Origin of the sequence: Caulobacter sp. 17J80-11 (assembly GCF_014349105.1) — a bacterium.
Lineage (GTDB): Bacteria > Pseudomonadota > Alphaproteobacteria > Caulobacterales > Caulobacteraceae > 17J80-11.
Genome location: NZ_JACSJI010000002.1, coordinates 1 through 108,196, shown reverse-complemented (window position 1 = coordinate 108,196; position 108,196 = coordinate 1). Strand labels below are relative to the sequence as shown.

General features: G+C 69.5%; 123 protein-coding genes (1 of these 123 cut by a window edge). 39 read left to right on the top strand and 84 right to left on the bottom strand.

The genetic code is table 11. From position 1 onward, the window contains the following. Positions 1–560: the end of a glycoside hydrolase family 65 protein gene (locus H8B08_RS02985; protein ID WP_187448733.1), read on the top strand. The gene continues 1,513 nt to the left of window position 1, outside the view; only the last 560 of its 2,073 coding nucleotides appear in the window; its start codon lies beyond the left edge, outside the window; the stop codon is at positions 558–560. A gap of 195 nt (positions 561–755) precedes the next feature. After that, on the top strand, positions 756–941 hold the full coding sequence (locus tag H8B08_RS02980) for a hypothetical protein (RefSeq protein WP_187448732.1): 186 nt from the start codon (positions 756–758) through the stop codon (positions 939–941). A 117-nt stretch (positions 942–1,058) separates the two neighbouring features. Here H8B08_RS02980 and H8B08_RS02975 read toward each other — a convergent pair whose 3' ends face one another. Together H8B08_RS02975 and H8B08_RS02970 are read right to left on the bottom strand one after the other, a co-directional pair. Beyond that, complete coding sequence (locus tag H8B08_RS02975; protein WP_187448731.1) at positions 1,059–2,135, bottom strand: mechanosensitive ion channel domain-containing protein; 1,077 nt, start codon at positions 2,133–2,135, stop codon at positions 1,059–1,061. 42 nt (positions 2,136–2,177) lie between these two features. Beyond that, positions 2,178–3,644: an NAD(P)H-hydrate dehydratase gene (locus H8B08_RS02970; RefSeq protein WP_187448730.1), complete on the bottom strand. Its 1,467-nt coding sequence runs from the start codon at positions 3,642–3,644 to the stop codon at positions 2,178–2,180. Positions 3,645–3,831: 187 nt separating this feature from the next. On the opposite strand from H8B08_RS02970, the gene H8B08_RS02965 reads away from it, so the two are divergent. The 7 genes from H8B08_RS02965 (at position 3,832) to H8B08_RS02935 (ending at position 11,836) form a co-directional block, all read left to right on the top strand. Continuing rightward, positions 3,832–4,170, top strand: coding sequence for a P-II family nitrogen regulator (locus H8B08_RS02965; RefSeq protein WP_163262628.1), 339 nt, complete (start codon positions 3,832–3,834; stop codon positions 4,168–4,170). Between the two features lie 61 nt (positions 4,171–4,231). Next, positions 4,232–5,638: a type I glutamate--ammonia ligase gene (gene glnA / locus H8B08_RS02960; RefSeq protein ID WP_187448729.1), complete on the top strand. Its 1,407-nt coding sequence runs from the start codon at positions 4,232–4,234 to the stop codon at positions 5,636–5,638. 18 nt (positions 5,639–5,656) lie between these two features. Next, positions 5,657–6,361 carry a DUF805 domain-containing protein gene (locus H8B08_RS02955; RefSeq protein WP_187448728.1) on the top strand — a complete coding sequence of 235 codons (705 nt, stop codon included), beginning with the start codon at positions 5,657–5,659 and terminating at the stop codon, positions 6,359–6,361. A gap of 92 nt (positions 6,362–6,453) precedes the next feature. Continuing rightward, on the top strand, positions 6,454–8,535 hold the full coding sequence (gene parE / locus H8B08_RS02950; RefSeq protein WP_187448727.1) for a DNA topoisomerase IV subunit B: 2,082 nt from the start codon (positions 6,454–6,456) through the stop codon (positions 8,533–8,535). Next, positions 8,510–8,935, top strand: a complete 426-nt coding sequence (locus H8B08_RS02945; RefSeq protein WP_187448726.1) for a hypothetical protein — start codon at positions 8,510–8,512, stop codon at positions 8,933–8,935. The genes parE and H8B08_RS02945 overlap by 26 nt, the downstream gene beginning before the upstream one ends. A gap of 163 nt (positions 8,936–9,098) precedes the next feature. Further along, the gene (locus H8B08_RS02940; protein WP_187448725.1) at positions 9,099–10,676 is read left to right on the top strand and encodes a DEAD/DEAH box helicase; all 1,578 of its coding nucleotides are present in this window, start codon (positions 9,099–9,101) and stop codon (positions 10,674–10,676) included. A gap of 101 nt (positions 10,677–10,777) precedes the next feature. Further along, the gene (locus tag H8B08_RS02935; protein WP_187448724.1) at positions 10,778–11,836 is read left to right on the top strand and encodes a GGDEF domain-containing protein; all 1,059 of its coding nucleotides are present in this window, start codon (positions 10,778–10,780) and stop codon (positions 11,834–11,836) included. Here H8B08_RS02935 and H8B08_RS02930 read toward each other — a convergent pair. Further along, positions 11,833–12,237 (bottom strand): TfoX/Sxy family protein, encoded by a 405-nt coding sequence (locus tag H8B08_RS02930; RefSeq protein ID WP_187448723.1) that lies wholly within the window; start codon positions 12,235–12,237, stop codon positions 11,833–11,835. The genes H8B08_RS02935 and H8B08_RS02930 overlap by 4 nt on opposite strands. Before the next feature lie 75 nt (positions 12,238–12,312). On the opposite strand from H8B08_RS02930, the gene H8B08_RS02925 reads away from it, so the two are divergent. Next, positions 12,313–13,104: a 1-acyl-sn-glycerol-3-phosphate acyltransferase gene (locus tag H8B08_RS02925; RefSeq protein ID WP_187448722.1), complete on the top strand. Its 792-nt coding sequence runs from the start codon at positions 12,313–12,315 to the stop codon at positions 13,102–13,104. Between the two features lie 176 nt (positions 13,105–13,280). On the opposite strand, the gene parC is transcribed toward H8B08_RS02925, so the two are convergent. The 8 genes from parC to pyrE all read right to left on the bottom strand — a co-directional run bounded on the left by parC (position 13,281) and on the right by pyrE (position 20,683). Beyond that, complete coding sequence (parC, locus tag H8B08_RS02920; RefSeq protein ID WP_187448721.1) at positions 13,281–15,485, bottom strand: DNA topoisomerase IV subunit A; 2,205 nt, start codon at positions 15,483–15,485, stop codon at positions 13,281–13,283. 101 nt (positions 15,486–15,586) lie between these two features. Next, complete coding sequence (gene recO / locus H8B08_RS02915) at positions 15,587–16,318, bottom strand: DNA repair protein RecO (protein WP_187448720.1); 732 nt, start codon at positions 16,316–16,318, stop codon at positions 15,587–15,589. Positions 16,319–16,322: 4 nt separating this feature from the next. Continuing rightward, positions 16,323–17,273: a GTPase Era gene (era, locus tag H8B08_RS02910; RefSeq protein ID WP_187448719.1), complete on the bottom strand. Its 951-nt coding sequence runs from the start codon at positions 17,271–17,273 to the stop codon at positions 16,323–16,325. Then, complete coding sequence (rnc, locus tag H8B08_RS02905; RefSeq protein ID WP_187448718.1) at positions 17,270–17,965, bottom strand: ribonuclease III; 696 nt, start codon at positions 17,963–17,965, stop codon at positions 17,270–17,272. Before rnc ends, era begins: the two co-directional genes overlap by 4 nt. Beyond that, a complete protein-coding gene (gene lepB, locus H8B08_RS02900; protein WP_187448717.1) occupies positions 17,962–18,885 on the bottom strand; it encodes a signal peptidase I in 924 nt (307 codons plus the stop codon). Before lepB ends, rnc begins: the two co-directional genes overlap by 4 nt. Before the next feature lie 55 nt (positions 18,886–18,940). Further along, positions 18,941–19,345: a holo-ACP synthase gene (gene acpS, locus H8B08_RS02895; RefSeq protein WP_187448716.1), complete on the bottom strand. Its 405-nt coding sequence runs from the start codon at positions 19,343–19,345 to the stop codon at positions 18,941–18,943. A gap of 4 nt (positions 19,346–19,349) precedes the next feature. Further along, a complete protein-coding gene (locus H8B08_RS02890) occupies positions 19,350–20,102 on the bottom strand; it encodes a pyridoxine 5'-phosphate synthase (protein WP_187448715.1) in 753 nt (250 codons plus the stop codon). After that, positions 20,099–20,683 (bottom strand): orotate phosphoribosyltransferase, encoded by a 585-nt coding sequence (gene pyrE / locus H8B08_RS02885; RefSeq protein WP_187448714.1) that lies wholly within the window; start codon positions 20,681–20,683, stop codon positions 20,099–20,101. Before pyrE ends, H8B08_RS02890 begins: the two co-directional genes overlap by 4 nt. Positions 20,684–20,814: 131 nt before the next feature. Between pyrE and H8B08_RS02880 the strand changes: the two genes are divergently transcribed. Beyond that, positions 20,815–21,243, top strand: a complete 429-nt coding sequence (locus tag H8B08_RS02880) for a VOC family protein (protein WP_187448713.1) — start codon at positions 20,815–20,817, stop codon at positions 21,241–21,243. Between the two features lie 45 nt (positions 21,244–21,288). Here H8B08_RS02880 and H8B08_RS02875 read toward each other — a convergent pair whose 3' ends face one another. The 3 genes from H8B08_RS02875 to folK all read right to left on the bottom strand — a co-directional run bounded on the left by H8B08_RS02875 (position 21,289) and on the right by folK (position 24,560). Further along, positions 21,289–23,496, bottom strand: coding sequence for a bifunctional (p)ppGpp synthetase/guanosine-3',5'-bis(diphosphate) 3'-pyrophosphohydrolase (locus tag H8B08_RS02875; protein ID WP_187448712.1), 2,208 nt, complete (start codon positions 23,494–23,496; stop codon positions 21,289–21,291). 89 nt (positions 23,497–23,585) lie between these two features. Continuing rightward, positions 23,586–23,945: a DNA-directed RNA polymerase subunit omega gene (gene rpoZ, locus H8B08_RS02870; RefSeq protein ID WP_163260772.1), complete on the bottom strand. Its 360-nt coding sequence runs from the start codon at positions 23,943–23,945 to the stop codon at positions 23,586–23,588. 111 nt (positions 23,946–24,056) lie between these two features. After that, entirely contained in the window at positions 24,057–24,560 is a 504-nt protein-coding gene (gene folK, locus H8B08_RS02865) for a 2-amino-4-hydroxy-6-hydroxymethyldihydropteridine diphosphokinase (protein WP_187448711.1), read from the bottom strand. A 29-nt stretch (positions 24,561–24,589) separates the two neighbouring features. Here folK and H8B08_RS02860 point away from each other — a divergent pair, with 29 nt between their 5' ends. Both H8B08_RS02860 and H8B08_RS02855 read left to right on the top strand, forming a co-directional pair. Further along, positions 24,590–25,198: an NYN domain-containing protein gene (locus tag H8B08_RS02860; RefSeq protein ID WP_187448710.1), complete on the top strand. Its 609-nt coding sequence runs from the start codon at positions 24,590–24,592 to the stop codon at positions 25,196–25,198. Between the two features lies 1 nt (position 25,199). Next, positions 25,200–25,853 (top strand): uracil-DNA glycosylase, encoded by a 654-nt coding sequence (locus H8B08_RS02855; RefSeq protein ID WP_187448709.1) that lies wholly within the window; start codon positions 25,200–25,202, stop codon positions 25,851–25,853. Between the two features lie 37 nt (positions 25,854–25,890). Here the strand turns inward: H8B08_RS02855 and H8B08_RS02850 are convergent, their stop codons facing one another. The 4 genes from H8B08_RS02850 to dapA are packed head-to-tail and all read right to left on the bottom strand — an operon-like array spanning position 25,891 to position 28,551. Next, complete coding sequence (locus tag H8B08_RS02850) at positions 25,891–26,643, bottom strand: GNAT family N-acetyltransferase (protein WP_187448708.1); 753 nt, start codon at positions 26,641–26,643, stop codon at positions 25,891–25,893. After that, positions 26,640–27,197 carry a DUF4166 domain-containing protein gene (locus H8B08_RS02845; RefSeq protein WP_187448707.1) on the bottom strand — a complete coding sequence of 186 codons (558 nt, stop codon included), beginning with the start codon at positions 27,195–27,197 and terminating at the stop codon, positions 26,640–26,642. Before H8B08_RS02845 ends, H8B08_RS02850 begins: the two co-directional genes overlap by 4 nt. Beyond that, the gene (smpB, locus tag H8B08_RS02840) at positions 27,194–27,664 is read right to left on the bottom strand and encodes an SsrA-binding protein SmpB (RefSeq protein ID WP_187448706.1); all 471 of its coding nucleotides are present in this window, start codon (positions 27,662–27,664) and stop codon (positions 27,194–27,196) included. Before smpB ends, H8B08_RS02845 begins: the two co-directional genes overlap by 4 nt. 2 nt (positions 27,665–27,666) lie before the next feature. Continuing rightward, the gene (gene dapA / locus H8B08_RS02835; protein WP_187448705.1) at positions 27,667–28,551 is read right to left on the bottom strand and encodes a 4-hydroxy-tetrahydrodipicolinate synthase; all 885 of its coding nucleotides are present in this window, start codon (positions 28,549–28,551) and stop codon (positions 27,667–27,669) included. Between the two features lie 117 nt (positions 28,552–28,668). Between dapA and H8B08_RS02830 the strand changes: the two genes are divergently transcribed. Beyond that, positions 28,669–30,759, top strand: coding sequence for a lytic transglycosylase domain-containing protein (locus tag H8B08_RS02830; protein WP_222934280.1), 2,091 nt, complete (start codon positions 28,669–28,671; stop codon positions 30,757–30,759). A gap of 27 nt (positions 30,760–30,786) precedes the next feature. On the opposite strand, the gene H8B08_RS02825 is transcribed toward H8B08_RS02830, so the two are convergent. The 4 genes from H8B08_RS02825 to H8B08_RS02810 are packed head-to-tail and all read right to left on the bottom strand — an operon-like array spanning position 30,787 to position 33,966. Then, on the bottom strand, positions 30,787–31,554 hold the full coding sequence (locus tag H8B08_RS02825; protein WP_187448704.1) for an ABC transporter ATP-binding protein: 768 nt from the start codon (positions 31,552–31,554) through the stop codon (positions 30,787–30,789). Next, entirely contained in the window at positions 31,551–32,537 is a 987-nt protein-coding gene (locus H8B08_RS02820) for an iron ABC transporter permease (RefSeq protein ID WP_187448703.1), read from the bottom strand. Before H8B08_RS02820 ends, H8B08_RS02825 begins: the two co-directional genes overlap by 4 nt. Further along, positions 32,534–33,337 carry an ABC transporter substrate-binding protein gene (locus tag H8B08_RS02815; RefSeq protein ID WP_370545381.1) on the bottom strand — a complete coding sequence of 268 codons (804 nt, stop codon included), beginning with the start codon at positions 33,335–33,337 and terminating at the stop codon, positions 32,534–32,536. The genes H8B08_RS02820 and H8B08_RS02815 overlap by 4 nt, the downstream gene beginning before the upstream one ends. Further along, entirely contained in the window at positions 33,334–33,966 is a 633-nt protein-coding gene (locus H8B08_RS02810; RefSeq protein ID WP_370545380.1) for a TetR/AcrR family transcriptional regulator, read from the bottom strand. Before H8B08_RS02810 ends, H8B08_RS02815 begins: the two co-directional genes overlap by 4 nt. Before the next feature lie 133 nt (positions 33,967–34,099). Here H8B08_RS02810 and H8B08_RS02805 point away from each other — a divergent pair, with 133 nt between their 5' ends. Together H8B08_RS02805 and H8B08_RS02800 are read left to right on the top strand one after the other, a co-directional pair. Further along, the gene (locus tag H8B08_RS02805) at positions 34,100–34,993 is read left to right on the top strand and encodes a class I SAM-dependent methyltransferase (RefSeq protein WP_187448701.1); all 894 of its coding nucleotides are present in this window, start codon (positions 34,100–34,102) and stop codon (positions 34,991–34,993) included. Continuing rightward, the gene (locus H8B08_RS02800; protein ID WP_187448700.1) at positions 34,990–35,784 is read left to right on the top strand and encodes an RNA methyltransferase; all 795 of its coding nucleotides are present in this window, start codon (positions 34,990–34,992) and stop codon (positions 35,782–35,784) included. Before H8B08_RS02805 ends, H8B08_RS02800 begins: the two co-directional genes overlap by 4 nt. Here H8B08_RS02800 and H8B08_RS02795 read toward each other — a convergent pair. Then, positions 35,781–37,121 carry a dicarboxylate/amino acid:cation symporter gene (locus H8B08_RS02795; RefSeq protein WP_187448699.1) on the bottom strand — a complete coding sequence of 447 codons (1,341 nt, stop codon included), beginning with the start codon at positions 37,119–37,121 and terminating at the stop codon, positions 35,781–35,783. The two genes, H8B08_RS02800 and H8B08_RS02795, sit on opposite strands and share 4 nt — an antisense overlap. Before the next feature lie 89 nt (positions 37,122–37,210). Further along, the gene (locus tag H8B08_RS02790) at positions 37,211–38,776 is read right to left on the bottom strand and encodes a VWA domain-containing protein (RefSeq protein ID WP_255500635.1); all 1,566 of its coding nucleotides are present in this window, start codon (positions 38,774–38,776) and stop codon (positions 37,211–37,213) included. A gap of 254 nt (positions 38,777–39,030) precedes the next feature. Between H8B08_RS02790 and H8B08_RS02785 the strand changes: the two genes are divergently transcribed. Both H8B08_RS02785 and H8B08_RS19500 read left to right on the top strand, forming a co-directional pair. Next, positions 39,031–39,837: a MerR family transcriptional regulator gene (locus H8B08_RS02785; RefSeq protein ID WP_187448698.1), complete on the top strand. Its 807-nt coding sequence runs from the start codon at positions 39,031–39,033 to the stop codon at positions 39,835–39,837. Beyond that, on the top strand, positions 39,834–40,508 hold the full coding sequence (locus tag H8B08_RS19500; RefSeq protein ID WP_187448697.1) for a type II CAAX endopeptidase family protein: 675 nt from the start codon (positions 39,834–39,836) through the stop codon (positions 40,506–40,508). The genes H8B08_RS02785 and H8B08_RS19500 overlap by 4 nt, the downstream gene beginning before the upstream one ends. A 13-nt stretch (positions 40,509–40,521) precedes the next feature. Here the strand turns inward: H8B08_RS19500 and hrpB are convergent, their stop codons facing one another. Then, positions 40,522–42,972: an ATP-dependent helicase HrpB gene (gene hrpB, locus H8B08_RS02775; RefSeq protein WP_187448696.1), complete on the bottom strand. Its 2,451-nt coding sequence runs from the start codon at positions 42,970–42,972 to the stop codon at positions 40,522–40,524. A 139-nt stretch (positions 42,973–43,111) separates the two neighbouring features. Here hrpB and H8B08_RS02770 point away from each other — a divergent pair, with 139 nt between their 5' ends. The 3 genes from H8B08_RS02770 (at position 43,112) to H8B08_RS02760 (ending at position 45,918) form a co-directional block, all read left to right on the top strand. Further along, positions 43,112–44,668 (top strand): amino acid permease, encoded by a 1,557-nt coding sequence (locus H8B08_RS02770; RefSeq protein WP_187448695.1) that lies wholly within the window; start codon positions 43,112–43,114, stop codon positions 44,666–44,668. 81 nt (positions 44,669–44,749) lie between these two features. Next, positions 44,750–45,427 (top strand): MBL fold metallo-hydrolase, encoded by a 678-nt coding sequence (locus H8B08_RS02765; RefSeq protein WP_187448694.1) that lies wholly within the window; start codon positions 44,750–44,752, stop codon positions 45,425–45,427. A 119-nt stretch (positions 45,428–45,546) separates the two neighbouring features. Next, positions 45,547–45,918 (top strand): response regulator, encoded by a 372-nt coding sequence (locus H8B08_RS02760; RefSeq protein ID WP_187448693.1) that lies wholly within the window; start codon positions 45,547–45,549, stop codon positions 45,916–45,918. Between the two features lie 48 nt (positions 45,919–45,966). Here the strand turns inward: H8B08_RS02760 and H8B08_RS02755 are convergent, their stop codons facing one another. Further along, positions 45,967–46,305: a hypothetical protein gene (locus H8B08_RS02755; RefSeq protein ID WP_187448692.1), complete on the bottom strand. Its 339-nt coding sequence runs from the start codon at positions 46,303–46,305 to the stop codon at positions 45,967–45,969. An 87-nt stretch (positions 46,306–46,392) separates the two neighbouring features. After that, positions 46,393–47,187 (bottom strand): response regulator, encoded by a 795-nt coding sequence (locus H8B08_RS02750; RefSeq protein WP_187448691.1) that lies wholly within the window; start codon positions 47,185–47,187, stop codon positions 46,393–46,395. 323 nt (positions 47,188–47,510) lie between these two features. Between H8B08_RS02750 and H8B08_RS02745 the strand changes: the two genes are divergently transcribed. Next, the gene (locus H8B08_RS02745) at positions 47,511–47,750 is read left to right on the top strand and encodes a general stress protein (protein ID WP_222934279.1); all 240 of its coding nucleotides are present in this window, start codon (positions 47,511–47,513) and stop codon (positions 47,748–47,750) included. 66 nt (positions 47,751–47,816) lie between these two features. Here the strand turns inward: H8B08_RS02745 and egtB are convergent, their stop codons facing one another. Continuing rightward, positions 47,817–50,069 (bottom strand): ergothioneine biosynthesis protein EgtB, encoded by a 2,253-nt coding sequence (egtB, locus tag H8B08_RS02740; protein WP_187448690.1) that lies wholly within the window; start codon positions 50,067–50,069, stop codon positions 47,817–47,819. A 227-nt stretch (positions 50,070–50,296) separates the two neighbouring features. On the opposite strand from egtB, the gene H8B08_RS02735 reads away from it, so the two are divergent. Further along, entirely contained in the window at positions 50,297–50,899 is a 603-nt protein-coding gene (locus tag H8B08_RS02735) for a sigma-70 family RNA polymerase sigma factor (protein ID WP_187448689.1), read from the top strand. Here the strand turns inward: H8B08_RS02735 and H8B08_RS02730 are convergent, their stop codons facing one another. Beyond that, entirely contained in the window at positions 50,900–51,112 is a 213-nt protein-coding gene (locus H8B08_RS02730) for a NepR family anti-sigma factor (RefSeq protein ID WP_187448688.1), read from the bottom strand. 197 nt (positions 51,113–51,309) lie between these two features. On the opposite strand from H8B08_RS02730, the gene H8B08_RS02725 reads away from it, so the two are divergent. Further along, the gene (locus H8B08_RS02725; protein ID WP_187448687.1) at positions 51,310–51,702 is read left to right on the top strand and encodes a PRC-barrel domain-containing protein; all 393 of its coding nucleotides are present in this window, start codon (positions 51,310–51,312) and stop codon (positions 51,700–51,702) included. Between the two features lie 86 nt (positions 51,703–51,788). Further along, entirely contained in the window at positions 51,789–52,970 is a 1,182-nt protein-coding gene (locus H8B08_RS02720; protein ID WP_187448686.1) for a hypothetical protein, read from the top strand. A gap of 56 nt (positions 52,971–53,026) precedes the next feature. Here H8B08_RS02720 and H8B08_RS02715 read toward each other — a convergent pair whose 3' ends face one another. The 5 genes from H8B08_RS02715 to H8B08_RS02695 form a co-directional block, all read right to left on the bottom strand. Next, positions 53,027–53,332: an SCP2 sterol-binding domain-containing protein gene (locus tag H8B08_RS02715; RefSeq protein ID WP_187448685.1), complete on the bottom strand. Its 306-nt coding sequence runs from the start codon at positions 53,330–53,332 to the stop codon at positions 53,027–53,029. A 97-nt stretch (positions 53,333–53,429) separates the two neighbouring features. Next, on the bottom strand, positions 53,430–53,936 hold the full coding sequence (locus H8B08_RS02710) for a hypothetical protein (RefSeq protein ID WP_187448684.1): 507 nt from the start codon (positions 53,934–53,936) through the stop codon (positions 53,430–53,432). A gap of 64 nt (positions 53,937–54,000) precedes the next feature. After that, entirely contained in the window at positions 54,001–54,732 is a 732-nt protein-coding gene (locus H8B08_RS02705; protein WP_187448683.1) for an RluA family pseudouridine synthase, read from the bottom strand. 59 nt (positions 54,733–54,791) lie between these two features. Further along, entirely contained in the window at positions 54,792–55,241 is a 450-nt protein-coding gene (locus H8B08_RS02700) for a hypothetical protein (protein ID WP_187448682.1), read from the bottom strand. 54 nt (positions 55,242–55,295) lie between these two features. Continuing rightward, a complete protein-coding gene (locus tag H8B08_RS02695) occupies positions 55,296–56,609 on the bottom strand; it encodes a replication-associated recombination protein A (protein WP_187448681.1) in 1,314 nt (437 codons plus the stop codon). A 124-nt stretch (positions 56,610–56,733) separates the two neighbouring features. Between H8B08_RS02695 and H8B08_RS02690 the strand changes: the two genes are divergently transcribed. Together H8B08_RS02690 and H8B08_RS02685 are read left to right on the top strand one after the other, a co-directional pair. Continuing rightward, positions 56,734–57,153: a VOC family protein gene (locus tag H8B08_RS02690; protein WP_187448680.1), complete on the top strand. Its 420-nt coding sequence runs from the start codon at positions 56,734–56,736 to the stop codon at positions 57,151–57,153. Further along, the gene (locus tag H8B08_RS02685; protein WP_187448679.1) at positions 57,146–57,550 is read left to right on the top strand and encodes a VOC family protein; all 405 of its coding nucleotides are present in this window, start codon (positions 57,146–57,148) and stop codon (positions 57,548–57,550) included. Before H8B08_RS02690 ends, H8B08_RS02685 begins: the two co-directional genes overlap by 8 nt. Before the next feature lie 21 nt (positions 57,551–57,571). On the opposite strand, the gene H8B08_RS02680 is transcribed toward H8B08_RS02685, so the two are convergent. Next, complete coding sequence (locus H8B08_RS02680) at positions 57,572–59,023, bottom strand: DegQ family serine endoprotease (RefSeq protein WP_187448678.1); 1,452 nt, start codon at positions 59,021–59,023, stop codon at positions 57,572–57,574. Positions 59,024–59,214: 191 nt separating this feature from the next. Between H8B08_RS02680 and H8B08_RS02675 the strand changes: the two genes are divergently transcribed. Together H8B08_RS02675 and H8B08_RS02670 are read left to right on the top strand one after the other, a co-directional pair. Beyond that, positions 59,215–60,102, top strand: coding sequence for an ABC transporter ATP-binding protein (locus tag H8B08_RS02675; protein ID WP_187448677.1), 888 nt, complete (start codon positions 59,215–59,217; stop codon positions 60,100–60,102). Next, positions 60,092–60,913 (top strand): ABC transporter permease, encoded by an 822-nt coding sequence (locus tag H8B08_RS02670; protein WP_187448676.1) that lies wholly within the window; start codon positions 60,092–60,094, stop codon positions 60,911–60,913. Before H8B08_RS02675 ends, H8B08_RS02670 begins: the two co-directional genes overlap by 11 nt. A gap of 90 nt (positions 60,914–61,003) precedes the next feature. Here H8B08_RS02670 and rplQ read toward each other — a convergent pair whose 3' ends face one another. The 27 genes from rplQ to rpsJ all read right to left on the bottom strand — a co-directional run bounded on the left by rplQ (position 61,004) and on the right by rpsJ (position 75,179). Then, positions 61,004–61,420: a 50S ribosomal protein L17 gene (rplQ, locus tag H8B08_RS02665; RefSeq protein ID WP_187448675.1), complete on the bottom strand. Its 417-nt coding sequence runs from the start codon at positions 61,418–61,420 to the stop codon at positions 61,004–61,006. 265 nt (positions 61,421–61,685) lie between these two features. Next, positions 61,686–62,702: a DNA-directed RNA polymerase subunit alpha gene (locus tag H8B08_RS02660; RefSeq protein WP_163260941.1), complete on the bottom strand. Its 1,017-nt coding sequence runs from the start codon at positions 62,700–62,702 to the stop codon at positions 61,686–61,688. Between the two features lie 88 nt (positions 62,703–62,790). Continuing rightward, positions 62,791–63,180 (bottom strand): 30S ribosomal protein S11, encoded by a 390-nt coding sequence (rpsK, locus tag H8B08_RS02655; RefSeq protein ID WP_163260942.1) that lies wholly within the window; start codon positions 63,178–63,180, stop codon positions 62,791–62,793. A gap of 12 nt (positions 63,181–63,192) precedes the next feature. After that, positions 63,193–63,561 (bottom strand): 30S ribosomal protein S13, encoded by a 369-nt coding sequence (gene rpsM, locus H8B08_RS02650; RefSeq protein ID WP_187448674.1) that lies wholly within the window; start codon positions 63,559–63,561, stop codon positions 63,193–63,195. A 143-nt stretch (positions 63,562–63,704) separates the two neighbouring features. Then, entirely contained in the window at positions 63,705–64,277 is a 573-nt protein-coding gene (locus H8B08_RS02645) for an adenylate kinase (protein ID WP_187448673.1), read from the bottom strand. Then, a complete protein-coding gene (gene secY / locus H8B08_RS02640; RefSeq protein WP_187448672.1) occupies positions 64,274–65,623 on the bottom strand; it encodes a preprotein translocase subunit SecY in 1,350 nt (449 codons plus the stop codon). The genes H8B08_RS02645 and secY overlap by 4 nt, the downstream gene beginning before the upstream one ends. Before the next feature lie 65 nt (positions 65,624–65,688). Further along, positions 65,689–66,174 (bottom strand): 50S ribosomal protein L15, encoded by a 486-nt coding sequence (gene rplO / locus H8B08_RS02635; RefSeq protein WP_187448671.1) that lies wholly within the window; start codon positions 66,172–66,174, stop codon positions 65,689–65,691. 153 nt (positions 66,175–66,327) lie between these two features. Next, positions 66,328–66,513 carry a 50S ribosomal protein L30 gene (rpmD, locus tag H8B08_RS02630; protein WP_163260947.1) on the bottom strand — a complete coding sequence of 62 codons (186 nt, stop codon included), beginning with the start codon at positions 66,511–66,513 and terminating at the stop codon, positions 66,328–66,330. A 2-nt stretch (positions 66,514–66,515) separates the two neighbouring features. Then, positions 66,516–67,094 carry a 30S ribosomal protein S5 gene (gene rpsE / locus H8B08_RS02625; protein ID WP_163260948.1) on the bottom strand — a complete coding sequence of 193 codons (579 nt, stop codon included), beginning with the start codon at positions 67,092–67,094 and terminating at the stop codon, positions 66,516–66,518. 10 nt (positions 67,095–67,104) lie between these two features. Next, a complete protein-coding gene (gene rplR / locus H8B08_RS02620) occupies positions 67,105–67,458 on the bottom strand; it encodes a 50S ribosomal protein L18 (protein WP_187448670.1) in 354 nt (117 codons plus the stop codon). Between the two features lie 3 nt (positions 67,459–67,461). Beyond that, a complete protein-coding gene (gene rplF / locus H8B08_RS02615; RefSeq protein WP_163260950.1) occupies positions 67,462–67,995 on the bottom strand; it encodes a 50S ribosomal protein L6 in 534 nt (177 codons plus the stop codon). A 22-nt stretch (positions 67,996–68,017) separates the two neighbouring features. Then, a complete protein-coding gene (rpsH, locus tag H8B08_RS02610; RefSeq protein ID WP_163260951.1) occupies positions 68,018–68,413 on the bottom strand; it encodes a 30S ribosomal protein S8 in 396 nt (131 codons plus the stop codon). A 10-nt stretch (positions 68,414–68,423) separates the two neighbouring features. After that, entirely contained in the window at positions 68,424–68,729 is a 306-nt protein-coding gene (gene rpsN / locus H8B08_RS02605) for a 30S ribosomal protein S14 (RefSeq protein ID WP_163260952.1), read from the bottom strand. A gap of 18 nt (positions 68,730–68,747) precedes the next feature. After that, complete coding sequence (gene rplE / locus H8B08_RS02600) at positions 68,748–69,308, bottom strand: 50S ribosomal protein L5 (protein WP_187448669.1); 561 nt, start codon at positions 69,306–69,308, stop codon at positions 68,748–68,750. Next, positions 69,301–69,618 carry a 50S ribosomal protein L24 gene (rplX, locus tag H8B08_RS02595; protein ID WP_187448668.1) on the bottom strand — a complete coding sequence of 106 codons (318 nt, stop codon included), beginning with the start codon at positions 69,616–69,618 and terminating at the stop codon, positions 69,301–69,303. Before rplX ends, rplE begins: the two co-directional genes overlap by 8 nt. Beyond that, entirely contained in the window at positions 69,619–69,987 is a 369-nt protein-coding gene (gene rplN, locus H8B08_RS02590; RefSeq protein WP_163260955.1) for a 50S ribosomal protein L14, read from the bottom strand. Positions 69,988–70,004: 17 nt separating this feature from the next. Beyond that, positions 70,005–70,256, bottom strand: coding sequence for a 30S ribosomal protein S17 (gene rpsQ, locus H8B08_RS02585; RefSeq protein WP_163260956.1), 252 nt, complete (start codon positions 70,254–70,256; stop codon positions 70,005–70,007). Positions 70,257–70,269: 13 nt separating this feature from the next. After that, positions 70,270–70,464, bottom strand: coding sequence for a 50S ribosomal protein L29 (gene rpmC / locus H8B08_RS02580; protein ID WP_163260957.1), 195 nt, complete (start codon positions 70,462–70,464; stop codon positions 70,270–70,272). A gap of 5 nt (positions 70,465–70,469) precedes the next feature. Further along, the gene (gene rplP / locus H8B08_RS02575; RefSeq protein ID WP_163260958.1) at positions 70,470–70,901 is read right to left on the bottom strand and encodes a 50S ribosomal protein L16; all 432 of its coding nucleotides are present in this window, start codon (positions 70,899–70,901) and stop codon (positions 70,470–70,472) included. 5 nt (positions 70,902–70,906) lie between these two features. Then, positions 70,907–71,671, bottom strand: a complete 765-nt coding sequence (rpsC, locus tag H8B08_RS02570; protein WP_163260959.1) for a 30S ribosomal protein S3 — start codon at positions 71,669–71,671, stop codon at positions 70,907–70,909. Beyond that, entirely contained in the window at positions 71,671–72,054 is a 384-nt protein-coding gene (gene rplV / locus H8B08_RS02565; protein WP_163260960.1) for a 50S ribosomal protein L22, read from the bottom strand. The genes rpsC and rplV overlap by 1 nt, the downstream gene beginning before the upstream one ends. Positions 72,055–72,058: 4 nt before the next feature. Further along, the gene (rpsS, locus tag H8B08_RS02560; protein WP_163260961.1) at positions 72,059–72,337 is read right to left on the bottom strand and encodes a 30S ribosomal protein S19; all 279 of its coding nucleotides are present in this window, start codon (positions 72,335–72,337) and stop codon (positions 72,059–72,061) included. Positions 72,338–72,339: 2 nt separating this feature from the next. Then, positions 72,340–73,176, bottom strand: coding sequence for a 50S ribosomal protein L2 (gene rplB / locus H8B08_RS02555; protein ID WP_163260962.1), 837 nt, complete (start codon positions 73,174–73,176; stop codon positions 72,340–72,342). A gap of 4 nt (positions 73,177–73,180) precedes the next feature. Then, positions 73,181–73,477 (bottom strand): 50S ribosomal protein L23, encoded by a 297-nt coding sequence (locus tag H8B08_RS02550; RefSeq protein ID WP_163260963.1) that lies wholly within the window; start codon positions 73,475–73,477, stop codon positions 73,181–73,183. After that, positions 73,477–74,112 (bottom strand): 50S ribosomal protein L4, encoded by a 636-nt coding sequence (rplD, locus tag H8B08_RS02545; RefSeq protein WP_187448667.1) that lies wholly within the window; start codon positions 74,110–74,112, stop codon positions 73,477–73,479. Before rplD ends, H8B08_RS02550 begins: the two co-directional genes overlap by 1 nt. After that, entirely contained in the window at positions 74,109–74,858 is a 750-nt protein-coding gene (rplC, locus tag H8B08_RS02540) for a 50S ribosomal protein L3 (protein ID WP_187448666.1), read from the bottom strand. Before rplC ends, rplD begins: the two co-directional genes overlap by 4 nt. Positions 74,859–74,870: 12 nt before the next feature. Further along, a complete protein-coding gene (gene rpsJ, locus H8B08_RS02535) occupies positions 74,871–75,179 on the bottom strand; it encodes a 30S ribosomal protein S10 (RefSeq protein WP_163260966.1) in 309 nt (102 codons plus the stop codon). 462 nt (positions 75,180–75,641) lie between these two features. Between rpsJ and H8B08_RS02530 the strand changes: the two genes are divergently transcribed. The 4 genes from H8B08_RS02530 to H8B08_RS02515 all read left to right on the top strand — a co-directional run bounded on the left by H8B08_RS02530 (position 75,642) and on the right by H8B08_RS02515 (position 79,554). Further along, on the top strand, positions 75,642–76,406 hold the full coding sequence (locus tag H8B08_RS02530; RefSeq protein ID WP_187448665.1) for an outer membrane protein: 765 nt from the start codon (positions 75,642–75,644) through the stop codon (positions 76,404–76,406). 345 nt (positions 76,407–76,751) lie between these two features. Continuing rightward, entirely contained in the window at positions 76,752–77,489 is a 738-nt protein-coding gene (locus tag H8B08_RS02525) for a porin (RefSeq protein ID WP_187448664.1), read from the top strand. A gap of 343 nt (positions 77,490–77,832) precedes the next feature. Beyond that, the gene (locus tag H8B08_RS02520) at positions 77,833–78,564 is read left to right on the top strand and encodes an outer membrane beta-barrel protein (protein WP_187448663.1); all 732 of its coding nucleotides are present in this window, start codon (positions 77,833–77,835) and stop codon (positions 78,562–78,564) included. Positions 78,565–78,777: 213 nt separating this feature from the next. Next, entirely contained in the window at positions 78,778–79,554 is a 777-nt protein-coding gene (locus H8B08_RS02515; protein WP_187448662.1) for a hypothetical protein, read from the top strand. Between the two features lie 52 nt (positions 79,555–79,606). Here the strand turns inward: H8B08_RS02515 and H8B08_RS02510 are convergent, their stop codons facing one another. From H8B08_RS02510 to pseH, 13 genes are all read right to left on the bottom strand, one after another. After that, positions 79,607–80,452: a hypothetical protein gene (locus tag H8B08_RS02510; protein ID WP_187448661.1), complete on the bottom strand. Its 846-nt coding sequence runs from the start codon at positions 80,450–80,452 to the stop codon at positions 79,607–79,609. Positions 80,453–80,474: 22 nt separating this feature from the next. Then, a complete protein-coding gene (locus tag H8B08_RS02505) occupies positions 80,475–81,350 on the bottom strand; it encodes a GIN domain-containing protein (RefSeq protein WP_187448660.1) in 876 nt (291 codons plus the stop codon). A gap of 104 nt (positions 81,351–81,454) precedes the next feature. Further along, positions 81,455–82,594 (bottom strand): GNAT family N-acetyltransferase, encoded by a 1,140-nt coding sequence (locus tag H8B08_RS02500; RefSeq protein ID WP_187448659.1) that lies wholly within the window; start codon positions 82,592–82,594, stop codon positions 81,455–81,457. 71 nt (positions 82,595–82,665) lie between these two features. Then, positions 82,666–83,577 carry a DMT family transporter gene (locus H8B08_RS02495; RefSeq protein ID WP_187448658.1) on the bottom strand — a complete coding sequence of 304 codons (912 nt, stop codon included), beginning with the start codon at positions 83,575–83,577 and terminating at the stop codon, positions 82,666–82,668. A gap of 53 nt (positions 83,578–83,630) precedes the next feature. Continuing rightward, complete coding sequence (locus H8B08_RS02490; protein ID WP_187448657.1) at positions 83,631–84,803, bottom strand: AGE family epimerase/isomerase; 1,173 nt, start codon at positions 84,801–84,803, stop codon at positions 83,631–83,633. A gap of 105 nt (positions 84,804–84,908) precedes the next feature. Further along, positions 84,909–85,382 (bottom strand): DUF2269 domain-containing protein, encoded by a 474-nt coding sequence (locus tag H8B08_RS02485; RefSeq protein ID WP_187448656.1) that lies wholly within the window; start codon positions 85,380–85,382, stop codon positions 84,909–84,911. Then, positions 85,379–86,674: an SDR family oxidoreductase gene (locus H8B08_RS02480; protein ID WP_222934278.1), complete on the bottom strand. Its 1,296-nt coding sequence runs from the start codon at positions 86,672–86,674 to the stop codon at positions 85,379–85,381. Before H8B08_RS02480 ends, H8B08_RS02485 begins: the two co-directional genes overlap by 4 nt. Before the next feature lie 122 nt (positions 86,675–86,796). Next, positions 86,797–87,288: a single-stranded DNA-binding protein gene (gene ssb, locus H8B08_RS02475; RefSeq protein ID WP_187448655.1), complete on the bottom strand. Its 492-nt coding sequence runs from the start codon at positions 87,286–87,288 to the stop codon at positions 86,797–86,799. Between the two features lie 94 nt (positions 87,289–87,382). Next, positions 87,383–87,580, bottom strand: a complete 198-nt coding sequence (locus H8B08_RS02470; RefSeq protein ID WP_370545390.1) for a response regulator — start codon at positions 87,578–87,580, stop codon at positions 87,383–87,385. A gap of 109 nt (positions 87,581–87,689) precedes the next feature. Further along, positions 87,690–88,154, bottom strand: a complete 465-nt coding sequence (locus tag H8B08_RS02465) for a hypothetical protein (protein ID WP_187448653.1) — start codon at positions 88,152–88,154, stop codon at positions 87,690–87,692. A gap of 11 nt (positions 88,155–88,165) precedes the next feature. Next, positions 88,166–88,849 carry a hypothetical protein gene (locus tag H8B08_RS02460; protein ID WP_187448652.1) on the bottom strand — a complete coding sequence of 228 codons (684 nt, stop codon included), beginning with the start codon at positions 88,847–88,849 and terminating at the stop codon, positions 88,166–88,168. A gap of 57 nt (positions 88,850–88,906) precedes the next feature. Beyond that, positions 88,907–91,558, bottom strand: a complete 2,652-nt coding sequence (locus H8B08_RS02455; protein ID WP_187448651.1) for a transcriptional regulator — start codon at positions 91,556–91,558, stop codon at positions 88,907–88,909. A gap of 69 nt (positions 91,559–91,627) precedes the next feature. Beyond that, a complete protein-coding gene (gene pseH, locus H8B08_RS02450; protein ID WP_187448650.1) occupies positions 91,628–92,182 on the bottom strand; it encodes a UDP-4-amino-4,6-dideoxy-N-acetyl-beta-L-altrosamine N-acetyltransferase in 555 nt (184 codons plus the stop codon). Positions 92,183–92,295: 113 nt separating this feature from the next. Here pseH and H8B08_RS02445 point away from each other — a divergent pair, with 113 nt between their 5' ends. Next, complete coding sequence (locus tag H8B08_RS02445) at positions 92,296–92,520, top strand: hypothetical protein (RefSeq protein ID WP_187448649.1); 225 nt, start codon at positions 92,296–92,298, stop codon at positions 92,518–92,520. 4 nt (positions 92,521–92,524) lie between these two features. Here H8B08_RS02445 and H8B08_RS02440 read toward each other — a convergent pair whose 3' ends face one another. From H8B08_RS02440 to flbT, 7 genes are all read right to left on the bottom strand, one after another. Continuing rightward, positions 92,525–93,358 carry a flagellin gene (locus tag H8B08_RS02440; RefSeq protein ID WP_187448648.1) on the bottom strand — a complete coding sequence of 278 codons (834 nt, stop codon included), beginning with the start codon at positions 93,356–93,358 and terminating at the stop codon, positions 92,525–92,527. A gap of 162 nt (positions 93,359–93,520) precedes the next feature. Then, positions 93,521–93,811, bottom strand: coding sequence for a flagellar protein FlaG (locus H8B08_RS19015; RefSeq protein WP_255500633.1), 291 nt, complete (start codon positions 93,809–93,811; stop codon positions 93,521–93,523). 101 nt (positions 93,812–93,912) lie between these two features. Next, positions 93,913–94,749, bottom strand: coding sequence for a flagellin (locus H8B08_RS02430; protein ID WP_187448647.1), 837 nt, complete (start codon positions 94,747–94,749; stop codon positions 93,913–93,915). Positions 94,750–95,033: 284 nt separating this feature from the next. Then, on the bottom strand, positions 95,034–95,867 hold the full coding sequence (locus H8B08_RS02425; RefSeq protein ID WP_187448646.1) for a flagellin: 834 nt from the start codon (positions 95,865–95,867) through the stop codon (positions 95,034–95,036). A 293-nt stretch (positions 95,868–96,160) separates the two neighbouring features. Next, positions 96,161–100,231, bottom strand: a complete 4,071-nt coding sequence (locus tag H8B08_RS19435) for an S-layer family protein (protein ID WP_187448645.1) — start codon at positions 100,229–100,231, stop codon at positions 96,161–96,163. A gap of 352 nt (positions 100,232–100,583) precedes the next feature. Then, the gene (gene flaF, locus H8B08_RS02415) at positions 100,584–100,952 is read right to left on the bottom strand and encodes a flagellar biosynthesis regulator FlaF (protein WP_187448644.1); all 369 of its coding nucleotides are present in this window, start codon (positions 100,950–100,952) and stop codon (positions 100,584–100,586) included. Next, a complete protein-coding gene (flbT, locus tag H8B08_RS02410) occupies positions 100,912–101,337 on the bottom strand; it encodes a flagellar biosynthesis repressor FlbT (protein ID WP_187448643.1) in 426 nt (141 codons plus the stop codon). The genes flaF and flbT overlap by 41 nt, the downstream gene beginning before the upstream one ends. 159 nt (positions 101,338–101,496) lie before the next feature. Here flbT and H8B08_RS02405 point away from each other — a divergent pair, with 159 nt between their 5' ends. The 5 genes from H8B08_RS02405 (at position 101,497) to H8B08_RS02385 (ending at position 106,287) form a co-directional block, all read left to right on the top strand. Next, a complete protein-coding gene (locus H8B08_RS02405) occupies positions 101,497–103,287 on the top strand; it encodes a tetratricopeptide repeat protein (protein WP_187448642.1) in 1,791 nt (596 codons plus the stop codon). A 52-nt stretch (positions 103,288–103,339) separates the two neighbouring features. Then, positions 103,340–103,813, top strand: coding sequence for a hypothetical protein (locus tag H8B08_RS02400; RefSeq protein ID WP_187448641.1), 474 nt, complete (start codon positions 103,340–103,342; stop codon positions 103,811–103,813). 4 nt (positions 103,814–103,817) lie between these two features. After that, positions 103,818–104,231 carry a hypothetical protein gene (locus H8B08_RS18875; RefSeq protein WP_222934304.1) on the top strand — a complete coding sequence of 138 codons (414 nt, stop codon included), beginning with the start codon at positions 103,818–103,820 and terminating at the stop codon, positions 104,229–104,231. Between the two features lie 134 nt (positions 104,232–104,365). Further along, positions 104,366–105,229 carry a MoxR family ATPase gene (locus tag H8B08_RS02390; protein WP_187448640.1) on the top strand — a complete coding sequence of 288 codons (864 nt, stop codon included), beginning with the start codon at positions 104,366–104,368 and terminating at the stop codon, positions 105,227–105,229. A 71-nt stretch (positions 105,230–105,300) separates the two neighbouring features. Then, positions 105,301–106,287, top strand: a complete 987-nt coding sequence (locus tag H8B08_RS02385; protein WP_187448639.1) for a methyltransferase type 11 — start codon at positions 105,301–105,303, stop codon at positions 106,285–106,287. Positions 106,288–106,360: 73 nt separating this feature from the next. Here H8B08_RS02385 and H8B08_RS02380 read toward each other — a convergent pair whose 3' ends face one another. Both H8B08_RS02380 and H8B08_RS02375 read right to left on the bottom strand, forming a co-directional pair. Further along, positions 106,361–107,194, bottom strand: a complete 834-nt coding sequence (locus H8B08_RS02380; RefSeq protein ID WP_222934277.1) for an isocitrate lyase/phosphoenolpyruvate mutase family protein — start codon at positions 107,192–107,194, stop codon at positions 106,361–106,363. Between the two features lie 201 nt (positions 107,195–107,395). Next, the coding region (locus H8B08_RS02375) for an elongation factor Tu (RefSeq protein ID WP_187448638.1) at positions 107,396–108,196 on the bottom strand (801 nt) is incomplete at its 5' end.

Here is a 108,196-nt window from a genome sequence, read left to right as displayed (position 1 = left end):
TTAAGGGAAAGGTCGTGATCGCCCATGACGGCTACACGCCCTCGGAAGAGAAGGGAGCCACGCCCGATCCGCTGATGGGCGTCTTCCCTCTCGATTACCGGCTGGAGCCCGAAATCGAGGCCGCGACGCTGAAGTTCTGGCTGGACCTGGCCGACGAATACGTAGGCGCGCCCATGCTGTCTCCGCTGTACGGCGCTTGGGCGGCGCGAGCCGGCGACCGGCGGCTGGCGCTGCGGCTGCTCGACGAGGGCTACGGAAAATTCTTTTCAGGGCGCTTCCTGCAGCCCCTGGAGTACCGGCCTGACAAGCATCCGGAGCAGCCCCGCGCCGGGCCATTCTTCGCCAATATGGGCGGCTTCCTGGCCAGCCTGCTGTTCGGGTTTCCGGGCATCGAGCCCGGCCTGGGCGAGCCGGCGTCATGGTGCCGCCGGCCCGTGGTCCTGCCCCAGGGGTGGGAGGCGATCGAGGTGGAGCGGCTGTGGGTGCACGGCCGCCCGACCCGGCTGTCGGCTCACCACGGGGCTGAACGCGCGGTGCTCGAACTCGGGGACCTCGTGTGACGCGCCAGGAACGGGCGTCGAGACCGTACGCCAGGTCGACGCCGAACGACGCCGCTGCCGGCCGGCGGTCGTGAGCCCCGCCGCCGCAGGCGCACCTGAACTCTCGAATTGAGGCTTCAGCAGCGGAACGGGTCCCCCGTAGGGGCGCTCTCGAATAGCGCGCGGAATGGCGCGTGATTTCAGTGGAGTAGTCCGATGCAAAATCGTGGACAGCAGGGCGGCGGCAAGGAGCAGAACCGCGGCCAGGGCGGCCAGGCGGGTCAGCAGAACGCCCAGAACCGCAACGCCACCGAAATGCGGTCCCGCGAGTCCCGGGTCGGGAAACCCGAGTCCGGCGGGCAGGGCCGGCAGGAAGGCTCCGGTCGCGAGCGCGAACGCTGACCGGCTACAGGGCGCCCTTCGGGGCGCCCTTCCCTCCGGTCTGCAGGCCGCCGAAGCCGGGTCACAGGCCGCCGATCGACGCCTCCAGAGCAGCGGTGTGATCGTGTGAGCCGGGGTTCAGGCGCGCGGCTTGTCGGCGCGGCGAGCCGCCGCCTGCCGCTCCCGGTCCGCCTCGTCCTCGGCCGCCCGCCGTTCGGTCTCGACCCGGTCGATCTCGGCGCCTGCCACAAGGTCGTTGGCGGCGTCGTTGTGGCCGGCCGGCGACGGAGCCGGCGCGGACGGGTGAGTCGGCTCGCTCTTGAGGCCCAGCAGGCGCAGAGCGTCCGCCCCCTCGCAGCCGAACAGCTCGCGCACGCGTATGTCCATCTGCGGATTGGGCACTTCGATGCCCGCCTCGCACAGGGCGTCGTCGATCGCCCAGGCGTAGGCCGCCTGCATGGCCTGAGGCCGCTTCACCGCCTCCAGGCCGGGCCAGACCACCAGCTCGAACTTGAGATAGCCGTCGCCGTAGCCGACCAGCCAGACCTGGGTGCGGCGCGCCTCGGTGTCAGGGAGCGTGAAGGGCACGGCGCGGGCGGCGTTCAGCACCGCCTCACGCACCCGGTCCTTGTCGGCCCCGAAGGCGACCTTGAAGGGCACGTGGATGCGCCGGGACTCGCCCTTCAGCGTCCAGTTGGTCACCGTCCGCTCCACCAGGCGCGAGTTCGGCACCACCTCGTTGACGTTGTCGTTGTTGCGGATTCGGGTCGCGCGCGGGCCGATCTCCTGCACCACGCCGCTGACCCCGTTCTCCAGCTCCACATAGTCGCCGACCTGGATCAGCCGGTCGAACACGACGACCAGGCCGGAGACGAACTCCTTCACCACGCCCTGCAGGCCGAGGCCCACGCCGACGCCCAGCGCGCCCGCGAACACCGCCAGCGAGGTCAGATCCAGCCCCAGCGTCGAGATCGCCACGATCACGCCGGTGATCACCACGCCGTAGGTGGCCACCTTTTCGACGATGTAGAGGAATGAGGCCGCGCCCAGCCAGCTGCGCGCCCGCAGCCGGCGCACGAAGTTGCGGACCAGGCGCGCCAGCACGGCGGCGGCGGCGACGATCAGCACGGCCGTCAGCACGCCGCCGACGGTCAGCGCCGTGCCGCCCAGGGTCCCCAGGCGGAGCCCGGCCAGGTCCTGCACCACTTCGATCACGCCTTGGAAAATGCCGAAGCGGCCGTTCGCGATCCGTCCGCCTCAGCGCGCCCTTCGCCAGAGCGCGTTCAGCACGCCCGGGAGCAGGTCCGGCAGATCCTCCGCCGTCAGGCCCGGCCCGAACCCGCGCGCCGCCTCGGCGTGCATCCACACGGCCGCACAGGCGGCGTCGAAGCTGTCCATGTTCTGCGCCAGCAGCGCGCCGATCATGCCGGCCAGCACGTCGCCGGATCCGGCGGTCGCCAGCCACGGCGCCTCCACCGTGTTGACCGAGGCGCGCCCGTCGGGCGCCGCGATCACCGTGTCGGGTCCCTTCAGGACCACGATCGCCCCGGCCCGCTCGGCCGCCCGGCGCGCGGCGGTAATCCGCTCGGGCGAACCGGCCAGCAGGCCCGGGAAGACGCGCTCGAACTCGCCCGGATGCGGGGTGAGCACGTCGTCGCGGTCCAGCTGAGCGAACAGCTCGCCCGGATCGCCGCGGAAGACGGTCAGGGCGTCGGCGTCGATCACCAGGGCCGCCCCGGTGCGGGCCAGCGCCGCGAGGTTGGCGGCGGTCTCCTCGGTCACCCCGGCGGCCGGGCCGATCACGGCCGCGTCCAGCGGCTGGGCCGCCTGCTCCAGCTCCATCTCGGTCTCGAAGACGTGCAGCATCACCGCCTCGACGTGGGCGGCCAGGATCGGCGCCGCTTCAGGCGCGCAGAAGATCCGCACCACGCCGGCGCCCGTCCGCAGGCCGGCGCGCGCCGCCAGCCGGGCCGCGCCGGTCTCGAACATCGCCCCGCTGATCACCCCCAGCCGTCCGCGCGCATGCTTGTGCGCTTCCGGTTCGGGCCAGGGAAAGCGGGCCCGCCACAGGTCCGGACCGTTCTCGCAGAGCTGGGTGTCCGGCGTCGCCGCCACCGGAACGCCGATGTCGGCGACCACGGTCTCGCCGCAGAGAACCCGGCCTTTGACAAGCACGTGCGCCGGCTTCTTGCGATGGAAGGTGACGGTCAGCGCCGCCCGTGGCGCGTAGCCCAGCGCTTCTCCCGTGTCGCCGGCCAGGCCCGACGGCAGGTCGACCGCCACGATCGGCACGCTCCCCGCCTCGACCACCTTCAGCACCTCGGCCACCGGGTGATCCAGCGGACGCGAGAGACCCGCGCCGAACAGGGCGTCGACCACCAGGCGCGCCTCGGCCACGGCCTGGAGGTCCAGCGCTTCGACCGTTCCGGTCCAGGCGGCCCGGGCGCGCGCGGCGTCCGGCGCCGTCGGGTCGGCCAGGGCGGCCACGCGCACCGGCCAGCCGGATTCGGCCAGGATCTGAGCGGCGACATAGCCGTCGCCGCCGTTGTCGCCGGGCCCGCACAGCACCGCCACCGGCCGCGCCGTCCAGCGTGCCATGACCTCGCGCGCCACCGCCTGGCCGGCGGCGCGCATCAGGGCGAACCGTTCGACGCCGCGCTCGACGGCGCCGCGGTCGGCCGCCGCCGATTCCGCCACGGTCAGGATCTCGCATCCGCGCCGCATCGCTTCCGCTCCGTCCAGAGGGTCAGGCCGTTCGAAAAAATGTGCCGGTACACGGACATGTTGCGCGGCTTTTAAGCCACGGCGCAAGAATCGTCCGGATTCCCACAGGGTAAGGCACGAAAGCCGCTTGCATTATGCTGCGGTGCGATGTTCGTTCGCGTCCCGGGCCGCCCTTCCCGGATTCGCCATGAAAAAGATTGAAGCCGTTATCAAGCCCTTCAAGCTCGACGAGGTGAAGGAGGCGCTTCAGGACATCGGCGTGCAAGGCATGACCGTCCTCGAGGCCAAGGGATACGGTCGCCAAAAAGGGCACTCCGAGCTTTACCGCGGCGCCGAATACGTCGTGGACTTCCTGCCCAAGATCAAACTCGAAGTCGTCGTCCCCGACGACCTGCTGCCCACCGTGCTGGAGGCGATCCAGACGGCCGCGCGCACCGGCAAGATCGGGGACGGCAAGATCTTCGTCACCGACGTCCTGGACGTCATCCGCATTCGCACCGGCGAGACCGGACCCCAGGCTGTATAAGCCGGGGCCGTCAGACCGAGACCACCTCTCCTCCCCTCCCCGAACCGCCAAGGACACCACCATGAGCCCCGCCGAACTCCTGAGAGAGATCAAGGAGAAAGAGGTCCGCTACGTCGACCTGCGCTTCACCGATCCGAAGGGCAAACTGCAGCACGTGACCTTCGACGTCGGCATGGTCGACGAAGAGTTCCTGACCGAAGGCACCATGTTCGACGGCTCCTCGATCGCCGGCTGGAAGGCGATCAACGAGTCCGACATGCTGCTGAAGCCGGACCTCGCGACCAGCTACATCGACCCGTTCTACCAGCAGACCACGCTGTTCCTGTTCTGCGACGTGCTGAACCCGGACACCGGCGAGCCCTACACCCGCGACCCGCGCTCCATGGCCAAGAAGGCCCTGGCCTACGTGCAGTCGGCCGGCGTGGGCGACACCGTCTACTTCGGCCCCGAGGCCGAGTTCTTCGTGTTCGACGACGTGCGCTGGTCGACCAACCCCGAGAACACCGGCTTCGCCTTCGACTCGGTCGAGCTGCCGGCCAACTCGGCCAAGGTCTATCCGGAAGGCAACATGGGCCACCGCCCGGGCCCGAAGGGCGGCTACTTCCCGGTCAACCCGGTGGACTCCGGCCAGGACCTGCGCGGTGAAATGCTGCAGGTGATGGGCGAAATGGGCCTGGAGCCCGAGAAGCACCACCACGAGGTCGCCCCGGCGCAGCACGAACTCGGCCTGAAGTTCAGCGACCTGATCACCATGGCCGACCGGATGCAGCTGTATAAGTACGTCGTCCACAACGTGGCGGCGGCTTACGGCAAGTCGGCGACCTTCATGCCGAAGCCGATGTTCGGCGACAACGGCTCGGGCATGCACGTGCACCAGTCGATCTGGAAGGCCGGCAAGCCGCTGTTCGCGGGCGACAAGTACGCCGGCCTGTCGGACCTGTGCCTCTGGTACATCGGCGGCGTGATCAAGCACGCCAAGGCGATCAACGCCTTCGCCAACCCGACCACCAACTCCTACAAGCGCCTGGTGCCGGGCTACGAAGCCCCGGTGAAGCTGGCCTACTCGTCGCGCAACCGCTCGGCCTCGATCCGTATCCCCTACGTGTCGTCGCCGAAGGCCAAGCGCATCGAGGTCCGCTTCCCCGACCCGATGGGCAACCCGTACCTGACCTTCGTCGCCCTGCTGATGGCCGGCCTCGACGGCATCGAGAACCGCATCGATCCGGGCGCGGCGATGGACAAGAACCTGTACGATCTGCCGCCGCAGGAGCGGAAGAACGTCCCCGAGGTCTGCGGCTCGCTGCGCGAAGCCCTGGACTCGCTGGATAAGGACCGCGCCTTCCTGAAGAAGGGCGGCGTGATGGACGACGACTTCATCGACTCGTACATCGAGCTGAAGGAAGCCGAGGTCGCGCGCCTGCAGCTGCACCCGCACCCGGTCGAATTCGACATGTACTACAACGGCTAAGTCGCAGGACTTGCCGCAATGGTGATCAAGGCCGCGGAGCGATCCGCGGCCTTTTCTTTTCTGCGCCGCCCAACCTTTGCAGATCGCCCGCCGACGCTTAACCAGGGGCTCTACGTACAGTTGAGGGATCGATTCATGAACGGCGTCATCACAAACCTGCGTAGCCTGGGCGTGTTCAAGGGACGCGAAAGCCCGGGGCGGTTCTGGCCCTACGTCGCCTGCGTGATCGCCCTGACCATGGTCGGCGCCTTCGCCGTCATGATCCCAGTGATGAACGACTTCTTCGCCAAGGCGGCGCGGTTGGCGGCCGAACATCCGGAGGCGGTGAGCGTCCAAACGAGCCCCGGCGGCTATTCGGTGCGGGTGGCCGCCGGCCATCCTGAGGTCATGCCGGACTTCGGGCTGATGTTCGGCGGCATCGGCGCCACGGTCGCGCTCGCAGCGGCCCTGCTCGCGGCGGCGGTCGCTCGGCGGCTGCACGACAGCGGCCTCACCGGATGGCTGGGGCTGCTGCCGCTGCCGTTCCTCGCCTTCGGCCTGGTCGCGATGCCGCGGGTGTTCGCCGAAGTCGCCGCCGGTTCAGAAACCCCGGATCTGACGCCGGTGCTGCTGCTCTTTCTCAACAACATGCTCTACCTGGCCGCGCTCGGGATCCTGGTGTTGCTGCTGTGCCGGCGCGGAACGCCAGGGCCGAACCGCTTCGGCGAGCCCGCCGACGCCTGAGGCGCGACGCCGATCCCTGGCTGCTTCCGCTTGCCCCGGAGGCGCCGGATCGCCATACGAGTTCGTTTCCGAATCGCCGCAAAGTCCCGCGTATGGCCAAGGCCGCTCAAGAACCGTCGCTCTTCGACTTCGCCCCCGCCCAGCCCGCCGCCGAACCGGCGCCGGCTGCCGCGCCGGCGTCCGCGGCTCCGGCCGCACCCGCTCCCGCGCAGGCCGCGCCCGCCCCGACCGCGGCCGCGAACCCCGGCTACAACGCCGCCTCGATCGAGGTGCTGGAAGGCCTGGAGCCGGTGCGCAAGCGCCCGGGCATGTACATCGGCGGCACCGACGAGCGGGCCCTGCACCACCTGTTCGCCGAAGTCCTCGACAACGCGATGGACGAAGCGGTGGCCGGCCACGCCAAGACCATCTGGGTCAGCCTCGACGCCGACGGCGCGCTCACCGTGCGCGACGACGGCCGCGGCATCCCGGTCGACCCGCACCCCAAGTATCCCGGCAAGTCGGCGCTGGAGGTCGTGCTGACCGTGCTGCACTCGGGCGGCAAGTTCTCGGGCAAGGCCTACGAGACCTCCGGCGGCCTGCACGGCGTCGGCGTCTCGGTGGTCAACGCCCTGACCGACCGGCTGGACGTCACCGTCTGGTCCGGCGGCCACGAATGGCGCCAGAGCTACTCCAAGGGCCACGTGCTGACCCCGATCCAGCAGGTCGGGCCGTCGCGCAAGAAGGGCACCCAGCTGCGCTTCACGCCCGACCCGGAGATCTTCGGCGAAGGCGCGGCCTTCAAGCCGGCGCGCCTGCACCGCATGGCCCGCTCCAAGGCCTACCTGTTCCGCGGCGTGGAGATCCGCTGGTCGTGCGCGCCGGAGCGCATCACCGACCAGACCCCGGCCGAGGCCCTCTTCCACTTCCCCAACGGCCTGGCCGACGCCCTGGCCGAACGGGTGGGCAAGACCGAGACCGTCACGCCGGAATCCTTCTCCGGCCGCGTGGAGCGCAAGGGCGAAGCCGGCGCGGTCGAATGGGCCGTGACCTGGAGCCCGGCCGGCTTCGGCGAGCACGACGGCTTCATGCAGTCGTACTGCAACACCGTCCCGACCCCCGACGGCGGCACGCACGAGGCCGGCTTCCGCGCGGCGCTCACCCGCGGCCTGAAGGCCTACGCCGAACTGACCGGCGAGAAGCGCGGCGGCCTGATCACCGCCGAGGACGTGGTCGCCAACGCCGGCTCGCTGATCTCGGTGTTCATCCGCAACCCGGAATTCCAGGGCCAGACCAAGGACCGCCTGTCCACGGCCGAGGCCCAGAAGCTGGTCGAGAACGCGCTCCGCGATCCCTTCGACCACTGGCTGACCGAACAGCCCAAGGTGGCGACGCAACTGCTGCAGTTCGTCGTCGACCGCGCCGAGGAGCGGCTGAAGCGGCGCAAGGACAAGGAAGTCCAGCGCGCGTCGGCCACCCGCAAGCTGCGCCTGCCCGGCAAGCTGGCCGACTGTTCGCAGAACCACGCCGAGGGCGCGGAGCTGTTCATCGTCGAAGGCGACTCGGCCGGCGGCTCGGCCAAGCAGGCCCGCAACCGCAACACCCAGGCCATCCTGCCGCTGCGCGGCAAGATCCTGAACGTCGCCTCGGCCACCAGCGACAAGCTGCGGCAGAACCAGGAGCTGTCGGACCTGACCCTGGCGCTCGGCGCCCAGCTGGGCTCCAAGTTCCGGCTCGAAGACCTGCGCTACGAGCGCATCGTCATCATGACGGACGCCGACGTGGACGGCGCCCACATCGCCTCGCTTCTGATCACCTTCTTCTACCGATCCATGCCGGACATGATCCGCCAGGGCCGCCTGTTCATGGCCCTGCCGCCGCTGTTCCGCATCAGCCACGGCGCGACCACCGCCTACGCCCGCGACGACGCCCACCGCGACGAGCTGCTGGCCACCACCTTCAAGGGCAAGAAGCCGGAAATCAGCCGCTTCAAGGGTCTGGGCGAAATGATGCCGGCCCAGCTGAAGGAGACCACCATGGACCCGAACAAGCGCACGCTCGCCCGCGTGACGCTGCCGGAGTCCGAGGAGGAGATCGAGGCGCTGGTCGAGACCTTGATGGGCCGCAAGCCGGAGCTGCGCTTCCGCTTCATCCAGGAGAACGCCGCCTTTGCGGCCGAAGACCTGGACGTCTGAGGTGGGGGCGCCGTTTCAATTTCGGCGCCCGCCCTGCGGAACTGTCGACCCGCGCGTCGCGACGGTGGCCTCGCGCGCCGATTTCGACGCGGCCTATACGGTCGACGGCGCCCGCGTCGTCGAAACCGAATACCGGTTCGGCGGATTGGACGGCCTGATCGCGACCGTTCACAAGGCGCTCTCGGGCAAGTCCGGTCACGTCCAGGCGCTCCTGGAGGACGCGGAAGACGCCAGCCGGGAGACGCCGCTCGTGGTCTACGTCCGCAACGGCGACGCAGCGGCGCGTGAATTCGGCGCAGAGCTCGTCGACTTCATGTGCTTCTGGGAAAGCTACGCTTTCACCAGCGACGCCCCGGCGCCCATGTTTCTGGTGCTCGAACTACGGTCGCAGCAGCGCTGAGCTGCAATCAAGCCACGCTCGCCGCCGCCCGAAACACGCGGCGGTGCTGCAGATTGACTTGCTGGCCTTCATCCCTATGTTCGGGTTCTGCGCGACGACGTCCGTCCGCGCCGCCGCGTTTGCGCGCCCCCCGGGCGTGTCGAACCGCCTGATCACCTGAAGTATGACCGAATTTTCCGAACTGGGCCTGTCGGCGACGACGCTGCAGGCCGTCGCCGATACGGGTTACACGACCGCCACGCCGATCCAGGCGCAGGCCATCCCCGTCGCACTCGCGGGCCGCGACGTGCTCGGCATCGCCCAGACGGGCACCGGCAAGACCGCCGCCTTCACCCTGCCGATGATCGACCGGCTGTCGGCCGGCCGCTCCAAGGCCCGCATGCCGCGCGCCCTGGTGCTGGCCCCGACCCGCGAGCTGGCCGACCAGGTCGCGAGTTCTTTCGAAAAATACGCCAAGGGCACCAAGCTCAGCTGGGCGCTGCTGATCGGCGGCGTCTCGATGGGCGACCAGGTCGCCGCGCTCGACAAGGGCGTGGACGTGCTGATCGCCACCCCGGGGCGCCTGCTGGACCTGTTCGAGCGCGGCAAGATGCTGCTCACCGGCGTGCAGCTGATGGTCGTCGACGAAGCCGACCGCATGCTCGACATGGGCTTCATCCCCGACATCGAGCGCATCTTCAAACTGACCCCGCCCAGCCGCCAGACGCTGTTCTTCTCGGCCACCATGCCGCCCGAGATCACGCGCCTGACCACGCAGTTCCTCAAGGATCCGACCCGGATCGAGGCCACGCGTCCGGCCACCACCGCCGACACCATCGCCCAGCACATCGCCAACATTCCCTCGGTCGATCCGCGGGCCAAGCGCCTGGCGCTGCGCGCCCTGATCGAGCGCTCGGAGATCAAGAACGGCATCGTCTTCTGCAACCGTAAGTCGGAAGTCGATGTCGTCGCCAAGTCGCTGAAGAAGCACGGCTTCGACGCCGCGGCCATTCACGGCGACCTGGACCAGAGCGTGCGCATGAAGACCCTGGCCTCGTTCCGGGCCGGCGAACTGAAGCTGCTGGTCGCCTCCGACGTCGCCGCGCGCGGCCTGGACATCCCCGACGTCAGCCACGTCTTCAACTACGACGTGCCGCACCACGCCGACGACTACGTCCACCGCATCGGCCGCACCGGCCGGGCCGGGCGTTCGGGCGAAGCGTTCATGATCGTCACCCCGGCTGACGCCAAGTCGCTGGACAAGGTGCTGAAGCTCACCAAGAAGACGCCCGACGAGGTCACGCTCGACCTCGACTGGAGCCAGGCCGGCGGCGCCGGCGGCGGCGACCGCCGTGGTCGCAGCGCCCGTCCCGAGCGCGGCGAGCGGCCGGAACGCGGCGAACGCGGCCGCGGCCGTCGCGCCGAACCGCGCGAAGAGGCGCCGGAAGCCGAAGTCGCCGAAGCGAAGGTCGACCGTCGCGAGCCGAAGCCGGAGCGCCGCGAGCGCGAACCGAAGCCCGAGCGTCGGGAGCGCGAGCCCGCCCGCGCCGAACGCCGCCCCGAGAAGGCCGAAGCCCGTCCTGAGCGTCACGAGCGCTCGGAGCGCCCTGCCCCCGCCTCGCCGCGTCCCGAGCGGGAACGTGATCGCGACCGTGATCGCGGCCGCTACCGCGACGATCTGGGCCCGCGCGTGGTCGGCTTCGGCGGCGACGGCACCCCGGCCTTCCTGCTGCGTGCCGCGCCGGTGAAAAAAACCACCTGAAAGCGCTGGCTTAACCTTGGCCTTAACCCTGCGTTTGCGGTCGTCCACGTAAGTATTGCCCGTCACAGCGCCGCCAGAACCGCGGCGCCCAGGGGGGACACATGACCGGCCAAGTCGAGGTGGCGCTACGCGGTCCTGACGCTTTCTCTTTGGCGCGCAAGGCGCTGGAGATGATGGAAAGCGCCGCCGTATGGCCGACGCCGCTCAATTTCGAGCTCTGGCTGCACTATCTGGGCGAGCCTGAAAGCCCGCTGGCGCGCGAGATCACGCGCATGCTGGCGGCCGGCGAACCGTTTACCGACGACGTCAGCGAGACGCTGGCCGCCGAATTCCTGCCGCGCGCGCGCCTCTCGGACGAGATTCGCGACGCGGGCGCCCAGCTGAGCCGCGAACTGCGCAGCGTGGCCACCGCCATGGCCACCGCCCAGAAGACCCAGGCCGCCTACGGCAAGACCCTGGCCGGCGCCAGCCAGGGCCTGAACGACACCCAGGAGCCGCCAGTCCTGCGCAAGCTGGTCGAAGGCCTGGCCGCCGCCACCGACAAGGTCAGCCGCGAGAACTCCCAGCTTGAGCGCCGGCTGCACGACTCCACCCGCGAGGTCACCAAGCTGCGCGAGCACCTGGAACAGGTGCGCCGCGACGCCATGACCGACGCCCTGACCAACCTGGCCAACCGCAAGGCTTTCGACGAACAGCTGACGCGCGTCTGCGCCGAGGCCGATGAAAAGGGCCAGCCGCTGACCCTGGCCGTCGTCGACATCGACCACTTCAAGCGCTTCAACGACACATGGGGCCACCAGACCGGCGACCAGGTGCTGCGCTACGTCGCCAGCGTGATCGGCCGCGTGGCCGGTTCGCCGCCCCGCATCGCCGCCCGCTACGGCGGCGAGGAGTTCGGCCTGATCTTCCCGGGCGAGAACGCCGCCGCCGTGCAAAGCGCGCTGGACGTCGTGCGCCAGGAGATCGCCGGCCGCTCGCTGAAGCGCCGCTCGACCAACGAGGACCTGGGCCAGGTCACCGTCTCCGCCGGCCTGGCGCAGATGAAGAAGGGCGAGACCGCCGCCTCCCTGATCGAACGCGCCGACGAGGCCCTCTACGCCTCCAAGCGCGGCGGCCGTAACCGGGTGACCAGCGCCGAACGGCCCAAGGACGCGGCCTAGGCCTCGTCCCAAGGCCCCGGCCCGAGGTCGACCTTCACCGGCGTCTTCTTGCCCTTCGCGGCTTTGGCGGCCTTGGCCCGGCGCGCGGCATCCAGCCCAAGCCCGATCCAGCGGCGCGCCTCGTCCTCGTCGTCCCAGGCGGGGTCGGGAAGCCGCCGGTAGCGCAGGCTCATCGGCTTGCCGTCCTTCTCGCCGTAGACGAACAGCGGAACGCCCGCCTCGACAAAGGCGGCCTCGTTGACGTCGTCGGCCTTCAGCCAGACCGCCTCGTCCGCCACGAGGGCGAAGAACAGCTCGCCCGAATAGGCGCCGATCTCACCGAACATCTTGCGGAACCGCAGGTCGGGCGCGACCGACAACAGGTCGCGCGCCCGCTCCCCAAACGCGTCGCTGACGCTCATCCGTGCAGACTCCTGCTAGACAATCGGAAAGAGATTCACCGCCAAGGTCGGCCCCGCCGAACGGACAGGGATCCCATGCGCAGCTTCCTCTTCAACCTCGTCTACTGGGTCCTGTCGATCCTCTACGCCACCATGGCGGCCTTCGCGGCGCTGACGCCCGGACGCAAGGCGACCAGCTGGATCATCCGCCGCTACGTGCGGCGCATGGTGCAGGCCATGCGGATCTTCGCCGGGATCAAGCTGGACGTGCGTGGCCGCGAACGGCTGCCCGAGGGCGCCTTCATCATCGCCGCCAAGCACCAGTCCTGGGGCGACGGCTTCAGCGTCTACTCCCAGTTCGACGACCTGGCCTTCGTCACCGGCGACCACCTGGAGCGCTTCCCGCTGCTCTCGGGCGTGCTGAAGAAGCTGGGGGCCATCGTGGTCGACAACTGCGGCGGCCCCGAAGCGCGCCGGGCGCTTTCCGAAAGCGCGGCCCAGGCCAAGGCCGAGAACCGCAAGATCCTGATCTATCCGGAAGGCAACCTGGCCAAGATCGGCGAGCGCTTCCGCTATCGGTCGGGCGTCTGGCACATGTCCACCGACTTCGACATGCCGGTGGTGCCGCTGGCGACCAACCTCGGCCTGTTCTGGCAGCAGACCAGCGCCAAGAAGAACCCCGGCACGGCCACCATCGAATTCCTCGACCCGATCCCCGCCGGCCTGCCCAAGGCCGAGTTCCTCAAGCGCCTGGAAGAAGCGGTCGAGACCCGCACCGCCGAACTGGTGGCCGAAGCGACCGGCAAGCCGGTGCAGATGGCCGTGCTGGTGCCCACGCCCGACGAGATCGCCCGTGAGGCCAAGCGCGCCGCCGCGGCGGCCGGGTGAGCGCCCCTCTCCCAGAGGAAGAGGGAGGGACCCGGCCCGAAGGGCTGGGAGGGTGAGGGGTTACGGAGCTGTCCGGATGAGGCATCGGGATGAGGGCACGCGGCTGGCCGCGTAACCCCTCACCCTCCCATCGCTGGCGCGATGGGCCCCTCCCTCTCCCTTTGGGAGAGGGAAATTCACCGGAACTTCTTCAGCCCCTTGGGCGCGGCCTTGCCGGACTGGGCGCGCTTGCCCAGCCAGTCCTTCCAGTCGGCCCACTGACGGCGTCGACCGCCGCCGTCGACCCACTCGGGGCCGGTCTCGGCGGCGAAGGCGGTGGCGTCCCTGAAGCCGCCCTCGCGGTAGCTCTGCAGCTTCACGCCCTTGCCGCGCGGCATTTCCGGCAGCTCGGCCAGCGGGAAGACCAACGCCTTGCCGTTGTCGCCCAGCACCGCCAGGTGGTCGCCCTCGACGGGCAGGCACAGCGCCGCGTCGCCGTTCAGGACCTGCTTGCCGGCGCGGCGCGAGGCGATCGCCTCCTCCTCCGGCAGGATGAAGCCGTAGCCGGCCTTCGACGCCAGGAACAGCTTGCGGCCCGGCTTGTGGGCGAACACGGCCACGATCTTCGAGCCTTCCTCGAAGTCGATCATCAGGCGCAGCGGCTCGCCGTGGCCGCGGGCCGACGGCAGCTTGTCGATCGGCAGGGTGAAGAACCGGCCGTCGGAGGCGAAGATCAGCAGCTTGTCGACGGTCTCGGCCGGGATCAGCCAGGCGAGCTTGTCGCCTTCCTTGAACTTCAGCTCAGACGGATCCTCGACCTTGCCCTTGGCCGAGCGGATCCAGCCGCGCTCGGACAGGATCACGGTCACCGGCTCGCGCACCACGAAGGCTTCGACCGAGACGTCGGCCGACACCTGCGGAGCGTCGGCGAAGGTCGTGCGGCGGGCCGACAGCAGCACCTTGCGCACCTCGGCCAGGTCCTTGCCGATGCGCTTCCACTGCTTGGCCGGCGAGCCCAGCAGCGAATTGATCTCGTCCCGCTCGGCGGCGAGCTTCTCGTGCTCGCCCTTGATCTGCATCTCTTCCAGCTTGGCCAGGTTGCGCAGCCGGGTGTCGAGGATGAAGTCGGCCTGGACCTCGGTCAGGGCGAAGGCCTTGATCAGCTCGGCCTTGGGCTGCTCCTCCTCGCGGACGATGCGGATCACCTCGTCCAGGTTCAGGAAGGCGATCAGCAGGCCTTCCAGGACGTGCAGGCGCCTCTCGATGCGCTCCAGACGCCAGTTGGACCGGCGGACCAGCACGTCGCGGCGGTGGTCGAGGAAGGCCTGCAGGCAGTCCTTCACCCCCATGACGCGCGGCGTGCCCTTGCCGTCCAGCACGTTCATGTTGATCGGGAAGCGGGTCTCCAGATCGGAAAGCTTGAACAGGCTTTCCATCAGGATCTCAGGTTCGACCGTGCGGTTCTTCGGCTCGAGGATGAGACGGATATCCTCCGCCGACTCGTCGCGCACGTCGCCCAGCAGCGGCGCCTTCTTGTTCTCGATCAGGTCGGCCAGCTGCTCGATCAGGCGCGACTTCTGAACCTGGTAGGGGATCTCGGTGACGATGATCCGCCAGACGCCGCGGCCCAGGTCCTCCTTCTCCCAGCGCGCGCGCAGGCGTACGCCGCCGCGGCCGGTCTCGTAAGCCTCGTGAATCGCCGCCTTGGTCTCGACCGAGACGCCGCCGGTCGGGAAGTCCGGCCCCGGCAGCTTGGTCATGATGTCGGCGGTGGTCGCCCCGGGGTTCTCGAGCAGCAGATGGCAGGCGTCGATCAGCTCGGCGGCGTTGTGCGGCGGGATCGAGGTGGCCATGCCGACCGCAATGCCGGTGGCGCCGTTGGCCAGCAGGTTGGGGAAGGCCGCCGGCAGAACCACCGGCTCTTCGTCCTGGCCGTCGTAGGTCGGGCGGAAGTCGACCGCATCCTCGTCGATGCCGGCGAGCAGCAGCTGGGCGGCGGGCGTCAGCTTGCACTCGGTGTAGCGCATGGCCGCGGCGCTATCGCCGTCGATATTGCCGAAGTTGCCCTGGCCGTCGACCAGCGGGTAGCGCTGCGAGAAGTCCTGCGCCAGGCGCACCAGGGCGTCGTAGATCGCCTGGTCGCCGTGCGGGTGATAGGAGCCCATCACCTCGCCGACCACCTTGGCGCACTTGCGCGCCGCGGCGTCGGGGTTCAGGCGCATCTCGTGCATGGCGTACATGACGCGCCGGTGCACCGGCTTCATGCCGTCGCGCACGTCCGGCAGGGCCCGGTGCATGATGGTCGACAGCGCGTAGGCCAGATAGCGGCGCGACAGCGCCTCGCCCATCGGCTCGTCGACGATGCGGCCGCCTTCGTCGTCAGGGCTGAAATGCTTGGTCATCGGGACCGGTACTCGTCATCTCGGGCGCGGAATCACCCGCTCGCCCACTAGTCTATCCGCTGGATCGCCGGAATGGCGGATCCCGTGCGGTCCACAGAAAGCTAAAGCAGCCCCGCGTCAGCGAGGCGATCGACCATCCACACCCGCGCCGGCGGCAGCGGCTTGTTCAGGGCGTTGAAGACGAAGGCCTCCAGGAAGTGGCCGGTCAGCTTCAACCCAGCCCCCACCTCACCGTGACGCAAGCCGGCCTGGGAGGCCAGCAGGAACGGCGGCAGGGCCAGCATGCGGTCCTTGTAGGGCTCGCCGGCGGCGCGGCTGACCGCGCGCCCGGTCTTGGGACTGACATAGACGAGATCATCGGTCGCGCCGGTGGCGGCGCAGCGGGTCAGGTCCAGGCCGAAGCCCAGTTCTTCGAGCAGGCCCGCCTCGAAGCGCACGAACACCGCCGGCCAGATGTCGGGGACGGCCAGGGCCGAGACCAGCGCGTCGAAGGCGTAGAAGGCGCCCGGATGCGGCTCGCGCTCCGGCAGCGCGCCCTGCGCCACCGCCGCGGCGGCGGCCAGGCCGGCCAGCGCCAGGCTGTCGTCGAACAGGGCCGCGGGCCCCTCCCCCACCGGCTCCAGGGCGGCCGAGCCCATCTGCTCCGACACGCGGGAGCGAAATTGCGCCATCACCCGCGCGCCCGGCTGCAGGAAGGGGCGCATCTTGCGCGACGCCCCGCCGGCCACGTAGGCGACGACGCGCCCGTGCGTCTCGGTCAGCAGGTCGACGATCGCCCCGGTCTCGCCGTGCGCGCGCGCAGACAGCACGAAAGCGTCGTCGGTCCACTCCATCAGATCAGACGTCGTACTCCAGGCCGAACTGGGCGTAGAGGGCGCGGTCGTCCTGCCAGCGCTCGTTGACCTGGACGTGCAGGAACAGGTGGACCGGGCGGTCCAGCAGCTCCTGCAGCTCCTCGCGGGACTTCTGGCCGATCCACTTCAGGGTCTGGCCGTTCTTGCCCAGCACGATCGGGCGCTGGCTGTCGCGCTCGACGTAGATGTTCTGCTCGATGCGGACGGAGCCGTCCTTGCGCTCCTCGAACTTGGTGGTCTCCACCGCCGCCGCGTAGGGCAGCTCCTCGTGGACCCGCAGGTAGAGCTTCTCGCGGGTGATCTCGGAGGCCAGCACGCGCGAGGGCACGTCGGCGCTCTGGTCCTCGGGATACAGCCACGGGCCTTCCGGCATCAGCTCGGCCAGGCGGGCGGCCAGGTCGTCCACGCCCGAGCCGTTGGCCGCCGAGATCATGAAGACCTCGTCGTAGACCTCGGATTTGAAAAGCGTATCGGCCAGCGCTAGCAGGCGGTCGCGCTTGATGCCGTCGATCTTGTTGAGCGCCAGGATGACCTTGCGGCCGGCCGCCTTCAGGCCCTCGACGATGGTCTCCACGTCGATGTGGGCGCGCTTGTCGGCCGGGCTGGCGTCCTTGCCGTCCAGCACGGCCAGTTCGGCCTGGGCGTCGACCAGGTGGACCACCGCCTCGGCGTCCTCGGCCCCGCCCCAGGCGGAGCGCACCATGGCCCGGTCCAGCCGGCGACGCGGCTTGAAGATGCCGGGGGTGTCGACCAGCACGATCTGGGCGTCGCCGACAATGGCCACGCCGCGCACCGGGAAGCGCGTGGTCTGCACCTTCTGGGTGACGATCGACACCTTGGTGCCGACCAGCCGGTTGACCAGGGTGGACTTGCCCGCGTTCGGGGCGCCGATGACGGCGGCGAAACCCGCGCGGGTCTTGGTTTCTTGGTTCACAGCAATCCTTCGCGTTCAAGCATGGCGGTGGCCGCGGCCTTCTCCGCCTCCTGGCGGGAACGCCCTGCGGCCCGCTCAGGCTTCACTCCTTCGACCTTCACCTCGACGGTGAAGGTCGGCGCATGGTCGGGACCTTCACGGTTCACGACCTCGTAGGTCGGCAGCGGCCGGCCCTTGCCCTGCGCCCACTCCTGCAGCCGCGACTTCACGTCCTTCACCTTCGGCGCGTCCAGGTGGGCGAACTCGTCGGCCCAGAACGTGCCGAACATGGCGCGCGAGGCCTCCATGCCGCCGTCGATGTAGACCGCCGCCATCAGCGCCTCGCAGGCGTCGCCCAGGATGGTGTCCTTGTCGCGCCCGCCGGTCTTCGTCTCGCCAGGCGAGAGCCGCAGCGCCGGGCCGACGCCCATGCGCCGCGCCGCTCTCGCGCAGGCCTCGCGGTTCACCAGAGCCTGCAGCTTGGGCGACAGCTCGCCTTCCTTGGCCTTGGGATAGGCGTCGATCAGGCGCTCGGCCGCCAGCAGGCCCAGCACGCGGTCGCCCAGGAATTCCAGCCGCTCGTAGTCGATCACCCGACGCGCGCCCTCGCCCACGCTGGAATGGGTCAGGGCCCGCTCCAGCAGGTCGCGGTCGTTGAATACGTGGCCGAGCTTCTGTTCGAGGTCTGCGACGGCTTTCGCGCGCACACTCATTTCAGCGGCGTGAAGAACCGGCTCGGGCGCACCTTGGTGAACCAGGTCCAGGGCTTGAACAGGGACGCGCCCGGGTGCCACGAGAACAGGATGATCTGGGCCTTGCCGACCAGGTTCTCGGCCGGCACGAAGCCGACGCCGGCGCCGCCGTTGAACCGCGGGTCGACACGGCTGTCGATCGAGTTGTCGCGGTTGTCGCCCATCATGAAGTAGTAGCCCTCGGGCACCACGTACACGTCGGTGTTGTCCAGGTCGCCGCCCGGGCCGAAGTCCTGGGTGGTGAAGTTCTTGCCCTCCGGGAAGGTCTCGCGGATCTCGGTCGCCTCGCGCGGGACGCCGTAGAAGGTGGGCACCTCGATCGGGCCCATCACCTCGTCCTTCACCGGCGCGTCGTTGATGTACAGATGGTTGTCGCGCATCTGGATGCGGTCGCCCGGCAAGCCGACCACGCGCTTGATGTAGTCGCTCTTGTTGTCGCTGGGCAGCTTGAATACGACGATGTCGCCGCGAGCCGGGCCCTTGCCGGGCGTGCGGCCGTGGAACAGCGGCGGGCTGAACGGGATCGAGTGGCGGCTGTAGCCGTAGTTCCACTTGGACACGATGATGTAGTCGCCCTCGTAGAGGTTCGGCTCCATCGACGCGGACGGGATGGTGTACGGCTGGAAGAACAGGATCCGCAGCACCAGGGCGATCAGCAGCGCGTAGAAGATCGTCTTGGCGATCTCCACGAACTCGTCCTTGGCGGATTTGGCGTGGGCGGGCACGTCGTCGGTTTCCTCGACCGGCTCCTCGAACTCCGCGCCCGCGGACGCTCCGGCGGTCAACGGCTCGGCGGCGGCGGAGGTTTCAGCCGCGGCGACGGCCTCTGCGGTTTCGCTCGGCTCGGCGGCCTGGGCTCCGCCGGTTTCCACGGTGCTCATCGCTGTTCAGTCCCCGCCCGGGGCCGTCCGCCCCTCTCGGAAAATCGGTAGTCGCTCATTGTGACGCGGGCAAGGCTTCGATGACGACGAAGGCCTGCGCATAGGGGTGATCGTCGGTAAGCGACAGGTGGATATACGGGGTCATGCCCGCCGGCGTCAGCGCCTTGAGGCGTTCGGCCGCGCCGCCGGTGAGCGCCAGGGTCGGCTGGCCGGTGGGCAGGTTGACCACCCCCATGTCGCGCCAGTGCACGTAGCTGCGCATGCCGGTGCCCAGCGCCTTGGCGCAGGCCTCCTTGGCCGAAAAGCGCTTGGCGTAGCTGGCGGCGCGGTCGGGCTTGCGCTCGGAACGGGTCCGTTCGATCTCGGTGAAGCAGCGGTTGGTGAAGCGGTCGCCGAAACGCGACAGCGTCTCTTCGATGCGTCGGATATCCGTCAGGTCCGCGCCGATGCCCAGGATCACCGGCTCAGGCCCCCGGCCGGGCGGCGTCGATGCGAGTGCGCATGGTGCGGATGGCGGTCTCCAGGCCGACGAAGATCGCCTCGCCGATCAGGAAGTGGCCGATGTTCAGCTCCACCACCTGCGGGATCGCCGCGACCGTCTGGGCGGTGTCGTAGTCCAGGCCGTGGCCGGCGTGGACCTCGAGCCCGCGCCGCTCGGCTTCCCCTGCGCCGCGCTTCAGCGCCTCCAGCAGGGGGGCCGGATCGCGGCCGTGGATCACCGCCTCGCAGTAGGCGCCGGTGTGGAATTCCACGACCTGAGCGCCGATGGCCTCGGCCACCGCCACCTGCACGGGATCGGGCTCGATGAACAGCGACACCCGCACGCCGGCGTCGCGCAGGGCGCGGACCACAGGGGCGATGGCGGCGTGGTTGCGGGCGACGTCCAGGCCGCCCTCGGTGGTGCGCTCCTCGCGCCGCTCGGGCACCAGGCAGGCGGCGTGGGGGCGGTGGCGCAGCGCGATGTCGCGCATCTCCGCCGTCACGGCCATTTCGAAATTCAGCGGCTTGCCGAGCCCGTGGCACAGCTCCGACAGGGCGCCGATGTCGGCGTCGGAAATGTGCCGGCGGTCCTCGCGCAGGTGCGCGGTGATGCCGTCCGCCCCGGCCTCGATCGCCAGCCGCGCCGCGCGCAGCGGCTCGGGGTGCGCCCCGCCCCGCGCGTTACGCACGGTGGCGACGTGGTCGATGTTGACGCCCAGGCGGACGCGGCTGCTCACTTCGACAGCCTCCGGCTGCCCGGGTCGACGATCGGGATCGCCGCCAGTTCGGGCGGCAGCTGGTCGGCCGGATAGGCCGGCACGTCCAGGGTGGCCAGGGCGATCAGCGGCACGCCGACGTCGGCGCGGCCGCCGGAGCGGTCGACGATGCAGGCCGCCGCCACCACGTCGCCGCCGGCCGCCTTGATCGCGGCGATGCACTCGCGCGACGACAGGCCGGTGGTGACGATGTCCTCGACCATCACGACCTTGGCGCCCGGCTCGATCCCGAAGCCGCGGCGCAGCTTGAACTCGCCGCCTTCGCGCTCGACGTACATCGACGGGACCTTCAGCCAGCGGGCGGTCTCGTAGCCCGGGATGATGCCGCCCACGGCCGGGGAGATGGCCACGTCGACCGCGCCCACCTGGGCGGTGATCTTTTCGGCCAGCGCCTTGCAGAGCCGCGCGCAGCGGTCGGCGTTCATGAACACCAGGTTCTTCTGCAGGAACACGGGGCTGTGCAGGCCGGAGGACAGCACGAAGTGGCCTTCGCGCAGGGCGCCGGCCGCACGGAATTCGTCGAGAACGTCTTCAGAGGTCATGGGCGGCTCAATAGGACCTGAATGGGTCCGCGTAAACGCCTCAGCGCCCCTCGCGCTTGTACGTGGCGCTCGGTTGACGAACCGTCGTTCTGCGAGTTGAGCTTCGCCTCCCCGAACCCGACGGAGCGCCCATGAAGATCGTCACCAGCCTCAGCTTCCGCGGCCAGTGCCGCGAGGCCTTCGAGTTCTACGCCAAGGTGCTCGGCGGAAAGATCACCGCCGCCTTCCCCTACGGCGAAGGCCCGCCCGACATGCCGGTCGGTCCGCAGTACAAGGACTGGCTCATGCACTGCTGGCTGGAGGTCGGCGACCAGGCGCTGATGGGCGCGGACATGGACACCGACTGGGCCCCGAACATCGACAAGCCGAAGAACGGCTTCGACGTGACCCTGCACACCGACGACGCCGCCCAGGCGCGCCGGTGGTTCGACGCCCTTTCCGAAGGCGGCAAGGTGGTGATGCCCTTCAACGCCACCTTCTGGTCGCCGGGCTACGGGTCGCTGATCGACCGCTTCGGCGTGCCGTGGATGGTCAATACGACGGGCGCTCCGAACGCCTGACCCTGATGGCTTCGCCTCCCTCCCCTGCGGGGGGAGGCGATCCAATCAGCCCCGCACCCGGTCGACGGTCTCGACCGAGGGGCAGGCCCGCAGGGCCGCGGCGATGGTGGTCAGGTGCTTGGCGTCCACCACCTCGACATCGAACTCGGCGTCGAAGAAGTCCGACTGCCGGTGCGCCATCTTCAGGTTGATGATGTTCGCCCCGGCCTCGCCGATGATGGTGCAGGCCTGGCCCAGCACGCCTGGCGCGTTGCGGATGGTGGCGCGCAGGCGCGCGGCCGCCACGGCGTTGCGCTCGGCCTCCGGCGTCCACTGCAGGTCGCGCCAGAGCTCCTCGCGGTCCTCGAACTCGGCCAGCCGCTCGCAGTCGATGGTGTGCACGGTCAGGCCGGTGTCCGGCTCCATGATGCCGACGATGCGGTCGCCCGGCACCGGGCTGCAGCACGGGGCGAAGTGGACGCTGACGCCCGGCGTCAGGCCGCCGCCGCGCACGAACAGACGGCCCGACTTGCCGTCCTCGATGCGGGTGCGCGCGGCCGCGGCCGCCCGCTCGCTGTCCTTCAGGCCCGGGAAGACCGCTTCCAGGACGCGCATGGCCTCGACCCGGCCGCGGCCGGCGGACTCGAACAGCTCCTCCTCGTCCTCGACCATGCACCGCTCGAAGGCGGGGCGCAGCGAGACGTCGGCCATGTTCTTGCCGGCGCGCGCGAAGGCCTGCTCGACCGCCGCGCGGCCCAGCTTCACGAACTCCTCGCGCTCGGTCTGGCGGATCTGGCGGCGGATGGCCGAGCGGGCCCGGCCGGTGACGGTCAGCGAGCGCCAGTCCGGCGGAATGTCCGGCTTGGCGCCCCGGATGATGTCGACCACGTCGCCGTTGCTCAGCTGGGTGCGCATCGGGCGCAGTTCGCCGTTGATCTTGGCCCCGATGGCGGTGTCGCCGACGTCGGTGTGCACCGCGTAGGCGAAGTCCAGCGGCATGGCCCCGCGCGGCAGGCTGATGATCCGGCCCTTGGGCGTGAAGACGAACACCTGGTCCAGGAACATCTCGAGCTTGGCGTGCTCGACGAAGTCCTCCACGTCGCCGCCGCCGTGCTCCAGCACCTGCACGAGGCCGCGCAGGTTCTGCATCGGGTCGCGCCCGCCCTCCTCGGCGGCCGCCTCGGCGTCGAAGCCGTAGCTCTTGTTCTTGTACTTCCAGTGCGCCGCCACGCCCTCTTCGGCGATGCGGTCCATGGTCTCGGTGCGGATCTGCATCTCGATACGCATGCCGCGCGGGCCGATCACCGTGGTGTGCAGCGAGCGGTAGTTGTTGCGCTTGGGGGTCGAGATGAAGTCCTTGAACCGTTCGGGCACCGAGGGCCAGGCGCGGTGGATCACGCCCAGCGCCCGGTAGCAGTCCTCTTCGTTCTCGACGATCACGCGGAAGGCGTAGATGTCGGACAGCTGGGAGAAGCCCAGCGACTTGCGCTGCAGCTTTCGCCAGATCGAGAACGGGGTCTTTTCGCGGCCGAACACGCGGGCCGGGATGCCGGATTTCTCCAGCCGGTCGGCGATGGCCTCCGACACCTGGGCGACGGCCGGGCCCTGCTCGTGCTTCAGCACTTCCAGGCGGCGCGCGATCGCCTTGCGGGCAGTCGGATTGAGATGCTCGAAGGAGAGCTCCTCAAGCTCGGTGGCGAAGCGGTGACAGCCGATCTGGCGGGCCAGCGGCGCGTAGACGTCCAGGGTCTCGCGCGAGATGCGCTCGCGCTTGGCCGGCGACACGTGCTGCAGGGTGCGCATGTTGTGCAGCCGGTCGGCCAGCTTCACCAGCAGGACGCGCACGTCCTTGGAGATGGCCAGGATGAACTTGCGCAGGTTTTCGGCCTGGCGCGTGTGCTCCGACTGCATCTCCAGGCGCGACAGCTTGGTCACGCCCATCACCAGCTCGGCGATCTCGTCGCCGAACATCTCGGCGATGTCGTCGCGCGAGGCCGAGGTGTCCTCGATGACGTCGTGCAGCAGGGCCGTGACGATGGCGGCGGTGTCCAGCCGGTAGTCGGTCAGGATGCCGGCCACCTCGATCGGGTGGGCGAAGTACGGGTCGCCGGAGGCACGGAGCTGCGAGCCGTGCATCTTCATGGCGTAGACGTAGGCGCGGTTGAGCAGCGCCTCGTCGGCGGTCGGGTCGTAGCTGCGGACCCGCTCGATCAGTTCGAACTGACGCAGGAACTTCGGCCGGGGCTTCGCCTCGGCCTTGAGGGGCGCGTTCACGGGCTTGTCGCTGCCGGCAGCGGCGGTGGACGGCTCGGCCGAAACGACGGCGAGCGCGGCTCTGGTACGCGAACCGTCCGCCTGGGCTGTCAGTAGCGCTCCTCCTGACCGCCTTCGCGGTCGCTCTGCAGAGCGCGAACCAGCTCGGCCTCGCTCATCTGCATGTGCTGCGGCTCGGCCAGCAGGGCCAGGGTTTCGGCTTCTTCCTCGGCCTCGGTGCGCTCGTCGACGCGCTGCAGGGTGCCGATCAGGTTTTCGCGGAGCGATTCCGGCTCGACCTTGTCCTCGGCGATCTCGCGCAGGGCCACGACCGGGTTCTTGTCGTTGTCGCGATCGAGCAGCAGCGGCGCGCCGGCCGAGATCGAACGCGCCCGGTGGGCGGCCAGCAGCACGAGGCCGAAGCGGTTCGGGACCTTCTCGACGCAGTCTTCGACGGTGACGCGGGCCATTGCTGTCCTCGGATGGGGGCTGGGGAGAGCCCCGGCAGAATTAGGGCTTTGAACCGGCGAATTTAACGGGCGGCTCTCGCAAGTGCAACATGCGGCGCGCGCACGGCGAATTCAAACCGGCGCGGCGTCCCGCCCCACCGTCGCCGAGGCGGCCAGATCCGCCGCCGTGCGGCCGCTCTGGGGGTGCGTCCAGGCCGGCGCGATCTCGGCCAGCGGGCCCATCACGAACAGCCGGTCGGCGGCGCGCGGGTGGGGCAGGACGAGCTCGTCGGTCAGGAGTAGAGTCCGGCCGTGCGCGATCAGGTCCAGATCGAGCGTCCGGGCGGCGTTGGGCTCCCCGCGCCGGCGGCCGAACGCGCCCTCGATCCGGCGCAGCACGGCCAATACTTGCAAGGGTTTAAGGCCCGTCTCGACAATCGCGACACCATTGAGGTAGGCAGGTCCGGTCGGATCCGGCCAGGCCGCCGACCGCCACCAGGAAGACCGGTCCACGACCGTCAGCCCCTCGGGCGCGAAACGGTCCAGGGCCGCCTCCAGCAGGGCCTCGATCGAAGGCTGGTCGCCTTTCAGATTCGAGCCCAGCGCGACCACCACGGCCTGGTCGAGCGACGTCATACTTCCACCCTGCGGGGACATTTCAAAAAATGACTTTCTATCCCACCGATCGCATCGCGCTCTTCATCGACGGGGCGAACCTGTACTCCGCCGCCAAGGCGTTGAATTTCGACATCGATTACAAGAAGCTGCTCGACGAGTTCCGTCGGCGCGGGGTGCTGATCCGGGCCTACTACTACACCGCCATCGCCGAGGGCGACGACTACTCGCCGATCCGCCCGCTGGTCGACTGGCTCGACTACAACGGCTTCACCCTGGTGACCAAGCCGGCGCGCGAGTTCACCGACTCCCAGGGCCGCAAGCGCTGGCGCGGCAACATGGACATGGAGATCGCCGTCGACATGATGGAGCTGGCCGGCTCGGCCGACCATCTGGTGCTGTTCTCCGGCGACGGCGATTTCAGACGCCTGGTCGAGGCCGTGCAGCGACGCGGCGCGCGCGTGACCGTCGTATCCACCGTGAAATCCCAGCCGCCGATGGCCTCGGACGACCTGCGCCGCCAGGCCGACACCTTCGTCGACCTGGTCGACCTTATGCCGCTGGTCGGCCGGCCGCGCGCCCAGGCGCACACGCCGCGCTTCCTGCAACCCGACGCCGCTCCCACCCCGGCCGAACGCGACTCCCAGGACGAGTTCTGAGGTGAAGCCCGAGATCGTCCTCGGCCCGGCCGAGCCGCCGCACGACTGCCCGATCTGCCCGCGCCTGGTCGCCTACCGCGAGGAGAACAAGGCCAAGGAGCCGACCTGGTTCAACGGCGCCGCGCCCTCGTTCGGCGATCCCGACGCGCGCTTGCTGATCGTGGGCCTGGCGCCGGGCCGCATGGGCGCCAACCGGACGGGGCGGCCGTTCACCGGCGACTACGCCGGCGTGCTGCTCTACGAAACCCTGATCAAGTTCGGCTTCGCTCGCGGCCGCTACGAGGCGCGCCCGGACGACAGCCTCGAACTGATCGACTGCATGATCACCAACGCAGTGCGTTGCGCGCCGCCGGCCAACAAGCCGCTTCCCGCCGAAGAGGCCGCCTGCCGCCCGTTCCTGACCGCGCGCATGGCCGCCCTGCCCCGGCTGAAGGCGATCGTCACCCTGGGCGACGTATCCCGCAAGAATGTGCTGAAGGCCTTGGGCGCCAAGGCGTCGAGCGTCCCAAGCGGGCACGGCGTCGAGGCCGACGTCGGCCCCTATCGGCTGTTCAACAGCTATCACTGCTCGCAGTACAACCAGAACACCCGCGTGCTGACGCCTGACATGTTCGAGGACGTGTTCCAGGCGGCGAAGGCCTACATCGACGCCTAAGCGGATCTGAGCGCCGGCCGGCTCAGAGCCGAGCGGCTCAAGGTTGGGGGGGCCGCCAGTAGCTGTAGCGGTAGGCGTCGACGAAGCCGAGGCGAGCGTAGAGCGCTCGGGCGACCGCGTTCGCCTCTTCGACCTGCAGGAACAGGCGTTCGACGCCGCGCTCGGCCGCGGCCGCCACCAGGGTCGAGAGCACCTGCAGGGCCAGCCCCCGGCGCCGATGCGCCTGGGCCGTGCGCATGCCGTGGATCCCGGCCCACCCCGCGCCGAAGCCGAGCGCGCCGATGGCGACGGTCTCGCCATCCGACCGAACCTGGGCGAAGGCGGCATCGGCGGCCCGCACCAGGGTGGCGGCGCGCCTGGCGCCCTCGACCGGATCGAAGCCCGCGCCCAGGAACACCGCGCGCCAGGCCTCGTCCGGCGTGCCGACGCGCTCGGCCGGCGCGACCCCGGCCAGGGCGGCGGCGACCGCGCCGGTGTCGGCGATCATGACCGCGGTCGGCTGTTCGGGGCGAAGGCCGCGCGCGCTCAGGGCGGTTTCGAGATCTGGCCCGGAGAAGCGCGAGACCCGGAAGGCCGGAGGAAGTCCGGCGTCGGCGTAGAAGGCGAAGGCGCGCTCGAGCTTGGCGGCCAGGAGGTCCCGGCCCTGGTCGAGCGGTACGACGCTGTTGACCCGCCCTATCGCTCCGTCGTTGGCGGCCAGCAGCCAACCGTCGTCCTCCACCAGGGTCCTGGGCGGCAGGGCGGCCAGCGTCGCCCGTTCGATGGCTTCGATGTCGGCGGCGGTGATCATCCTGCGTCCTCGACCGGTTCCAGCCATCCCCGATGCCGCGCGATGCGTCCGACGAGCGGATGACGGATGTCGTCGTCAAACACGAACCGGCCGTCCTCGACCGCCTCGTAGGTCTCAAGCACCGGCGCGAAGCTCAGCGGCAGAGGCAGGCCGAACGCCGCCCAGCGCCGAACCCCGATCCGAAGGCGCTCGCCCTCGACCTCCATCGCCAGCCACAGGGTGATCGGACCGAAGCGCTCGACCTTCAGACCAGCGGCGCGGCCGCACGCCTGGCGGGAGACGAAGCTGCGGCCACCGAAGCTGCGCCGCCAGATCTCCGTTTCGCCTTCGCGCTTGAAGCTCACCCGGAGCGGAACATCGCGACCGGCCGGCGGAACGCCGATGCAGGTCCCGATCAGACGGGCCAGGGGATGATCGCCCCGCTCGACCTGCGCCACACCCTCGGCCGCGGTCACGTCGAGCTCGTGCATGCGCCGGACCGCCGGTGGAAGCGCATCCCATGCCTCGCCCAACACGCGCCGATAGAGCGGCGGGCCGGCGAGCGCGTCGCTCACCCCTTCTCCCGCATCAGGCGCGCCTTGTCGCGCGCCCAGTCGCGCTCGGCGCTGGCTTCGCGCTTGTCGTGCAGCTTCTTGCCCTTGGCCAGGGCCAGCTCCAGCTTGGCGATGCCCTTCTCGTTCCAGTACAGCCGGATCGGGATGATGGTCCGCCCTTCCCGCTGAACCGCGCCGATCAGCTTGTCGATCTGCTTGCGGTGCAGCAGCAGCTTCCGCGGCCGGCGCGGCTCGTGGTTGAAGCGGTTGGCGTGGCCGTAGGGCGGGATGTCGGCGTTGACGAGCGCGATTTCGCGCCCCTCCACCGCCGCGTAGGACTCGGCGATGTTGGCCCGGCCCGTGCGCAGCGACTTCACCTCGGTCCCGGTCAGGGCGAGCCCCGCCTCGATCGAGTCTTCCAGGAAATAGTCGAAGCGCGCCCGCCGGTTCTCGGCGATCAGCTTCTGCCCGCTTTGTTGCTGGCTCATGGTCAGATTACGCCGGCCTCACGCAACGCCTCGTCGATCGCCGGCTTCACCGCGTCGGCGCAGGGCGCCAGCGGCAGGCGGATGTCCTCCGCGCAAAGGTTCAGCCGGTTGAGAGCGTATTTGGTGGGCGCGGGCGAATTGTCCAGGAACAGCGCTTTGTGCAGCTTGATCAGCCGGTCCTGCCAGCTGCGCGCGGTGTCGTAGTCGCCCCGCGCGGCCGCCTCGTAGAGCGCAACCATGGCGTCGGGCGCGACGTTGGAGGTCACCGAGATCACCCCGTGCCCGCCGTGGGCCAGGTAGCCCAGGAAGGTCGGGTCATCGCCGGAGATCAGCGAGAAGCTCTCGTCCACGAAGCCGCGCATCAGGCTGGCGCGGGCCAGGTCGCCGGTGGCGTCCTTGATGCCGACCACGTTGGGCAGCGGGGCCAGGCGCGCGACCGTGTCGTTCGACAGGTCCACGCCGGTGCGGCCCGGCACGTTGTACAGCACCACCGGCATCTGCACCGCGTCGTTGACGGCGGCGAAGTGGCGGTAGAGGCCTTCCTGGCTGGGGCGATTGTAGTACGGAGTCACCACCAGGGCGGCGTCGGCGCCGACGGACTTGGCGTGGCGGACCAGATCGATAACCTTGTTCGTCTCGCTGCCGCCCGCGCCCGCGATCACGCGCGTGCGGCCGGCGGCGAGACGGACGCAGAGTTCGACCACCCGCTTGTGCTCGTCGGCCGAGACGGTGGCGCTTTCGCCCGTGGTGCCGACCGGCACGACGCCGTGGACCCCGGCCGCGATCTGCCGCTCAAGCAGACGCGCGAAGGCCTCCTCGTCGACGTGGCCGTCACGAAAAGGTGTGACCAGGGCGGTGATCACGCCCTTGAAGAGGGGTCGGGTCATGGGAGAGACAACCTTGGGACTAGGGCGGCGTCACGCGACGCGCCATAAATTCGACGAGACCCTAGGGGGAGCTTGGTCGACCTGCAACATCCCGTGCTCGTCGGAGGAGACCGCATCTTGATTCCGCTGCTGCAACTGCTTCTCGCCACGGTCTCAGGTCTCGCCGTGGGCGCCGCGCCCGCCGCCCAGGCCCAGACCCCGACGACGCAGCCGGCGGCGCCTTCCGCCTACTCCACGCCCGCCCTGGCCCCGCGCACGCCGCTGTCCGGCCAGGACGCCGAGCTGCTGCGCCTGGGTCTGCAGGCGGCGCGTTCCCGCGACCTGCAGCTGGCCGACTCCTACCGCGCCCAGATCAAGGATCCCGTCGCCCAACGCCTGCTGCGCTGGGGCATGGTCGACACCATGGGCGACCGCATGAGCTTCTTCGAGCTCGACGCCGCCCGCCGCGACTTCGCCGGCTGGCCGCGCGGCGACTGGCGCCAGCAGGTGGCCGAGCGTTCGCTGGCGCTGGCCAACCTGCCGCCTGACCGGGTGATCGCCTGGTTCGGCGGCGAGGCGCCGACCACCGCCGAGGGCGCCATGACCCTGGCCTCGGCCCTGCAGGCGCAGGGAAAGACCCCCGAGGCCCAGGCCCTGGTCAAGGACTGGTGGCGTAACCGCCTGTTCGAGGCCGGCGCACAGAGCACCATGCTTTCGCGCTACGGGACCTGGCTGACCCAGGACGATCACATCAAGCGCCTGGACACCCTGCTGCTGGGCCCGCAGGGCCCGGCCACCCAGGCGATCATCGCGCTGGTCCCGGCCGACTACCAGACCCTGGCCCGCGCCCGCATGGCGCTGCGGTCCGACGCCCCGGACGCCAACACCCTGTTCAACGCCGTGCCCGCCCCGCTGCTGGCCGACCCGGGCCTGGCCTTCGAGCGCGCCAGTTATCTGCGCCGCAAGGGCATGGAGACCCTGGGCTTCAACCTGGTCAGCCGTTTCCCGCCGGCCCCGTACGACGACGACGGGGCCGACCGGCTCTGGCGCGAACGCAAGCTCTACATGCAGTCGGCGATCCGGGCCCGCGACTACAAGACCGCCTATGCGGCCATGACCAACCACGGCTTCCGCGGCGGCGAAAAGCTGGTCGAGGCCGAGTTCTTCGCCGGGTGGATCGCGTTGCGGAAGCTGAACGACGCGGCCGGCGCCGACAAGCACTTCAGCAACCTGCAGAACGCCAGCTCGACGCCCATCACCCAGGGCCGGGCCGGGTACTGGCGCGGGCGCGCCCTGGAGGCGCAGAACCAGGCGGACGCGGCCAAGGCCCAGTACCAGACCGGCGCGCGCTACTTCACGACCTTCTATGGCCAGCTGGCCGCGGAGAAGGCCGGCCAGACCAGCCTTTCGCTCGGCCGTGACCCGATCCCGACCGAGGCCGACCGCCAGCGGTTCGAAGGCCGCGAACTGATCCGCGCCGCCCGGGTCGCGTCCGAGGCTGGCGAGAAGGACCTGTTCCGGGTGTTCGTCATGCACATCGACGACACCCTGCCCAGCACCGAGGAAGCCGCGCTTCTGGTCGACATGGCCCGCCAGCTCGGTGACCAGGACCTGTCCATGCGCGTGGTCCGCGCCGCCGCTCAGAAGGGCTACATCCTGCCCGAGCGCGGCTATCCGATGCGCCAGGTGCCGGCGGTCCCGACCTCGGCCGAGCCGGCCTTCGTGCTGGCCATCACCCGTCAGGAATCCGGCTTCGACCCGCGCGTGCGCTCCAGCGCCGACGCGCGCGGCATGATGCAGATGCTGCCCTCCACCGCCCGCGGCGCCGCGCGCCGGCTCGGCGTCGAGTGGAGCGAGAACATGCTGTGGGATCCCGACTACAACATGAAGCTCGGGGCCTTCCATCTGGGCGAGTTGGTCGACCAGTTCAGCGGCTCGTACATCCTCGCCATGGCGGCCTACAACGCCGGCCCGAACCGGCCGCCGCAATGGATCGTCGACTGCGGCGACCCGCGCGGCGGGGCCACCGACCCGGTCGACTTCATCGAGTGCATCCCGTTCAGCGAGACCCGCAACTACGTCATGCGGGTCAGCGAGAACATGCAGGTCTATCGCGCCCGCCTGAACGGCGGGACCGCCGCCAATTTCCAGCCTTCGGCCGACCTCAAGCGCGGCGGCTACGGCGGCCCGCGGCCTTACACGTCGGGCGGCTACACGCCCGGTAACTGAGCGCGGAAAGTCGGCGCGTTGCTCCGCTCAATCGAGCGGGGAAACGCGAGCGCTTGAGAGGACCGGCCCGTGCGGGGTGTCGGTCCAGGCGGCGTCCAGATGGAAGGCCGACTTCAGCACGGCCGGCGACAACGCCTCCAGCGGCGCGCCCTGCGCGGCCGCCCGGCCGTGGTCGAGCACCAGCACCTGGTCGCAGAAGCGCGCGGCCAGGCTCAGGTCGTGCAGGGTGACGATCGCCGTCGCGCCGCGCGCCGTCTCGGCCCGCAGCAACTCCAGGGTCAGCAGCTGGGCGTCGGGGTCGAGGCCCGCCACCGGCTCGTCGGCCAGCAGCAGCGGCGCGCCGGTCACGAGCAGGCGGGCCAGCAGCACCCGCGCCCGCTCGCCGCCGGACATTTCGAACACGCCGCGATCGGCCAGCCCGCTCAGGCCGACGCGCTCCAGCGCGGCCAGGGCGCGCGCCTCGGCGTCGGCCGGCGCCGCGGTGATCGCGCCCAGGGCGGCGATGCGCAGGGCGCTCATGCCCCAACCGATCCGGCGCTCCTGGGGCAGATAGCCGGCCAGGCCGGCGCGCGCGTCAGGCGCGACCTGGTGCGGCTCGCGCCCGAACAGGCGCACCCGCCCGGCCTTCGGCTTCACCACGCCCAGCGCCGCCTTGATGAAGGTGGTCTTGCCCGCGCCGTTGGGGCCGCAGACGGCGGTCAGGGTCCCGGGCGCGAAGGCGGCGTCGACGTCCGACAGCACCTCGCGCCGGCCAATCGCCACGGTCACGCCCTGGAATTCTAGGACCGCGCTCACGACCGCCAGCTCCGCGCCGCGCGCCAGGCGACGAAGGCGAACAGGGGCGCGCCGACCAGTGCAGTGAACACGCCCAGCTTCAGCTCCACCTCGGTGGGGGCCATGCGCGCGGCGAGATCCGCCAGCACCAACATCAAGGCCCCGGCCAGGGCGGAGGGAGCGAGCAGGCGCGACGGGTCTTCGCGTACCGCCGCACGCACCAGGTGCGGCGAGGCCAGGCCGACGAAGCCGATCACCCCGGCCATGGCCACCGACGCGCCGGTGGCGATCGAGGCGGCGGCGACCGCCGCCAGCTTCAGCCGTCGCATGGGCAGGCCCAGAGTGGCGGCCGTGTCCTCGCCCAGGGTCAGGGCCAGCAGCCCCCTGCCCGCATGACCGGCCAACACCACGGCCACGCCTAGCGGGGCCAAGCCCCAAGCCACGTCGCCCCAGTTGCGGTTCTCGACCGAGCCCAGCATCCAGGCCAGCACCTCGGCGGTGGCGATGGGCGACGGCGACAGGTTGAACACCAGCGCGGTGACCGCGCCGGCGAAGCTGGACAGGGCCACCCCGAACAGGATCAGCGCCTCGGGCTCAGGGAAGCGGGCCGCGAACAGCAGCAGGCAACCGCCGGCCAGGGCCGCGCCGACCAGGGCCGAAGCCTCGACCGCGCCGGGCACGACGGCCAGGCCCAGCACGATGGTCAGGGCCGCGCCCAGCGCCGCGGTCGCCGACACCCCCAGCACGCCCGGGTCGGCCAGCGGATTGCGCAGCAGCCCCTGCATCAGGGCGCCGGACAGGCCCAGGCACGCGCCGACCACCGCCGCGGCGGCGGCCCGCGGCGCCCGGATGCTCCAGAGAATTTCCCATGGCGCGGAGCCGGGTTGGGTGAAGGCCTGAAGGTACTGGTCGAGGCCCAGGCGGGTCTCGCCCAGCGTCGTCGCGAGGGCGAAGCCGGCGACCAGCGCGATCACCAGGAACAGGTTGAGGCCGAGCCGCTTCATCGCTTCGGGGCCGCCGCGGCCAGCCGCGCGCTCCCTTCGGTCACGAACCAGCCTGGACAGCCCAGGATCGAGCCCGGCAACGAGGCGGCGCTCCGCTCCTTGGCCAGACGACCGACCAGCGGATCGCGGCCGGGGGCCCATCGCCCGCCGCGCACGGCGTCGAAGAAGCCCAGCACCAACAGGCGCGGCGGGTCCAGCACCAGCTTCTCCAGCGACACCGAGTCGAACCACTCGCTGTCCGAGGCGCTCTTGAGCCCCGCGCCGTTCAGCATGGCCCCGATCAGGGTCTTGTCGCCGGCGGTGAAGCCGCCCGGGGTCAGATAGAGCGCCTTTTCACCCTTCCAGGCCCCGCGGCTCGCGGCCAGCTGGGCGTCCATGCGCGCCACCAGCTTCTCGCCCTCGGCCTGGCGGCCCATGGCGGCGGCGACCTTGCGGACGTCGGCGCGCACGCCGTCGAAGTCGGAGGCGTCGTCGATGCCGACGACCTTGGCGCCGCGGGCCTCCAGCGCGCGGACCAGCCGCTCGTCGCCGCCCCAGAAACGGACCACCAGGGTCGGCCGCGCGGCCAGCGCCGCCTCCAGCGTCGGGCGGCGCTGCGGCAGGCCCTTCGCCTCGGCTTTCATCCAGGAATCGTCGTCGTCGGCCCGGGGCGACACGCCCACGATCGCCTCGCGCGGCGCCAGCGCGACGACATACTGGTCGGCGCACGAATCCAGCGACAGCACGCGCATTTCGCCCGCCCGGGCCGCGCCCGCGGCCAGCGCCACGGAGGCCGCCAGGATCAGGCCGAAGCGCTTCACCGCTGGAGGACGCCTTCGAACAGGGCGTCCATCATCCCCTTGATCAGCGTCTCCTGCGACGCCCACTCGAAGTACGGCTTGGTGATCAAGAGCGCGATCAGGCCGTGGCCGCCGGCCCACAGGATCTGGGCCACCTGGTCGACGTCGCCCTTGATCCGGCCGGTGGCGGCGGCTTCCGCCACCACCTTGGCGAAACGGTCGTAGGCTTGCCGGCCCAGGCGCTGGGCGACGTCCTGCGCGCCCTCGGTCGCCTCCAGCGGGCGAGTCAGGAAGACCAGACGATAGGCGTTCGGGTTGGCCAGGCCGAAGTGCATGTAGGCTTCGGACATGGCGCGGAGCTTGGCGACCGGATCCATCGGGCGCTCGTCGATCTCCGCGTTGGTGGCCAGCAGCTTCTCGAAGGCCTGCTCGCAGATCTCCAGCAGGATCTGGCCCTTGTCGCGGAAGTGCATGTAGAGCGCGGTCGAGGACACCCCGACCTCCTCCGCGATCTTGCGGATGGTCGCGCCCTCGTAGCCGCATTCGACGAAGATCCGCTCGGCCGCCTCGAGGATTTCGCCCCGGCGGACATGCCCTTCGCCCTTGGGCTTGCGGGCGGAGCGGGCCGGCTTCTGCAACACGACGGACACGGGACACCTCGACGCCAAGCCTGAGCTCACGTCCTTGCTTACGCATTTTCCCTGCGTAGCCGCAACCGCCGCCCGCGTCCGGAACTCTCCGGACGACTGGACGCGCCGCCGCAGGAACGCGTAAGCGGGGCGCATGCCGCCCCGCGTCGCCGACATCCCCGACATCATGCGAACCCGCGCCTGGCGCGACTACGCCCTGCTGGACAGCGGCGACGGTCGCAAGCTGGAGCGCTATGGCCGCTTCACAGTGGTCCGCCCCGAGCCGCAGTGCTTCTGGGCGCCCAGAAAGCCCAAGCTGTGGGAGCGCCCTGACGCCGTGTTCGACCCCGAAGGCGAGGACGACGAGGGCCGCTGGCGCTTCTCCAAGCCCGTGCCCGAGAGCTGGACGCTGGGCTGGGACACGGTGAAGTTCCACGGCCGCTTCACCGCCTTCCGCCACCTCGCCTTCTTCCCGGAGCAGGCGGCCAACTGGGCCTGGCTGAAGGACCGCGTCGAGCAGCTGGAACGCCCGCGGGTGCTGAACCTGTTCGGCTACACCGGCGTGGCCAGCCTGGTCTGCGCGGCCGCCGGCGCCCAGGTCACCCACGTCGACGCCTCCAAGAAGTCCGTCGCCTACGCCCGTGAAAACGCGGCGCTTTCCGGCCTGGAGAGCGCGCCGATCCGCTGGATCACAGAGGACGCGCGCAAATACGTCGCCCGCGAGGTCAAGCGCGGCTCGCAGTACGAGGGGATCATCCTGGATCCGCCGAAGTACGGCCGCGGCCCCGGCGGAGAGGTGTGGCGCCTGTTCGAGGACCTGCCGGAACTGGCGCGCCAGTGCGCCGCCCTGCTCTCGGAGAACGCCTCCTTCCTGCTGCTCAACGCCTACGCCGCGCGGGTGTCCGGCCCGGCCCTCGCCGGCCTGCTGTCCGACGCCTGCGCCAAGCGCGGCGGTCGCATCGACTGGGGCGAGCTGGTGCTCAGCGAAGACGGCCCGAACGGGCGCGAGATCGGCCTCTCCTTCTTCGCCCGCTGGAGCGCGGCATGACCGTCCGTCAGATCGCGTCGCTGACCAATCCGACGGTGAAGGCCGTTCGCGCGCTTCACATGAAGAAGGAGCGCGAGGCCACCGGCCTGTTCCTGGCCGAGGGGCTGAAGATCGTCATCGAGGCGCTGGACCAGGGCCGCGCGCCGAAGATGCTGATGTTCGGCAAGGACGCCGACCACCCCTTGCTGGACCGCGCCGTGCGGGAAACGCAGAAGGCGCGCGGCGAGGTGATCGAGGTAACCCGCGAAATTCTCGAGAAGATCGCGCGGCGCGAAAACCCGCAGACCGTCATCGCGGTGTTCGAGCAGCGCACCACGCCGCTCGACACGCTCGACCCGAGGTCGGCCTCGGCCTGGGTGGCGCTTGAGCAGGTGCGCGACCCCGGCAACCTCGGCACGGTGATCCGCACCGCCGACGCGGCCGGCTGCGGCGGCGTCATCCTGATCGGCGAGACGGTCGATCCGTTCAGCGTCGAGGCGGTGCGCGCCACCATGGGCTCCATGTTCGCCTTGCCGATCGTGCGCACCTCGCGCGAGGCCTTCCTGGCCTGGCGCAAGCGCTGGCCGGGTTCGGTTGTGGGCACCCTGCTGACCGCCCAGCACGGCTACCGCGACGCGCCCTACCAGGCGCCCACCCTGATCGTCATGGGCACCGAGCAGTCCGGCCTGACGCCGGAGGTGGCCGCCGCCTGCGACGTGAACGTAAAGATCCCCATGCGCGGCCGGGCCGACAGCCTGAACCTGGCGGTGGCGACCGGCATCATGATCTACGCGGTGACCGACCAGGCCTAAGCCGTCTCGGGCGTCACCGACGGATCGTCGGCCAGCGGCTCCGGATCGGTGGGCAACCGGCCGTTCAGGGCGGCGTCCAGGCGCTCGCGGTCGAGCTCCCCTTCCCAGCGCGCCACCACCAGGGTCGCGACCGCGTTGCCGATGAAATTGGTGATCGAGCGGCACTCCGACATGAACCGGTCGACGCCGAGGATCAGGGCCATGCCGGCCACCGGCACCGAGGGCACCACCGACAGGGTGGCGGCCAGGGTGATGAAGCCCGATCCGGTGACGCCGGCCGCGCCCTTGGAGCTCAGCATGGCCACGCCCAGCAGCAGGGCCTGCTCTTCCCAGCTCAGATGGATGTTCAGCGCCTGGGCGATGAACAGGGCCGCCAGGGTCATGTAGATGTTCGTGCCGTCGAGGTTGAACGAGTAACCGGTCGGCACGACCAGGCCGACCACCGACTTCGACGCGCCGGCCCGCTCCATCTTGTTGATCAGGCTGGGTAAGGCCGCCTCGGACGAGCTGGTGCCCAGCACCAGCAAGAGCTCCTCGCGCAGGTAGCGGAGCAGCTTGAAGATCGAGAAGCCGTTGGCGAGCGCGATCAGGCCCAGCACCACGACCACGAACAGGGCCGCGGTGACGTAGAAGGTCCCGACCAGCAGGGCCAGGTTGGCGATCGCGCCCACCCCGTACTTGCCGATGGTGAAGGCGAAGGCGCCGAAGGCCCCGACCGGGGCGGCCCGCATCAGGATGCCCACCAGACGGAAAAAGGCGGCGCTGGTCGCGTTCAGCACGTCCAGCAGGGGCTGACCGCGGTCGCCGACCAGGGCCAGGGCCAGGCCGAACACCACCGAGAAGAACAGCACCTGCAGGATCTCGCCCTCGGCGAAGGCGCTGGCCGGCGTGTTCGGTATGACGTTGAGCAGGAAGCCGACAACGGTCGTGTCGTGCGCCTTCTCGGCGTAGGTCGCCACCGCGCCGGCGTCGAGCGAGGCGGGATCGATGTTCAGCCCCGTCCCCGGCTGGACGATGTTGGCGACCACCAGGCCGACGATCAGGGCGAAGGTCGAGACCACCAGGAAATAGCCCAGCGCCTTGAGCACCACGCGGCCGACCTCGCCGATGTCGCGCATTCCGGCGATGCCGGTGACGATGGTCAGGAAGATCACCGGGGCGATGACCATCTTCACCAGCTTGATGAAGGCGTCGCCCAGCGGCTTCAGCGCCACCCCGGTCTGCGGCCAGAAATGGCCGATCAGGGCGCCGACCGCGATCGCCGCCAGCACCTGCACGTACAGGCTGGTCCACCAAGGCCCTCGGGCCCGCGGCGGTGTGTAAGCGTGCGACCCCATCCGATCCTCCCTGATCGTCAGACGGCTGAGGGTCGTCGATTCGACCGGCGGCTGCGAGGCCGGAGCAATGCCCCGACCTCGCCGCGCACTCAGTGCGAGGCCTCGGCCGCCTCGACCAGCTTTACGAACTCCTGGCGCGAAAAGTCGCGAGGCTCGCCGGCCAGGCGGGCCACGTCGGCGTACGAGAACTCGCCGAGGTACTTCCCACCCCGCAGCTTCTGGCCGAAGGCGGCCACCGCCGCGGCGAAGGCGAAGTCGCCCTGGGCCGGTTTCGCGTTGGCGGCCAGCGACGCGGCCAGCGGCTGGCGGATCAGCTTCGAGGTCGTTTCGCTCGGCAGCTTGTAGCGCAGCTCGACAAAGCCCAGCTCGTCGGCCTTGCCGGCGGCGGCCGGCACGGCGGCGTAGCGGCCCTGCGGCAGCAGCGTCCCCTTCGAGCCGACCAGGGCGATCTCGTAAAGGGCGGTGACCTGGTGGCCGGCCCCGATGTCGCCGGCGTCGACCTTGTCGTTGGCGAAGTCCTCGGTCGCCAGCACCCGGTTCTCGTAGCCGACCAGCCGGTACTCGGCGACCACGGCCGGGTTGAACTCGACCTGCACCTTCACGTCCTTGGCGATGGTGAAGAGGGTCGAGGACAGCTCGTCCTGCAGGACCTTGCGGGCCTCGTTCATGCCGTCGATGTAGGCGTAGTTGCCGTTCCCGGCGTCGGCGATCGCCTCCATCATCCAGTCGCTGTAGTTGCCCTGGCCGAAGCCCAGGGCCGTCAGGGTGATGCCGTCGTCGCGGTTGCGCTCGACCACCTCCTTCAGCTTCTCCGGATCGCTGATGCCGACGTTGAAGTCGCCGTCGGTGGCCAGGATCACCCGGTTGATGCCGTCCTTGATGCGGTTGGCGCGCGCGACGGCGTAGGCCAGCTCGATCCCCTGCCCGCCCGCAGTCGAGCCGCCCGCCTCCAGCCGCTTCAGCGCGGCCTCAATCTTCGCGCGGTCGGCGGTCGGCTCCAGCACCACCCCGGCGGCGCCGGCGTAGACCACGATGGAGACCTTGTCGTCGGAGCGCAGCTGGCGGGCCAGCAGGCCCAGGGTCTGCTTCACCAGCGGCAGCTTGTCGTCGTCCGACATCGAGCCCGATACGTCGATCAGGAACACCAGGTTCGCGGCCGGTCGCTGGGCGCGGTCGACGTCATAGCCGCGCAGGGCCACGCGCAGCAGCCGGGTGTTCGGGTTCCAGGGGGTGACCGCCGCGTCGGTGGTGACCGAGAAGGGCTGGGCGCCGCTCTGGGGCTTGGGCAGGTCGTAGCGGAAGTAGTTGATCATCTCCTCGACCCGCACCGCGTCCGACGGCGGCGTGCGCCCCTGGCTGAGGAAACGGCGGATGTTGGCGTAGGCGGCGGTGTCGACGTCGACCGCGAAGGTCGAGAACCGCTCGTCGGCCGCCCGCTTCACCGGGTTCTGCGCCAGCTCCTTGTAGCGCTCCTGGTCCTCGACGCTGAGACGGGCGGCCTCAGCCGGCGCCAGATACCCCGCGGCCGCAGCGTCCGCGGCCGGCGCGGCCTCATGGAGCGCCGCCTCTTCGTCCATTTTCTTGGCGCATCCCGCCGCAAGGGTCGCCGCCAGTGCGACGGCGATCACCGTCAGTCCCGCCTTCCCGTACGCCATTCCCGTCCCCGTCCTCGGTCGTCCCGGACCGTTTCGCGGGCGCGCAAAGCGCGTCGCCCGCAACCATGAGCTGAGACAACGGCGCCGCTTTTTAGACCGCGGCGCGGCGGATCGAAGGCCGTTCGTCGACCCCGGTTCCGGGCGGTGTGGCGCGGGCTGGACGGCCCACGACGAGCCACCTTCACAATTCCGCTTGCGCCGGACCCAGGGTCCGGGTGTCCATCTGCACGGGTCCAGAGTGAAGACCCGACGAAATGAACGCACCCGCTCTTCAGATTCGCCCCAAGCCGGATGACACCGCCGCCGCCTTCGCCGCCCGTTTCGGGATCACGGTCAAGGCGCTGCGAGTGTACGAACGGGCCGGGCTGATCACGCCTCGGCGCACCGAAGCCGGCTGGCGCGTCTACGACGACGCGCACGCCGAACGGCTGCACGTCATCCTGGCCTTGAAGAGTCTCGGCTTGCCCCTCAAGCGCATGCGTGAGTTGCTCGCCGGGCGCGGCCCTGATCTCGACGCCGTGCTGGCGGCGCAGGAAGCGGCCCTCGAAACCCGCCGCCGCGAGACCGCGCAGGCCCTCGGCGTCGTGCGCGCCGCCCGGCAGGTCCTGGCCGCCGGTCGGCGTCTCTCTCCGGACGAGCTGTCCAACCTGGTTCGGAGAACCGCCATGACCAAGTCCGTCGAGTGGACCCCGCAACTCGAAGCCATCGCCCAGAGGACCTATACCCCCGAGCAACGCCAGGCCCTGGCTCAGCGGACATTCACCCCTGAGGACCAGGCGCGCGTCCAGGCCGGCTGGACCCAGGTCTGGGCCGACATCGACCGCATCGGCGCCGACCAGGCGACCTCCGAGGCGGGCCTGGCGGTGGCGCGGCGCGCGCTGGCCCTGATCCAGGAATTCACTCAGGGCGACGCGGGGCTGTGGAACGGCGCCGCCCGCTTCTGGGGCGAAGTGAGCCAGGCTCCCGAGGCCGCGGACCAGACCTGCTTCGATCCGCGTCGCATGGCCTTCCTGAGCGCAGGGCTGAAGGCGCTGAAGGATCGCGGCGAGGTGCAGCCGTGACCGTCGCGGAGACCACGCAACGCGCGCCGGTCCGGGCGGGATGGGCTGGCGTCCTGCTCGCCCTGGGCGGTCCCGCCCTGATCGTCCTGGCGGCGTACTTCACGCCTTCGGGCCTGGACCCGCTGGTCCGGCGGGCGGTCATCTGGATCGGCTTCTCCGTGCTGAGCGCCGTCCTTCTCCTCGGGCCCGAGCGAAGCCGGCTATCGGAGCTCGGCCTGGGCCGCCCGAAGTGGTCCAGCCTGGGATGGGGACTGCTGCTGACCGTCGCCTTCTTCGCGGTGGGCGCCGCCAGCTACGCCTGCATCCTGGCGCTCGGCCTCCCGGCCCCGACCGCCGCCTTCGCCGGCCTCGCGGCCCTGCCGTTCTGGGCTCGCGCCGTGACCGTGCTCGTCGCCGCGGTGTGCGAGGAGGTGCTGTTTCGCGGTTATGCGGTGACCAGGGTTCGCGGGCTCACCGGCTCGCCGGTGCTGGCGTTCCTGATCCCGGCGGCGGCCTTCACCGCCCTGCACCTGCCCGGCTGGGGCCCCGCGCACCTGCTGTTCGTGGCGCCGGGGGCGGCCCTGCTGACGCTCTGGTTCCAGTGGCGGCGCGACCTCTGGGGCAACATCCTCGCCCACTTCCTGGTCGACGCGATCCCGTTCCTGATCGCGCCGCTGTTCCTGCCGGCCTGACGGCCCGCGCCGATCACGTCCCGCGCGGCTTCGCCCGGGTCGTGGGCGGCGCGGTGGTCGGGTCCTCCGGCCAGGGATGCTTGGGATAGCGGCCGCGCATGTCGGAGCGGACGTCGGCCCAGGAGCCCTTCCAGAATCCGGGGAGATCCTTGGTCACCTGCACCGGCCGGTGCGCCGGCGAGGTCAGGGCGAGGGTCAGCGGCGCGCGTCCGCCGGCGAGCGTCGGGTGGACGGTCAAGCCGAACAGCTCCTGCACCCGCACCTCGACCCGCGGGCCGCCTTCGGCGCCGTAGTCGATCTTCAGCCGCGAGCCGGTCGGCGCCTCGAACCGCTCGGGCGCGTCGGCGTCCAGGCGCCGTTGCAGCTCCCACGGGATCAGGCCGATCAGCGCCTCGGACAGCGCGCCGGCGTCGACCTGTTTCAGCGAGGTCCGCCCCATCAGCAGCGGCGCCAGCCAGTCCTCGCGCCGGTCCAGCAGGGCTTCGTCCGACAGGTCCGGCCAGGACGGGTCGTAGCCGCGCAGGAAGGCCGCGCGCTCGCGCAGGCTGGCGGAGCGCTCGCTCCACGGCAGGACCGACAGCCCCTTGCGCTCGACCTCGTTCATCAGGGCGGCGGCGATCAGGGCCGGGTCGGGATCGTCGATCAGCCGCTCGCCGACGACGATGCGGCCCAGCCGGCGCAGCTCGCGGGCGCGGATCTTGCCGCGCGGGTCCGGCTCGATCCGCTCCTCCACCTCCAGCCGGTCGGCGAAGGCGTCGAGCAGGGCCGCCTCGTCCAAGGGCGCGGCCAGCAGCACGCGGTCGCGGCTCTCCCCGCCTCCCAGTTCGCCGACCGCCAGCCAGGGCTCGCGCGCCAGGGCGTCGCTCGGGTCCAGGAACACGCCGCGGCCCGAGGCCAGCAGGTATTCGCCCGGCTTGCCGCGCGCCCTGGCGATCCGCTCCGGATAGGCCTCGGCCAGCAGCAGGCCCGGATCGGCGTCGTGGGCGCGCACGGTTTTCGCGTGCCTGACAGCGCTGTCGGCCCAGCGCCTGGCCAGCGCCTTGGCGTCGCGCGCCTTGGCCGAGCCGTCGCGCTCCAGGCGCTCCAGACGGGTGCGCAGGTCGGTGTCGGCGCCCCCCAGCCCCCGCTCGGTCAGCAGGGCGGCCACGCGCCCCGCCTGGCCGGCCGCCCCGGCGGCGGCGCCCTCCACCACCATGTGCGCCAGCCTCGGCGGCAGCGGCAGGTCGGCCAAGGCCCGGCCGTGCTCGGTCAGGTCGCCATGTGCGTCCAGCGCCTGCAGCCGCTGCAGGAGGGTGCGCGCCTCGCGCCAGGCGGCCTGCGGCGGCGGGTCGAGGAAGGCCAGCCCCTCCGGCCCGCGCGCGCCCCAGCGGGCCAGGTCCAGCGCCAGGCGCGACAGGTCGGTCTCCAGGATCTCCGGCCGGGCGAAGGGCGGCAGGGACCGGGTTTCCGGCTCCTCCCACAGGCGGTAGCAGACGCCGGGCTCGGTGCGCCCCGCGCGGCCGCGGCGCTGGTCGGCGGCGGCACGGCTGACCCGCACCGTCTCCAGCCGGGTCAGGCCCGAGGCCGGATCGTAACGGGGCACGCGCGCCAGGCCGCAGTCGATCACCACCCGCACGCCCTGAATGGTCAGGCTGGTCTCGGCGATTGAGGTGGCCAGCACCACCTTGCGACGACCCGGCGGCGCCGGCTCGACCGCGCGGTCCTGGTCGGCGGGATCGAGCGCGCCGTAGAGCGGGGCCAGCATCACCGAGGGATCGCGCACCCGCTCGGCCAGGCGCTCCTCGACGCGGCGGATCTCGCCCTGACCGGGCAGGAAGACCAGCAGGCTGCCGCCTTCCTCGGCCAGCGCCTTCATCACCGCCTTGGCGACCGCGTCCTCCAGCCGCTCGGCTGGATTACGGCCCAGATGGCGGGTGTCGACCGGGAACATCCGCCCTTCGCTCTCCACCACCGGCGCGTCGTCCAGCAGGGCCGAGACGCGGGCGCCGTCCAGGGTCGCGGACATCACCAGAAGGCGCAGGTCGTCGCGCAGCAGGCCCTGCACGTCGCGGGCGAAGGCCAGGCCCAGGTCAGCGTCCAGGCTGCGCTCGTGGAATTCGTCGAACAGGATGGCGGCGACGCCTTCCAGCCCCGGGTCGTCCAGAATCATCCGGGTGAAGACGCCCTCGGTGACCACCTCGATCCGGGTGCGCGGCGACACCTTCGACTGCATGCGCACGCGGAAGCCGACGGTCTCGCCGACCTTCTCGCCAAGGGTCGAGGCCATGCGCGCGGCGGCGGCGCGGGCGGCCAGGCGCCGGGGCTCAAGGACGATGATCTTGCGCCCTTCGACCCACGGCTCGTCCTTGAGCGCCAAAGGAACGACCGTGGTCTTGCCGGCGCCGGGCGGCGCGACCAGCACCGCGGCCGTGCGCTCGGCGAGGGTGCGCTTCAGCGGATCGAGGACGTCATGAATCGGCAGCATGGCTGTGGGCCGTCTATCCACCGGATCCTGCGACGCCAAGGCGCAACCTAAGCATTCGCTTGACCAAAGCCGAGCAACCGGTTCACGGTTGCGCGAAAATTAATCTGCGCGGCCTCTTGAGCCGCGTACGGGAGGGGCTATGTGGCGCGTTAAACCGCTCGATGCGATCTTGGCGACGGCCGAGAAGAAATCCTTGCACCGTTCGCTGGGCGTGGTGCAGCTGACGCTGCTCGGCGTCGGCGCGATCATCGGCACCGGCATCTTCGTGCTGACCGCCGAAGCGGCCCAGAAGGCCGGTCCGGGCATGATGGTCTCCTTCATCATCGCCGGCTTCGTCTGCGCGGTCGCCGCGCTCTGCTACTCGGAACTGGCCTCGATGGTGCCGGTCTCGGGTTCGGCCTACACCTACTCCTACGCCGTGCTCGGCGAAGTCTTCGCCTGGCTGGTCGGCTGGGCGCTGATCCTCGAATACGCCGTGGCCGCCAGCGCCGTGTCGGTGGGCTGGTCGGGCTATTTCGTCGGCCTGATCGAGCACTCGCTCAACGTCACCGTACCGCCCGAACTGGCCAACGGCCCGTACGCCGGCGGCATCGTGAACCTGCCGGCGGTGGTGATCGGCCTGCTCGTCACCCTGCTGCTGATCCGCGGCACCCGTGAAAGCGCGACCGTCAACGCCATCCTGGTGGCGATCAAGGTGGCGGCGCTCTCGGCCTTCATCTGGCTGGCCCTGCCGCTGATCAAGGAACAGAACTTCCAGCCGTTCGCGCCGCTCGGCACGGCCGGCGTCATCGGCGCCGCGGCGTCGATCTTCTTCGCCTACGTCGGCTTCGACGCGGTCTCCACCGCGGCCGAAGAGACCAAGAACCCGCAGCGCAACGTACCGATCGCCCTGATCGGCTCGCTGGTGATCTGCACCGTGTTCTACCTGCTGGTGGCCGCCGGCGCGATCGGCGCCTACGGCGCCCAGCCGGTGTTCGGCGCGGGCGGCGAAGTGCTGGCTCCGGGCTCGATGGCCCTGACCGAGCAGTGCGCCAGCCTGACCCAGGCCGGCCAGCAGCCGCTGGTCTGCTCGAAGGAAGCCCTGGCTCACGTGCTGCGTCAGATCGGCCAGCCGGCCGTCGGCAACATGCTGGGCCTGGCCGCCTTCCTGGCCCTGCCGTCGGTCATCCTGGCGATGATCTACGGCCAGACCCGCATCTTCTTCGTGATGTCCCGCGACGGCCTGCTGCCCGGCGTGCTGAGCCGCGTGCACCCGAAGTTCAAGACCCCGCACATCGTCACCATGCTGACCGGCGCCGGCGTCATGCTCGCCGCCGCCTTCCTGCCGGTCGGCAAGCTGGCGGACATCTCCAACTCCGGCACCCTGTTCGCCTTCCTGATGGTGTCGCTGGCGGTGATGATCCTGCGCAAGACCAACCCGGACCGGAAGCGCCCGTTCAGGACCCCGCTGGTCTGGATCGTGGCGCCGCTGTCGGTGGCCGGCTGCGCGGTGCTGTTCTTCTTCCTGCCGCACGACGCCAAGCTGCTGTTCCCGATCTGGTCGGGCGTCGGCCTGGTGGTCTACATGCTGTACGGCGTGCACAAGAGCCACGTCGGCCGCGGCATCGTGGAAGTGCCGGAACTGGATCCGAACGTGCCGCCGACCTCGGCGGGCGCCCAGCCGATGCCGGGCGTCGAACACCCGCCCGGATCGTAAGGTCCTCGGACAAGGAAAAGCCCGGGCTTCGGCCCGGGCTTTTTTCTTTGCGCGCCGGGCGGCCCCGCCTATGTCAGCAGCATGAGCACTCCCGCCTCGCCCATCGGCGTGCTGATCGCCCCGGTCACGCCGCTCCAGCAGAACTGCACCGTCGTGTGGTGCACCAAGACCAACAAGGCCGCGATCATCGATCCGGGCGGCGACCTCGACCCGATCCTTCGCGAGATCGCCCGGCGCGGCCTGACGGTGGAGAAGATCTGGGTCACCCACGGCCATCTCGACCACGCCGGCGCGACCGAGGAGCTGAAGGCCAGGACCGGCGCGCCGATCGAGGGCCCGCACCCGGACGACCAGTTCTGGATCGACCGCATCCCTCAGGACGGCCTGCGCTACGGCATGCCCGACCAGAAGTCCTTCACCCCGGACCGCTGGCTGCACGACGGCGACACCGTCACTCTGGGCGAGACCATCTGGGAGGTGATCCACTGCCCCGGCCACACCCCCGGCCATGTGGTGTTCTTCAACCGCGAAGCGCGCTTCGCCCAGGTCGGCGACGTGCTGTTCAAGGGCTCGATGGGGCGCACCGACTTCCCGCGCGGCAACCACGCCGACCTGATCCACTCGATCACCCAGAAACTCTGGCCGCTGGGCGACGACGTGCGCTTCGTGCCCGGCCACGGGCCGATGTCGACCTTCGGCGAGGAGCGCCGCTCCAACCCGTTCGTGAGCGACCGGGTGCTGGCGGGCGCCCAGGGATGACGCAACCTCCCGTGGCGGGAGGCGTTCCGCCTTCACCCCGGGGGCGATTCTCCGAGGTGTACAGTCTCCCTAAAGGGGCATAACGTCGGCATACGAGGTCGACGGAAGAGGTGTCACTGGTGCGCGCGCTTCTGGTCGAGGACGAGGCCCTGGTGGCCATGATTGCGGAGGAAGCCCTCACCTCCCTCGGGTTCGAACCCACATCGGCCCGCAACGCCGCCGAAGCCATGAACGAATTCAACCGTCGCGAGCCGTCCCTGGCGGTGATCGACGTCGGCCTGCCGGACGCCAAGGGCGACGAGCTGGCCATGCGCCTGCGCGCCCTGTCGCCCGACCTGTCGATCGTGGTGGCCAGCGGCTACGACGAAGGCGAGCTAAAGGCGAAGTTCGCCAGCGACCCCAAGGTCGCGGTCCTGCCGAAGCCCTACACCGAAGACGACCTCGCTCGGGCCACCGAGGCGCTGGGCTTCCACCTCCCGCGCGTCAGCTGAACCCGACGCGCCGATCCAGGCGGATCGGCGGCGCCAGGTCGAGACGCGTTAGCGGCGCGTCAGCAGAATCCCCGTGATCATCCCCACGCCGAACAGGGCCGCGCAGCTGGTGAACGGGTGCAGCCGGATGGTCTCGCGCCCGGACGTGGTCTGACGGGCGCTCCAGGCCTGCAAGTCCTTGAGCTTGGCTTGCGCGACGTCGAGCCCTTCGGCCACCAGGCTCTCTTCCGCGGCCTCCAGGTCGCGCCGCGCGCGCCGGACGTCGCGGGCCGCGCTGGCGAAGGCGCGCTCGGCGCCCGGGCGGACCTCCGCCACCCGGGGTTGCCGGGGCTGCGTCGCGCGCGTCGGGGTTTCCGGGGTCGTCGGTCCGCCGGTCAGGTCGCTCATGGCGTCGCACTCCGTCGTGTGGAGCCTCGTGAACGCCGCCGCGAAAGGCCGGGTTCCTGATCCCGCAGTTTGAGCGCGCTATCGCGCTCAGACGACCTGCAACTGCGGCCGCGGCTGGTGGAAGAACAGGGCCTGACCGATCAGCGCCTTCACCGTCTCCTCGCGGAACGGCTTGGTGATCAGGAAGGCCGGCTCCGGCTTCTCCCCGGTCAGCAGCCGCTCAGGGTACGCGGTGATGAACACCACCGGCACGTCATAGCGCTTGAGGATGTCGGCCACCGCTTCGATGCCGCTGGAATCGTCGGCCAGACGCACGTCGGCCAGCACCAGGCCCGGCGCCTCCTCCCCGGCCAGCGAGACGGCCTCGTCGTGGGTCGCGGCCACGCCCATCACCCGGTGGCCCATGTCCTGAACCACGCGCTGCAGGTCCAGCGCGATGATCGGCTCGTCCTCGATGATCAGCACGTCGGTGGCGAGCTGCTGCTCGATCGAGGCCTGGGCCGCGGCGAAGCGCTTTTCGACCTCGCTTTCGGACACGCCCAGGATGAAGGCGACCTCCGACGGCGCGAACCCTTCCATCAGGATGAGCAGCAGCGCGGTCCGATGCTCCGGCGTCATCCGCTGCAGGCGGATGTCGGCGATCAGCCGGTTCTTGATCGGCGCGTCGATGGAATAGCCGTTCAGCGACTTGCGCCAGGTCTGATGGAAGGCGTGGAACAGCGCGGTGCGAACCGGCACGTCGCGCGCCAGGGGCAGGTCGCCACTGAGCAACGCCTCCAGGGTGGCCTGGACGTAGCCGTCGCCTTCCTTCTGCGAACCAGTGAGCGCGCGCGCATAGCGGCGCAAATACGGCGCGTGCCGAAGGATCGGCTTTTGCGGCATGGGGCGGGTCCTCGAGCGCGACGGTAAATGAACAGCCTTGCGCGCGGTCGGTTCCCGTGGCCGAGGAACAAAGCTGTGCCGTTGGCGGTTGCCGTTGAATTCGCTGGGGCTTTCCAGCGTCGCCGGCGGCCTGCCGAACGACGCGCGAGGCCCCGGATCAGACGCGTTGCGTGCGGCCCCCGCATCCCGAACCCGGGCGCAAGGGCAAAAGGCCGCTCGGAAAATCCCCGCGCCCTCACCGGAACAGTCCCGGAAGCCTGTCGGTTCACGGTCCGCCCGGACGGACACCAACCCACGACCATGGGGAACTGAAGGAGCCTGTAATGCCCCAAGGCCAAGGCAACGAGCGCAGCGGAACTTCCAAACGGGGCTTCGCTTCGATGGATCCCGAGCGGCAACGCGAGATCGCCCGCAAGGGCGGGGCCAGCGTGCCCAGCGAAAAGCGCAGCTTCTCCCAGGACCGCACCCTGGCCGCCGAGGCCGGGCGCAAGGGCGGAGAAGCGTCCCACGGCGGCCGCAAGCGCGGCTCCGGCCGCTCGGAAGGCGCGGAATCGCGCAGCTGACAGCTGACAAACGAGAGGAAGGCGCCGCCGCGCTCTTCCTCCTCAGCTTTACGCCCGGCCGCGTCGTCAACAGGCCAGGCGCAACACCGCGAACGCGGGATCCTCAGACGTCCACGCCCGCTCCGTCCGCCATCCGGCCGACGCCGCGAGCGCGCTGAACCCCTCGACCGTATATTTGTATGAGTTCTCCGTGTGCACGGTCTCGCCGGCACGGAAGCTCAGCCGCCGGCCGCCGACCCGCACCGCTTGGTCGCGACGGCTGCGCAGGTGCATCTCCACGCGGCTTTCGTCGGCGTTCCACACCGCCTCGTGCTCGAACCCCTCGAGGTCGAAGTCGGCCCCGAGCTCGCGGTTGGCGCGGGCCAGCAGGTTGAGATTGAAGGCGGCGGTCACGCCCTGCGCGTCGTCATAGGCGGCGACCAGCACCGCCTCGTCCTTGACCAGATCCACCCCGATCACCAGCCCCGATCCGGGCCCCAGCAGGGCGCGGATCGAGCGCAGCAGGGCGCGCGCCTGCGGCGGGGTGAAGTTGCCGATGGTCGAGCCGGGGAAGAAGCCCACCCGCGGCCGGCCGTCGGCGACCTCAGGCAGGCTGAGCGGCCCGGTGAAGTCGCCGGCCAGCGGCTCGATCCTGAGCGCCGGATAGTCGGCCCTGAGCGCCGCCGCCGTCGCTTCCAGGTGCTCGGCGCTGATGTCGACCGGCACATAGGCGAACAGGCTCGGCGCGGCGTCCAGCAGCAGCCGCGTCTTCACGCTCGCCCCCGAGCCGAGCTCGACCAATACCGCGCCCGGCGGGAAGCCGGTCGCGATCTCCGCGGCGGCCGCCTTCAGCAGGGCCGTTTCGGTCCGCGTCGGGTAGTACTCGGGCACGGCGGTGACGGCCTCGAACAGGAGCGAGCCCTCCTCGTCGTAAAACCACTTGGGCGACATCGCCTTGGGGGTTTTCGACAAGCCCTCGATCAGCTCGGCCTCGAAGCTGCCGGGCTCGGCCGCTGGGCGGCGCGCTCGCGCGCGTGCGTCCTGCGCCAGCCGCAGGCCGGTGAACTGCCAGCGCTGCTGCGGATAGAAGAAGTTGCGGTAGCTGGCGCGCACGTGGTCGGCCGGGGTCGCGAACGATCCCCCGCGCAGGACCAGCTGGTTGGCCATGAACTTGCCGTTATACTCCGCCACCGCGCCCGGCCGGGGATGGAAGCCCGGATAGGGAACGTAGGGGCTGGCGGTCCACTCCCATACGTCGCCGAACTGCTGGCGCAACGGGCCGGCGGACACGTCGGCCGCGCCCGCCAGGTTGCCGCGCACGGGAACGCCCGCGGCCGCGTGCTCCCACTCAGCCTCGGTCGGCAGGCGCGCGCCGATCCAGCGCGCATAGGCGTCGGCCTCGTAGAAGCTGACGTGCACCACCGGGGCGTCCGGATCCAGCGGGCGCAGGCCCGCCAGCGTCATCTGCCGCCAGCCCTCCGCCGTCTCGCGCCAGTAGCCCGGCGCGACCCAGCCCTCGGCCTGCACCGTCGCCCAGCCGTCGGACAGCCACAGCTCGGGGCGCCGGTAGCCGCCGTCGGCCATGAACGACATCCATTCGGCGTTGGTCACCGGCCGGTCCGCCAGCCGGAAGGGCGCCAAAAGCGTCGCGTGACGGGGGCCTTCGTTGTCGAAGGCGAACCCCTCCCCAGCCCAGCCGATCTCCACCTGGCCGCCGTCGAACTCGGCCCAGCGCGCCGGCCCGGGCGCCGCCGAGACGGACGGCGCGGCGGTCTGATAGGCCGGGCTCAGCGGCGACTGCGCGAACAGGTGCAGCACGTCGGTCAGGATCAGCTCCTGATGCTGCTGCTCGTGGTTCAGGCCCAGCTCGAACAGGTAGGCCGCTTCGGCGTCGTCCAGGCCGCCGGCGGTCAGCCACTCGACCATCGCCTCGTCGATCCGCCGCCGGTAGGCCATCACCTCGGCCACGCCCGGGCGGGTGATCAGGCCGCGCAGCGGCCGCGGCTGCCGCGGCCCGACCGCCTCGTAATATGAGTTGAACAGATAGCGGAAGGTCGGGTCGGCCCAGACGTGCCCCGGCCGGCGCGCCAGGAGCATCTCTTCGAAAAACCAGGAGGTGTGTGCCAGATGCCACTTCACCGGACTGGCGTCGGCCATCGACTGGACGACCATGTCCTCCGGCGACAGCGGCTCGGCCAGGGCGACGGTGCGCGCGCGCACCCGCCGGAACCGCGCCACCGCCGATTCCACAAGGCCCCGTTCGGCTTCTCGCACGACGTGCGGCGCGCCGGGTTCGGAGCGGGTCGGCTCCGACGTCTGGGGGTCGGCCGAAAGCCTCATGCGCGCGTCTCCCGAAAGCCGGCGGCCGCCACCTGCCCCCGGAGACCCGCGAACGTCGGTCCTCCGCTTCGGTTCCCCCCGAGGCGCGAAATTCAGGGGTTGAGTTCCCCGGCACGGTGTAAAACTATGGCTTGCACGGAAGCCATGTGGGCGCGGTGTTCGGACGGCGTCAGCCGTCTGTCGCGCCCAAGGACGAGTAGTTTATTCGTCGTGACGGGGCTGCGGACATGACTTCACTACGCGAAGACGATCAGCTGGGTCCGGCCGCGCCGGTGCTGGACGCGGACGAACTTGAAAGCTCGAGTTGGCGTGAAGATGTGGTGGCGCTTATACCGGCGCTGCGGGCCTTCGCTTGGTCGCTGAGCCACAACAGCGCCGACGCCGACGACCTGGTGCAGGACACCCTGATCAAGGCCTGGACCCACCGGTCCAAGTTCGAGCCCGGCACCAACCTGCGCGCCTGGCTCTTCACCATCCTGCGCAACACCTACTACACCGCCGTGGTGCGCCGCCGGCGCGAGGTCAGCGACGAGAGCGGCAAGCACGCGGCCACCCTGTTCACCCCGCCGACCCAGGACTGGAGCGTGGCCATGCGCTCGCTGCAGACCGCACTTGGCCAGCTGCCGGACGAGCATCGCGAGGCGCTGATCCTGGTCGGCGCAGCCGGCCTCACCTACGAGGAGGCGGCTGAGATCTGCGGCTGCGCGCTCGGCACGATAAAGAGCCGGGTCAACCGCGCGCGGGCGCGGTTGCTGAAGATCATGGACGCCGACAACGCGACCGACACCTTCGCGTCGGAAGACCTGGTCGCGGCCGTCGCCGAGGACTGATCAGTTCTTCGGATCGGGCCGAAGTTCGCCGGCCCGGTACTTTTCCTCGAGCTCGTCGACGAGCTGAGCCAGGTGCTCCGGCATCGGGCTGGTCGCCACCGTGTCGAACATCGCCTTCAGCTGATCGCCGAGGGGCGCCGAGGCGTCGAGCGCCCCGTTCTCCGGGGCTTCGCTCTGGGCAGACTTGGTCTTTCCCGTCGATTGACCCGCCACTTCCACTCTCCCACGCTCACGACGCTGAATGAACGATATCGAGATTATGCGAGCCAGCCGGGCGAACAACCCTCGCCTGCTGGCGCAAAGGGACGCACCTACCCGCGCATGATCTGTTGCGACGTGGCTACAGTCAAGGTCAAAGGAACCGCCCTGTCCGGCTGACGTTCCGCCGCCACCACTGTCGGAGCGCCTCCATGTCCAATCCGCTGATCGCCGCCAGCCGCGTCAAGGGAACGGCCGTCTACAACGCCGAGGGCGACAAGCTGGGCCATGTCGAGGACCTGATGCTGGACAAGCTCAGCGGACGCGTCGCGTACGCGGTGATGGCCTTCGGCGGCTTCCTCAAGATGGGCGAGCGTTATCACCCCCTGCCCTGGTCGCTGCTCAGCTACGACCTCGAGCGACGCGGCTATGTCGTTCCGGTCGACCGCGAGACCCTGCAGGGCGCGCCGACCCTGGGCCGGCACCAGTTCGACGACGACGACACCGGCTGGCGCGACGCCGTGCACAGCCACTACCAGGCCCATGAACGGAAGGGCCGCGAACACCCGTCCGACGACGACCGGCTAAGCGGCGATTTTCGCTAAGCTTTTCCGGAAACTACCTAAGGAACTTCCCGCGCTTAGCAGGCGTTGGTCCCTGACTTCCCCTCCCAACTGAGGAAAGCAGGACCATGCAGGACAGAGACCAATACGGCGGCTGGCGCGGCGAGTTCGGACGGGAGCGGGATCGCGAGCGCGAGGAGCGGGCCGGCTGGCGCGCCGAAAGCCCCTCGTGGCGCGACGACCAGGGCCGTGAAGACACCCGCGGTCAGGCCTACGGCCAGGACTATTCCAGCCAGCGCTACGGCGGCGGCCAGACCTACAGCCACCAGGAGCGCGAGTACGGCCGCTACCAGCCCTCCGCCCAGGGCGGCATGTACGGCCAGGACTATGGGCAGGGCGAATACGGCCAGCCCCGCTCCTACGGCCAGTACGGGCAATCCCAGTACGGCTCGCAATACGGCCAGGCGCAGTATGGCCAGCCCTACGGCCAGTCCGCCCAGTACGGGCAGGGCTACGGCCAGACCTACGGGCAGGGCCAGTACGAGTCGGGCAGATACGGTCAACGCGAGTACGGCCAGGGCGGCTACGGACAGTCGCAATCGGTCCAGGGCGGCTACGGACAGGCCGCCTATGAGCAGGGGCAGTACGGGCAGCAATCCCGGTACGGCCAGGGCGGCCAGTCCCAGTACGGACAGGGTTACGGCGAGGGCTACGGCCAGCGCTACGGCCAGACCCACGGGACCTACGGCCAGGGTCAGGTCGGGCACCGGTCCCAACCGGCGCCGGACTACGGCCGGGGACAAAGGATCCACGAACTGGGCGGAGGCCGCGGCGCCCTCCCCTTCGGCGAGGACTCCTCCTACGCGCCGGGCTCGCAGATCTGGGCCAGCGGCCGCACGGGCCGCGGCGTGGAGTTCCACTCGCAGCACGGCGAGTTCGAGCCGGACTACCTGCACTGGCGCGACGAGCAGATCCAGAACCTGGATCGCGACTACCACGGCTGGCGCGAGGAGCGCCGGGCCAAGTTCAGCCGCGACTTCGACACCTGGCGTCAGCAACGCCAGGGCCGGACGCAGGGCCAAGGCCAACAGAGCTTTAGCCAGGGCCAAAGCCAGACCGGCTCGAGCGGCGCGTCGAGCTACGGCCAGACCGGGCAGACGAGCCAGGGCGGCATGAGCTCGGGGACCTACGGCGCCTCGTCAGACGCCGATCAGTCGGGCACGCTGGGCGGCGGGTCGTCCTCGGCCACCCAGAGCTCGTCCAAGGTCCAGGGCGTCAGCGGCGGCGAGACCGACAAGAAGAAGATGTGATCGCCCACGCGGCGGAAACAGGAAGGCCCGGCGCTCGCGCCGGGCCTTTTTTGTTCTTACTTCTTCAGCAGCGGGGCCAGGCGCTGGGCCAGCATCATGTCGCCCTGGATCTTCATCTTGCCCTGCATGAAGGCCATCATCGGGTCGAGCTGGCCCTGGGACAGCGCCAGGAAGTCGTCCCAGCTGATCTGCACCACGGCGTCGGCCGGCTTGTCCTCGTTGGTCACCGAGTTCGGGCTGCTGGCGCCGTCGATGTAGATCTTGCCCTCGCCGCCGAAGTCGAGCTTGACGGTCTTGCCGAGGCCCGAGTTATCGCCCACGGCCTGACGGATGCGGTCGGTGACTTGCGCCAGATCAGCCATTTCCAGATTTCCTTCACGATCGGCCGGCCGCAAACGGCGCGCGCCGGGAAGCCCTCGTTCGAGAAGAAATCGGAAGGCGCGTCAAGGCGCCGCAGCGTCAGCCTGGGCCGCCGACCGACGAGGCCACGTCGCGCGCGTCATAGGCGTCCGGAGCCTGCGGGCGCGGTCCCCGGCCCATGCGGATATCCAGCGTGGTGGTCAGGGCCGGTCCGGAAGCCCCGCCCAGCGGGAAGCTGAGGCCTACGCCCACTCCGCCGAAGCTGCCGCCGTTCCAGCCGCCCCCGCTGCCGCCGCCCGCCCCGACCGACACGCCCGAACCGTAGCCGTTGTAGCCGCCGGCGGCCTCCGTGTACCGGTTGACCACCACGAACCAGTCGTAGCCTTGCGCGAGAGTCAGTTCCGCCGCCCGCCGCAGGGCGTACTGGTTCACCTGGGCGGCGCTGGCTCCAGAGCCGCTATGGAAGCTGACCTGCCAGCGGTCGGCCTCGATACGCTGCTCGGTGTAGCCGACACCGCTGGATCCGCTGGCCGGTTGGTAGACCGTCGGCGTGGCGCAGGCGCCGAGGGCGAGCGCCGCGGCGACGGAGATCAGCAGCCTGTTCATCAGCCGGGCCCTCTAAGACACGGACGTCACGAGGGAAAATGGTCGAAACGCGACGCCGTTCCCGTCAGGCGAGCAGTCCCGCCTTGCGCGCCAGCGCCTCGAAGTCCGCGGGCAGGGCCGCCTCGACCGTCTTCTTGCCCCCGTCCGGGTGCGGGAAGCTCAGGCTGCGGGCGTGCAGCATCAGACGCGGGGCCGGCGCGCCCTCGATCGCGACCGCCCCGCCGTAGCGGACGTCGCCGGCGATCGGCCGGCCGATCGAGGCCAGGTGCACGCGCAACTGATGCATGCGCCCGGTGATCGGCCGCAGCTCGACCAGGGCCGCGGCCGGCCCTTCGGCCAGGGTGCGGTAGAGAGTGCGCGACGGCTCGGCGTCGGGATGGTCGTCGGCGCAGGCACGCATGTAGGCCTCGCGCCCGATCTCTTCGCGGCGCAGGGCGGTGGTGATCTCGCCGTTGCGGGGCTCCGGCGCGCCCGGCGTGACGATGGCCACGTAGGTCTTGTCGAACCTGCGGGCCATCAGCGCCTTGCCGAGGAAGCTCGCGGCCGGCTTGGTTTTGGCGGTCAGGATCACGCCCGAGGTGTCGCGGTCCAGGCGATGGATCAGCACCGGCCGGCGACCGCTGGACTTGGCGAAGGCCCACAGCAGCTCGTCCAGCGTGTTGACCTGGCCGCGCCCGCCCTGGCTCGACAGACCGGCGGGCTTGTTCAGCGCCAGGACGGCCTGATCTTCGAAGATCGGCAGCGAGCGGACGAGCGCGATCTCGTCGGCGGACAGGGTGGGAATGCGGGCTTTCACCCGACCAGCTTCTAGAGCGGGTCAGGCCGGGAGGAAACCGCCCGGCCTGAAAGTCGGGCTCAGCGCAGCACCCCGCGCTTGGCCATGGCCCAGGCGTACCAGGTGAAGAAGGCCAGCGCGGCGAAGATGACGCCGTTCAGGATCAGGTGCGATCCGCCCATCACCGAACCGCCATTCGAGAGCAGGTAAGTGTAGACCAGGCTGGTCGACAGGCCGACCAGCGAGACCACGAAGGCGTGCAGCGCCCAGCGCATGCGCAGCAGCAGGAGCACGCTGCCGGCCACCGAGCCCCATACGCCCATGGCCCAGGGGACCATCATCCAGCCCGGCATGGCGTTGAAGTAGGCGATCTGGGCGTCGGTCATGCCCGCGGCGCGGAAGTAGGCCTCGCCCTGCGTCAGGCTGGCGACGAAGTCGTAGCCGCCGTAGGCGTTCCACAGCAGGCTGATCACGCCCACGGCCCACAGATGCCACGGCGTCTTCGCCCCGGCGCTCGTCTCGATCGGCATGGTGTCCCCTCCCCAGGTGATGGCGCGAGCCTAGGCCGGTTCGGGGCGAGGCGACTAGTCGGCGTCCCCGCCCTTGCGCGCGCGCATGGCGGCCCAGCGGTCCAGCCGGTCCTTGATCTTGGCCTCGTGCCCCTCGCCCTTCGGCTTGTAGAAGGTCTGCCGGGCCATGCCGTCGGGGAAGTAGTTCTGGCCGGAGAAGCCGGTCTCGGTGTCCGGGTCGTACTGGTAGCCCGCCCCATAGCCCAGCTGCTTCATCAGCTTGGTGGGCGCGTTGCGGATGTGCGCCGGCGGGGCCAGCGAGCCGGTCTCGCGCGCGGCGCGGTTGGCCGCCTTCCAGGCGTTGTAGACGCCCACCGACTTCGGCGCGGTGGCCAGGTGCACGACGGCCTGGGCCAGGGCCAGTTCGCCCTCCGGCGAGCCCAGGAAGTCGTAGGTGTCCTTGGCGGCGTTGGCGACCAGGATGGACAGCGGGTCGGCCTCGCCGATGTCCTCGACCGCCATGCGCACCACGCGGCGCGCGACATAGAGCGGGTCCTCGCCGCCCTGCAGCATGCGCGCCAGCCAGTAGAGGGCCGCGTCCGGATCGGAGCCGCGCACCGACTTATGCAGGGCCGAGATGAGGTTGTAGTGCTCCTCGCGGTCCTTGTCGTAGGCGGGCGACCGCTTCTGCAGCAGGGCGCCCAGCTCGGTCGTGGACATCGGCTCGGACGGGCCGATGGCGTAGAGGGTCTCCGCCAGGGTCAGCAGGTAGCGACCGTCGCCGTCGGCCATGGCCAGCAGGGCCTCGCGCGCCTCCGGCAGCAAGGGCAGCGGCCGCCCTTCGAACGCCTCGGCCCGGTCCAGCAGCAGGTTCAGCGCCGCCTCGTCCAGCCGACGCAGGACGTAGACCTGGGCCCGCGACAGCAGCGCCCCGTTCAGCTCGAAGGACGGGTTCTCGGTGGTCGCCCCCACCAGGGTGACGGTCCCCTCCTCCACGTACGGCAGGAAGCCGTCCTGCTGGGCGCGGTTGAAGCGGTGGATTTCGTCGACGAACAGCAGGGTGGCCTGGCCGGCCATGCGCCGGGCGCGCGCCTGCTCGAAGGCTTTCTTCAGGTCGGCGACGCCGGAGAACACGGCCGAGATCTGCTGGAACTCGTAGCCGGCCTCCTTGGCCAACAGGCGAGCGATGGTCGTCTTGCCGGTGCCGGGCGGCCCCCACAGGATCATGGAGGTCAGCCGGCCGCCCTCGACCATGCGCCGGATCGGCGCGCCAGGGCCCAGCAGATGGTCCTGGCCGACAACCTCCTCCAGCTTTTGCGGCCGCAGCCGGTCGGCCAGCGGCGACGGCGCCTTGGGGGTGAGGCCGGCGGCCTCGAACAGATCGCTCATGGCCGGGAACCTAGTGCTCCGGCGGAGCCGGCGCGAGGGGAAACCCGCCAGAACATCGGTCGCCGAAGGTGGCGGCCGGCGCGGCGTTCGTGCTCTATGGCCGCTCCCGACCCAGGAGGCGTCTATGAGCGACGAGAAGTACTCGGCCGTCAGCCCGTACCTGACCGTGCGCGACGGCCGCGGCAAGGAGGCCGTCGAGTTCTACAAGCGCGCCTTCGACGCCCGCGAGGCCTACCGCAACGACGCCGATGACGGGAAACGGCTGATGCACAGCCACCTGAAGATCAACGGCGAGACGGTGATGCTGTCGGACGATTTCCCCGAATTCAAAGGCGGCGCGACGGCGTCTGCGCCTGGCGGGGTGACCATCCACCTCGAGGTCGACGACGCCGACACCTGGTGGAACCGGGCGCTGGAGGCCGGCGCCAGCGTGAAGATGCCGCTGGCCGACCAGTTCTGGGGCGACCGCTACGGCCAGCTCACCGACCCGTTCGGCTTCTCCTGGTCGATCGCCTCCAAGAGCAAGGGCAAGGCGAATGGCTGACACACGCGACTACGCCCCCGTCGGCGTCTACCTGATGGTCCACGACGGCCACGGCGCCCTGGACTTCTACCGGCGCGCCTTCGCCGCCGAGGTGGTGGAGACCTATCCGCACGAGAACCGCATCGGCCACGCCACCCTCAAGGTGAACGGCGGCGAGGTGATGCTGTCGGACGAGTTCCCCGAGGACCTGACCGGGTGCCGCTCGCCGGAGGCGCTGGGGGGCACGACCTCGTCGGTCTACCTGACCGTCGACGACGCCGACGCCTGGTTCGACCGGGCGGTGCAGGCGGGCGCGCAGGTGATCCGCCCCCTCCACGACGAGTTCTACGGCCGCGCCGGCAAGCTGCGCGACCCGTTCGGCCACGTCTGGGGCGTGGTGGGGCCGGTGAAGGGCTGAAGCCCTCCCCGCCCCCTGGCGCTAGCCGCGGAACTGCCCGGTGATCAGCCGGCCGTCTCGCTCGATGGTGACGGCCCAGCCTCGCGCCGGCTCGCCGAGCGCGGCCAGCAGGTCGCGGGTGCTCTGGATCCTGCGGCCGTTGACCTCGCGGACGATGTCGCCCGGCCGGAAGCCGGCCGAGCCGGCGTAGCTGCGTCCCGAAATGCGGGTGACCACCACGCCGGGCCCGGCGAACGGATCCAGGCCCAGCTCGTCGGCCGAGGCCGGCGACAGATTGGCGACCACGGCGCCGTTCATCGGGTTCTGGCCGTCCAGGGTGCGCTCCTCCTTGGCCGGCGAGGCCGGCGGCGGCTCGACACGGGCCTTCAGCGTCTGCTGGCGGCCTTCGCGCAGGACCGCCAGGGTCACGGTGTCGCCGGGCCGCCTGGTGGCCACGCGGAAGTTCAGGCCGGCCGTGTCGTTGACCGCGCCGCCGTCCACCGACAGCACCACGTCGCCCTGGCGCAGGCCCGCGCGCGCGCCCGGGCCGTTGGGGTAGACGTCGGCCACCAGCACGCCTTCGGGGCGCGGCAGGGCCAGGCTGCGGGCGATCTCGGCGGTGACCGGCTCGGACTTCACGCCCAGCCACGGCCGCACGACCGTCTGGCCGCCGCCGACCGCGCTTTCGACCACGCGGCGGACCATGGCCGACGGAATGGCGAAGCTGACGCCGCTGGACGTGCCGGAACGCGAGAAGATGGCGGTGTTCACGCCGACCAGGTCGCCGTCCATGTCGACCAGGGCGCCCCCGGAATTGCCCGGGTTCACCGCCGCGTCGGTCTGGATGAAGAAGCTGTAGTCGGTGATGCCGACGTCGGTGCGGTTCAGGGCCGAGACGATGCCGTTGGTGACCGTCTGGCCCACCCCGAACGGGTTGCCGATGGCCAGCACCAGATCGCCCACCTGCAGGTCCTCGCGGTCGTCGATGGCGAGGATCGGAAGCCGCTCGGCGCCGGTGTCGATCTTCAGCACGGCCAGGTCGGAGCGCGAGTCGGCCAGCAGCACCTTGGCCGGGAATTCACGGCGGTCGTGCAGCACGACCATGAACTCCTGGCCGCCCTCCACCACGTGGTTGTTGGTGACGATCACGCCGTCGGGGCGGACGATCACGCCCGAGCCCAGCGACTGTTCGACGCGCTCGCGCGGCACGCCGCCGCCGAACATGTCCCAGAAGGGATCGACCCGCTGGCGCACGGTGCGGCGGGCGTAGACGTTCACGACCGCAGGCGCGGCCCGCTTCACCACGGGAGAGAAGGAGGTCTTCATAGCGCCGACGTCGGCCGGCGGGCGGCGCGTGGGCTCGGAAAGCTGGGCCGTGGCGAAGCCCTGGTCCTGGGCGGCGCGGTCGGGGACGTGGTCCTGGGCGGAGCCCACCAGAGGGGCGGCGCCGGCCAGCAGGGCGAGGGAGGCGAAGAGAAGTCGTTGGCGGCTCATGGAAGTCTCGGCGGCTCGTTCGACACACGAAGCTGGACGGAAAATTTAGGCGGGACTGTGGCGAAGGGAAGCCCTGTGAAACTCCCGAGCTTCACCTTGCGACCCGCGCCGCCCGGCCGCATGGTGAGCCCGAAGAACGCGAGTCCGCCAATGATCGCCCGACCGCCACGCCTGCCCGCGAATCTGCGGCCATGACCGCCGTCCTGCAGGCCCTGGACCTGACCAAGACCTTCGGCCCCGTGAAGGCGCTGGACGGCTTCAGCCTGGAAGTGCCGGAGGGCGGCGTGTTCGGCGTGCTGGGCCCGAACGGAGCCGGCAAGAGCACCCTGTTCCGCATCTGGCTGGGCCTGGTCCGGCCCACCGACGGCCGGGCGCTGGTGCGCGGCGAGCCGGCGGGCCGGCCGCGGCGGATCGGCTCGATGATCGAGACCCCGCGCTTCCCGCCCTTCCTGACGGCGGTGCAGACCCTGCAGATGCTGGCGCTGGCCGGCGGCGTGCGCCTGACCGACGCCGACGTCCTCGCGCGCCTCGAACGGGTCGGTCTGGCCGAGGCGGCCCAGCGCAACGTCCGCGGCTTCTCGGTCGGCATGATGCAGCGCCTGGGCGTCGCCGCCGCCCTGCTCGGCGATCCCCCGCTGGTGATCCTGGACGAGCCGACCAGCGGCATGGACCCGGCCGGCATCCAGGAGATGCGCGCCTTCATCCGCAGCCTGGCCGACCGCGACGGCGTCACCGTCGTGCTGGCCAGCCACCAGCTGGCCGAGGTGCAGAAGGTCTGCGACCGCGTCGCCATCATCGATCGCGGCCGCCTCGCCGCTCAGGGCCGGGTCGCCGACCTGGTCGCCGGCCAGGAGCGCCTGCGCCTCGTCGCCACGCCGGTCGACTCCGTCCTCGAAGTCCTGGGCGCCCGCGGCGTGCGCGACAGCGACGGCGTGCTGGCCCAGGTCGACCGCGCCGAGGCGCCGGCCCTGATCCGCGCCCTGGTGGAACGCGGGGTCGAAATCACCGAGGCGCGCTGGGTCGGCGGCGACCTGGAGCGCGTGTTCCTGCAGCAGACCGGAGACGCCCGTGCTGGCTGACGCCCTGGCCTGCGAAGGCTTCAAGCTCTGGCGCAATCGCGCCGCCCTGTTCTGGGGCTTCCTGTTCGTGCCGCTGGTCGCGCTGGTGATCGGCGTCGGCGTGGAGCTCTGGTTCCGCGGCGCAGTGGCCCGCTCGCACGTGATCCCGGCCCTGGATCTCGCCCGCGTGATGCTGAAGGCGGTCGCCGACGCCGGCTCGCCCTTCACCCAGCTGTTCCTGCTGATCGCCGGCGCGTCCGTGTTCGGCGGTGAATACCGCTGGGAGACCTGGCGGCTGCTGACCCCGCGCAACAGCCGCGCGAACCTGCTCGCCGCCAAGGCCCTGGTCGTCGCCGCCGCGGCCGCCGCCAGCGTGGCGCTGATCGCCTTCGCCGGTATCGCCGCCGGTCTGATCGGCGCGGTCGGCCGCCATGCGCCCACCGTCTGGAACGGCGGTCACGACTTCGGCCCGCAGTTCGCCGGCCTGTTCCTGATCAGCTGGCTGCAGGTCCTGCAGCCCCTGGCCGTCGGCGCTCTGGCGGCGGTGGTCAGCCGTTCGATCCTGGCCGCCGTCATGACCCCCATCGTGCTGGGCGTGGTCCAGGCGCTGATGATGAGCCAGCTCGGCCCCGGCGACCTCGCGACCCCGCCGCTCTGGGCCTTCCTCGCCCTGCCCGGCCTGGCGGTGGAGCTCCTGCGCGCCGGGCTCGGCGGCGCCGCCCTGCCCGCGGCCACCATCTGGTCCGCTACGGCCTCGCTGGCGGGCTGGGTGATCCTCCCGGTCGTCGCGGCCGGCGTCGTGTTCCAGCGCCAGGACCTGTCGCGGGAGTAGCCGCCCCCGGACGACACCGGGCGGCGGCGGGCAAAGAAAAGGCCCCGGAACCTGGGTTCCGGGGCCTTTCGACTTCTCAGGTGAGAAGGATCACTCTTCGCCGGCGAAGGTTTCCAGCTTCGGACCGGAGTCCTTGCCCTTCTCGTTCACGTCGCGGTCGACGAACTCGATGACGGCCATCGGAGCGTCGTCGCCGTAGCGGAAGCCGGCCTTCATGATGCGGATGTAGCCGCCGTTGCGCTCGGCGTAGCGCGGGCCGATCACGGCGAACAGCTTGCCGACCTGCTCGACGTCACGGACGCGGCTGATGGCGATGCGGCGGGCGTGCAGGTCGCCGCGCTTGGCCAGGGTCACCAGCTTCTCGACGAAGGGACGCAGTTCCTTCGCCTTCGGCAGGGTGGTGGTGATCTGCTCGTGCTTGATCAGCGAGGCGGCCATGTTGGCGAACATGGCGGTACGGTGGCTGGTCGTACGACCCAGTTTGCGGTGGGCGGAACCGTGACGCATCGGTCAATCTCCATGAGATCGGCGGCGCGCAGCCTGGCCGATCCCCCAAAATCAGCCCGGACGCGAAGGCCGCAAACCTCTTGGCGCGGCCCGTTCCAGGCGTCGGCTCCAGGCGGAGCCGAGGTTACCGGGACAGGGTTTTGGGCGCCTTCCCGGTAAGCGGTGCGCGCTCGGCTGACCGAAATCGCGCTCCTATAAAAAGCGAACCGGCCCCGAGCGTGAGCTCGGAGCCGGTCCTGAAACACTAAACCCTGAAGCGTCGACCTTAGATCTGGTCTTCGAACTTCTTGGCCAGGTCTTCGATGTTTTCCGGCGGCCAGTTCGGCACGTCCATGCCAAGCGCCAGGCCCATGCTCTGCAGCACTTCCTTGATCTCGTTCAAGGACTTGCGGCCGAAGTTCGGGGTCCGCAGCATCTCGGCTTCGGTCTTCTGGATCAGATCGCCGATGTAGACGATGTTGTCGTTCTTCAGGCAGTTCGCCGAACGGACCGACAGCTCCAGCTCGTCGACCTTCTTCAGCAGAGCCGGGTTGAACGGCAGCTCCGGCTTGCCTTCTTCGGCCGACGGCTTCTTCGGCTCTTCGAAGGTGATGAAGATCTGCAGCTGGTCCTGCAGGATGCGGGCGGCGTAGGCCACGGCGTCCACCGGCGAAACCGCGCCGTTGGTCTCCACTTCCATGATCAGCTTGTCGTAGTCGAGCGACTGGCCCTGGCGGGTCGGCTCGACGCGGTAGGCGACGCGCTTGACCGGGCTGTAGAGGGCGTCGACGGCGATCAGGCCGATCGGGGCGTCCTCAGGGCGGTTGCGCTCGGCCGGGACGTAGCCCTTGCCGTTCTGAACGGTGAACTCCATGCGCACCGACGCGCCCTCGTCCAGCGTGCAGAGCACGTGGTCGGGGTTCAGCACTTCGATGTCCGACGGCAGGTCGATCTGGCCGGCGGTCACCGGGCCGGGGCCGGTGGCGCGCAGGGTCATGCGCTTCGGGCCCTCGGCGTGCATGCGCAGGGCCAGTTGCTTGATGTTCAGGATGATGTCGACGACGTCTTCACGCACGCCCTCCATCGAGGAGAACTCGTGCACGACACCGTCGATCTGGACGGCGGTGACCGCCGCGCCCTGCAACGACGACAGCAGCACCCGGCGAAGGGCGTTGCCGAGCGTCACGCCGAAGCCGCGCTCGAGCGGCTCGGCGACCAGCCGCGCCTTGCGCTGGCTGTCGACGCCGGACTCGATCTGCGGCTTCTCGGGACGGATCAGTTCTTGCCAGTTTCTTTCGATCACGGATTCGGTCCCTCGAACGGGTTTCGCCGGCCGGCCGCAGGCTGCATCGAGCCCCGGACCGACCGGCGGAAAAGGTAAGCGACGGCGATCAGACGCGACGACGCTTGGGCGGGCGGCAGCCGTTGTGCGGGATCGGCGTGACGTCGCGGATGGTGGTGATGGTGAAGCCCACCGCCTGCAGCGCACGCAGAGCCGACTCGCGGCCCGAACCCGGGCCCGCCACGTTCACTTCCAGCGTTTTCACGCCGTGTTCCATCGCCTTGCGGCCCGCGTCTTCGGCGGCGACCTGCGCGGCGTACGGGGTCGACTTACGCGAACCCTTGAAGCCCATGGCCCCGGCCGACGACCAGGAGATGGCGTTCCCCTGCGCGTCGGTGATGGTGATCATGGTGTTGTTGAACGTGGCGTTCACGTGCGCCACGCCCGAGGTGATGTTCTTACGTTCGCGGCGTTTAACGCGAGCCGGTTCCTTGGCCATCGGACTTCAGCCTTACTTCTTCTTGCCGGCGATCGGCTTGGCCGGGCCCTTGCGGGTCCGAGCGTTGGTGTGGGTGCGCTGACCGCGGACCGGCAGGCCCTTGCGGTGACGCAGGCCGCGGTAGCAGGCCAGGTCCATCAGGCGCTTGATGTTCATCGAAACTTCACGGCGCAGATCGCCTTCGACGGTGTAGTCACGGTCGATGGTCTCGCGGATCTGCAGCACTTCGGCGTCGGTCAGCTGGTTGACGCGACGAGCCTGGTCGATCCCGACCTTCTCCATGATGTCACGGGCGTTCTTCTGGCCGATGCCATGGATGTACTGGAGCGCGATTTCAACGCGCTTATTGGTCGGAATGTTGACGCCTGCGATACGGGCCACGTCTGAAGTCTCCTGAACGCGTGGAGGACACGACGACGACGCCCCGGCTCTCGCCCCACAACGGTACTGAGAGCCGGCGCGCGAAATCGCGCCCTTTCGCGGAAGCGCCCCGTTATAGGGATGAAAACGCTTCCGTCAATGGGTTAAGCGGGAACCGAACCAAGGGCGCCGTCGATGCCGGCGGCGACCTCCTGAACCGTTCCCATGCCGTCGACCTCGGCCAGTTTGCCCTGCGCGGCGTAGTACGGCAGCAGCGGGGCGGTCTGGGCGTTGTAGGCGGCGAGCCTCACTTTGAAGGTCTCCGGATTGTCGTCCGGACGGCCTTCCTCGGCGAATCGTTTGGCGACGCGGGCCAGCAGACCGTCCTCGTCCACCTTCAGACGGACGACCCGGTCGATCTTGCGGCCGCGCTTGGCCAGCATGGCGTCCAGCGCTTCAGCCTGGGCCACGGTGCGCGGGAAGCCGTCGAAGATCGCCCCGCCGGCGGCTTCAGCCTCCGGCAGACGCTCTTCGATCAGGGCGATGACGATCTCGTCGGTGACGAGGCCGCCGGCGTCCATCACGGCCGCGACGCGCTGGCCGAGCTCGGAGCCCGAGGCGCGGGCGGCGCGCAGCATGTCGCCGGTGGACAGCTGGACCATGCCGCGCTCGGCGACCAGGCGCTTCGCCTGAGTGCCCTTCCCCGCCGCCGGCGGGCCGAACAGAATCAGGTTCATCGACCGCGCGCTCCCCGCAGCTTGGCCTTCTTGATCAGGCCCTCGTACTGGTGGGCCAGCAGGTGGGACTGGATCTGGCCGACGGTGTCCATGGTCACCGACACGACGATCAGGATCGAGGTGCCGCCGAACGCCAGGTTGTTGCCGAACCGGGCGATGAAGGTCTCGGGCAGCAGGCACACCAGAGTGATGTAGCCGGCGCCGATGGCCGTCAGGCGGCTCAGCACGTGGTCCAGATACTCGGCCGTGCGCTTGCCGGGGCGGATACCGGGCAGGAAGCCGCCGTACTTGCGCAGGTTCTCGGCCGTCTCCTCCGGATTGAACACGATCGACGTGTAGAAGAAGGAGAAGAAGATGATCAGCGCCGCGTAGAGGGCGATGAACACTGGCTGGCCGTGGTGCAGCGTGCTGGTCACCGGGGTGAGCCACTGGGCCCATTCCGGCGCGTTCGGCCCGGCCAGGAACTGTGCGGCGGTGGTCGGCAGCAGCAGCAGCGACGAGGCGAAGATCGGCGGAATGACCCCGGCGGTGTTGATCTTCAGCGGCAGGAACGAGCTCTCGCCGCCGAACATGCGGTTGCCGACCTGGCGCTTCGGATATTGGATCAGCAGCCGGCGCTGCGAGCGCTCCATGAACACGATGAAGAAGATCGCGCCGATCAGCAGCAGGGCGATGGTGAACAGGGCGAAGCCGCTCACCTGCCCCTGCTGAGCCAGGCCCAGCAGGTTGGCGATCGTGCCCGGCAGCGCCGCGACGATGCCGGCGAAGATGATCAGCGACACGCCGTTGCCGACGCCGCGGCTGGTCACCTGTTCGCCAAGCCACATCAGGAACATGGTGCCGCCGGTCAGGGTGGTGACCGTCGACAGCAGGAAGACGATGCCGGGATGGTCCACCAGGCCCTGGGCGTTCTGCAGGCCGATGGCGATGCCGAACGACTGGGCCAGGGCCAGCACCACGGTCAGATAGCGGGTGTACTGGTTGAGCGTCTTGCGCCCCGCCTCCCCGCCTTCCTTCCGCAGCTTCTCCCACGGCCCGTAGATCGTGCCGAGCAGCTGCACGATGATCGACGCCGAGATGTAGGGCATCACGTTGAGCGCGAAGATCGCCATGCGCTGCACCGCGCCGCCCGAGAACATGTTGAACATGCCCAGGATGCCCTGCTGCGACTGCCCGAAGGCGGCGGCGAAGGCGTCGGCGTTGATGCCCGGGATCGGAATGTAGGTCCCGAGCCGGTAGACGATCAGCGCGCCCAGGGTGAACCACAGGCGCTTGTGCAGTTCGGTCGCCTTGGCGAAGGCGCCGATGTTCATATTCGCGGCGAGCTGTTCAGCAGCCGAGGCCATTCGAGAACCCCCGAAACTCTAGACCCGCCTCAAATAGGCGAAGGTTGGGGCCGGCGCGAGTGCGCTTAGGCCGCGGTCTCTTCGGCTTGCGGGCGCGCCTGGGCGATCTTGCCGCCGGCGGCTTCCACGGCCTTCACGGCCGAGGCCGAGGCCGAGTAGACGGCCAGGTCGAGCTTGGCGGAGACTTCGCCGTGGCCCAGCAGGCGCACGCCGTCCAGTTCGCGGCGGATCACGCCGGCGGCCTTCAGGGCGGCCGCGTCGATGGTGGCCTTGGCGTCGAGCTTGCCGGCTTCGATCGCCTTGGCGATGCGCCACAGGTTCACTTCGACCAGCTTCAGGCGGAACGGGTTGTTGAAGCCGCGCTTGGGCATGCGCATGTGCAGCGGCATCTGGCCGCCTTCGAAGCCCGCCAGCGCCACGCCGGTACGGGACTTCTGACCCTTCACGCCGCGACCCGAGGTCTTGCCCTTGCCCGAGCCCGGGCCACGGCCGACGCGCATGCGGCCCTTGTGGGCGCCGGCGTTGTCGCGGAGTTCGTTCAACTTCGTCATGTCAGCCTCTCCTCGGAGATCTGCGCCGGGAAGTCCCCTCCCCGACTCGGCTTTGAAAATGCGCTTCGCCTCATGCCAGGGAATCCCGACACGAGGCGAGCGGCGAGGGTTAGCGTCGGACCAGGTCCGACGCAAGCATTTCAGGAGAGAGGCTTACGCCTCTTCCTTCACCACGGCGACCATGTGGGCGACCTTGGCGATCATGCCGCGAACGGAGGGGGTGTCCTCGAGCGTGGACTCCCGACCGATCTTGTTCAGGCCCAGACCCTTCAGCGTCGCGCGCTGGTCGTCGGTGCGACGGATCGGGCTGGCGGTTTGACGAACGGTGACCTTAGCCATGATCAGCCCTCGATGGCGTCGGGCGCCGAAGCGCCGTCGTTACGGCGGCCGATGATGTCGCCCACCTTCTTGCCGCGCTTGTTAGCAACCTGGCGCGGCGAGCTCTGGACCTTGAGGGCCTCGAACGTCGCACGAACCATGTTGTAGGGGTTGGACGAGCCGGTCGACTTGGCGACCACGTCCTGGACGCCCAGGGTTTCCAGCACGGCGCGCATCGGACCGCCGGCGATCACGCCGGTGCCCGGAGGGGCCGCGCGCATCATCACCTTGCCGGCGCCCCAACGGCCCGCGCCGTCGTGGTGCAGGGTGCGGGATTCGCGCAGCGGGACGCGGATCATCGCCTTCTTGGCTTCTTCGGTCGCCTTGCGGATGGCTTCCGGCACTTCACGCGCCTTGCCATGACCGAAACCGACGCGGCCCTTCTGGTCGCCGACGACCATCAGAGCGGCGAAGGAGAAGCGACGGCCACCCTTCACGGTGGCGGCGACGCGGTTGATGTGGACGAGCTTTTCGACGATGTCGGACTGCTCTTCCGGTTCACGCGAGCGGCGATCGCGGCGTTCTTCGTTCGGACGGGCCATTGCGATCCCCTTAGAAGTTCAGGCCGGCTTCGCGCGCGGCGTCGGCCAGGGCCTTGACCCGGCCGTGGTAGATGTAGCCGCCGCGGTCGAACACGACGTCCTTGACGCCCTGTTCGATCGCACGCTGGGCGACCAGGGCCCCGACCTTGGCGGCCGCGGCCTTGTCCGACCCACGCTTGCTGTCGCCTTCGATCGAAGACGCGGCCGCCACGGTGACGCCGCGCTCGTCGTCGATGACCTGAGCGTAGATGTTCTTCGACGAACGGAAGACCGACAGGCGCAGACGCCCGTTCGAGACCGCCTTGAGCCGAATGCGGTTGCGCTCGGCGCGGCGCTTGTTGATTTCGCGAGGAGAGAGCGCCATGGCTTACTTCTTCTTGCCTTCCTTACGACGGACCTTTTCGCCCGCGTAACGGACGCCCTTGCCCTTGTAGGGCTCCGGCGGACGGATCTTGCGGATGCGCGCGGCGGTCTCGCCGACGACCTGCTTGTCGATGCCCGAGATGCGGATCTCGGTCTGCTTCGGCACCGTGAAGGTGATGCCGGCCGGAGCCGCGACGTCGACGTCGTGGCTGAAGCCCAGCTGCAGCGACAGGGCGGTGCCCTTCATGGCGGCGCGGTAACCGACGCCGACCAGTTCGAGCGCCTGCTCGTAACCCTTCGTCACGCCCTCGACCATGTTGCCGACGAGCGTGCGCGACAGGCCCCACATGGCGCGGGCGCGCTGGGTGTCTTCGCGCGGGGTCAGCGTGATTTCGCCGCCCTCGTGCTTCACTTCGATTTCGTCGGCGACGGTCCAGGCGAGTTGGCCCTTGGGGCCCTTCACCGTGACCGACTGGCCGGCGAGCGTCACCTGGACGCCCGACGGGACAGCGATCGCCTTTTTGCCGATCCGAGACATGTTCTGTTTCCCTCGCCTCGCCTTAGTAGACGCGGCAGAGCACTTCGCCGCCGACGTTGGCGTCGCGCGCGGCGTTGTCGGACATCACGCCCTTGGGCGTGGACAGGATCGAGATCCCGAGGCCGTTCTTGATCGGCTTCAGGTCCTTGATCGACGAATAGACCCGGCGGCCCGGCTTCGACACGCGGGCGATTTCCGCGATCACCGGCTGGCCGTCGAAGTACTTCAGCTCGATCTCGAACTGCGGGAACTCGCCCGGCGTTTCCACCAGGTTGTAGCCCCGGATGTAGCCCTCGCCCTGCAGCACGTCGAGGACGCGCTGGCGCAGCTTGGAGGCCGGGGTCAGCACCTTCGAACGCTTGCGGGTCGCGGCGTTCTTGATGCGGGCGATCATATCGCCGAGAGGATCGTTCACCATCGGGGGGTCCTCACCAGCTCGACTTGGTCATGCCCGGGATCTGGCCGAGCGACGCCAGGTCGCGCAGCGAGATACGGGACATCTTGAGCTTGCGGTAATAGGCGCGCGGACGGCCCGTCACCTCGCAACGGTTGCGGATGCGGTTCTGCGCGGAGTTGCGCGGCAGTTCGGCCAGCTTCAGGCGCGCTTCGAAGCGCTCCTCCAGCGGACGGCCTTCGTCGTTGGCGATCGCCTTCAGGGCGGCCCGCTTTTCGGCGTACTGCGCGACGAGACGCTTGACCATCTCGTTGCGGTTGACGGCGCTTTTCTTAGCCATTGTGCTTCTCCCCCGCCCTTACGCCGTAAACGGGAACTGGAACTCTTTCAGGAGCGCCTTGGCTTCCTGATCGGTCCCGGCCGTGGTGCAGACGACGATGTCCATGCCCCAGATCTGGTCGATCTGATCGTAGTTGATCTCCGGGAACACCAGGTGCTCCTTCAGACCCATGGCGTAGTTGCCACGCCCGTCGAACGAGTTGCCGTTCAGGCCCCGGAAGTCCTTCACCCGCGGCAGCGCGATGGTGATCAGACGATCCAGGAACTCGTACATGCGGTCCTGGCGCAGGGTCACCTTGGCGCCGACAACCATGCCTTCGCGCAGCTTGAACTGGGCGATCGACTTGCGGGCCTTGGTCGGCAGCGGCTTCTGGCCGGTGATCGCGGCCAGGTCCTTCACGGCGGCGTTGACCTTCTTGGAGTCCGCCACCGCTTCGCCGATGCCCATGTTCACGACGATCTTGTCGAGCTTGGGGACCTGCATTTCGTTGGAGTAGGCGAACTGCTCCTTCATCGCCGCGCGGATGCGCTCGCGATAAACGGTCTTCAGCCGCGGCTCATACTTAGCGGTATCAGCCATTGATGACCTCGCCGGACTTCTTGGCCACGCGCACCTTCTTGTCCCCTTCGATCCGGAAGCCGACGCGGGTCGCGCCGCCGGACTTGGGGTCGACGAAGGCCACGTTGGACACGTGGATCGGCGCTTCCTTGTTCACGATGCCGCCCTGCGGGTTCACCTGCGAGGGGCGGGTGTGCCGCTGGACGACGTTGACGCCTTCCACCAGCACGCGGTTTTCGGTCGGATTGACCTTCAGGACGGTGCCCTGACGGCCCTTGTCCTTGCCGGTCAGGACGACGACGCGGTCGCCCTTCTTGATCTTCGCGGCCATTTACAGGACCTCCGGCGCCAGGGAGATGATCTTCATGTGGTTCTTGGCGCGCAGTTCGCGGGGAACCGGGCCGAAGATCCGCGTGCCGATCGGCTCGCTCTGCTTGTTGACGATCACGGCCGCGTTCTTGTCGAAGCGGATCACCGAGCCGTCCTTGCGCTTGATGTCCTTCGAGGTGCGGACGACGATCGCGCGGAGCACGTCGCCTTTCTTCACGCGGCCACGCGGGATCGCTTCCTTCACGGAAACGACGATCAGATCACCGACGTGCGCGTAACGGCGCTTCGCGCCGCCCAGCACCTTGATGCACATGACCCGGCGGGCGCCGGAATTGTCGGCGACATCCAGGTTAGTCTGCATCTGGATCATGAGTTAGATCCTTCCACTCATTCGGCGGCCGGGGCGCTGCCCTTGGGCAGCACTTCCCAGCGCTTCAGCTTCGACTTCGGCGCGCACTCGACGATGCGAGCAATTTCGCCGGTCTTGTAGGCGTTGGCCTCGTCGTGAGCGTGGTACTTCTTGGACAGCCGCACGGTCTTTTTCAGAACCGGGTGCAGGATCGTCCGCTCCACTTTCACGACGACGGTCTTCTCTCCCTTGTCGGAGACGACCACGCCTTCGAGAATTCGCTTCGGCATATTCGTCTCTTCCTCAGGCCGACTTCTGGGCGCCTTGCAGCGTCTTGATGCGCGCAATGGCCTTGCGCACCTCGTCGACACGGTGGGTCTTTTCAAGCTGACCCGTGGCGGCCTGGAAGCGCAGGTTGAACTGCTCCTTTTTGAGCTTCAGAAGCTCGTCCTGGAGCTGGTCCGGGGTCATGCCCCGGAGATCGCCGATCTTCGCCATCTTGATCACTCCGCGGCGGCGATGCCGGCGTCGAGGCGGGTCACCACCTTCGTGCGCACCGGCAGCTTGGCGGCGCCGAGACGCAGCGCTTCGCGCGCCACGTCGTCCGGCACGCCGTCGATTTCAAACAGGATGCGGCCCGGGTGGACGCGCGCGGCCCAGTAATCCACCGCGCCCTTGCCTTTACCCATCCGGACTTCAGCCGGCTTGTCGGTGACCGGCAGGTCGGGGAACACCCGGATCCAGACGCGGCCCTGACGCTTCATCTGACGCGTGATCGCCCGACGGGCGGCCTCGATCTGACGAGCGGTCAGGCGCTCCGGCTCCAGCGACTTCAGGCCGTAAGAGCCGAAGTTCAGCAGGAAGCCACCCTTGGCGTTGCCGTGGATACGGCCCTTGAACGCCTTCCGGTACTTGGTTTTCTTCGGTTGCAGCATGACTCTTAGCCCTCGGCCTGACCGCGCTCGCGACGCGGACCGCGCGGACCACGGGGACCGCGATCACCACGCTCGCGACCTTCGCTCGACGACGGGCCGGCGGCCTCGGTCGCCCAACGCTTGTCCTGGGCCATCGGGTCGTGCTCGAGCACTTCACCCTTGAACACCCAGACCTTCACGCCGATGACGCCGTAGGTCGTCTTGGCTTCGATGAAGCCGTAGTCGATGTCGGCGCGCAGGGTGTGCAGCGGCACGCGGCCTTCGCGGTACCATTCCATGCGGGCGATTTCGGCGCCGCCCAGACGGCCGGACACGTTGATCCGGATGCCCTTGGCGCCCAGACGCATGGCCGACTGCATGGCGCGCTTCATGGCGCGACGGAAGGCGACGCGGCGCTCGAGCTGCTGGGCGATGTTCTCGGCCACCAGCTGGGCGTCGGTCTCGGGCTTCCGCACTTCGACGATGTTCAGGAAGACTTCGCCTTCCGTCAGCTTGCCGATGTCCTTGCGCAGCTTGTCGATGTCCGCGCCCTTCTTGCCGATCACGACGCCCGGACGGGCGGCGTAAATCGTCACGCGGCACTTCTTGTGCGGGCGCTCGATGATGATGCGCGACACGCCGGCGCCCGAGAGGCGCTTCTTCAGCTCCTCACGAAGCTTCAGGTCGTCGTGCAGCAGACGCGCGTAGTCCTTGCGGCCGGCGAACCAGCGGCTGTCCCACGTGCGGTTGACGCCGAGCCGGAGCCCGACCGGATTGACTTTCTGACCCATCAGGCGGCCTCCGCGCCGAGCTCACGGACCACGATGGTGATCTCGGAGAAGGGTTTCTCGATGCGCGAGGCCCGGCCGCGAGCGCGGGCCGAGAAACGCTTCATCACCAGGTTCTTGCCCACGAAGGCCTCGGCGACGACCAGGTTGTCGATGTCGAGGTTGTGGTTGTTCTCGGCGTTGGAGATCGCCGAGTACAGCGCCTTGCGAACGTCTTTCGCGATGCGCTTGTGGCTGAACTCCAGCTCGTTGAGCGCACGCGTGACCGGCAGACCGCGGATCGACGCGGCGACCAGGTTCAGCTTGCGCGGGCTGGTGCGCAGGTTGACCACCTTCGCACGAGCCTCGGCCGCGCCGACGCGGCGGGGATTAGAAGCCTTGCCCATCGCCCTACTTCCTCTTGGCCTTCTTGTCGGCCGCGTGGCCGTAGAAGGTGCGGGTCGGCGCGAATTCGCCGAGCTTCATGCCGACCATGTCCTCGGAGATGAGGACCGGCACGTGCTTGTGGCCGTTGTAGACGCCGAACGTCAGGCCGACGAACTGCGGCAGGATGGTCGAGCGGCGCGACCAGGTCTTGATCACGTCCTTGCGGCCCGACGACTGAAGGGCGTCGGCCTTCTTCAGCAGATAGCCGTCGACGAACGGACCTTTCCAGGCGGAACGGGTCATCGTTAGCGAGCCTTCTTCACGTGACGGCTACGGATGATGAACTTGTCCGTCGCCTTGTTCTTGCGGGTCTTGGAACCCTTCGTCGGCTTGCCGGTCGGGCTGACCGGGTGACGGCCGCCCGAGGTGCGGCCTTCACCGCCGCCGTGCGGGTGGTCGATCGGGTTCATGGCCACGCCGCGAACGTGCGGACGGAAGCCCATGTGACGCGTACGACCGGCCTTGCCGAGGTTCTGGTTCATGTGGTCCGGGTTGGACACCGCACCGACCGTGGCGATGCAGCTGTCCAGCACCATGCGCAGCTCGCCCGAGCCGAGACGGATCTGGGCGTAGCCGGCGTCACGGCCGACCAGCTGGGCGTAGGCGCCGGCCGAGCGGGCCAGCTGGCCGCCCTTCAGCGGCTTCATCTCCACGTTGTGGATGATGGTGCCGATCGGCATGGAGCGCAGCGGCATGGCGTTGCCCGGCTTCACGTCGACCTTCTCGCCGGCCACCACCACGTCGCCGGCCTTAAGCCGCTGCGGCGCGAGGATGTAGGCCTTTTCGCCGTCCTGGTAGGTCACCAGGGCGATGAAGGCCGAGCGGTTCGGGTCGTACTCCAGGCGCTCGACGGTCGCGGGCATGTCCCACTTGCGGCGCTTGAAGTCGATGATGCGGTACAGGCGCTTGGCGCCGCCGCCGCGGAAGCGGACGGCGATGCGGCCGCCGCCGCCGCGGCCGCCCTTCTTGGTCAGGCCTTCGACGAGGGCCTTTTCCGGCTTGCCCTTGTGGAGCTCGGACCGGTCGACCAGGACGAGGCCGCGACGGCCCGGCGAGGTCGGATTGAATTGCTTCAGAGCCATGGTCTCAGAGCCCCGTGGTCACGTCGATCGATTGGCCCTCTTGCAGGGTCACGATCGCTTTCTTGACGTCCGAACGACGGCCGAGGATGCCGCGGAAGCGCTTGGTCTTGCCCTTGGTGACCACGGTGTTGACCTTGGTGACCTTGACGTTGAACAGCGCTTCGACAGCGGCGGCGATTTCATCCTTGGAGGCGTCGTGCGCCACCTTGAAGACGACCTTGTTCTGCTCGGAGAGCAGGGTCGACTTTTCGGTGATCAGCGGCGCCAGGATGGTGTCGTAGTGGCGAGCGGTGGCGGCCATCACGCAGCCTCCTCAGAGAAGCGCGCCTGGATCGCCTCGACCGCCGCGCGCGTCAGCACGAGGGTGTCGCGACGCAGGACGTCGTAGACGTTCAGGCCGGCGTCCGGCAGCACGTCCACGTGCGGGATGTTGCGAGCCGCCAGGCCGAAGTTGGTGTCGACCGCCGGACCGGCGATGATCAGCGCGTTCTTCAGGCCGAGCTTTTCGAACTGAGCGCGCAGGGCCGCGGTCTTCGGGGCTTCCAGCGCGGCCTGGTCGAGGATGACCAGCGAACCGGCCTTGGCCTTCGACGAGAGGGCGTGGCGCAGGGCCAGCTTGCGGACCTTCTTGGGCAGGTCGATCTCGTGCGAGCGGACGACCGGGCCGAAGGCGCGCGAGCCGCCGACGAACTGCGGCGCACGGCGCGAACCGTGACGGGCGCCGCCGGTGCCCTTCTGCTTGTACATCTTCTTGCCGGTGCGAGAGTTCTCGTTCCGGGTCTGCACCTTGTGAGTGCCGGCGCGGCGCTTGGCCAACTGCCACACCACGCAGCGCTGCAGGATGTCCGGACGGATCTCTTCGATGCCGAAGACTTCGTCCGACAGCTCGACCGAGCCGGCCTTGCCGCCGTCCAGGTTGATCACGTCGATCTTCATTGCTCTTCGCCCCCGTTCGAGGCTTCGACCGCCGGAGCGGCTTCAACCGGGGTTTCGACCGGCTGAGCGCCCGCCTTGCGGAACGCGCCCGGCTTCGGCGCGTCGGCCGGCAGCGCACGCTTCACGGCGTCGTGGATCTTCACGTACGAACCTTCGGCGCCCGGGACGGCGCCCTTGATCATGATCAGGCCGCGGTCGAGATCGACGCGGTAGACCGACAGGTTCTGGGTGGTGACGGTTTCAACACCGAGGTGACCGGCCATCTTCTTGTTCTTGAAGACCTTGCCGGGGTCCTGGCGCTGACCGGTCGAACCGTGGGCACGGTGCGACACGGACACGCCGTGGGTGGCGCGCATGCCGCCGAAGTTCCAGCGCTTCATGGCGCCGGCGAAACCCTTACCGACGGTCACGCCTTGAATGTCGACGCGCTGGCCGGGAACGAAGTGGTCCGCGGTGATTTCCGCGCCGACTTCGATCAGGTTCTCTTCAGAGACGCGGAATTCGGTCACGACCCGCTTGGGCTCGACCAACGCCTTGGCGAACTGGCCACGCAGAGGCTGCGGGGTGTTCTTCGCCTTCTTGGCGCCGGCGCCGAGCTGCAGCGCGACGTAGCCGTCCTTGTCCTGGGTGCGCTGGCCGACGACTTGGCAGCCGTCGAGAGCCAGCACGGTCACCGGCACGTGCGCTCCTTCATCATCGAAGAAACGCGTCATGCCGAGCTTCTTGGCGATCACGCCCGTACGCATCGGATCCCGCCTTTAGATCTTGATCTCGACGTCCACGCCGGCGGACAGGTCGAGCTTCATCAGCGCGTCCACGGTCTGCGGGGTGGGGTCGACGATGTCGAGCACGCGCTTGTGCGTGCGGATTTCAAACTGTTCGCGCGACTTCTTGTCGACGTGCGGCGAACGGTTGACGGTGAAGCGCTCGATGCGCGTCGGCAGGGGGATCGGCCCCCGGACTTGGGCGCCCGTGCGCTTGGCCGTATTCACGATCTCGCGCGTGGAATGGTCCAGCACGCGGTGATCGAAGGCCTTGAGCCGGATGCGGATGTTCTGACGATCCATATCGCTCGTATTCCTGACGGTGGCTGTCGCCGCGTCCTCTGAACCATTTCAAAGACCGACCCTGAGGGATTCCTCAGGACGCGGGCGTCCGCAAAAACGATAGGCCCGCGCGGACATCCGCGAGGGCCGTTGTACCCGGGCTGCGCCCCTGAGAGGCGCTTCAAACTCAGGTCGTTCCTGCGAACCGCGTCTGCCTTTCGGCACGGCCGGCTCAACAAGAGGCGCGGGTTATGCCCGCCGATTCAGTCCGCGTCAAGGCCGCTTTCCCAAAGGATCTGCGGCGATGCGCGCGACCGCGCGGCGACAGTCCGAACACCCCTTTCGTCGCGCGAAAGGCGAGGTTGGTCGCGCAGCGGGTGGCGGCCGGACAGCTTGACCGTAATCGGAAGCGGCCCGCCCGGTCGCCTTCCCCCGACTATCCCCGCGCGGCCGGGCCGGGCGTCTCTCATCGAGGATACAATAATGAAGACGCACCTGCTTTGCGCCGCGGCGATCGCCGCGGTCGCCGTTTCCGCCCCCGCCTACGCCCAGGTCGCCGGCCAGATGGACGCCGGCTACGCCCGCGCCTCGTACGACACCGGCGGCGGCTACGACTATGACTCCGACACCGTCGCCCTGAGCGGCAAGGTGGTGTTCGCGGCCAGCGACCTGATCAACTTCCAGGTCGACGCCGGCGTCGCCCGCACCGAGATCGAGGACTACGCGGTCACGGCCAAGACCGGCACGGTGCACGCCTTCACCCGCAACGACAGCTACGCGCTGGGCGGCTTCATCGGCATGACCGACGCCCAGGGCTCGGCCGTCTGGACCGGCGGCGTCGAGGGCCAGAAGTACCTCGACAACCTCACCCTGGCGGGCAGCGCCTCCTACGGCCAGTTCGACAACTGGGACAATGTCGACATCGTCACCGTCGGCGGCGAAGCGCGCTACTTCCTGAGCGACAACACCCGCATCGACGGCCGCGCCGGCTACGCCTGGGTCAAGAGCGAAGACGAAGACTACGGCGGCTGGAGCCTGGGCGTCGGGGCCGAGCACCAGTTCGCCAACCAGCCGTTCAGCGTGTTCGCCGCCTACGACCACTCCGAAGCGAAGGACTTCGACGCCAGCGCCGACACCTTCAGCGTCGGCCTGCGCTGGACCTTCGGCGCCGAGAGCCTGAAGCAGCGCGACCGCAAGGGCGCCAGCTTCGGCGGCGCGTCCGCCTTCTCGCTGATCAACATCTTCTAAGACCGCACGCCCGGCCCCGGCCGGACGGACGGCGATACGCGCGCGCGCCCCGAGTCACCGACTCGGGGCGCGCTTTGCTTGGCGTGGTGAACGGCCGCTCAGCTTCATGAACTGCAGTTCAGCCTCGTGGCGAAGTCGGACTGCTCCGACCGCGAAGCCGCCACATTCGCCTTTGATCCGACACAATCGCGCCAAGTTCTGTTGCAGAACCGTCACGCTTCATGCTCCCGAACCGGAAGCGTAGCCGTATGCGCCTTGAGCGGCCCGGCGGCCCTGCTTAGCTGGCGAACAACCGCGGAGCCCCTCCCCTCAAAGGCTCCGCGGGCCAACAAAGGAATAAGAGCAATGAAGAACGTTCTGTTCGCCTCCGCCGCCCTGGCCGTCGTCGCCCTCGCCGCTCCGGCCTTCGCCCAAGACGCCTCGGGCTACGTCGGCGCCTCCTACGCCAAGACCGACACCGACTTCGGCGATGCCGACACCTGGGGCCTGGACGGCGCCGTCGCCTTCAGCGCGACCGACAAGCTGGGCGTGCAGGTCGACGCCGGCTACGCCAACACCGACGTCGACGGCTTCGACTCGTCGGACGCCTATAACGCCAACGTCCACCTGTTCACCCGCAACGACGCGTGGGCCGTGGGCGGCTTCGCCGGCGTGACCGACGCCGAAGACTCCACCACCTGGAACATCGGCGCCGAAGGCGCGAAGTACCTCGACAACGTCACCCTGGCCGGCGCCGTCGCCTACGCCAACAACGACGACGCCGACGTCGACGTCTGGGGCATCGGCGGTGAAGCCCGCTACTTCGTCTCCGACAACTTCCGCCTGAACGGCGGCCTGTCCTACGCCGACGCCGACGTCGAGAAGGCCTGGACCGTCGGCCTGGGCGGCGAATACCAGTTCGCGGCCACCCCGGTCAGCCTGTACGCCGGCTACGAGCACACCAAGTTCGACGAAGCCGACATCGACGCCGACAAGTTCACCGTGGGCGTGCGCTACAACTTCGGCGGCCAGACCCTGAAGGGCCGCGACCGCTCGGGCGCCAGCTTCAACGGCGCCAAGACCGCTTTCGGCGGCCTGTTCTAAGATCTCGCCTTCCGGCTGCGGCCGGAACGAGGAGGAACGCCCCGGAGCTTGGCTCCGGGGCGTTTTCTTTTGCGGGGCTCTACGGAATCGGCGCGACGCGGACGCTTAACTGTTCGTGCGAAACCTGGGGCGGCCGACCCCGCGGGCGGCGCAATCCCGCCGCAATCGCCCACACAATGCCGCATTTCCGCCAAGGTCCGTTGCAGAACGAGCACGGTTCGCCGCACCTCGGCGGCCCTGGCTTCCAAGCGGCTTGTGAGCCCGTACGGCCAAGCTTAGCTGGCGATCCAACCGTGGCGCTTCCCACAAGCGAAACACCGCGGGGGAAACGCAAGGAAGTCTAATGAAAAACGTTCTGTTCGCCTCGGCCGCCCTCGCCGCCGTCGCCTTCGCCGCCCCGGCCTTCGCCCAGGACACCTCGGGCTACTTCGGCGCCGGCTACACCCGCACCGGCAGCGACGTCGAAACCTATGACCTGAACGCCTCGGTCGCCTTCAAGCCGACCGACCAGATCGGCGTGCAGCTCGACGCCGGCTACACCAGCCTGCAGATCGACGACGAGTTCAGCTCCGAGAACGCGTTCGGCGCCGGCGCCCACGTCTTCACCCGCAACGACCAGTGGGCCGTCGGCGGCTTCGCCGCCGTGTCGAACTCCGACTCGGTCAGCACTTACAACCTCGGCGTCGAAGGCGCGAAGTACTTCGACAACCTGACCGTGGCCGGCACGATCGCCTACGGCAGCAGCGACGACCTGGACGCCGACGCCTGGGGCGTGGGCGGCGAAGTCCGCTACTTCCTGACCGACAACTTCCGCCTGAACGCCGGCCTCGGCTACGCCGACGCCGACTACGACAAGGTCTGGTCGGCCGGCCTGGGCGGCGAGTACCAGCTGTCGAGCAAGCCGTTCAGCGTCTACGCCGGCTACACCCACTACCAGTTCGACGACGCCGACATCGACGAAGACAAGCTGTCGATCGGCATGCGCGTCTCCTTCGGCGGCCAGACCCTGAAGGGCCGCGACCGCTCGGGCGCCAGCTTCACCGGCGCGGCCGGCGTGTTCGGCGGCGCGTTCTAAGCGACTTGCGTTCCGGCGCCCGCGCCGGACACACGGCCTCAGGCGCCCCGGAGCCCCGCTCCGGGGCGTCTTCCGTTTGGGCCCGGACCTTTTGAATAACAGCGTTCGATTACCGCCGCGCTTGTGACCTAAACGGCACAGCCTACGGGGGAGCTTTACGGTATCAATTCTCCCTCGGGGGGAGCGTTCCACTTTCGACCAGGGGAAAGCTCCATGAAGTCCAGTCTGCTGGTTACGACGGCGCTCGGCGCCGTGTTCATCGCGGCCCCCGCCTTCGCCCAGGAGGCGGTGACGGGCTACGCCGACGTCGACTACGGCAACATCAATTTCGATTCCGACTTCGGGGACGACGACGCTAACGCCTGGTCGATCGGGGGCGCGGTGGAAATCCCGCAGCAGTCGTGGGGCATGCAATTCGACGTCCGATATACGGACGCCGACGATTTCACCGACCAGGGCGTGATCCAGGGCACCGCCCACGTCCACGCCCGCAACGACCAGGGCCTGATCGGCGGCTTCGCCGGCTTCACCGACTCCGACGTCAGCGACCAGACCTGGGTGATCGGGGCGGAAGGCCAGTACTATTTCGAGCAGAGCACCCTGTCGGGCTCGGTCGGCTATGGCCAGATCGACGACGCCGACGTGGACATCTGGGGCGCCACGGGCGGCCTGGCCTACTTCATCCAGGACGACTTCCGGGTCGACGGCGAGATCGGCTGGAACCAGGCCGAGGACGGCTTCGGGGATCTCGAGGTCTGGAAATTCGGGGTCGGCGGCGAATACCAGTTCCCGACCGTGCCCATCAGCCTGTTCGCCAGCTACGACCACCAGGAGTTCGATGAGAGCATCCCGGGCGACCTGTCATCCGACGCCTTCCGCGTCGGCATCCGCTGGAACTACGGCGGCGGCACGCTGAAGGACCGCGACCGCTTCGGCGCGGCCCTGAAGCCGCTGGGCGGCATCATCGGGGCCGGCTTCCCGTTCTTCTAAGACGGCGCGAGACGGCGCCCCGGCCGGCGGCCGGGGCGCCGATGCTCAGACCTCAGCGCCCGATCTTCACCTTGGCGAAGCCGGATTGGCTGGTGCGCTTGGCGCCCGTCACCTGGGCCACGCGGATCGTGCCCATGCCGTCGGCCGAGGCGTCCAGGCTGGCCGCGACGCCGTCGAACTGCACGTCACCCATGCCCTCCAGCGCGGCCTTGAAGGTCGTGGCGTTCCCGCTCTTGATGCGCACGTCGCCCATGCCTTCCAGCGACACGTCCACCGGGCCGTTGACGCGGTCGACGGTGATGTCGGCCATGCCCTCCAGGTCGGCGGTGAAGGCCCCGACGCTGACCAGGTGGACGTCGCCCATCCCCTCCAGCTTCACGATCGCAGCCCCGGCCCGCGTGGCGTAGATGTCGGCCACGCCCTCAATGTCGAGGTCGAGACGGCCCGACACGTCGGCGAACTTCCACGCGCCGCAGCGCTCGTGCGACAGGGTCACCGAGCGGGCCGCGCCGACCTCGCCGACCACCGCCCCGTCCGCCTCGATCACCACGTCCTGCGGCGTGTGCAGGACCACCACCGGCAGGTCCTTCACCGCCACGTTGCGCCGGCCGTGCAGCACGATGTTGCCGGTGTCGAAGTCCTTGCCGGATTTGCGGCAGTTCTTCAGGTCGCCGTCGTCCAACGTGCCGCGCACCACCGCGCGGCCGCCTTCCCAGAACAGCCGCGGGGCGGCGATGTCGGAAGCGCCCGGCCGGATCTCGACCTTCACGTCGCTGCGGGCCTCCGGCATGACGACGACGCGGGCCGCCAGGTCTTCGAGCCGCACGGTCTGAGTCGCAGCCGAGGCCGCGGGAGCGCCGGCCGCGAACGCGGCCGCCGAAAGAAGCAACGCTTTCATAGGTTGTTCCCCCGTTACCCGATCAGCGACCGACGACCACGTCGCCGGAGCCCATCACGCTCTTGCTGATCGACCCGGTGACCGCGCCGACGCGCACGTCGCCCGACCCGATCACCGAGGCGTTCAGCGTGTCCGCCGTGCCGCCGAAACGGACGTCTCCCGAGCCCGCGATCGAGGCCTTCAGGCGGCTGGCGCGTCCGGCGTCGACGCTCACGTCGCCCGAGCCGGCGATCGAAGCGTCGATCGGGCCGTCGACGCGGGCCACCCGCACGTCGCCCGAACCCGCGATCGAGGCGCGCAGCGCCTGGGTCGCGCCGGTCCGGACGTCGCCGGAGCCGGCGATCGAGGCCTGGAGGCTGGCGGAGGTCCCGGCTGCGACGTCGCCCGAACCGGCCACCGAAATCTTCATTTCGCCCTTGCTGTTGGCGACGGTCCAGTCGCCGCAGCCGGCTGCGCCCAGCTCGAGGCTGTCAGACCGGCCGATCGAACCGAACACGGCCCCGCCGGCGTCGATGTTGACGTCCATCGGCACCCGCAGGGTGATCAGCGGCGCGTCGGCCAGCTTCACCGGGGGCAGGCCGCGGACGTTGATCACCAGGTTTTCCGGCGGGTTGACCGCCGCGTCGAGGGTGGAGGCCCCGCCGTGGTAGTTGCAGCCCTGAATCCGGCGATCCAGATCGCCGTCGATCTCGACCTTGCCGCCGCCGCGCTGCGAAACCGTCAGTTGCGGCAGGTCGGCGCGGCCCTGGCGCACGTCGACGGCGATGTCGGAGCGAGCCTCCGGGATCACCACGACGCGGGCGACCGCGTTCTCGATCTCGACTTCCGGAGCCGCCGACGCGGCGCTCGCCGCACACAAGGCCGCCGCGGCCGCCGCGATGAACAGTTGAACCTTCATGACCCTCTTCCCTGAGCGATGCTTGAGCGGAAGGTGGGCCGACCGGCGCAGGCTGTCACTTTAAAAGGAAGTCATTACTTCGCCTTAATCTTGCCGGCCGCGGATCAAGCCGCCGCCTCGGACCTGCGCGCGAAGGCGGCCGCGGCCGCCGCCGTTCCCGCCAGCCGGGCCCAGGGCGTGGTTTCGCAGGCGTCGATCACCGCGAACCGGCGCCGCGCGCTGGCGCGGATGCGCGCCAGCGCGCTGTCCGGTCGCCGGTCCAGCGCGTCGAGCGCGCGCGAGGCGGCCGCGCGCCACCCGGGCTCCTCGACCTCGCCCTCCAGCACGCTCTGCGAGCCGTTGCAGAAGTACTTTTTATAAGACTCCCCGGCGAAGCCGAAATCGAAGGACCGCAAGCCGCGCCCCGCCCCCCACCGGATGGTCTCCTCAGTGAGCACGCCGCCGGTCCCGAACCGGCCGAAGCGCGGCGCGAAGGTCGGAAACCAGAAATGGTACCGCTCGCCAGCCCACAGGCCGTAGGTCAGGGCGACCGTCTCGCCCTCCCACTCCATCACCGACAGGCCGGCCCCGAACTCGCCCTCCCCCGCCTCCAGCAGGGCGGCCAGCAGGTCGCGGGTCCAGCCGCAGGCGAACACGTCGTGGCGGCGGGTGCGGCGGTACTGCTCGCGCTTGAGTTCGATCAGCCGGTCCAGCAGCTCGGGCGACCGGTCGGCGAACCGGAAGGCCGGCGTGCCGCAGTCGCGCTCGAAGGCGCGGCGCGAGCGGTCCTTGTTCTTGAAGTACTTGCCGTGCTCGCGCCGGCGCTCGGCCATGTAGGCGTCCCAGCCGTCCGGCGCGTGCGCCAGCAGGCAAGTCCGCTCGACCAGCCGCGGCCCCGGCGCGTCCGACCCGACCCAGCCGGCCACCTGCGCCTTCGAAGCGCCCATCAGGCCGCGCGCCTCGTCCAGGCCCGGTCCCTCGCCCGGGCGGGCGATCACGCCGTGATAGTCGTTTAGCGGCGCGGCGATCGGCTGGAGCAGCCGCCCCCGGCGTTGAAAGGGCAGGAAGCCGGCGATCTGCCCCGCCCGGTGCATCACCGCGACGCGGGCGTGGGGCGCGACCTTCCCGGCCGCGAGCGCGAACTCCGGCCGGAAGTACGGGCTGGCGTAGGCGGGATCGTCACGGACGATGTCGGTCCACAGCGCCCGCTCGGACGCACCGAGCTCGTCGGGCCGGACGATGTCGATCTGATACGGTGAAGTCATCGGCGTCCTTCTCGCCCCACAGGCGAGCAAGACCCGTTCCAACGCGGAGGCGCGCCGTTTCGGGACGCCGCTCAGGCGACTGCGGCGGCCTTGGCGGCGAGGGCGGCCCGCCTCATCCGCTGCTCGGCCAAGGCCACCAGCCCCACCCCGCCGATGGTCGCCGCGGCGCCCACCAGGATCTGCGGGGTCAGCACGTCGCCCATCAGGCCCGCCCCGATGGCGATCGACACCACCGGCGTAGCCAGCAGGTAGGGCGTCACCCGCCCCGCCTCGCGCCGCTGCACCAGCCAGAACAGCAGGCCGGTGGCGATCACGGTGGAGATCAGGGCGGCCCACACCACCGAGGCCCAGATCAGCATGTCCGCGCGCGCGATCGCGCCGGCCTGGTCGTGCTCGAACAACATCGAGCCCAGGAACAGACTGGGGGCGGCCACGAAGGCCAGGACGGCCTGCATCTTCAGCGGCGGCACGCCGGCCGCGCGGCGGGCGGTCACCGTGGCGAAGGCCCAGGCGGCGCTGGCCCCGGCCCCGACGACGATGGCCTTCCAGTCGTGCATGGCGCGCGGATCGGCGGTCATGAACACCACGCCGGCGAAGGCGACCGCCATGCCGACCATGGCCGGAACCGACAGGCGCTCCTTTAGCAAGAGCCAGGAGAACAGCGCCGAGAACGGGATCCACAGCTGCAGGCTGACCGCGTAGGGGCTGAGGTCGTCGGCCAGGGCGAAGCCCAGATAGACCAGCCCGAAGTGCACAGGCCCGCCGACCACGGCCAGCAGCAGCAGGTGCTTCAGATTCGGAAACGGCGGCCGCACGAAGAAGGCCAGGCACACGCCCGCCAGGGCGAAGCGCATGGCGCCGAGCAGCATGGGCGGCAGCACCTGGGTGGCCAGGGCGGCCGCAGCGTTGTTCACGCCCCAGATCACCACGATGGCGGCCAGGGCGGCGTATTCGAGCGGAGTGAGGCGCGACGAGTCGGACATACGAACTTCGGCGTCTAGCCCAGCCGTCGCCCGTCCGCCCTACACGTTGGGTTTCAATCCTTGTCCACCGCCTCCAGCAGGGCCGAGAGGCTGCAGATGATGTGATAGAAGGAGCTGGCCGGAGCCGGCTCCTCCACCCACGAACCGTCCGCCTTCAGCCGGTCGCGCCAGACGCCCGGCACGGGGGTGTCGAGGTAGCGGTTCAGGCCCCGCCAGGCGTTGACCGCCTCGCGCGCCTCGTCGGGATCGCCGGTGCGGCGCCAGCGGGCGACGGCGCACTTCAGGCGTTCGGTCTGCGGCCACAGGCGCGCGTCGGCGTCCACCACCGCGCCGTCCGCGGTCAGGGCGTTGACCGCCACCCCGCGCGCGGCGTCCAGGCCGTTGCGGCGGGCGAAGGCGCATAGCCGGTCGGAGGCTTCCAGGGCCGAGGCGCGGTGGCCCGCAGCCCGGTCGAACAGCCAGGCCCACTCAAAGCAGTGCCCGGGCTCCGCCAGGCGACGGGCGCCCAGAGGCGACCAGTTCTCGTCGAAGTACTCGCCCATGGCGTCGCCGATCAGGAACCGGTCCTCGGCCAGCCGCGCCAACTCCATGGCCAGCTTCAGCCAGCGGTCGCGGCCCGAGGCCTCCCACAACGCCAGCGCCGCCTCGAACAGGTGCATGTGCGGGTTCTGACGCCGCGGCGGCTGCACCTCGACCTCGCCCTCGTGGAAGCCGCCGGTCGGCCGGCGATAGCGCGCTTCCCAGAGGTCGAACAGGGCGTCGGCGGTGTCGAACAGGTCCGGCCGGTTCAGCGCCGCGCCCGCGTGGGCCAGAGCGAACAGCACGAAGGCGTGGTCGTAGAGGTCGCAGCGCTCGTCCTCGACGTCGCCGCGGTCGTCGAATGTGTGGACGAACAGGCCGTCCCCTCGCCGCCCGGCCGCCAGCAGGCGGTCCAGCGCCCGCTCGGCCTGCTCGGCCCACGGCCCCGACCAGCCCAGCCGGCCCAGTTCGCAGAAGCTGTAGATCTGCCGCGCCTGCACGCGCAGTCGGCGGGTCACGGGTTCGGGCCGGCCGGCCCAGGAGATCTGCTCGGCGAAGAGGCCCCGGTCGCGGTCGAAGCCGGCGTCGGCCCAGACGGGCGCCGCCTCCTCAAACAGCCAGCGGCGGGCGGCGGCGGCGGCGGCGGCGAGCTCCAGGTCCGGGCGGGCCTCAACCGATTCCCCCGACACCGACACCGACACGCCCATGCGACCTCCGCCCGGCGCGCGGCGCGCCGACCTCCACCGGGGCCAGCAACCCCTAGCGGGCGGCCAAGGTTCCGGCGCGAGGGGGGAAGGACTGGCGGTACGGCGTCAGAAGGTCGGCTTGGTCAGCATCAGCCAGTAGATGCCGACCACCGCGGCGAAGGCCGGCCAGCCGAGAGCGAACCAGCGGCGATAGAGCTGGTGGTAGCGGGCCGGCAGATCGGCGCCAGCGGTTACGGCCTCCTGGGCCAGGCGCTTCATCTGCATCTGCATGGCCACCACCGGGAGCCAGCACAGGCCGGTGAGGACGTAGAGGCCGTAGGCGGCCACGAGCCAGGACTCGGTCAGGCTGTAGCCCTGCAGGGCGATCAGGCCCACGCCCGACAGGGGCTGGACCACGACCGCGCTGGCCGTGAACACGAAGTCGGCGAGCACCACGATCTTCGCCACCGCCGCAACCGAGCGCGGATCGCGCGTGCGGTGGGCGGCGACCATGAAGAAGGCGATCCCGGCCCCGGTGCCGAACAGCACCGCGCCGGAGAGCACGTGGACCAGCTTGAGCAGAGGATAGAAGTCGATCATCGACGCTCGTCCGTGGCGGCCACGAACAGGCACAGCGCCAGGCCGGGCAGCGTCTTCAGCCAGGGGCCCAGCGGGTCCAGCCAGTATTGCGGCAGGGCCAGGGTCGCGGCGACCAGATAGCCCGCGGTCACCAGAGCCATCCCGATCGCGGCCCTCGCTGTGAAGCGGCGGAGCAGCAGTGCGAGGCCCAGCGCGATGTCGACCACCGCGCCGCCGCCGGCGATCCACGGCGCGGCCGCGCCGTAGCCGCCCTCGTGCAGGATCGCGACCGCGCCCTTCCAGCCGGGTCCGAAGGTGACAAGGCCGGTGCCGATCCAGAACGCGGCCAGCAGGGCGATCGCCAGCGGCCGCACGAAATAGAGCCGCGCGTGCCAGCGGTCCTGCACGGCGGCGGCCTGCTCGCTCAGGTACTGGTCCAGCGAGCGGGTGCGCAGGCCCAGGAGCCGCTCAGCGGCGCCCGCGTCGCCGCCCACGTCGTGGTTCATCTGGCGCAGGGAGGTGGTGCGCAGCGGCGAGGGCCAGCCCAGCCGACCCAGCAGGTCGCCGACGGCCAGCGCCGGCGCGGCCAGAACCGGCGGCACGCGCACCAGCGGCGCCGGCGCAAAGCCCAGCCAGCCGCGATAAGCCTTCAGCAGGTCGGCGAGCGTGAGGCTCTGAGGACCGGCCAGATCCAGCCGCACCCGCGCGGGCGCGCCGGGCGCCAACAGGCGCACCACCGCCTCGCAGACATCGGCCATGGCCACGGGGCGGAAGGTCTGGTCGCCGCCCACCACCGGAATGAAACCTGGAAAGGCGGCCAGCGCCCGGATCAGCGCCGTGCCGCCGAACACCCCGCGCGCCACCACCAGCGACGGACGAACCACCGCCCAGTCAAGGCTGGACGCCTCCAGCAGGGTCTCGGTCGCTCGCTTTGAACGGGCGTAGGGGGTGCCGGCGTCGTCGTCGGCGCCGACGGCGGAGACGTGGACCAGCCGGCGCACGCCGGCCGCCTCGCAGGCCGCGATCAGGGCGCGCGGCCCGCGCTCGTGCGCCACCGCCGTGCTGTCGCCCGCCCCGTCCTGCAGCACGCCGACGCAGTTCACCACCGCATCAACGCCTTCGAGCAGCGGGAGCCACGCATCAGCCTCGGTCAGGTCGGCGAAGTCGGCTCGCACCCAGTCCAGGGCGGGCGCCCGGCGTCGGCCGTCGTCCGGACGGCGCGCGCCCGCCCGCACCGCCCAGCCGGCCGCAGCCAGGGCGGCGGCGACATGCGCGCCGATGAACCCCGACGCGCCGAGAACCAGCACCCGCATGAACGCCCCCCGCCCCGCCGCTCATCTGCCGTGCCCCGGCTTGCCCGAGGGTAAACTGCAACCGAAAACGGCCGGGCTGCGAGAGCCCGGCCGTTTCCAGTTTCGCCTTGCGGACCCGCCGCTTAGAACGGGATCTCGTCGTCGAGGTCGAAGCTCTGCTTCGGACCGGAAGCCGGCTTGGCGGCCGGGCCGGCCGAGAAACCCGAACCGTAGTCGTCGCCGCCGCCGTAGGACTGGCCGCCGCCCTGGCCCGCGCCCTCGCCGCGGCCGCCCAGCATGGTCAGTTCCCCACGGAACTTCTGCAGCACGATCTCGGTGGAGTACTTCTCCACGCCCTGCTGGTCGGTCCACTTGCGGGTCTGCAGCGAGCCCTCGATGTAGACGGTCGAGCCCTTCTTCAGGTAGCTCTCGGCCACCTTCACCAGGTTGTCGTTGAAGATCACGACCGAGTGCCACTCGGTCTTTTCCTTGCGCTCGCCCGACATCTTGTCGCGCCAGGTCTCGGACGTGGCGATGCGCAGGTTGGCGACCCGGTCGCCGCTGTTCAGCGTCCGGATCTCGGGATCGCGCCCGAGATTGCCCACCAGGATCACCTTGTTCACGCTGCCGGCCATGGCCTGAGCCCCTTCAGAAACAGAATCGCGCGGCACCCTATCTGCGTCGCGCGACGATCCGAAATGGATTTATGTTCCAGTTTTGTTCCGACCGTCAACCCGCGGCCGCCTGGCCCCGCGGTCGCAAGGCGGCGCGCACCGCCGCGACCAGGGCTTCGGGCGTGAAGGGCTTGCGCAGATAGCCGGCCGGTCCGCCCGCCATGGCGCGCTCCCGCGTGGCCGCGTCGCCCTGGCCGGTGACGAACACGACCTGGACGGCGCACCGCTCGCGCACGAGCCGCGCCGCCTCGATCCCGTCCCTCGGAGCGGCGCAGCTGGACGGACACGTCGCCTACGATTGCGCGGGCGAGGCCAACGTCTTCACGCTCAGATTCCCACCGGCCTGAGCGCCGGGGGCGGCGTCAGCCCTGCGGCGCGGTGGCGGGCGCCGAAGCCGCCGGCGCGGTCGCGGGCGGCGTGGCTTCGGCCGGCGCGTTGCGCTTGTCCTTGGGGTCCATCGGGAAGGCGCCGGGGATGGCGAGGCGGCCGTCGCGCGAGCGGCGCAGGGCCACGAACCGCGGTCCCTCCAGATAGTCGGACAACGACACGCCGCCGGAGTCGACCCACAGGAACTTGCCCTGATAGGCGCCGACCACCTTCTTGCGCCCGCCGCCCATGCGCAGGAAGCGGATGCGCATCTCCTCGAGGCGGGCGGCGCAGAACTCCAACTGCTCCTGGTCGCGGGCCAGCACGCTGAACTTCACCGGCTTAGCCTTGTCGGGCTGGGTGACGACCCAGCACACGCCCCGGTCGGTCGGCGCCTCGGTGCGCTTCGCGCAGGCCGCCAGGGCGGCCGTCAGGGCCAGAATGATCGCAGCGCGCTTCATGCCGCCCTCGCCTATCGGGTTTGCGGAATGGAGCAGTTCGGGCCCTGCTCGACCAGCGTGCGGAAGCGGCGGTTGTCGTCCGACTGCTCGACCCGCTTGGGCACCAGGCGCAGGGTGGTGTCGCCCCAGCGGCCGTACGAGGCGCCGCCCGGGCGCTCGCACTGGCCGGCGAACAGCATCTGCACGCAGGTGTTCAGCGACACGCCGTCGGAAAGCTGGCGCCATTCCCCGCCCACGAAACGAAGGCACGCGCCGGTCGGGCCGGTGGCGACGGCGACCTGCGGCGCGGGGGCCGGCTCGGCCGCGGGCGCTTCGACCGGCGTGGTCGGCGCGGGAGCGGCGATCGGCGCGGGCGGCGGCGGCGCGAGCGAGGCGGTTTCGGCCGCGACCAGCGCGCCGGACTCGTCCAGACCCACGTCCAGCGCCTGGGCCGACACGCCGTTGCGGCGGGCGCACTCGGCCAGGGTCGCCTCACCGACGAACTGGCCGCCGACGTAGCACCGCAGATTGCGGGTGACGTCCAGGGTCGGCGCCTCGTCGACAGAGACCTGCAGGCCGCCCTTGGAGGCGGGCGGCGCCTCGGCCGGCGCCTTGCCCTTGCCGCCCATGGCGACGGCCGCGATCACGACGCCCGCGAGCACCGCCGCGCCGGCGCCGAGCGCCAGGACGACCCGCTGGTCTTTAGGAAACTGCATCGGCCTCGCCTAAGCTTCACCCGCCCGTGGGGAATAAGGCCCGCGCCGGGGCCGCCGTCAACCGCCGCCGAGACGCGACAGCGCCGCCTGATAGTTGGCGAGCTGGTTCTGGAGGTAGGCCGGGGCCGTCCCGGTGATCGGCTTCACTTCCGGCTTGCCGTCGGCGACGAGCGCCCGGTAGGCGCGCCGTACGGTCGACAGCACGGTGTCGAGCTTGCTGATCGCTTCCTTGAGGCCGGCCGGCGTGTCGATCGCCAGGTCGCGCGCGAGCTCCAGGCCGTAGACCGGTTCCTGGGCCTCCTTGTCCCCGGTCTTGCGCACCAGGCCCTCGGACAGGCCCAGGGCCGTCAGAGCGTCGACCCCGCCGTCGCCGGCCAGCACCTGGATCTCCGAGCGCGCGTCACGCGGCTTGATCTCCAGGCGGTCGACATCGCCGTCCTTCACCACCGTGACCTTGGCGCGGAAGCCGGAGGCGCGCTCGATCTTCTTCGCCACGTCGGCGAGGGTGTCATTGGCCGCGATCTTCACCGCGACGCCGTGACCGGCCGTCCCGGTCTTGATGAAGAACTGGTCGCCGGCGCGCAGCGAGGTCTGCGAGACCACCTTCTTGGAGTCGGACTGGTCGATGGTCCCGGTCGGGAGGCCCAGGCGGTCGAGCACGCTGGCCGCCCCCTTTCCGATCGCGATTGAGCTGGGGGCGGCTTCGCCTTCCTTGCCGGTGAAGCGCTGCGACCACTCGATCGCGCCGGTGGTCGGATCCAGCCGCACCAGGTAGCCGTCCTTGCTCCCGAGCGCGTCGAGTCCCGGCAGGGCGCCGCTGGACGCCCCGGTCAGCCACACCTTTCCGCCGGACACCGCCATGGACGCCGCGCTGTCGGTCCCCGTGCCGCCGAAATAGGTCAAGCGGTCTGCGGCGCCTGCCGTCAGGCCGGGATCGAGCGCGGCGACGAAGGCGTCCGTGCCGCCGGCGTGGGTCTTAGTGATCGTGCCCGCGGAGAGCGCGCCGTTCCCGGTCGAGCCGGCCACGATCAGCCGACCGTTGTCGACCGCGATGCCGGTGATCGCGCCGCCCATCAGATCGCCGAGGTCGCGGGTGGCCGCCAGGGTCGGCGCGCCGGTCGGCTGCAGGTCGAACCGGCGCACGACCGCGTGGCCCTCGTCCGTGCCGCCGACCAGGATCGAGCCGCCGTCCATGGTGATCGCGGCGGCCTTGTCGTTGCCCACGCCGCCGAACTGGGTCGAGAAGCTCAGCGTCCCCTTGGCGCTGAAGCCCTGCAGGTAACCGTCGTAGCCGCCCAGCCCGGCCGCGCCGGGCATGGCCGAACGCGCGCGGCCGGCGACATAGACCGAACCGTCGGCGCCGAAGGTGACGGCGGCGGCTTCGTCCGCTTCGCGCGCGCCCCGGCGCTGGGTCCACATCTCGTCGCCCTCGGCGTCGTAGACGCTGACGAAGCTGTCGGAGGTCTTGGCGTCCAGGCCGTCGTCGCCGCGATCGAGCTCGCCGGTCACCGACCCCGCCACCGCCACCTTGCCGTCGTCCGAGACGGCCAGGGCGAAACCGCTGGCGGTCTCCGCGGCGCCCAGCGTGCGGGTCCACACCAGCTTGCCGGCCGAGTCGTACTTCATCAGGGCCACGTCCTGCGCGCCCTTGATCGCCTGCCCGTCGGTCGTGTCTGTCACGTCGGCCAGCACGTAGACCGAGCCGTCGGCCGCCGCGGCGGTGGCGCGCACCGCGCCCACTTCCTTGCCGAGGGTCGTCTGGAAGGCGCGGCCGTCGACCTGGGTCGAGGCCGCCGGCGTCCCCGACGCGACCTGGTCGGTCTGGAATTTCAGCAGTTGCTGGGTGGCGTCGGTCTTGCCGTACTTCTGCGCGAGATAGACCGCATCGGCGGTGTCGGGCGCCGAGAACGAGACGGTCTCGACGGAGCTGCCCTTGATCTTCAAGGCGTACTGGTCCGGCCCGGCCGGCAGGGTGACCGCCTTGCCGCCGACGGTTACAGTCTTGGCCTCGCCAGGAATGCGCTCGCGTTGCAGACGGGTCTCGAGCCCGGCGCCCTTGAGCTTGCCGTTCACGTAGTCGATGACCGCGGCCATGGTGCGCGGCGTGGAGCCCATGTCCGACAGATCGATGTCGACACGGACGTCGGCGCTGCCGACCCGCTTGGCGTTCATGCTGAACCGGACGTCGCCCTCGAAGGCGGGGACGACGGCGTCGGGGTCGCCCTGAGCGATCACCCCGCCGACGTAGTCGGTCTGATTGCGGGGCACGCCGCCGCTCTTCAGTTTTTCCGCCGCGACGCCGTTGACGAACTTCAGCTTGTCGAGATCCAGCCCGTCGACGAAGCCGTTCAACTCCTTCAGGCCGGCCTCGAAGCGGCGCGCGATCAGCGCCTTCTCGGTAGCGGACACGCCCTTCGAGTCCATCCGCCCGGCCAGACTGCGCAGGGTGTCGAGGCCCTGGTAGAGGGCGAACAGCTTGCGGTAGTCGTCGCTGGCGCCCGCCACATCAAGCTTGGCGGCGTTGACGTCGACCAGCTTGCGCCCGGCCAGGGCGGCGCGCAGACGGTCGTCCAGCGCCGGAACCTGCGCCTTGGGATCCCAGGGCGGAGTCGGATCGGTCTTCTTCTTGACCGTGGCCGCGCCCGACGACGTAGACGCGAACGTCGACGCGCCGCCGAACAGACCCAACAGATAGCTGTTGTCGATCATCGGGACCGAATCCTCCGCTCCCGACTATCGGGGCGGAAAACTTAAGATCCGTTAAGAAGCGACGTTCTCTCAGGCCGCGATCAGGCGCGAGGCGGTCAGGCCGCGCACATAGGCCGGACGGCGCGCCCGCCATTCGTCCGCCAGCATGGCCAGCAGCACCACGTCACGGAACCGGTCGCCCTTCAGCGTATGGCTGCGCAGATAGCCCTCGCGCCGGAAGCCGGCGGCGGCCTGGGCCTTGAGGGCGGTCTCGTTGTCGGCCAGCACCTCGGCCCAGACCTTGTTCAGGCCCAGATCGTCGAAGGCCCGGTCCAGGCCCAGCGCCTGCGCCGCCCGTCCGACCCCCCGGCCGCGCGCGTCGGCGTCGCCGATGTACCAGCCCCACTCGGCGCGCCGATCACAGCCGTCCAGCCCCCGCAGGGTCAGGAAGCCGACCGGCCGCTCGCCGTGGACGATGATCCACCCGCGCGAGCCCGAATCCTCGCGGAAGCGGTCGAACCAGCGCTCATGCTCGTCGAGGGTCTGGGCGGCGCGCCCGCACATCCAGCGGTCGACCTCGGGCTCTCGCCGCCAGAGGAACAGGCGTTCGCTGTCGTCTTCGGTGAGGTCGCGAAGCTGGATCATGCGACAATTATGGCTCAGTCGGGCCGCCCCGGAAACCGCACCCCGATCGGCGCGGAACGCGGATGGGCGATTTTCGTTTCCGCGTCCGTGGGACGAGGTCGACGGCGCAGCATATGAACCGGCTGCGATTCCTTTGGGCGAACTGGCTCCGCGCCGCGAAACGCACGTTCCGGCGCGGGCCGCCGCGCGCCCCGGCGCCGTTGATCCGCCTGTTCGGCGGCGCGGGACGCCGGATGGACGCGCGGGGGCTGCAGGGCATGCTCGCCGACGCCTTCGGCCGGCGCCCCGCCCCGCCCGCGGCGATCGAGGAGCCGCCGCGCAAGGCGGTCGGCTCCTGAGGGATCAGCCCTTGAACAGCGACAGGATGACCTGCGGCGCTTGGTTGGCGATCGACAGCGCCTGCGCGCCCAGCTGCTGCTGGACCTGCAGGGCCTGAAGGCGCGCGCTTTCGCGGGCCAGGTCGGCGTCCACCAGATTGCCGATGCCGCTCTCCAGCACGTCGGTCAGCTTCGACACGAAGGTGTTGTGCGCCTCGATCTGGCGCGCCTGGGCGCCCAGGTCGCCGAGCGCGGCGTTCACCGCCGCGATCGAGTTGTTAAGCTGGCCCAGCACGTTGGTGGCCATGGTCTTCGTCGCGATGCTCGACGCCGCGCCCATGGAGATGAAAGCGCCGCCGAGCGAGAAATTCTTCACGCCCAGGGTCACGAACGCGGTGGCGTCGGCGTTGGCGAGGAAGGTGATGTTGGCCGCGAGCGAGCCGTCGAGGATGTTGGCCCCGTCGAACTCGGCCGTCGCCACGACCTGACTGATCTGGCGCAGCAGCGCCTTGTAGTCGGAGTTTAGCGCGTTGCGCGAGGCGGTGTCGATCGACGGGTCCATCCCGGCGACGACCTTCTCCTTCACCTGATTCAGCAGGTCGGAGATCGACTCCCCGGCCGCCATCGCCACGTCGGCCATCGACGTGGCCCGGTCCAGGCTCATCTTCACCGCCGAGAGCGCGCCCACGTCGGCGCGCTGGCCCTGGGCGACGGCCCAGACCGAAGCGTTGTCCTTGGGACCGCTGACCTTCAAGCCGGTGTTGATGCGGCTCTGCACGTCCGCCAGCTTGTCGTTGGTCTTGTTCAGGTTCTGCAGGGCGACCAGAGCCGAGTTGTTCGTATGGACGCTGATCGTCATGAGCCTTCTCCTCCGCACGATACGAATCGGAGGCTAGGCGATTCTTTCTTCGCGCATGGTTAACGCGCATAAACAAGTTCGTCCGCGCCGGGCCTGAGCCCTGCGCGGCGACGAACTTCAATCTCCCGGGGCACTCGCGACCGGCCGGGCCCGGTCTCTAGGTCACGCCTTCGCGGCGATCAGGCTTCCAGCGACGTAAGCGGGATCTCGGCGCCACTTGAGCAGCTCTTCCCGCGGAAGCTGTTGAACGACTTCGCCAGTGCGGCGATCGACGGTCCGGTAGATGAAGGTTCCGGACTCGGGATCCTGCTCGATCACCAGGCGATAGTCGGACGAACCCAGACTGATCGCGGCCTCCGGAGCCCGTTGCGGCTGCACCTCTTGCGGCGCGGCCCAGGACTGGAGACCGATGGTTTCGTTTACGGGCGCGACCTTTCCGACATTCGTGGCCATCTCCGTGTGCGCCGGCCGCTTCCGAACGGCGCCCTCTGTTCACCGACCGGCTGACGCCGGCCCGGTCGGAGGCGGGCCCGAAGGCCCGCCTCCCCTTCCGATTAACGGAACAGGCTGAGCAGGGTCGACGACGAGGAGTTCGCGATCGACAGAGCCTGGATGCCGAGCTGCTGCTTGGTTTGCAGAGCCTGCAGGCGGGCGCTTTCCTTCGCGAGGTCCGCGTCGACGAGGTTGCCCACGCCGGCGTCGAGGCTGTCCTGGAGCTTGGTCGTGAAGTCCAGGTGGGTGCCCAGGGCCTTCGAACCGGTGCCGAGCTTGGTCAGCGCGGTCGAGACCTTGTCGAGCGCCGTGTTCATCAGCGACACGATGCCCTTGGCCTGGGTCGCGGTCGTGAAGGTGACGGTCGACGACAGCGAGGCGGTCAGGACGGTGCCGCCGAGACCCATGTTCTGGGCCTGGACGGTGATGGACGAGGTGCCCTTGGCGTTAGCCAGGGCCTGCACGGTCGTGCCGGAGGTCTTCAGCATGTTGGCGCCGTTGAACTCGGCGTTCGCCACGGTCTTGCCGATCTGGTCGCGCAGGGCCTTGAAGTCTTCGGCCAGAGCGTTGCGCGAGGTGGTGTTCAGGGTGGTGTCGGAGGCGGCCAGGGCCTTCTCCTTCATCTGAACCAGCAGATCGGAAACGGTTTCGCCGGCGGCCATCGCGACGTCCACGGTCGATTGACCGCGCTGCAGCGATTCCTTCACGGAGTTGAGGGCGGTGGATTCCGAACGCTGCGACTGAGCGATGGCCCAGACGGCGCCGTTGTCCTTGGCGCTGCCGACCTTCTTGCCCGTGTTGATGCGGGCCTGAACGGTCGCCAGTTCGCTGTTGGTCGAGTTGAGGTTTTGCAGGGCGATCATCGCCCCGACGTTCGTGTTAACGCTGTTCAGCGCCATGGCACGTAGTCCTTCTTCCGGATGTCCGGCGTCATTTTGACTGCCGGGAGCATTTTGCTCGGGAAGACCAGCTGCAAGGCCGGGGCCAGGACGGGGCCGGCGGGGCGGCGGCTGAGCGCCTTGAAATTTCTACGGTACTTTTTGTTCACCACGCTCGGCGGGTAGGCAGATTTTGCCGAGCGTCGGCGGCGGCGGAAGATTTTGCCGGCCCCGGCCGGCGAATTCTGCCTCCGGGACGGAGGAGAGAAGCGGCCGGACGGAGCGAACTCCGCCCGGCCCGCAAGTCAGCCTTTGAACAGCGACATGAGGATCTGCGGCCCCTGGTTGGCGATGGACAGGGCCTGCACGCCCAGCTGCTGCTTGGTCTGCAGCGACTGGAGCTTGGCGCTTTCCTTCGCCAGGTCGGCGTCGACGAGGCTGCCGACGCCGGACGTCAGGGCGTCCGACAACTTGGTCACGAACGTCGAGTGCAGCTCCAGCGACTTGGACTTGGTGCCCAAGCGCGCCAAGGCGGCGCTGACGGCGTCGATCGAGTTGTTGACCGTGGTGATCATGGTGTTCGCCTGGGCCGCCGTAGCGAACGACGCAGTCGCGCCGATCGACACGATCGTCCCGCCCAGCCCCATCATCTCGGGCTGGACAGTCAGGACGGACGAGGCGTCCGCGTTGGCCAGGGCCTGAACCGCGGCCGCGCCGGTCTTCAGCAGATTGCTGCCGTTGAACTCGGCGTTGGAGACGGTCTTGGCGATCTGGTCGCGCAGCGACTTGAAGTCTTCGTTCAGGGCCGCACGCGCGCTCGTGTTGAGCGTCACGTCCGCCGCGGCCAGGGCCTTCTCCTTCATTTGGACCAGCAAGTCCGAAATGGACTCGCCGGCGGAGATGGCCACGTCGACGGTGGAGGAGCCCCGATCGAGCGACTGTTTCACCACACCCAGCGACGCAATGTCGGCGCGCTGCTTCTGGGCGATCGCCCAGATAGCCCCGTTGTCCTTCGCGCTCGACACCTTCTTGCCGGTGTTGATGCGATTTTGGGTTTGCGCCAATTCCACGTTCGTCGTGTTCAGGTTCTGGAGCGCGATCATCGCGCCCACGTTGGTGTTAACCGAATTGCTCAGCATCGGTCGGTCCTTCCATTCTGGTCGGGGAGAAGGCGGCTTTTGCCGCTCGAGCTTTCTTGCTCTGGGACCGCACAAGGCAAACCGCGGGCCAGCCGCGCCAAAACGCGGGCCAGACGAGTTAGCTGATTTTAATGGTGTTTTTTAACGGCTCGCGACAGAACGCCGTTCTGCATGCGCCCCCGGCGGCAACAATTTCAGCCGCCCGGCAGAAATCGCCGCGCCCCAAGATGACGAAGCGTCGCGGCGGATAACCGCCGCGACGCTCGCCAGCGCCATTTCCGTGGAAGCCGGCTTCAGCCCCAGGTCCATGGATCAATCTGCACCAAGCTCGCCGCATTCACCCCCGACAGGGTCAGCACGTCCCCGTTGGAGAATGTGAACACCGCGTTGGCCCCGATCTGAGCCAGCGTCCAGGTCACCCCTGAGGTCGCGAAGGCGGAGAAGTCGAGCTGGTCGTCCACGCCGCCCGCGACGAAATCGGTGATCCGGTCCGCCCCGAAACCGACGTCGAACTCGAACCGGTCGTCGCCCGCGCCGCCGCTGATCACGTCGTCGCCGGTTCCGCCGTTCAGCACGTCGCCCCCGGCCTCCCCGTAGAGGCTGTCGTTCCCGGCCCCGCCCATGAGGGCGTCGTTGCCGGCGTCACCCAGGAGGAACTCGGAAAGCGCGGTGCCGACGAGCGTGTCCGCGCCGACCGTCCCAAGCACGGGAGCGCCCTCCGCCAGGGTGGCCCCCAGCACATTCAGGGAATAGATTTGCGCCTTGGTCCACACTGCGCCGTCGGCGAACTGAATCTGTTCCAGACCATAGGCTCCGCCGCCGGCGCCATGATCGGTCACCGTGATCGTTTCCCCCGTCGCCTTGACCGTGATCACCAGCCCGTTCGAACCCGACGCCAGGGTGACGTCGCCCGAATAGAGATCGGTCAACTTCAGGATGTCAGTTCCGCCCTGGCCGCGGTCGACGATCGTGTCGTTGCCGTCGCCCGACGCATAGACGTACGTGTCGCCGCCTCCCGAGCCGTTCAGGGTGTCCGCGCCCAGACCTCCAATCAGCGTGTCCGCACCGCTCCCCTCCACCGAACTGTCGCCATAGAGGAAGTCGTCCCCCGCGCCGCCGAACACAGTGTCGTCGCCCGCATGTCCAAAGACGGTATCGTTCCCCCCACCAGCGACGACCGTGTCGTTGCCCAGGTCCGCAAGAAGAAACTCCGCCGCCTCGGTTCCGACCAGGGAATCGTCGCCTGCGGTCCCTAACACCGGGACGCCTTCCGCGAAGGTCGCTCCGAGCACGTTCAGTTCGTAAATTTGCGCTTTGGTCCACACGGTTCCGTCGGCGAACTGGATCTGCTCCACGCCGTAGGCGCCGCCTCCGGCGCCGTGTTGGCTCACCGTGATAGTTTCGCCGGTCGACTTGACCGTGACGACCAGGGCGTTCGCAGACGAAGCCAGGGTGACATCACCGGGATTGAGATCGGTCAGCCTCAGGATGTCCGTCCCGTCCACGCCCAGTTCGGTGACGGTGTCGCTTCCAGTGCCTGAAGCGAAAAAGTATGTGTCGGATCCTCCTTCGCCGACCAGGATATCCGTGCCCGCGCCGCCGGTGAGGCTGTCGTTCCCCGCCCCGCCGTAGATCGTGTCGTTTCCAGCTTCCCCGCGCAGGACGTCGTTCCCAGCCTCGCCGAACAGCTGATCGTCGCCGTTCCCCGCGTTGACCGTGTCGTCGCCGGCGTCTCCCAGGATGAACTCCGTAAGCCCCGTGCCGGTCAGAACGTCTATGCCGGTCGTGCCGAGGATCGGGGCCCCTTGCACCAGGGTGGCGCCCAGCGTGACCAGCGTTTCGAACTGCGCGCGCGTCCATACCGTCCCGCCAGCGAACTCGATCCGCTCGATGCCGTTGGTGGAGGCGTAATAGTGGTTGCTGACCGTGATCTGCTCTCCAGTCGCCTTGACGGTGACGACGAGGTTGTAACCCGTGCGCACCAGGGTCACATCGCCAGGCGCTAGGTCGGCAAGCCTGAGGACGTCGACATCCGTAGCTGCGCCGACATCCTCGATGACGTCCGCGCCATCGCCTGACGCATAAAGATAAAGATCAGAGCCCGCTTCGCCGCGAACGGTATCGGCCCCGGCTCCTCCCGTCAGCGTGTCGGCCCCGGCCCCGCCATACAGATTATCGGCGCCCGCCTCGCCGACCAGCACGTCGTCGCCCGCCTCCCCGAACAAGCTGTCGTTGCCGTCGCCCCCGGACACGACATCGTTTCCGGCGTCACCGAGGATGAATTCGGAGAGCGCCGTGCCCGAGATGGCGTCAGCTCCCGCGGTTCCGACCATTGGCGCGCCCTCGGCCAGGGTCGCGCCGACGGCGGTCAAGGTTTCGACCTGCGCCCGGCTCCAAACCACGCCATTTGCAAACTCCATGCGGTCGACGCCGTTGGCGGCCGCGGAATAGTGATTGCTGACCGTGATCTGCTCGCCCGTAGCTTTGACCGTCACGATCAGATGGCTCCCGGAGCGCGCCAGCGTCACGTCGCCCGGTGTGAGATCCGTCAGCTTGAGCGTGTCGATCTCACCAGCGACGCCCACGTCGTCGATGACATCGTTTCCGTCGCCGGAGGCGTACAGGTAGGTGTCCGCGCCGCCGTCCCCCTTTAGGGTGTCCGCGCCCTGCCCGCCGATGAGGATGTCAACGCCAAGCCCGCCGTAAAGCTTATCGTTGCCGGCTTCCCCGCTAAGCACGTCGTCGCCCGCATCGCCCAGCAGGCTGTCGTCACCGGCGCCGCCGGCGACGGTGTCGTTTCCAGCGTCCGCCAGCAGGAACTCCGCCTGCGAGGTCCCGACCAGCGTGTCGGCGCCTGCCGTGCCGACGATCGGCGCGCCGGCGACCTGCGTGCCGCCGACCGTCACAAGAAGTTCGATCTGCGGCCGGGTCCAGGCCACCCCGTTTGCGAACTGGATCTGCTCGATCCCGTAAGCGGCTGAATAATAATGGTGGTTGACGGTGATCTGCTCGCCCGTAGCCTTCACCGTAACGATCAGGTGGTTCCCCGATCGGGTCAGCGAAACGTCGCCGGGTTCCAGGTTGGTCAGCTTCAGCGTATCGACTTCGCCGGCCGCACCCAGGTCCTCGATGATGTCGCTGCCGTCTCCCGAAGCGTATTGGTAGGTGTCCGCGCCCCCGTCCCCCTTCAGCGTGTCGGCACCTTGTCCGCCGATGAGAAGGTCGGCGCCGACGCCGCCATAGAGCTTGTCGTTTCCGGCGTCGCCGCTGAGCACGTCGTCGCCTGCGTCGCCCAGCAGGCTGTCATCCCCGGCGCCGCCGGCGACCGTGTCGTTGCCGGCGTCGGCCAGCACGAACTCCGCCTGCCCGGTGCCGACGAGGGCGTCGGCCCCCGACGTGCCGACGATCGGCGCGCCCGCAACCTGGGTCCCGCCCACCGTAACGAGCAGCTCGAATTGCGCGCGGCTCCAGCTGACGCCGTTGGCGAACTCGATCTTCTCGATGCCGTGGGTGGCGGCGTAATAGTGATTGGCGATGGTGATCTGCTGCCCGGTGGCCTTGACCGTGACCAGCAGATTGTTGCCCGAGGCGCTCAGGGAGATGTCACCAGGGTTGAGGTCGGTCAGGCGCAGGACGTCAACGTCGCCAACTGAGCCGATCTCATTGATCGTGTCCGCGCCGTCTCCCGAAGCGTAGACGTAGACGTCCGACCCGCCGTCGCCCTGGAGGGTGTCCGCGCCAGCGCCGCCGATCAGAGTGTCCACCCCTAGACCGCCGTAGAGCTTGTCGTTTCCGGCCTCGCCATAAAGCGCGTCGTCACCCGCGTCGCCCACGAGACTGTCGCCACCGAGCCCGCCATAAACGGCGTCATTTCCAGCCTCAGCAAGGATGAACTCGCCGAGAGCGGTCCCGGTCAGCACGTCGCTCGCCGCCGTGCCGACGATCGGAGCCCCTTCTGCAGAAGTCGCCCCGAGCACGTATAGGTTGTAGATTTGCGCCTTGGTCCAGCTGACGCCGTTGGCGAACTGCAGCAGCTCGATGCCGTACTCAGCGGTGTAAAAGTGGTTGGCGACCGTGATCTGCTGGCCGGTCGACTTGACCGTCACCAGCAGGTTGTAGCCCGAAGCGCTCAGGGCCACGTCGCCGGGATTCAGGTTGGTCAGGCTCAGGATGTCCGTGTTACCCGCGCCTGTCCCGAAGTCCTGAATTATGTCGGCGCCGTCGCCGGCCGCGTAGATGTAGGTGTCGGACCCGTATCCCCCGTTCAGAATGTCCGCCCCCAAACCGCCGGTGAAGACGTCATCTTCGGCGCCTCCGGTGAGCGTGTCGGCGCCGGCCGTGCCGTTCAGAACCAGTCCGGTCATCTGGGGTCTTCCTGTGATTTTGTGGGGAGGGCGCGCGCGAGCGCCGGCGCGCGCGGAAACGCGCGGGCTGACGTCCGGCAAGAGCGGAGCGGGTTAGCGGGAGACGGCGGCAGCGCGACGATGGACGGGTTCAGGAGTCCTCGATTGACTCGATTGTCGCTGGATCACGCCACAACCTCCGGGAAACGTCCGAAACCGGACGCTACGCGTGGAGCGCGAGCGGCGAAACCCGAAATCGTGCCTAACGCGAACTCAACCACCTAAGACGCTGAGCCAAAAAGCAAATCGGCCCGCGCGGGCGCGGGCCGATTTCATGGTTCGATCGCTAGTCGGCCGGCGTCGGTCCTGGCGGTCAGGCCGCCTGGACCGACGAGCCGCCCGACAGGCCCTGCATCACGATCCGGTTGATCTCGATCAGCGGCTCGAACTCCTCCTCGCGGCGCATGACCGCTGAGGAGTGCTTGTTCACCCAGATACTGAGCGAGATGATCTGCGCGCGTAGGGCGTCGGGCTGACCGTTGGCCGGGTCCGAACAGTCCGTAGCCAGGGTCGACCAGAGCCTGCGGTTCCAGTCCAGCGCCTCGATACGGGTCTTGAAGTCGGACGGGTCCGCCTTGGCCGCCTCCATCAGGGCGCGGGTCACCTGACCGAACAGCCGGTACTCCGCTTCCCGAGGGTTCTCAGCCCTCTGCGCGGCCCGCTGATACGCTTGAAGCGACATTGCCCAACACCCCGTCTTCGTAGTCGATCAGCTTCCGGCAGGTCATCAGCGCCTTGTAGTATTCGCGCGCCATCACCTGCTTGGAAGCGTTCACACAATCGGTGAGCACGTCCGGATTGCGGACGACGCTCATGAACTCCCCGAGACGGCGCGCGAATTCGTCGTAGTACCGCTCGGCCCCGGCCTCATCGAGGTACATCATCATCACCGGGAAATAGATGCGGCGCGCCGGCGACGTCGCGTCCTCGGCCTGCATGATGTCCTTCTCGCGCAGGACCGACGCCTTGTTCTGAAGAATCAGGGTGCCGCGGCGATCGCCGTTCTGCACCACGGCGCCGTTCAGCACGAACCGCTCGCCGGGTTTCAGGGACAGCTTCAAAGGCATGACGAAGGAACTCCCCAGGCCCGACTACACTGCGTCGGGACTGAACGGACGCTAAACGCGCGTAGTTAACGAGACCTTGCGGCGTCGCGACCAATGGTTAGCGCCCCCTTAAGGAATCAAGGTCCATCCTCGCCCCGCTCCAGTCTCGAGCGGACCGCCATGGCCGAACACGTTCTTCAGCGGCGCACGTCGCCCGATCCCGCCGCCGCCTCGGCCCTGCCGGACGCCCGTCCCGCCGTCGTGCGGCCGGCCGGCGGCGCCGTCGGCGACGCGGCCTCGCCAGAGGCCCTCGACCGCCTCGAAGGCGCCGTCGCAAGCCTGAAGCAGCAGGCCAGCATTCCGTGGCTCCGGCAGGCGCTCTCAGCCATTCAGCAGGACGACTGGAAGAACGCGGCCGAGCACGCCCGAAAGGCGCTCGATCTGGATCCGGGCAACGGGTTCGGCTGGTGGCTGCTGGCTATCGCCTGCGACAAGGGCCGCGACCTGATGGGCGCGCTCGAGTGCTACGAGAAGGCGGTCGCCCTCCTCCCAGAGTTGCCCGAACTGGCCAACGACCTAGGCCGCCTCGCCTTCCAGCTCGGCCAGATGGACGTGGCCGAAAAGCTGTTCCTGCGCTTTCTCGCCGGCCGTCCGGGCGATACCGACGGCGTCAACAACCTGGCCTGCGCGCTGCGCGACCAGGAGCGCTACGGCGACGCCGTAGACGTGCTGCGCCCGGCGATCTACGCCAATCCGGAAGCGGCGCTGCTCTGGAACACGCTCGGCACCGTCCTCAACGAGATCGGCGACATGGCCGAGGCGGTCACCTTCTACGACGAGGCCCTGCGGCTCGAGCCGACCTTCGCCAAGGCGAGCTACAATCGCGCCAACTCCCGGGTGGCGCTGGGCGACGTCGCCGGGGCGCTGGCCGACATGGACGACGCCCTGCCCGGCATGGCGCTGGAATCCGAGCGCGCCATGACCGAGTTCGGCCGATCCACCATCCTGATCAGCAGTGGCGACCTCGCCGCCGGCTGGGACGCCTACGAAGCCCGCTTCGACCCTCATTTCGCCGACGCCGTGCAGTTCGTGTGCGAGGCGCCGCGCTGGAGCCCGGACCAGGATCTCGCCGGCAAACGCCTGCTGGTTTACGGCGAGCAGGGCCTTGGCGACGAAGTGATGTTCGCCAACGTCCTGCCCGACCTGATCGAGGCGCTGGGGCCGGAAGGCAGCCTGGTGCTGCTGGTCGAGCATCGCCTGGTCGCGCTGTTCCAGCGGTCGTTCCCGGGCGCCGAAGTCGGAACCTACTCGACCTTCCGAGTGAACCATCGCCTGATGCGCGGATCCAGGTTCCTGGAGACCGTCGCCCCGGTGGACGCCTGGACCACCCTCGCCACCCCCCTGCGGCGCTTCCGCAGGTCGGTCGGCGCCTTCCCGAACCGCGAGCGCTATCTGCAGGCCGACCCCGGGCGGGTCGAACACTGGCGGCGCGAGCTGGCCGCGGCCGGCGACGGCCCCAAGGCGGGCCTGCTGTGGAAGAGTCTCAAGCTCACCGCGGCCCGCCGCCGCTACTTCTCCCCCTTCGAGCAGTGGCGCCCGGTGCTCGAGACGCCTGGCGTCCGCTTCGTGAACCTGCAGTACGGCGACTGCGCGGAGGAGCTGGAACAGGCCCGCGCCGCTGGTTTCGAGATCTGGAACCCGCCGGGGATCAACCTGAAGGACGACCTCGACGACGTGGCGGCGCTGTGCTGCGCGCTCGACCTCGTCATCGGCCCCGCCAACGCCACGACCAACATCGCCGCCGCCTGCGGCGCGCCGGTCTGGCTGGTGTCCACGCCCGACGCCTGGCCCAAGCTCGGCACCGACCGTTACCCCTGGTATCCGCAGGCCCGCGTGTTCAATCCGCCGGCCTATAATCAATGGACGCCGGTAATGGCCGAGCTCGCCGGGGCTTTGAGAACGGCGTTCTGAGCCGGAACAGCCTTCGCTCCTTCACGTTTCCCAAAGACGTGAGGGAGCCCCCATGGCCGACACCTACGATTACGACGATCAGGACCAGTCCGAAGTCTTCGACGAGGACAACACCGAGATCGACCCGAACGCGGTCGGCGGCGCCGAGTTCAAGACGTTCGAGGAGATGCCCGACGTCTACGACGCCACCCAGGCGGTGGGCGACGCTCGCGACGTGGACGAGCTGGACGAGGCGGACTTCTCCGAGGACGCCGTAGACGACGAAGACCTCGAGGAAGAAGACGAGGTCGTCGACGACGACGTCTATGACGAGACCGACGAGGAGGACGTGGTCGACCTCGACGACGTCGACGGCGTCGACGAAGCGGACCCGAACGACGTCGAGCTGGAATTCACCCCGGACGTTGACGGACGCCACGGCGCCCAGGCGAGCGCCGCCCATTTCGAATCCCGCGGCGAGCTCGACACCGAGGCCCTTGAGGACCTCGGCTACGCCCCCGATCAACCTGACGAAGAAGAGGAGTAAGGCCATGGCCCGCCCCCACGACCAGGATCCCCGTCAGCGTCCGACCGAAGGGCGGCGCGACCTGCGCAACCTGAACCTCGACCCGCAGGACATCTGGGACGAGCCGGTATCGCGCAGCGACACGGTCGAGGCGGCCGGCTACGAAGAGGTCGCCGGGGCCGGGCGCGAACCGCGCAGCTTCATTGAGCGCGGCGCGGGCGCCACCAACGCCGACTCCGGCCCGACCCCGATCTGCGCCGACGGCGAGGAGAACGCCGATTACGCCCGGCGGGCCGCGCCGCTCGCGCCGGATGAAAAGCCCGACCAGCTGGCCGACAGGGACCGCTCGGTCGAGGACCGCCAGGAGGCGCTGATGGACGAGGCGGTGGAGGAGACCTTCCCGGCCAGCGACCCGGTCTCGCCCAAGCACATTACCTGAACGGGCCGCGTCGTCGGACCGAAAGGGGCGCGCCCGCGGAGCGGGCGCGCCTTTTGTTTGCGAAACGGCGAAGCCGGTTGTGACCTCGCGCCGGCGCGTTAGTTTGCGCCGATCACCTGGAGAGTTCCGTCCGCATGACCGCGCGTTTCGAAGGCACCGCAGATTATGTCGCCACCGACGACCTCAAGGTCGCGGTAAACGCCGCCGTGGCGCTGGAACGGCCGCTGCTGGTCAAGGGAGAGCCCGGCACCGGCAAGACCGTGCTGGCCTACGAGATGGCCCGTGCGCTCGAGGCGCCGCTGATCACCTGGCACGTGAAGTCCACCACCAAGGCGCACCAGGGCCTCTACGAATACGATGCGGTCACCCGCCTGCGCGACAGCCAGCTGGGCGACGAGCGGGTCAAGGACGTCCGCAACTACATCAAGAAGGGCAAGCTCTGGGAGGCGTTCGACAGCCCCCGCCGCCCCGTCCTGCTGATCGACGAGATCGACAAGGCCGACATCGAGTTCCCGAACGACCTGCTGCAGGAACTCGATCGGATGGAGTTCTACGTCTACGAGACGAACGAGACGGTGAAGGCCGCCGTCCGTCCGATCGTGGTCATCACCTCCAACAACGAGAAGGAGCTGCCGGACGCCTTCCTGCGGCGCTGCTTCTTCCACTACATCCGCTTCCCGGACGAGGAGACGATGCGCGCCATCGTCGAGGTCCACTTCCCCGGCGTGAAGCAGCGGCTGGTCGCCGAGGCGCTGAAGGTTTTCTACGACCTGCGCCAGGCCCCAGGCCTGAAGAAGAAGCCCTCGACCTCCGAGCTGCTGGACTGGCTTAAGCTGCTGCTGGTCGAGGACATCGACGAAAGCGTGTTGCGCGAGCGCGACCCCAAGAAGCTGATCCCGCCCCTGCACGGCGCCCTGCTGAAGAACGAGCAGGACGTGCACCTGTTCGAGCGGCTGGCCTTCCTCGCCCGGCGCGAAGGGGGCCGTCCCGGCCAGTAGGCCTTACCGGGAATTCACTAGGGAAAGCCACGGTTCGGCGGCAAGCTTACGGCGACAACAGGGTAGCGATCATGCGCAAGTCGATGCTCGTGGCTGCGGCCAGCCTGGCCGCCATGTTTCTATCGGCGTGCGGCGACGAACCGTCGATCCGCATCCGCAAGACCGTCGACACCGACGAGCACGGTCCGCTGCGCGTCGTGAACCAGCTGGAATGCCCCGAGCAGCAGGGCCCGCTGACCCGCACCCGCACCTCGGCCGACGGCCTCTCCTGCGTCTATTCCGGTCCGCGCGGCGCCGAAGTGACCCTGCGCCTGGTACGGGTCGCGGCCGGCAGCGACGCCGAGGCGGCCCTGCAGCCGATCGAAAAGGAACTGCAGGCGCTGATGCCGCAGACCGTCGCCAAGGCGGCCAAGGCGGAAGCCGAGGCGCAGGCGCGCGCGGAGGCCGACGGCCGCGCGGCCGACGTGGCCGAAGCCGAGGCGCTGCGGGCCGAAAAGGCGGCGATCGCGGCTGAGCGCCAGGCCCACGCCGACGAACGCGCGGCCATGGCGGCTGCGGCGCGGGCCGAAGCCGACGCGCGCCGGGCCGAGGTCCGTGAGGCGCGGGTCTCGGGCTCCAGCCGCGACAATGTCGACGTGCGCCTGCCCGGCCTGACCGTCCGCAGCGAAGGCGAAAAGACCGTCGTGCGCCTGCCCGGCCTGAAGGTCGACGCCGACGACGCCGGCGCCAAGGTGCGGATCGGCGGCGTGCGCATCAACGCCGACGACGCCTCCGGCAAGGTGTCGATCGACGACGGCGACGAGCAGGTCGACATCCGCGCCCACGACGAGTCCGCCGAGATCCGATCGCGCAGCACCTCCAGCGGTCTGCGCGCCACCTACATCCTGGTCGACGAGGTCGCCTCGGCCCAGGGCTGGAAGCTGGTCGGCTACGAGGCGCGCGGCCCGGAGGGCGGCCCGATCGTGGTCGCCGTCGTTAAGAGCAAGGACCGCAAGGAAGACGCGGTCTTCGACGCCGCCAAGGCGCTGGTTAAGCGCAACGTCGGCGGGGGCGACTAAGGCCGCCGGCGTCTTCAACCCCGCCGGATTGGTCCGGCAGGGCTTCTGTTCAGTCAGCGTCCGAGGGACGCCGTCATGCGGCAGATCCGCAGGGGCCGCCTTCCGCCTCGCGCGCCATCAACCGGTTGAGAGCGGCGTACGCGCCGGGCGCCTCGGACAGCGGCTCGGAACGGCCGTCGCGCAGGAAGTTCGCGGCCAAGGTCCGGGCCCGTTCCCAGACGGCCTCGGGCACGGCCGATCCAGCGCTGAGCCGACGCACGCCGAGCGCCGCGAGCTCGGCCGCCGGCGGCAGACCGGGACGCGCAAGCACGTTGACCGGCAGGCCCGCGCCCGCGACCACGGCGCGGATCTCGTCGGCCGCAGTGATCCCCAGCACGAACAGGCCGTCAGCGCCGGCGGCGCGGTAGCGGTCAGCTCGCGCGAGCACTTCTGCGACCGTCTCGTCGCCGCCGGCGCCAGGGCGCAGGTAGACGTCCGTCCGTGCGTTCACGAACAGGTCGACGCCCAGTCGCGCGGCCGCGCGCCGGGCCCGCTCGATCTTGGCGCACAGAAGGTCGGGCGCGCCTACGCCGTCTTCGATGTTGATCCCGACCGCTCCGGCCGCCACGACGCCGGCCACCGTCGCCTCGACAGCATCGAGGTCGTCCGAATAGCCGCCCTCGACGTCGACGGTCAGCGGGACCGCCACCGCTCGGGCGATCCGCTCCACGGTCTCGACCAGCAGGCGCGGCGGCAGGGCATTGCGGTCCGGATAGCCGTGCGCCCAGGCCACGCCCGCGCTGGTCGTGGCGATCGCCCTGGGGCCGAGGCTGTCGACCAGGCGGGCGCTGCCCACATCCCAGACGTTGGCGAGAACAAGCACGCCGGGGCCAGCGTGCATGGCGCGAAAGCTGGCGTCGAGGCCCACCTGTTCCTCCCCCCTGCCGAGTAAACCAGGTCGCAACCTATTCGGTCGGGCCGGCGTTCGCAGCAGCTTCGCGACCAAGCCGGCGCAACTGGCGGCCAAAGCCGGCGCGCGCGGCTCCCGGGGAAGGACCAACTAAACAAAAACCCCGCCGGATCGCTCCGGCGGGGTTTCATTGGTTCTGCGCGGTTAAGCGCTGACCGACTACTCGAGGATCTTGGCCACGACGCCGGCGCCGACGGTGCGGCCGCCTTCACGGATGGCGAAGCGCAGCTTCTCTTCCATGGCGATCGGGGTGATCAGCTCGACGTTCAGCTCGGCGTTGTCGCCGGGCATGATCATTTCCACGCCTTCCTTCAGCTTGATGATGCCGGTGACATCGGTCGTGCGGAAGTAGAACTGCGGACGGTAGTTGGTGAAGAACGGGGTGTGACGGCCGCCTTCTTCCTTGGTGAGGATGTAGGCCTCGGCCAGGAACTTGGTGTGCGGGGTGATCGAACCCGGCTTGCACAGCACCTGGCCGCGCTCGACGTCTTCACGCTTGGTGCCGCGCAGCAGCAGGCCGACGTTGTCGCCGGCTTGGCCCTGGTCGAGCAGCTTGCGGAACATTTCGACGCCCGTGCAGGTGGTCTTTTGGACCGGACGGATGCCGACGATTTCGACTTCTTCGCCGACCTTCACGATGCCGCGCTCGATACGGCCGGTCACCACGGTGCCGCGGCCCGAGATCGAGAACACGTCTTCCACCGGCATCAGGAACGGCAGGTCCATCGGACGTTCCGGCTGCGGGATGTAGCGGTCGACTTCCGACATCAGCTCCAGGATGCGCTCTTCGCCGATGGCGGCGTCGCGGTTTTCCACGGCGGCCAGGGCCGAGCCCTTCACGATCGGAATGTCGTCGCCCGGGAAGTCGTAGGACGACAGCAGTTCACGAACTTCCATCTCGACCAGGTCGAGCAGCTCGGCGTCGTCGACCATGTCGACCTTGTTCATGAACACCACCAG

What these genes read in the sequence shown, in the direction of transcription:
- H8B08_RS02980 (WP_187448732.1), top strand. Translation starts at nt 756, where the DNA reads ATGCAAAATCGTGGACAGCAGGGCGGCGGCAAGGAGCAGAACCGCGGC.
- H8B08_RS02970 (WP_187448730.1), bottom strand. Translation starts at nt 3,644, where the DNA reads ATGCGGCGCGGATGCGAGATCCTGACCGTGGCGGAATCGGCGGCGGCC.
- H8B08_RS02965 (WP_163262628.1), top strand. Translation starts at nt 3,832, where the DNA reads ATGAAAAAGATTGAAGCCGTTATCAAGCCCTTCAAGCTCGACGAGGTG.
- glnA (WP_187448729.1), top strand. Translation starts at nt 4,232, where the DNA reads ATGAGCCCCGCCGAACTCCTGAGAGAGATCAAGGAGAAAGAGGTCCGC.
- H8B08_RS02955 (WP_187448728.1), top strand. Translation starts at nt 5,657, where the DNA reads ATGGTGATCAAGGCCGCGGAGCGATCCGCGGCCTTTTCTTTTCTGCGC.
- parE (WP_187448727.1), top strand. Translation starts at nt 6,454, where the DNA reads ATGGCCAAGGCCGCTCAAGAACCGTCGCTCTTCGACTTCGCCCCCGCC.
- H8B08_RS02940 (WP_187448725.1), top strand. Translation starts at nt 9,099, where the DNA reads ATGACCGAATTTTCCGAACTGGGCCTGTCGGCGACGACGCTGCAGGCC.
- H8B08_RS02935 (WP_187448724.1), top strand. Translation starts at nt 10,778, where the DNA reads ATGACCGGCCAAGTCGAGGTGGCGCTACGCGGTCCTGACGCTTTCTCT.
- H8B08_RS02930 (WP_187448723.1), bottom strand. Translation starts at nt 12,237, where the DNA reads ATGAGCGTCAGCGACGCGTTTGGGGAGCGGGCGCGCGACCTGTTGTCG.
- H8B08_RS02925 (WP_187448722.1), top strand. Translation starts at nt 12,313, where the DNA reads ATGCGCAGCTTCCTCTTCAACCTCGTCTACTGGGTCCTGTCGATCCTC.
- parC (WP_187448721.1), bottom strand. Translation starts at nt 15,485, where the DNA reads ATGACCAAGCATTTCAGCCCTGACGACGAAGGCGGCCGCATCGTCGAC.
- recO (WP_187448720.1), bottom strand. Translation starts at nt 16,318, where the DNA reads ATGGAGTGGACCGACGACGCTTTCGTGCTGTCTGCGCGCGCGCACGGC.
- rnc (WP_187448718.1), bottom strand. Translation starts at nt 17,965, where the DNA reads ATGAGTGTGCGCGCGAAAGCCGTCGCAGACCTCGAACAGAAGCTCGGC.
- lepB (WP_187448717.1), bottom strand. Translation starts at nt 18,885, where the DNA reads ATGAGCACCGTGGAAACCGGCGGAGCCCAGGCCGCCGAGCCGAGCGAA.
- pyrE (WP_187448714.1), bottom strand. Translation starts at nt 20,683, where the DNA reads ATGACCTCTGAAGACGTTCTCGACGAATTCCGTGCGGCCGGCGCCCTG.
- H8B08_RS02880 (WP_187448713.1), top strand. Translation starts at nt 20,815, where the DNA reads ATGAAGATCGTCACCAGCCTCAGCTTCCGCGGCCAGTGCCGCGAGGCC.
- rpoZ (WP_163260772.1), bottom strand. Translation starts at nt 23,945, where the DNA reads ATGGCCCGCGTCACCGTCGAAGACTGCGTCGAGAAGGTCCCGAACCGC.
- folK (WP_187448711.1), bottom strand. Translation starts at nt 24,560, where the DNA reads ATGACGTCGCTCGACCAGGCCGTGGTGGTCGCGCTGGGCTCGAATCTG.
- H8B08_RS02860 (WP_187448710.1), top strand. Translation starts at nt 24,590, where the DNA reads ATGACTTTCTATCCCACCGATCGCATCGCGCTCTTCATCGACGGGGCG.
- H8B08_RS02850 (WP_187448708.1), bottom strand. Translation starts at nt 26,643, where the DNA reads ATGATCACCGCCGCCGACATCGAAGCCATCGAACGGGCGACGCTGGCC.
- smpB (WP_187448706.1), bottom strand. Translation starts at nt 27,664, where the DNA reads ATGAGCCAGCAACAAAGCGGGCAGAAGCTGATCGCCGAGAACCGGCGG.
- dapA (WP_187448705.1), bottom strand. Translation starts at nt 28,551, where the DNA reads ATGACCCGACCCCTCTTCAAGGGCGTGATCACCGCCCTGGTCACACCT.
- H8B08_RS02820 (WP_187448703.1), bottom strand. Translation starts at nt 32,537, where the DNA reads ATGAAGCGGCTCGGCCTCAACCTGTTCCTGGTGATCGCGCTGGTCGCC.
- H8B08_RS02805 (WP_187448701.1), top strand. Translation starts at nt 34,100, where the DNA reads ATGCCGCCCCGCGTCGCCGACATCCCCGACATCATGCGAACCCGCGCC.
- H8B08_RS02800 (WP_187448700.1), top strand. Translation starts at nt 34,990, where the DNA reads ATGACCGTCCGTCAGATCGCGTCGCTGACCAATCCGACGGTGAAGGCC.
- H8B08_RS02795 (WP_187448699.1), bottom strand. Translation starts at nt 37,121, where the DNA reads ATGGGGTCGCACGCTTACACACCGCCGCGGGCCCGAGGGCCTTGGTGG.
- H8B08_RS02790 (WP_255500635.1), bottom strand. Translation starts at nt 38,776, where the DNA reads ATGGCGTACGGGAAGGCGGGACTGACGGTGATCGCCGTCGCACTGGCG.
- H8B08_RS02785 (WP_187448698.1), top strand. Translation starts at nt 39,031, where the DNA reads ATGAACGCACCCGCTCTTCAGATTCGCCCCAAGCCGGATGACACCGCC.
- hrpB (WP_187448696.1), bottom strand. Translation starts at nt 42,972, where the DNA reads ATGCTGCCGATTCATGACGTCCTCGATCCGCTGAAGCGCACCCTCGCC.
- H8B08_RS02770 (WP_187448695.1), top strand. Translation starts at nt 43,112, where the DNA reads ATGTGGCGCGTTAAACCGCTCGATGCGATCTTGGCGACGGCCGAGAAG.
- H8B08_RS02765 (WP_187448694.1), top strand. Translation starts at nt 44,750, where the DNA reads ATGAGCACTCCCGCCTCGCCCATCGGCGTGCTGATCGCCCCGGTCACG.
- H8B08_RS02755 (WP_187448692.1), bottom strand. Translation starts at nt 46,305, where the DNA reads ATGAGCGACCTGACCGGCGGACCGACGACCCCGGAAACCCCGACGCGC.
- H8B08_RS02750 (WP_187448691.1), bottom strand. Translation starts at nt 47,187, where the DNA reads ATGCCGCAAAAGCCGATCCTTCGGCACGCGCCGTATTTGCGCCGCTAT.
- H8B08_RS02745 (WP_222934279.1), top strand. Translation starts at nt 47,511, where the DNA reads ATGCCCCAAGGCCAAGGCAACGAGCGCAGCGGAACTTCCAAACGGGGC.
- egtB (WP_187448690.1), bottom strand. Translation starts at nt 50,069, where the DNA reads ATGAGGCTTTCGGCCGACCCCCAGACGTCGGAGCCGACCCGCTCCGAA.
- H8B08_RS02735 (WP_187448689.1), top strand. Translation starts at nt 50,297, where the DNA reads ATGACTTCACTACGCGAAGACGATCAGCTGGGTCCGGCCGCGCCGGTG.
- H8B08_RS02725 (WP_187448687.1), top strand. Translation starts at nt 51,310, where the DNA reads ATGTCCAATCCGCTGATCGCCGCCAGCCGCGTCAAGGGAACGGCCGTC.
- H8B08_RS02720 (WP_187448686.1), top strand. Translation starts at nt 51,789, where the DNA reads ATGCAGGACAGAGACCAATACGGCGGCTGGCGCGGCGAGTTCGGACGG.
- H8B08_RS02715 (WP_187448685.1), bottom strand. Translation starts at nt 53,332, where the DNA reads ATGGCTGATCTGGCGCAAGTCACCGACCGCATCCGTCAGGCCGTGGGC.
- H8B08_RS02710 (WP_187448684.1), bottom strand. Translation starts at nt 53,936, where the DNA reads ATGAACAGGCTGCTGATCTCCGTCGCCGCGGCGCTCGCCCTCGGCGCC.
- H8B08_RS02700 (WP_187448682.1), bottom strand. Translation starts at nt 55,241, where the DNA reads ATGCCGATCGAGACGAGCGCCGGGGCGAAGACGCCGTGGCATCTGTGG.
- H8B08_RS02695 (WP_187448681.1), bottom strand. Translation starts at nt 56,609, where the DNA reads ATGAGCGATCTGTTCGAGGCCGCCGGCCTCACCCCCAAGGCGCCGTCG.
- H8B08_RS02690 (WP_187448680.1), top strand. Translation starts at nt 56,734, where the DNA reads ATGAGCGACGAGAAGTACTCGGCCGTCAGCCCGTACCTGACCGTGCGC.
- H8B08_RS02685 (WP_187448679.1), top strand. Translation starts at nt 57,146, where the DNA reads ATGGCTGACACACGCGACTACGCCCCCGTCGGCGTCTACCTGATGGTC.
- H8B08_RS02680 (WP_187448678.1), bottom strand. Translation starts at nt 59,023, where the DNA reads ATGAGCCGCCAACGACTTCTCTTCGCCTCCCTCGCCCTGCTGGCCGGC.
- H8B08_RS02675 (WP_187448677.1), top strand. Translation starts at nt 59,215, where the DNA reads ATGACCGCCGTCCTGCAGGCCCTGGACCTGACCAAGACCTTCGGCCCC.
- rplQ (WP_187448675.1), bottom strand. Translation starts at nt 61,420, where the DNA reads ATGCGTCACGGTTCCGCCCACCGCAAACTGGGTCGTACGACCAGCCAC.
- rpsK (WP_163260942.1), bottom strand. Translation starts at nt 63,180, where the DNA reads ATGGCCAAGGAACCGGCTCGCGTTAAACGCCGCGAACGTAAGAACATC.
- H8B08_RS02645 (WP_187448673.1), bottom strand. Translation starts at nt 64,277, where the DNA reads ATGAACCTGATTCTGTTCGGCCCGCCGGCGGCGGGGAAGGGCACTCAG.
- secY (WP_187448672.1), bottom strand. Translation starts at nt 65,623, where the DNA reads ATGGCCTCGGCTGCTGAACAGCTCGCCGCGAATATGAACATCGGCGCC.
- rplO (WP_187448671.1), bottom strand. Translation starts at nt 66,174, where the DNA reads ATGACGAAGTTGAACGAACTCCGCGACAACGCCGGCGCCCACAAGGGC.
- rpmD (WP_163260947.1), bottom strand. Translation starts at nt 66,513, where the DNA reads ATGGCTAAGGTCACCGTTCGTCAAACCGCCAGCCCGATCCGTCGCACC.
- rpsE (WP_163260948.1), bottom strand. Translation starts at nt 67,094, where the DNA reads ATGGCCCGTCCGAACGAAGAACGCCGCGATCGCCGCTCGCGTGAACCG.
- rplR (WP_187448670.1), bottom strand. Translation starts at nt 67,458, where the DNA reads ATGGCGCTCTCTCCTCGCGAAATCAACAAGCGCCGCGCCGAGCGCAAC.
- rplF (WP_163260950.1), bottom strand. Translation starts at nt 67,995, where the DNA reads ATGTCTCGGATCGGCAAAAAGGCGATCGCTGTCCCGTCGGGCGTCCAG.
- rpsH (WP_163260951.1), bottom strand. Translation starts at nt 68,413, where the DNA reads ATGGTGAACGATCCTCTCGGCGATATGATCGCCCGCATCAAGAACGCC.
- rpsN (WP_163260952.1), bottom strand. Translation starts at nt 68,729, where the DNA reads ATGGCTAAGAAAAGCGCCGTCAACCGCAACGAGATGGTCAAGCGTCTC.
- rplE (WP_187448669.1), bottom strand. Translation starts at nt 69,308, where the DNA reads ATGGCTGATACCGCTAAGTATGAGCCGCGGCTGAAGACCGTTTATCGC.
- rplX (WP_187448668.1), bottom strand. Translation starts at nt 69,618, where the DNA reads ATGGCCGCGAAGATCAAGAAGGGCGACCGCGTCGTCGTCCTGACCGGC.
- rplN (WP_163260955.1), bottom strand. Translation starts at nt 69,987, where the DNA reads ATGATCCAGATGCAGACTAACCTGGATGTCGCCGACAATTCCGGCGCC.
- rpsQ (WP_163260956.1), bottom strand. Translation starts at nt 70,256, where the DNA reads ATGCCGAAGCGAATTCTCGAAGGCGTGGTCGTCTCCGACAAGGGAGAG.
- rpmC (WP_163260957.1), bottom strand. Translation starts at nt 70,464, where the DNA reads ATGGCGAAGATCGGCGATCTCCGGGGCATGACCCCGGACCAGCTCCAG.
- rplP (WP_163260958.1), bottom strand. Translation starts at nt 70,901, where the DNA reads ATGCTGCAACCGAAGAAAACCAAGTACCGGAAGGCGTTCAAGGGCCGT.
- rpsC (WP_163260959.1), bottom strand. Translation starts at nt 71,671, where the DNA reads ATGGGTCAGAAAGTCAATCCGGTCGGGCTCCGGCTCGGCGTCAACCGC.
- rplV (WP_163260960.1), bottom strand. Translation starts at nt 72,054, where the DNA reads ATGGGCAAGGCTTCTAATCCCCGCCGCGTCGGCGCGGCCGAGGCTCGT.
- rpsS (WP_163260961.1), bottom strand. Translation starts at nt 72,337, where the DNA reads ATGACCCGTTCCGCCTGGAAAGGTCCGTTCGTCGACGGCTATCTGCTG.
- rplB (WP_163260962.1), bottom strand. Translation starts at nt 73,176, where the DNA reads ATGGCTCTGAAGCAATTCAATCCGACCTCGCCGGGCCGTCGCGGCCTC.
- H8B08_RS02550 (WP_163260963.1), bottom strand. Translation starts at nt 73,477, where the DNA reads ATGGCCGCCACCGCTCGCCACTACGACACCATCCTGGCGCCGCTGATC.
- rplD (WP_187448667.1), bottom strand. Translation starts at nt 74,112, where the DNA reads ATGAAGATCGACGTGATCAACCTGGACGGCGGCAAGGCCGGCTCGGTC.
- rplC (WP_187448666.1), bottom strand. Translation starts at nt 74,858, where the DNA reads ATGCGTACGGGCGTGATCGCCAAGAAGCTCGGCATGACGCGTTTCTTC.
- rpsJ (WP_163260966.1), bottom strand. Translation starts at nt 75,179, where the DNA reads ATGGATCGTCAGAACATCCGCATCCGGCTCAAGGCCTTCGATCACCGC.
- H8B08_RS02530 (WP_187448665.1), top strand. Translation starts at nt 75,642, where the DNA reads ATGAAGACGCACCTGCTTTGCGCCGCGGCGATCGCCGCGGTCGCCGTT.
- H8B08_RS02525 (WP_187448664.1), top strand. Translation starts at nt 76,752, where the DNA reads ATGAAGAACGTTCTGTTCGCCTCCGCCGCCCTGGCCGTCGTCGCCCTC.
- H8B08_RS02520 (WP_187448663.1), top strand. Translation starts at nt 77,833, where the DNA reads ATGAAAAACGTTCTGTTCGCCTCGGCCGCCCTCGCCGCCGTCGCCTTC.
- H8B08_RS02515 (WP_187448662.1), top strand. Translation starts at nt 78,778, where the DNA reads ATGAAGTCCAGTCTGCTGGTTACGACGGCGCTCGGCGCCGTGTTCATC.
- H8B08_RS02510 (WP_187448661.1), bottom strand. Translation starts at nt 80,452, where the DNA reads ATGAAAGCGTTGCTTCTTTCGGCGGCCGCGTTCGCGGCCGGCGCTCCC.
- H8B08_RS02505 (WP_187448660.1), bottom strand. Translation starts at nt 81,350, where the DNA reads ATGAAGGTTCAACTGTTCATCGCGGCGGCCGCGGCGGCCTTGTGTGCG.
- H8B08_RS02500 (WP_187448659.1), bottom strand. Translation starts at nt 82,594, where the DNA reads ATGACTTCACCGTATCAGATCGACATCGTCCGGCCCGACGAGCTCGGT.
- H8B08_RS02495 (WP_187448658.1), bottom strand. Translation starts at nt 83,577, where the DNA reads ATGTCCGACTCGTCGCGCCTCACTCCGCTCGAATACGCCGCCCTGGCC.
- H8B08_RS02490 (WP_187448657.1), bottom strand. Translation starts at nt 84,803, where the DNA reads ATGGGCGTGTCGGTGTCGGTGTCGGGGGAATCGGTTGAGGCCCGCCCG.
- H8B08_RS02485 (WP_187448656.1), bottom strand. Translation starts at nt 85,382, where the DNA reads ATGATCGACTTCTATCCTCTGCTCAAGCTGGTCCACGTGCTCTCCGGC.
- H8B08_RS02480 (WP_222934278.1), bottom strand. Translation starts at nt 86,674, where the DNA reads ATGCGGGTGCTGGTTCTCGGCGCGTCGGGGTTCATCGGCGCGCATGTC.
- ssb (WP_187448655.1), bottom strand. Translation starts at nt 87,288, where the DNA reads ATGGCCGGCAGCGTGAACAAGGTGATCCTGGTGGGCAATCTCGGGCGC.
- H8B08_RS02465 (WP_187448653.1), bottom strand. Translation starts at nt 88,154, where the DNA reads ATGAAGCGCGCTGCGATCATTCTGGCCCTGACGGCCGCCCTGGCGGCC.
- H8B08_RS02460 (WP_187448652.1), bottom strand. Translation starts at nt 88,849, where the DNA reads ATGCAGTTTCCTAAAGACCAGCGGGTCGTCCTGGCGCTCGGCGCCGGC.
- H8B08_RS02455 (WP_187448651.1), bottom strand. Translation starts at nt 91,558, where the DNA reads ATGATCGACAACAGCTATCTGTTGGGTCTGTTCGGCGGCGCGTCGACG.
- pseH (WP_187448650.1), bottom strand. Translation starts at nt 92,182, where the DNA reads ATGATCCAGCTTCGCGACCTCACCGAAGACGACAGCGAACGCCTGTTC.
- H8B08_RS02445 (WP_187448649.1), top strand. Translation starts at nt 92,296, where the DNA reads ATGAACCGGCTGCGATTCCTTTGGGCGAACTGGCTCCGCGCCGCGAAA.
- H8B08_RS02440 (WP_187448648.1), bottom strand. Translation starts at nt 93,358, where the DNA reads ATGACGATCAGCGTCCATACGAACAACTCGGCTCTGGTCGCCCTGCAG.
- H8B08_RS19015 (WP_255500633.1), bottom strand. Translation starts at nt 93,811, where the DNA reads ATGGCCACGAATGTCGGAAAGGTCGCGCCCGTAAACGAAACCATCGGT.
- H8B08_RS02430 (WP_187448647.1), bottom strand. Translation starts at nt 94,749, where the DNA reads ATGGCGCTGAACAGCGTTAACACGAACGTCGGGGCGATGATCGCCCTG.
- H8B08_RS02425 (WP_187448646.1), bottom strand. Translation starts at nt 95,867, where the DNA reads ATGCTGAGCAATTCGGTTAACACCAACGTGGGCGCGATGATCGCGCTC.
- H8B08_RS19435 (WP_187448645.1), bottom strand. Translation starts at nt 100,231, where the DNA reads ATGACCGGACTGGTTCTGAACGGCACGGCCGGCGCCGACACGCTCACC.
- flaF (WP_187448644.1), bottom strand. Translation starts at nt 100,952, where the DNA reads ATGTCGCTTCAAGCGTATCAGCGGGCCGCGCAGAGGGCTGAGAACCCT.
- flbT (WP_187448643.1), bottom strand. Translation starts at nt 101,337, where the DNA reads ATGCCTTTGAAGCTGTCCCTGAAACCCGGCGAGCGGTTCGTGCTGAAC.
- H8B08_RS02405 (WP_187448642.1), top strand. Translation starts at nt 101,497, where the DNA reads ATGGCCGAACACGTTCTTCAGCGGCGCACGTCGCCCGATCCCGCCGCC.
- H8B08_RS02400 (WP_187448641.1), top strand. Translation starts at nt 103,340, where the DNA reads ATGGCCGACACCTACGATTACGACGATCAGGACCAGTCCGAAGTCTTC.
- H8B08_RS18875 (WP_222934304.1), top strand. Translation starts at nt 103,818, where the DNA reads ATGGCCCGCCCCCACGACCAGGATCCCCGTCAGCGTCCGACCGAAGGG.
- H8B08_RS02390 (WP_187448640.1), top strand. Translation starts at nt 104,366, where the DNA reads ATGACCGCGCGTTTCGAAGGCACCGCAGATTATGTCGCCACCGACGAC.
- H8B08_RS02385 (WP_187448639.1), top strand. Translation starts at nt 105,301, where the DNA reads ATGCGCAAGTCGATGCTCGTGGCTGCGGCCAGCCTGGCCGCCATGTTT.